At 65.2% G+C, this 112,240-nt stretch carries 103 protein-coding genes and 2 other RNA genes (1 of these 105 only partly in view); 34 read left to right on the forward strand and 71 right to left on the reverse strand.

Annotated features, from left to right (window positions below):
• The 3 genes from EN846_RS13690 to EN846_RS13700 all read right to left on the reverse strand — a co-directional run.
• On the reverse strand, positions 1–1,124 hold the 5' portion of the coding sequence (locus EN846_RS13690; protein ID WP_127392102.1) for a PcfJ domain-containing protein. It extends 22 nt beyond the left edge of the window; the window shows 1,124 of its 1,146 coding nt (coding positions 1–1,124); the start codon lies at positions 1,122–1,124; its stop codon lies off the left edge, out of view.
• A 294-nt stretch (positions 1,125–1,418) separates the two neighbouring features.
• Complete coding sequence (locus tag EN846_RS13695; RefSeq protein WP_127285085.1) at positions 1,419–2,009, reverse strand: HD domain-containing protein; 591 nt, start codon at positions 2,007–2,009, stop codon at positions 1,419–1,421.
• Complete coding sequence (locus EN846_RS13700; protein ID WP_245478194.1) at positions 2,006–3,172, reverse strand: gamma-butyrobetaine dioxygenase; 1,167 nt, start codon at positions 3,170–3,172, stop codon at positions 2,006–2,008. Before EN846_RS13700 ends, EN846_RS13695 begins: the two co-directional genes overlap by 4 nt.
• A 97-nt stretch (positions 3,173–3,269) precedes the next feature.
• On the opposite strand from EN846_RS13700, the gene EN846_RS13705 reads away from it, so the two are divergent.
• Positions 3,270–4,157, forward strand: a complete 888-nt coding sequence (locus EN846_RS13705) for a LysR family transcriptional regulator (RefSeq protein ID WP_127392103.1) — start codon at positions 3,270–3,272, stop codon at positions 4,155–4,157.
• Here the strand turns inward: EN846_RS13705 and EN846_RS13710 are convergent.
• The 3 genes from EN846_RS13710 to EN846_RS13720 are packed head-to-tail and all read right to left on the reverse strand — an operon-like array spanning position 4,128 to position 5,611.
• A complete protein-coding gene (locus EN846_RS13710) occupies positions 4,128–4,679 on the reverse strand; it encodes a GNAT family N-acetyltransferase (RefSeq protein ID WP_127392104.1) in 552 nt (183 codons plus the stop codon). The genes EN846_RS13705 and EN846_RS13710 overlap by 30 nt on opposite strands.
• Before the next feature lie 52 nt (positions 4,680–4,731).
• Positions 4,732–5,040, reverse strand: coding sequence for a hypothetical protein (locus EN846_RS13715; RefSeq protein ID WP_127392105.1), 309 nt, complete (start codon positions 5,038–5,040; stop codon positions 4,732–4,734).
• 4 nt (positions 5,041–5,044) lie between these two features.
• Positions 5,045–5,611 (reverse strand): XRE family transcriptional regulator, encoded by a 567-nt coding sequence (locus tag EN846_RS13720; RefSeq protein WP_127392106.1) that lies wholly within the window; start codon positions 5,609–5,611, stop codon positions 5,045–5,047.
• 152 nt (positions 5,612–5,763) lie between these two features.
• Here EN846_RS13720 and EN846_RS13725 point away from each other — a divergent pair, with 152 nt between their 5' ends.
• On the forward strand, positions 5,764–7,593 hold the full coding sequence (locus EN846_RS13725; RefSeq protein ID WP_127392109.1) for an ATP-binding protein: 1,830 nt from the start codon (positions 5,764–5,766) through the stop codon (positions 7,591–7,593).
• A gap of 161 nt (positions 7,594–7,754) precedes the next feature.
• On the opposite strand, the gene EN846_RS13730 is transcribed toward EN846_RS13725, so the two are convergent.
• Both EN846_RS13730 and miaA read right to left on the reverse strand, forming a co-directional pair.
• Entirely contained in the window at positions 7,755–8,546 is a 792-nt protein-coding gene (locus EN846_RS13730) for a GGDEF domain-containing protein (RefSeq protein ID WP_127392107.1), read from the reverse strand.
• Between the two features lie 127 nt (positions 8,547–8,673).
• Complete coding sequence (gene miaA, locus EN846_RS13735; protein ID WP_127392110.1) at positions 8,674–9,639, reverse strand: tRNA (adenosine(37)-N6)-dimethylallyltransferase MiaA; 966 nt, start codon at positions 9,637–9,639, stop codon at positions 8,674–8,676.
• On the opposite strand from miaA, the gene serB reads away from it, so the two are divergent.
• The gene (serB, locus tag EN846_RS13740; RefSeq protein WP_127392108.1) at positions 9,629–10,516 is read left to right on the forward strand and encodes a phosphoserine phosphatase SerB; all 888 of its coding nucleotides are present in this window, start codon (positions 9,629–9,631) and stop codon (positions 10,514–10,516) included. The genes miaA and serB overlap by 11 nt on opposite strands.
• Positions 10,513–11,085 (forward strand): GNAT family N-acetyltransferase, encoded by a 573-nt coding sequence (locus EN846_RS13745; RefSeq protein ID WP_127283657.1) that lies wholly within the window; start codon positions 10,513–10,515, stop codon positions 11,083–11,085. The genes serB and EN846_RS13745 overlap by 4 nt, the downstream gene beginning before the upstream one ends.
• A gap of 45 nt (positions 11,086–11,130) precedes the next feature.
• On the opposite strand, the gene EN846_RS13750 is transcribed toward EN846_RS13745, so the two are convergent.
• The 6 genes from EN846_RS13750 to EN846_RS13775 form a co-directional block, all read right to left on the reverse strand.
• Positions 11,131–12,648 (reverse strand): DegQ family serine endoprotease, encoded by a 1,518-nt coding sequence (locus tag EN846_RS13750; protein WP_127283656.1) that lies wholly within the window; start codon positions 12,646–12,648, stop codon positions 11,131–11,133.
• Positions 12,649–12,792: 144 nt separating this feature from the next.
• Positions 12,793–12,978: a DUF2065 domain-containing protein gene (locus EN846_RS13755; RefSeq protein WP_127283655.1), complete on the reverse strand. Its 186-nt coding sequence runs from the start codon at positions 12,976–12,978 to the stop codon at positions 12,793–12,795.
• A gap of 6 nt (positions 12,979–12,984) precedes the next feature.
• The gene (locus EN846_RS13760) at positions 12,985–13,938 is read right to left on the reverse strand and encodes a protease modulator HflC (RefSeq protein WP_127283654.1); all 954 of its coding nucleotides are present in this window, start codon (positions 13,936–13,938) and stop codon (positions 12,985–12,987) included.
• Positions 13,938–15,053 (reverse strand): FtsH protease activity modulator HflK, encoded by a 1,116-nt coding sequence (gene hflK, locus EN846_RS13765; RefSeq protein WP_127283653.1) that lies wholly within the window; start codon positions 15,051–15,053, stop codon positions 13,938–13,940. Before hflK ends, EN846_RS13760 begins: the two co-directional genes overlap by 1 nt.
• 147 nt (positions 15,054–15,200) lie before the next feature.
• The gene (locus EN846_RS13770; RefSeq protein WP_127283652.1) at positions 15,201–15,719 is read right to left on the reverse strand and encodes a dihydrofolate reductase; all 519 of its coding nucleotides are present in this window, start codon (positions 15,717–15,719) and stop codon (positions 15,201–15,203) included.
• Positions 15,719–16,747 (reverse strand): DUF4424 domain-containing protein, encoded by a 1,029-nt coding sequence (locus tag EN846_RS13775; RefSeq protein ID WP_127283651.1) that lies wholly within the window; start codon positions 16,745–16,747, stop codon positions 15,719–15,721. The genes EN846_RS13770 and EN846_RS13775 overlap by 1 nt, the downstream gene beginning before the upstream one ends.
• Before the next feature lie 220 nt (positions 16,748–16,967).
• Here EN846_RS13775 and cobF point away from each other — a divergent pair, with 220 nt between their 5' ends.
• Positions 16,968–17,741, forward strand: a complete 774-nt coding sequence (gene cobF / locus EN846_RS13780; protein ID WP_127283650.1) for a precorrin-6A synthase (deacetylating) — start codon at positions 16,968–16,970, stop codon at positions 17,739–17,741.
• 24 nt (positions 17,742–17,765) lie between these two features.
• On the opposite strand, the gene EN846_RS13785 is transcribed toward cobF, so the two are convergent.
• The 4 genes from EN846_RS13785 to modA all read right to left on the reverse strand — a co-directional run bounded on the left by EN846_RS13785 (position 17,766) and on the right by modA (position 20,811).
• The gene (locus EN846_RS13785) at positions 17,766–18,107 is read right to left on the reverse strand and encodes a winged helix-turn-helix domain-containing protein (protein WP_127283649.1); all 342 of its coding nucleotides are present in this window, start codon (positions 18,105–18,107) and stop codon (positions 17,766–17,768) included.
• A 79-nt stretch (positions 18,108–18,186) separates the two neighbouring features.
• The gene (gene modC, locus EN846_RS13790; protein WP_135858704.1) at positions 18,187–19,299 is read right to left on the reverse strand and encodes a molybdenum ABC transporter ATP-binding protein; all 1,113 of its coding nucleotides are present in this window, start codon (positions 19,297–19,299) and stop codon (positions 18,187–18,189) included.
• Entirely contained in the window at positions 19,296–20,000 is a 705-nt protein-coding gene (gene modB / locus EN846_RS13795; RefSeq protein ID WP_127394346.1) for a molybdate ABC transporter permease subunit, read from the reverse strand. The genes modC and modB overlap by 4 nt, the downstream gene beginning before the upstream one ends.
• Positions 20,001–20,016: 16 nt before the next feature.
• Positions 20,017–20,811, reverse strand: coding sequence for a molybdate ABC transporter substrate-binding protein (gene modA / locus EN846_RS13800; protein WP_128346612.1), 795 nt, complete (start codon positions 20,809–20,811; stop codon positions 20,017–20,019).
• Positions 20,812–20,977: 166 nt separating this feature from the next.
• On the opposite strand from modA, the gene EN846_RS13805 reads away from it, so the two are divergent.
• The gene (locus EN846_RS13805) at positions 20,978–21,184 is read left to right on the forward strand and encodes a molybdopterin-binding protein (protein ID WP_127311556.1); all 207 of its coding nucleotides are present in this window, start codon (positions 20,978–20,980) and stop codon (positions 21,182–21,184) included.
• Positions 21,185–21,370: 186 nt separating this feature from the next.
• Here EN846_RS13805 and EN846_RS13810 read toward each other — a convergent pair whose 3' ends face one another.
• Complete coding sequence (locus tag EN846_RS13810) at positions 21,371–22,165, reverse strand: thymidylate synthase (protein ID WP_135928095.1); 795 nt, start codon at positions 22,163–22,165, stop codon at positions 21,371–21,373.
• A gap of 365 nt (positions 22,166–22,530) precedes the next feature.
• On the reverse strand, positions 22,531–22,842 hold the full coding sequence (locus EN846_RS13820) for a DUF2853 family protein (RefSeq protein ID WP_127283645.1): 312 nt from the start codon (positions 22,840–22,842) through the stop codon (positions 22,531–22,533).
• Positions 22,843–22,999: 157 nt separating this feature from the next.
• On the opposite strand from EN846_RS13820, the gene ssrA reads away from it, so the two are divergent.
• Positions 23,000–23,360, forward strand: a transfer-messenger RNA (tmRNA) gene (ssrA, locus tag EN846_RS13825).
• Positions 23,361–23,543: 183 nt separating this feature from the next.
• Here ssrA and EN846_RS13830 read toward each other — a convergent pair.
• Positions 23,544–24,749 carry a multidrug effflux MFS transporter gene (locus tag EN846_RS13830; protein WP_127283644.1) on the reverse strand — a complete coding sequence of 402 codons (1,206 nt, stop codon included), beginning with the start codon at positions 24,747–24,749 and terminating at the stop codon, positions 23,544–23,546.
• A gap of 206 nt (positions 24,750–24,955) precedes the next feature.
• Between EN846_RS13830 and EN846_RS13835 the strand changes: the two genes are divergently transcribed.
• The 4 genes from EN846_RS13835 (at position 24,956) to EN846_RS13850 (ending at position 26,750) form a co-directional block, all read left to right on the forward strand.
• Entirely contained in the window at positions 24,956–25,645 is a 690-nt protein-coding gene (locus EN846_RS13835) for a TetR/AcrR family transcriptional regulator (RefSeq protein ID WP_127392573.1), read from the forward strand.
• Between the two features lie 118 nt (positions 25,646–25,763).
• Positions 25,764–26,297, forward strand: coding sequence for an SspB family protein (locus EN846_RS13840; protein WP_127283642.1), 534 nt, complete (start codon positions 25,764–25,766; stop codon positions 26,295–26,297).
• A gap of 18 nt (positions 26,298–26,315) precedes the next feature.
• Positions 26,316–26,513: a DUF4169 family protein gene (locus EN846_RS13845; protein WP_127392572.1), complete on the forward strand. Its 198-nt coding sequence runs from the start codon at positions 26,316–26,318 to the stop codon at positions 26,511–26,513.
• A 9-nt stretch (positions 26,514–26,522) separates the two neighbouring features.
• Entirely contained in the window at positions 26,523–26,750 is a 228-nt protein-coding gene (locus EN846_RS13850; protein WP_127283640.1) for a ribbon-helix-helix domain-containing protein, read from the forward strand.
• On the opposite strand, the gene EN846_RS13855 is transcribed toward EN846_RS13850, so the two are convergent.
• A complete protein-coding gene (locus EN846_RS13855; protein ID WP_127392571.1) occupies positions 26,747–28,549 on the reverse strand; it encodes a chloride channel protein in 1,803 nt (600 codons plus the stop codon). The genes EN846_RS13850 and EN846_RS13855 overlap by 4 nt on opposite strands.
• 123 nt (positions 28,550–28,672) lie before the next feature.
• On the opposite strand from EN846_RS13855, the gene EN846_RS13860 reads away from it, so the two are divergent.
• Complete coding sequence (locus EN846_RS13860) at positions 28,673–29,098, forward strand: helix-turn-helix domain-containing protein (RefSeq protein ID WP_127392570.1); 426 nt, start codon at positions 28,673–28,675, stop codon at positions 29,096–29,098.
• A gap of 52 nt (positions 29,099–29,150) precedes the next feature.
• Here the strand turns inward: EN846_RS13860 and EN846_RS13865 are convergent, their stop codons facing one another.
• The 3 genes from EN846_RS13865 to EN846_RS13875 all read right to left on the reverse strand — a co-directional run bounded on the left by EN846_RS13865 (position 29,151) and on the right by EN846_RS13875 (position 35,193).
• Positions 29,151–33,149, reverse strand: coding sequence for an AsmA-like C-terminal region-containing protein (locus tag EN846_RS13865; protein WP_135898916.1), 3,999 nt, complete (start codon positions 33,147–33,149; stop codon positions 29,151–29,153).
• Between the two features lie 125 nt (positions 33,150–33,274).
• Positions 33,275–33,772, reverse strand: coding sequence for a hypothetical protein (locus EN846_RS13870; protein WP_127393622.1), 498 nt, complete (start codon positions 33,770–33,772; stop codon positions 33,275–33,277).
• A gap of 2 nt (positions 33,773–33,774) precedes the next feature.
• Positions 33,775–35,193: an FAD-linked oxidase C-terminal domain-containing protein gene (locus EN846_RS13875; protein ID WP_127393621.1), complete on the reverse strand. Its 1,419-nt coding sequence runs from the start codon at positions 35,191–35,193 to the stop codon at positions 33,775–33,777.
• Between the two features lie 102 nt (positions 35,194–35,295).
• On the opposite strand from EN846_RS13875, the gene EN846_RS13880 reads away from it, so the two are divergent.
• Both EN846_RS13880 and EN846_RS13885 read left to right on the forward strand, forming a co-directional pair.
• Entirely contained in the window at positions 35,296–35,781 is a 486-nt protein-coding gene (locus EN846_RS13880; protein ID WP_127393620.1) for a thioesterase family protein, read from the forward strand.
• Positions 35,782–35,927: 146 nt separating this feature from the next.
• Positions 35,928–36,125 (forward strand): hypothetical protein, encoded by a 198-nt coding sequence (locus EN846_RS13885; protein WP_126053941.1) that lies wholly within the window; start codon positions 35,928–35,930, stop codon positions 36,123–36,125.
• 100 nt (positions 36,126–36,225) lie between these two features.
• Here EN846_RS13885 and EN846_RS13890 read toward each other — a convergent pair whose 3' ends face one another.
• A complete protein-coding gene (locus EN846_RS13890; RefSeq protein ID WP_127393619.1) occupies positions 36,226–36,711 on the reverse strand; it encodes an Lrp/AsnC family transcriptional regulator in 486 nt (161 codons plus the stop codon).
• A 90-nt stretch (positions 36,712–36,801) separates the two neighbouring features.
• Here EN846_RS13890 and EN846_RS13895 point away from each other — a divergent pair, with 90 nt between their 5' ends.
• The gene (locus tag EN846_RS13895) at positions 36,802–37,746 is read left to right on the forward strand and encodes a DMT family transporter (protein ID WP_128346392.1); all 945 of its coding nucleotides are present in this window, start codon (positions 36,802–36,804) and stop codon (positions 37,744–37,746) included.
• A 2-nt stretch (positions 37,747–37,748) separates the two neighbouring features.
• On the opposite strand, the gene EN846_RS13900 is transcribed toward EN846_RS13895, so the two are convergent.
• Positions 37,749–38,636 carry a dienelactone hydrolase family protein gene (locus EN846_RS13900; RefSeq protein ID WP_128346393.1) on the reverse strand — a complete coding sequence of 296 codons (888 nt, stop codon included), beginning with the start codon at positions 38,634–38,636 and terminating at the stop codon, positions 37,749–37,751.
• Between the two features lie 51 nt (positions 38,637–38,687).
• Here EN846_RS13900 and EN846_RS13905 point away from each other — a divergent pair, with 51 nt between their 5' ends.
• Both EN846_RS13905 and EN846_RS13910 read left to right on the forward strand, forming a co-directional pair.
• Positions 38,688–38,918: a hypothetical protein gene (locus EN846_RS13905; protein WP_187331273.1), complete on the forward strand. Its 231-nt coding sequence runs from the start codon at positions 38,688–38,690 to the stop codon at positions 38,916–38,918.
• Between the two features lie 305 nt (positions 38,919–39,223).
• Positions 39,224–39,661 (forward strand): hypothetical protein, encoded by a 438-nt coding sequence (locus EN846_RS13910; RefSeq protein WP_127394066.1) that lies wholly within the window; start codon positions 39,224–39,226, stop codon positions 39,659–39,661.
• A gap of 8 nt (positions 39,662–39,669) precedes the next feature.
• Here the strand turns inward: EN846_RS13910 and EN846_RS13915 are convergent, their stop codons facing one another.
• Positions 39,670–41,982: a glucose/quinate/shikimate family membrane-bound PQQ-dependent dehydrogenase gene (locus EN846_RS13915; protein WP_128346394.1), complete on the reverse strand. Its 2,313-nt coding sequence runs from the start codon at positions 41,980–41,982 to the stop codon at positions 39,670–39,672.
• A gap of 251 nt (positions 41,983–42,233) precedes the next feature.
• Between EN846_RS13915 and EN846_RS36390 the strand changes: the two genes are divergently transcribed.
• From EN846_RS36390 to EN846_RS13930, 3 genes are all read left to right on the forward strand, one after another.
• The gene (locus EN846_RS36390) at positions 42,234–43,874 is read left to right on the forward strand and encodes a helix-turn-helix transcriptional regulator (protein WP_127393396.1); all 1,641 of its coding nucleotides are present in this window, start codon (positions 42,234–42,236) and stop codon (positions 43,872–43,874) included.
• 236 nt (positions 43,875–44,110) lie between these two features.
• Positions 44,111–45,397 carry an FAD-dependent oxidoreductase gene (locus EN846_RS13925; RefSeq protein ID WP_245493381.1) on the forward strand — a complete coding sequence of 429 codons (1,287 nt, stop codon included), beginning with the start codon at positions 44,111–44,113 and terminating at the stop codon, positions 45,395–45,397.
• Between the two features lie 120 nt (positions 45,398–45,517).
• On the forward strand, positions 45,518–48,211 hold the full coding sequence (locus EN846_RS13930; RefSeq protein ID WP_135858700.1) for a UvrD-helicase domain-containing protein: 2,694 nt from the start codon (positions 45,518–45,520) through the stop codon (positions 48,209–48,211).
• Between the two features lie 9 nt (positions 48,212–48,220).
• Here EN846_RS13930 and EN846_RS13935 read toward each other — a convergent pair whose 3' ends face one another.
• The 5 genes from EN846_RS13935 to EN846_RS13955 all read right to left on the reverse strand — a co-directional run bounded on the left by EN846_RS13935 (position 48,221) and on the right by EN846_RS13955 (position 53,216).
• A complete protein-coding gene (locus EN846_RS13935; protein WP_127286430.1) occupies positions 48,221–49,267 on the reverse strand; it encodes an ABC transporter permease in 1,047 nt (348 codons plus the stop codon).
• Positions 49,264–50,061, reverse strand: a complete 798-nt coding sequence (locus tag EN846_RS13940) for an ATP-binding cassette domain-containing protein (RefSeq protein ID WP_127286431.1) — start codon at positions 50,059–50,061, stop codon at positions 49,264–49,266. The genes EN846_RS13935 and EN846_RS13940 overlap by 4 nt, the downstream gene beginning before the upstream one ends.
• An 88-nt stretch (positions 50,062–50,149) precedes the next feature.
• A complete protein-coding gene (locus EN846_RS13945; RefSeq protein ID WP_127286432.1) occupies positions 50,150–51,163 on the reverse strand; it encodes a substrate-binding domain-containing protein in 1,014 nt (337 codons plus the stop codon).
• Between the two features lie 119 nt (positions 51,164–51,282).
• On the reverse strand, positions 51,283–52,191 hold the full coding sequence (locus tag EN846_RS13950) for a sugar phosphate isomerase/epimerase (protein WP_127394015.1): 909 nt from the start codon (positions 52,189–52,191) through the stop codon (positions 51,283–51,285).
• Positions 52,188–53,216, reverse strand: coding sequence for a Gfo/Idh/MocA family oxidoreductase (locus EN846_RS13955; protein WP_127394014.1), 1,029 nt, complete (start codon positions 53,214–53,216; stop codon positions 52,188–52,190). The genes EN846_RS13950 and EN846_RS13955 overlap by 4 nt, the downstream gene beginning before the upstream one ends.
• Before the next feature lie 196 nt (positions 53,217–53,412).
• Here EN846_RS13955 and EN846_RS13960 point away from each other — a divergent pair, with 196 nt between their 5' ends.
• Positions 53,413–54,438, forward strand: a complete 1,026-nt coding sequence (locus EN846_RS13960) for a LacI family DNA-binding transcriptional regulator (protein ID WP_128276327.1) — start codon at positions 53,413–53,415, stop codon at positions 54,436–54,438.
• Positions 54,439–54,465: 27 nt separating this feature from the next.
• Here the strand turns inward: EN846_RS13960 and EN846_RS13965 are convergent, their stop codons facing one another.
• On the reverse strand, positions 54,466–54,780 hold the full coding sequence (locus tag EN846_RS13965; RefSeq protein WP_127286181.1) for a hypothetical protein: 315 nt from the start codon (positions 54,778–54,780) through the stop codon (positions 54,466–54,468).
• Between the two features lie 211 nt (positions 54,781–54,991).
• Here EN846_RS13965 and EN846_RS13970 point away from each other — a divergent pair, with 211 nt between their 5' ends.
• Positions 54,992–56,458, forward strand: coding sequence for an esterase-like activity of phytase family protein (locus EN846_RS13970; protein ID WP_127393528.1), 1,467 nt, complete (start codon positions 54,992–54,994; stop codon positions 56,456–56,458).
• Positions 56,459–56,517: 59 nt separating this feature from the next.
• Here the strand turns inward: EN846_RS13970 and EN846_RS13975 are convergent, their stop codons facing one another.
• Complete coding sequence (locus tag EN846_RS13975; RefSeq protein ID WP_127393529.1) at positions 56,518–57,309, reverse strand: L,D-transpeptidase; 792 nt, start codon at positions 57,307–57,309, stop codon at positions 56,518–56,520.
• A gap of 232 nt (positions 57,310–57,541) precedes the next feature.
• Between EN846_RS13975 and EN846_RS13980 the strand changes: the two genes are divergently transcribed.
• Positions 57,542–59,014, forward strand: a complete 1,473-nt coding sequence (locus tag EN846_RS13980; protein ID WP_127393527.1) for an MATE family efflux transporter — start codon at positions 57,542–57,544, stop codon at positions 59,012–59,014.
• A 3-nt stretch (positions 59,015–59,017) separates the two neighbouring features.
• Here EN846_RS13980 and EN846_RS13985 read toward each other — a convergent pair whose 3' ends face one another.
• Complete coding sequence (locus EN846_RS13985; RefSeq protein ID WP_128346177.1) at positions 59,018–60,226, reverse strand: MFS transporter; 1,209 nt, start codon at positions 60,224–60,226, stop codon at positions 59,018–59,020.
• A gap of 146 nt (positions 60,227–60,372) precedes the next feature.
• Here EN846_RS13985 and EN846_RS13990 point away from each other — a divergent pair, with 146 nt between their 5' ends.
• Positions 60,373–60,948: a TMEM175 family protein gene (locus EN846_RS13990; protein ID WP_127286176.1), complete on the forward strand. Its 576-nt coding sequence runs from the start codon at positions 60,373–60,375 to the stop codon at positions 60,946–60,948.
• A 6-nt stretch (positions 60,949–60,954) separates the two neighbouring features.
• On the opposite strand, the gene EN846_RS13995 is transcribed toward EN846_RS13990, so the two are convergent.
• Positions 60,955–61,236, reverse strand: a complete 282-nt coding sequence (locus tag EN846_RS13995) for a hypothetical protein (RefSeq protein ID WP_126053918.1) — start codon at positions 61,234–61,236, stop codon at positions 60,955–60,957.
• A gap of 132 nt (positions 61,237–61,368) precedes the next feature.
• Here EN846_RS13995 and EN846_RS14000 point away from each other — a divergent pair, with 132 nt between their 5' ends.
• On the forward strand, positions 61,369–62,229 hold the full coding sequence (locus EN846_RS14000) for an SDR family NAD(P)-dependent oxidoreductase (RefSeq protein WP_127392268.1): 861 nt from the start codon (positions 61,369–61,371) through the stop codon (positions 62,227–62,229).
• A gap of 9 nt (positions 62,230–62,238) precedes the next feature.
• Here EN846_RS14000 and EN846_RS14005 read toward each other — a convergent pair whose 3' ends face one another.
• The 4 genes from EN846_RS14005 to EN846_RS14020 all read right to left on the reverse strand — a co-directional run bounded on the left by EN846_RS14005 (position 62,239) and on the right by EN846_RS14020 (position 64,690).
• Complete coding sequence (locus EN846_RS14005; protein WP_187331272.1) at positions 62,239–62,670, reverse strand: low affinity iron permease family protein; 432 nt, start codon at positions 62,668–62,670, stop codon at positions 62,239–62,241.
• A 253-nt stretch (positions 62,671–62,923) separates the two neighbouring features.
• Positions 62,924–63,565 carry a DapH/DapD/GlmU-related protein gene (locus tag EN846_RS14010; RefSeq protein WP_127392269.1) on the reverse strand — a complete coding sequence of 214 codons (642 nt, stop codon included), beginning with the start codon at positions 63,563–63,565 and terminating at the stop codon, positions 62,924–62,926.
• A gap of 84 nt (positions 63,566–63,649) precedes the next feature.
• Positions 63,650–64,132, reverse strand: coding sequence for a CreA family protein (locus tag EN846_RS14015; RefSeq protein WP_127311565.1), 483 nt, complete (start codon positions 64,130–64,132; stop codon positions 63,650–63,652).
• 60 nt (positions 64,133–64,192) lie between these two features.
• A complete protein-coding gene (locus EN846_RS14020; RefSeq protein ID WP_127392270.1) occupies positions 64,193–64,690 on the reverse strand; it encodes a cytochrome b/b6 domain-containing protein in 498 nt (165 codons plus the stop codon).
• Positions 64,691–64,879: 189 nt separating this feature from the next.
• Here EN846_RS14020 and EN846_RS14025 point away from each other — a divergent pair, with 189 nt between their 5' ends.
• The 3 genes from EN846_RS14025 to EN846_RS14035 all read left to right on the forward strand — a co-directional run bounded on the left by EN846_RS14025 (position 64,880) and on the right by EN846_RS14035 (position 68,268).
• Positions 64,880–65,458, forward strand: a complete 579-nt coding sequence (locus EN846_RS14025) for an SCO family protein (protein ID WP_127392271.1) — start codon at positions 64,880–64,882, stop codon at positions 65,456–65,458.
• Positions 65,459–65,467: 9 nt separating this feature from the next.
• On the forward strand, positions 65,468–66,340 hold the full coding sequence (locus EN846_RS14030; protein WP_127392272.1) for a 50S ribosomal protein L11 methyltransferase: 873 nt from the start codon (positions 65,468–65,470) through the stop codon (positions 66,338–66,340).
• An 83-nt stretch (positions 66,341–66,423) separates the two neighbouring features.
• Positions 66,424–68,268: an aminopeptidase P family protein gene (locus tag EN846_RS14035; protein ID WP_127392273.1), complete on the forward strand. Its 1,845-nt coding sequence runs from the start codon at positions 66,424–66,426 to the stop codon at positions 68,266–68,268.
• A gap of 247 nt (positions 68,269–68,515) precedes the next feature.
• Here the strand turns inward: EN846_RS14035 and EN846_RS14045 are convergent, their stop codons facing one another.
• The 23 genes from EN846_RS14045 to mraZ form a co-directional block, all read right to left on the reverse strand.
• Positions 68,516–68,812, reverse strand: a complete 297-nt coding sequence (locus tag EN846_RS14045) for an AzlD family protein (protein WP_126053910.1) — start codon at positions 68,810–68,812, stop codon at positions 68,516–68,518.
• Positions 68,809–69,537: an AzlC family ABC transporter permease gene (locus EN846_RS14050; protein ID WP_127392274.1), complete on the reverse strand. Its 729-nt coding sequence runs from the start codon at positions 69,535–69,537 to the stop codon at positions 68,809–68,811. Before EN846_RS14050 ends, EN846_RS14045 begins: the two co-directional genes overlap by 4 nt.
• Positions 69,538–69,979: 442 nt before the next feature.
• Positions 69,980–70,672, reverse strand: coding sequence for a TIGR02453 family protein (locus tag EN846_RS14055; protein WP_127392276.1), 693 nt, complete (start codon positions 70,670–70,672; stop codon positions 69,980–69,982).
• A complete protein-coding gene (gene ligA / locus EN846_RS14060; protein ID WP_128346178.1) occupies positions 70,672–72,876 on the reverse strand; it encodes an NAD-dependent DNA ligase LigA in 2,205 nt (734 codons plus the stop codon). Before ligA ends, EN846_RS14055 begins: the two co-directional genes overlap by 1 nt.
• 284 nt (positions 72,877–73,160) lie before the next feature.
• Positions 73,161–74,834 (reverse strand): DNA repair protein RecN, encoded by a 1,674-nt coding sequence (recN, locus tag EN846_RS14065; RefSeq protein ID WP_127393962.1) that lies wholly within the window; start codon positions 74,832–74,834, stop codon positions 73,161–73,163.
• A gap of 8 nt (positions 74,835–74,842) precedes the next feature.
• The gene (locus EN846_RS14070) at positions 74,843–75,712 is read right to left on the reverse strand and encodes an outer membrane protein assembly factor BamD (protein ID WP_127286449.1); all 870 of its coding nucleotides are present in this window, start codon (positions 75,710–75,712) and stop codon (positions 74,843–74,845) included.
• 216 nt (positions 75,713–75,928) lie between these two features.
• Complete coding sequence (lpxC, locus tag EN846_RS14075; protein ID WP_128346179.1) at positions 75,929–76,876, reverse strand: UDP-3-O-acyl-N-acetylglucosamine deacetylase; 948 nt, start codon at positions 76,874–76,876, stop codon at positions 75,929–75,931.
• 338 nt (positions 76,877–77,214) lie between these two features.
• Positions 77,215–78,876, reverse strand: coding sequence for a cell division protein FtsZ (gene ftsZ, locus EN846_RS14080; RefSeq protein ID WP_128346180.1), 1,662 nt, complete (start codon positions 78,874–78,876; stop codon positions 77,215–77,217).
• 68 nt (positions 78,877–78,944) lie between these two features.
• Positions 78,945–80,252, reverse strand: coding sequence for a cell division protein FtsA (gene ftsA, locus EN846_RS14085; RefSeq protein WP_127312041.1), 1,308 nt, complete (start codon positions 80,250–80,252; stop codon positions 78,945–78,947).
• Positions 80,249–81,190, reverse strand: coding sequence for a cell division protein FtsQ/DivIB (locus EN846_RS14090; RefSeq protein ID WP_127393531.1), 942 nt, complete (start codon positions 81,188–81,190; stop codon positions 80,249–80,251). The genes ftsA and EN846_RS14090 overlap by 4 nt, the downstream gene beginning before the upstream one ends.
• Positions 81,178–82,104, reverse strand: coding sequence for a D-alanine--D-alanine ligase (locus EN846_RS14095; protein WP_127287350.1), 927 nt, complete (start codon positions 82,102–82,104; stop codon positions 81,178–81,180). The genes EN846_RS14090 and EN846_RS14095 overlap by 13 nt, the downstream gene beginning before the upstream one ends.
• 370 nt (positions 82,105–82,474) lie before the next feature.
• The gene (gene murB, locus EN846_RS14100; RefSeq protein ID WP_128346181.1) at positions 82,475–83,440 is read right to left on the reverse strand and encodes a UDP-N-acetylmuramate dehydrogenase; all 966 of its coding nucleotides are present in this window, start codon (positions 83,438–83,440) and stop codon (positions 82,475–82,477) included.
• A complete protein-coding gene (gene murC, locus EN846_RS14105; RefSeq protein ID WP_127286009.1) occupies positions 83,437–84,843 on the reverse strand; it encodes a UDP-N-acetylmuramate--L-alanine ligase in 1,407 nt (468 codons plus the stop codon). The genes murB and murC overlap by 4 nt, the downstream gene beginning before the upstream one ends.
• Positions 84,840–85,967, reverse strand: a complete 1,128-nt coding sequence (gene murG, locus EN846_RS14110; protein WP_127392446.1) for an undecaprenyldiphospho-muramoylpentapeptide beta-N-acetylglucosaminyltransferase — start codon at positions 85,965–85,967, stop codon at positions 84,840–84,842. Before murG ends, murC begins: the two co-directional genes overlap by 4 nt.
• 1 nt (position 85,968) lies before the next feature.
• On the reverse strand, positions 85,969–87,120 hold the full coding sequence (gene ftsW / locus EN846_RS14115) for a putative lipid II flippase FtsW (protein ID WP_127392447.1): 1,152 nt from the start codon (positions 87,118–87,120) through the stop codon (positions 85,969–85,971).
• A complete protein-coding gene (gene murD, locus EN846_RS14120) occupies positions 87,120–88,520 on the reverse strand; it encodes a UDP-N-acetylmuramoyl-L-alanine--D-glutamate ligase (RefSeq protein WP_127309912.1) in 1,401 nt (466 codons plus the stop codon). The genes ftsW and murD overlap by 1 nt, the downstream gene beginning before the upstream one ends.
• 8 nt (positions 88,521–88,528) lie before the next feature.
• Positions 88,529–89,611: a phospho-N-acetylmuramoyl-pentapeptide-transferase gene (gene mraY, locus EN846_RS14125; protein ID WP_127286005.1), complete on the reverse strand. Its 1,083-nt coding sequence runs from the start codon at positions 89,609–89,611 to the stop codon at positions 88,529–88,531.
• Positions 89,612–89,637: 26 nt separating this feature from the next.
• Positions 89,638–91,071, reverse strand: a complete 1,434-nt coding sequence (locus EN846_RS14130) for a UDP-N-acetylmuramoylalanyl-D-glutamyl-2,6-diaminopimelate--D-alanyl-D-alanine ligase (RefSeq protein WP_127309913.1) — start codon at positions 91,069–91,071, stop codon at positions 89,638–89,640.
• Positions 91,068–92,522, reverse strand: coding sequence for a UDP-N-acetylmuramoyl-L-alanyl-D-glutamate--2,6-diaminopimelate ligase (locus tag EN846_RS14135; RefSeq protein WP_127309914.1), 1,455 nt, complete (start codon positions 92,520–92,522; stop codon positions 91,068–91,070). Before EN846_RS14135 ends, EN846_RS14130 begins: the two co-directional genes overlap by 4 nt.
• 54 nt (positions 92,523–92,576) lie before the next feature.
• Positions 92,577–94,304 carry a penicillin-binding protein 2 gene (locus EN846_RS14140; protein WP_127309915.1) on the reverse strand — a complete coding sequence of 576 codons (1,728 nt, stop codon included), beginning with the start codon at positions 94,302–94,304 and terminating at the stop codon, positions 92,577–92,579.
• On the reverse strand, positions 94,301–94,696 hold the full coding sequence (locus tag EN846_RS14145) for a hypothetical protein (protein WP_127286716.1): 396 nt from the start codon (positions 94,694–94,696) through the stop codon (positions 94,301–94,303). The genes EN846_RS14140 and EN846_RS14145 overlap by 4 nt, the downstream gene beginning before the upstream one ends.
• Positions 94,697–94,700: 4 nt before the next feature.
• Positions 94,701–95,717: a 16S rRNA (cytosine(1402)-N(4))-methyltransferase RsmH gene (gene rsmH, locus EN846_RS14150; RefSeq protein WP_128346608.1), complete on the reverse strand. Its 1,017-nt coding sequence runs from the start codon at positions 95,715–95,717 to the stop codon at positions 94,701–94,703.
• The gene (gene mraZ / locus EN846_RS14155; protein WP_127286719.1) at positions 95,714–96,172 is read right to left on the reverse strand and encodes a division/cell wall cluster transcriptional repressor MraZ; all 459 of its coding nucleotides are present in this window, start codon (positions 96,170–96,172) and stop codon (positions 95,714–95,716) included. Before mraZ ends, rsmH begins: the two co-directional genes overlap by 4 nt.
• Before the next feature lie 416 nt (positions 96,173–96,588).
• Here mraZ and EN846_RS14160 point away from each other — a divergent pair, with 416 nt between their 5' ends.
• A complete protein-coding gene (locus EN846_RS14160; protein ID WP_127393468.1) occupies positions 96,589–97,704 on the forward strand; it encodes a cystathionine gamma-lyase in 1,116 nt (371 codons plus the stop codon).
• Positions 97,705–97,764: 60 nt separating this feature from the next.
• Here EN846_RS14160 and rnpB read toward each other — a convergent pair.
• The 5 genes from rnpB to EN846_RS14185 all read right to left on the reverse strand — a co-directional run bounded on the left by rnpB (position 97,765) and on the right by EN846_RS14185 (position 100,969).
• Positions 97,765–98,174, reverse strand: an RNA gene (rnpB, locus tag EN846_RS14165) — RNase P RNA component class A.
• Between the two features lie 64 nt (positions 98,175–98,238).
• Positions 98,239–98,952, reverse strand: a complete 714-nt coding sequence (locus EN846_RS14170) for a transglycosylase SLT domain-containing protein (protein ID WP_127311416.1) — start codon at positions 98,950–98,952, stop codon at positions 98,239–98,241.
• Between the two features lie 186 nt (positions 98,953–99,138).
• The gene (locus EN846_RS14175) at positions 99,139–99,906 is read right to left on the reverse strand and encodes an N-acetylmuramoyl-L-alanine amidase (RefSeq protein WP_127393467.1); all 768 of its coding nucleotides are present in this window, start codon (positions 99,904–99,906) and stop codon (positions 99,139–99,141) included.
• Positions 99,903–100,622, reverse strand: a complete 720-nt coding sequence (locus EN846_RS14180) for a DnaJ family molecular chaperone (RefSeq protein ID WP_127311414.1) — start codon at positions 100,620–100,622, stop codon at positions 99,903–99,905. Before EN846_RS14180 ends, EN846_RS14175 begins: the two co-directional genes overlap by 4 nt.
• A 146-nt stretch (positions 100,623–100,768) precedes the next feature.
• Positions 100,769–100,969, reverse strand: coding sequence for a hypothetical protein (locus tag EN846_RS14185; RefSeq protein ID WP_127285031.1), 201 nt, complete (start codon positions 100,967–100,969; stop codon positions 100,769–100,771).
• A 189-nt stretch (positions 100,970–101,158) separates the two neighbouring features.
• On the opposite strand from EN846_RS14185, the gene EN846_RS14190 reads away from it, so the two are divergent.
• From EN846_RS14190 to EN846_RS14200, 3 genes are all read left to right on the forward strand, one after another.
• Positions 101,159–104,770, forward strand: coding sequence for a hydantoinase B/oxoprolinase family protein (locus tag EN846_RS14190; RefSeq protein ID WP_127393591.1), 3,612 nt, complete (start codon positions 101,159–101,161; stop codon positions 104,768–104,770).
• A 308-nt stretch (positions 104,771–105,078) separates the two neighbouring features.
• Entirely contained in the window at positions 105,079–106,320 is a 1,242-nt protein-coding gene (locus EN846_RS14195) for a DUF3419 family protein (protein WP_245478198.1), read from the forward strand.
• Complete coding sequence (locus EN846_RS14200) at positions 106,320–106,985, forward strand: class I SAM-dependent methyltransferase (RefSeq protein ID WP_128346686.1); 666 nt, start codon at positions 106,320–106,322, stop codon at positions 106,983–106,985. The genes EN846_RS14195 and EN846_RS14200 overlap by 1 nt, the downstream gene beginning before the upstream one ends.
• On the opposite strand, the gene EN846_RS14205 is transcribed toward EN846_RS14200, so the two are convergent.
• Positions 106,986–108,365, reverse strand: coding sequence for a serine hydrolase (locus tag EN846_RS14205; protein ID WP_127394156.1), 1,380 nt, complete (start codon positions 108,363–108,365; stop codon positions 106,986–106,988).
• Positions 108,366–108,588: 223 nt separating this feature from the next.
• Between EN846_RS14205 and EN846_RS14210 the strand changes: the two genes are divergently transcribed.
• Positions 108,589–109,383, forward strand: coding sequence for a GH25 family lysozyme (locus EN846_RS14210; RefSeq protein ID WP_127285026.1), 795 nt, complete (start codon positions 108,589–108,591; stop codon positions 109,381–109,383).
• Between the two features lie 179 nt (positions 109,384–109,562).
• Complete coding sequence (locus EN846_RS14215; protein ID WP_135858688.1) at positions 109,563–110,741, forward strand: lytic murein transglycosylase; 1,179 nt, start codon at positions 109,563–109,565, stop codon at positions 110,739–110,741.
• Positions 110,742–110,816: 75 nt separating this feature from the next.
• Here EN846_RS14215 and EN846_RS14220 read toward each other — a convergent pair whose 3' ends face one another.
• Positions 110,817–112,037, reverse strand: a complete 1,221-nt coding sequence (locus tag EN846_RS14220) for an alanine racemase (protein ID WP_127393957.1) — start codon at positions 112,035–112,037, stop codon at positions 110,817–110,819.
• Positions 112,038–112,240: the final 203 nt, after the last annotated feature.

Raw genomic sequence — 112,240 nt, forward strand, 5'->3', positions numbered from 1 at the left:
CTCGCCTTGGCCCAACGCTCGACGATCTTGCGCTCCTCCAGCGTTGCGAGGCGGTTGCCGAAGCCGCGCACCTGCACGGCCCGGTTTTGCGGGTCGAGCTCGATCGTCAGCAAGCGCTCGATCTTGCCGAGCGCCTTGCGCCGCAGCACCCAGATCGAGGCGTTGCCGGCGATGCACTTGGCGGCATACAGCGAGACGCAGTGATGCATCGCGCGGCTTTCGGCAACCAGATCCTCGGCCGTCTTCAGCTGGCGAACGAAGAACCGCTCGCCATGCGCCTTCGCCTCCTTGGCCGACGGCTCCCAGTCCCAGTCCTCGAGCCGCGAGCCGTCCCACGCAGGGCCTTGCGCCTGCTGCCCTTTCCCGGCGGCGCGGCGGCGCATCGCCTCGATGCGCTCGATCGCGGCGATGTCGCGGTGCCATTCCACCATCTGCCTGCGCAGCGAGACAAGCGTGCGCCCCTTCAGGCTGTAGGCTCGATCGCGCCGATGCATGGCGCCAAGATAGTCGCACAGGTCGTCGATCTCCTCCCGCGAGGCGGGATGTCCGCAGAAGAACCGCGCCACCTCGCGCCAGAAGGCAATCTCGCCGCGTGGCGTGCGCGCGATCTTCGTCCGGGCGAGCCGGGCCGCCAGGCCGGGATCGTCCGTGCAGGACCGGGCGATCGCCAGCCAGAACGCCTCCTCGAAGGTGAAATCGCCGACGACGTTCACGAAGCAATGCACTTCCTTGCGCGACAGCCAGGCATTGGCGCCCGCCTTGTAGAGCGAGTCGCCACGCGCGGCCGCGACGTACCAGGCCTTGCGAAGCGCGACCTCGTCGGCGTTCAGCCCCGAGCTATCGAGCCAGATCGCCTCGAGCGCCGCCGAAACCGGATAGCGCGCATAAAGAAAACGGGCAGCCGCCAGCCGCAGCCGCGCAGGGTCGCGCGTCTTCAGCTTTGGGCGCCACAAGGCGCCGTCGCGGATGGCCCTGCGGGCAAAGCCCCGGCATGCTTCATCGAGCGCCCGCTCGAAATCCGGAGCGGGACGCGGCACGGCGGAAACCCGCCGCAGCGTTACCTGATATGCTTCAATGCGTTGGCGCTCGGCGTCCTGCCTGAGCTGGATCATGGACTTGGCCATGGCCGTTCTTCCTAATTGGACCCCTGTCAGCCGCACGCAATTCCAGCGTCGGCACGGAATGTGTCGATCTGGATTGCCGGGACATTGACAGGTCTCCTTCGGAAGACGGATTAGGAATGGGCGGCTTCTCTAGGCTCGCGGCAGATTTGACGCAAGAGGCGTTCTTTCAAGACTTGCAATCGCCGGCCAGAGTGTTGCACGGAAGCATCTCTAGTCTTTCAGGTAACCACTATTGTCGGCAAGGACTCTCAGCTCTGAAATGCATCGCGATTTAATGGCCTCTATCGCCGAGCATCACGCGGCCTTTTCCGCCGCGAACTTCCTCACCACCCGCTCCAGCAGCGGCGCGTAGTCGCGAAAGGCGCGCGTCTTCATGTTGGCGACCTTGCCGCCCTCGTCCCAGATGCGGACGCGCACCGCCTCCTCATGGAACGGGTTCCTGCGGAACTCGGCCACCTCCTCGGCGCTCATCGGCCCGCCCTGGAGCGACAGCGTGTGGACAGAGGCCGGCGAGAGCTTGCCGAAATAGGTCGGGTCGGTGGCGCACAGATAGCGCTTGGCCGAGACATGCAGCCGCACGCATTCGACGATGACCGGCGGGAAGAACGGCGCCAGCACCTCGCCGCCCGCCTCGTCGTGATGCTTGTCCTCGACATCGTCGGGCGAATAGGTGCCGAACTCGCTGGTGTAGTGGCCGATGTCGTGCAGCAATGCCGCCGCCACCAGTTCGTCCGGCGCGCCGTCCTGCTCGGCCAGCCACGCGCCCTGCAGCATGTGCTCCGACATGGTGACGGGCTCGCCGAGATAGGATTCGGCACCGCGTCGCTCAAAAATGTCGGCGATGAATTCGACGATGTTGCCGCTGTTCAGCGCCTGCCCGTTCATTCCGCCGCCTCCCTGAAATCGTGCTCGATCGCCGCCAGCGTCGACAACAGCCCGTCCTTGTCGGCGTAGCAGCCCTGCAGCCAGCGCTTGCCCGAGCCGGAAAACGCCTTGCGCGCATGCATGACGCGGGTGTTGTCGACAATGAAGGCCTGCCCAGCCTCCAGCTTGAAGGTCACCTCGAAGCCGGGATCCTCGATCAGCTCGGCGAACCGGCGATAGGCCGCGTAGTATTTGTCCATCTCGGCGAACGGCACGTCGACCGTCGGCGCCAGCGAGCGGTTGTTGAAGCGGATGCAGAGCAGTTCGCCATCCGGGCCGAGCTCGATCATCGGGCGCTTGGCTTGCAGACGCACGCCCGACGAGCCGGCATATTCGAAGCGTGCCGGATAGGAGCTCAGCAGGCGGAACCCGTGCGGATCTTCGGCCTGCAGCGCGGCCGCCACCGCGAAACCGTCGACTACGGTAGATTCGCCGCCCTCGACGGTGTTCTCGATGCAGGCCAGGATCTGCAGCGTCGGCACCGGATCGCGGTAGGGATTGTCGGTATGCGCCTGCAGGCCGAGATTGGTGTAGGCGAGATTGTTCGGATTGACCTCGGCGCGCACCTCGAACCAGCGCCCGTAATTGGTCTCCCTGATGTAACCGAACAGGTCGGACACCTTGCACAGCGCCCCCGACTCCGCCGGCAGGCCATCCATCACCGCAAAGCCGTAAGTCCTCACTGCCGAAAGCCATTCCCTGAGCACGCTGCGATCGTGGCTGGCGGCCGCATATGCCGCGCGCGGCACCGAATTCTGCATCGTCGCCCTTGTCCAGCATTGAACCACGTCGGCCGTCCAGCCTCCCTTGCGCAGTTCGACACGGTCATAGGCATGCGCGTACAACCAGCCTGCCGGGAAACTGACGGTCTTTTGCTCGGGGACGAAGCTGATCTCCAGTGCGCCGCCCTTGACCGAAGCCGCCGCGATCCGCGTCCCGGCCGGAATGTCGAGAATGGTGATCAGGCGCTGACCGTTGCCGGCGCTGCGCGTCTTGTCGTCCAATGCATTGTCGCGCAGCCACATGGCGTGAAAGCGGGTGCGCATCCCGTTGTCCCAGCTCAGTTCGACCGTTCGTCCGTCGTCGCCGATCAGCGCCTTGGTCAGCATGTCCAGCAGCTCCATCTTTCCCACGGCATCCGCAGGGTTTCGGGTTGCATGATGCTGACTTCGTAGTCATAACTCAAATTATGATTTTGCAGACTATGGCTATAGAATTCTAATGGCTGGAAGAATTGCCGGCGCCTTGCCTCCGCTCGACTGGTTGCGCAGCTTCGAGGCGGCGGCGCGGCTTTCGAACTTCACCGCCGCGGCGGCCGAACTCGGCCTGACGCAGGCGGCTGTCAGCCAGCACATTCGCTCCCTCGAGCAACGGCTGAAAACCAGGCTGTTCGTGCGTCTTGCCCGCGGTGTGGCGCTGTCGCCGGAGGGCGCCGCCTATCTTCCCCACATCCAGTCGGCCTTCGCCACCATCGGCAACAGCACCACGGAATTGTTCGAGCCGCGCGCCGTCCAGACCGTCACGGTGCGGGTGCCGATCTCCTTTGCCTTGCTGGTGCTCGTGCCTGCGCTCCCCGACCTGGCGAGAGCCCTGCCGCGGATCCAGCTCGACGTGGTGACCATTCATCGTCCCGCCGACTACGACCAGCCGGGCTCGACGCTCGACATCCGCTTCGGCAACGGGAACTTCCCCGGGCGCGAGGCCGACAGGCTGACCGTCGAGCGGCTGGTGCCGGTCGCCTCTCCGGCCCTGGCCGGCAATGCGGACTGGACGTCCCTGCCCTTGCTTCTGGTCGCCGGCGCGCGCGAGATGTGGGCCGAATGGTTTAGCGCTGCTGGCGTGCCGGGACATACCGGGCGTTCGCACCGCTTCGACAGTTTCGTTGCCGCCATGGAGGCGGCCAAGGCCGGCGCCGGCGCCCTGCTGGGCTCCAGGCCGCTGATCGATACCGCGCTTGCCGGAAAGGCGCTTGTGGCGCTTTCCGGCTTCGAGCTCTCCAGCAGCTCGGGCCATTTCCTGACCCGCGCTTCGGCAGCGGGGCTGACCCAGGCCGAGCAGGATTTTCGTCTGTGGCTGCTGTCACGCCTTGCCGGAATCGGCGCTCTGTAGGCTTGCGCCGGTCCGTTTCCAGTAGATTAGCGTGCCGGTCAATCCGCCATGCGGCTTCAGCGCGAAGTCGGGGATTTCGCCGGTCAGCGTGAAGCCGAGCCTCTCGTAGAGGCCGGAGGCACCCTCCTCGCTTGCCGTGTCCAGAACCAGCAAGGTGCGGCCGCGCTCCACGGCGATGTCTTCCGCGGCCCGCATCAGTCGGGTCGCCACGCCTTGGCCGCGACGATCGACGCGGGTCATCAGCTTGGCGATCTCGGCCCGGTGCGGCTGGTTGGGAGGAAAGTCGAGCAGCAAGGTGACGGTGCCGGCAAGGACATCGCCATCCCATGCGCCCAGCACCACCCGTTCGCCCAGCGCGGCGGCGGCAAGCGACTTCCGCCAGAAGGCCTCCGCTGCATCCTGCGCCAGCGGGTGCATGAAGCTCACCGACCCGCCGGCAGCCACCGTCTCGACCAGAAGCGCGGCCAGCAGTTTTTCCGTCTCGGCGTCCTGGCGCAGGATGTTGATTTCTGTGGAAGTCATGTTGGCGGAGTGTCCCTTGGAATGAATGTCTGCGACGCGGCGAAGAGCTGTGTCACGCCAGATGGCTGAACCGCCTTCGCTTCCTTGCGCGGCGGATTTCGGCGATCCGCTCGGTGTCGTCTTCGCCGAGATGCCGGCCGCGCTCGAGGATTTCGAGCGTGTATTCCTCATAGGTCAGGCCGAGCCGCTCGGCTCGCTCCAGCCGCATCAGCATGACGTCGCGGCTGGGCGCCTTCCAGGCTTTGGCGTGGGCCGCCTGCCAGGCAAGGAAAATGTAGGCGTCGCCCTTGCCCCAGGGCGGGCCGTCATAGTCGTCGAGCGGCGGCCCGCCATTGTGCGAGCGTCGGGGACGTCGAGCCATGCCGTCAGCCTCTGACCAGCGCGACGAGATAGTCGGCGGCGTCCGGTCCCGGCGCATGGAAGGTGCAGTCGGACGGCGCGCCGAGCGCCAGGCAGTCGCCGGGCCGCAGACTGTGCACGACGTCGCCTTCCGTGAAATCGAGCCTCCCGCCGATCAGCCAGATCTGCTGCTTGATGAAGGCGTAGGACGCCGCCGGAAAGCTGACGCTCTGCCCCGCTGGCAAGCGTACCTTGATCAGTTCGAGCGGCATGTCGGAAGCCGGCGAGAGATGCCGCCTGAGATAGCCGGTGTCCGGATCGCGCCACACCGGCTGCTCGCCTTCGCGCAGCAGGCCGCCGCCCTTGAGTTCCGCCCTGGCAATGAGCGTCGACAGCGTCATGCCGAAGGCCGCGGCGATGCGCACCAGCAGCGCCGCGGTCGGGCTGGTCTTGCCCTGCTCTATGGTGCTGAGCATCGCCTTCGACACATCGGAACGTTGCGCGAGCTCCGCCAGCGACCAGCCCCGCAAGGTCCGTTCCGAGCGTATCCGGCTGCCGAGGCTGGATGAAATGTCGTTCGCTATATCATTCATTCGTTCAATATAGCGAACTCGACATGGAATGAAAGACGGCGTTCGATCGAATTTTCGCGGTCGGCTTAACGGCGCCTACACCATCCGACCTCACCCCGGCTTAACCTCATCTGTGTAGGTTGCATCCCGAGGGAATGGGGATCATGCCATCTATGTTTGTCGAACGCGAAGTCTCCGTTGGAGAAGCGACCTCGCAGGAGCGTCGCAACAGGGAGCAGAGCGACAAGCGCATTCTCGGCAATGTCGTGCAATGCGATGGCGCGCGCGCCACCATTGGCGCCTATGCCGACGATATCGAAGGCGCGATCACCGGCCTGTGGACCGTCGGCAAGATGATCTCGATCAACCTCGGCTCGACGCGAACGGTCGGCCTCGTTTACGCGATCGGCAAGTCCGACCGCGCCTGGAGCAATGAGGGGCAGAACCCGATCGAGGTCAGCATCGAGTTGATCGGCGAGGTGCGCGACGGCGCCGAGCCCGGCGCCAAGCCCGTCTTCGACCGCGGCATCACCACCTATCCGCATATCGGCGCCATTGCGCACCGCATCCGCAGCCGCGACCTGCAGGCGGTCTACGATCTCGCCGGCCGACATTCGATCACCATCGGCACGCTGTCTCAGGACGAGGCGATCGACGCCAACATCGCCATCGACGATGTCCTGGCGCGTCACTTCGCCATCGTCGGCACCACCGGCGTCGGCAAGTCCACCGCCGTGTCGCTGCTGTTGCGCAAGTCGATCGAGGCCCGGCCGGACCTTCGCATCCTCATCCTCGACCCGCACAATGAGTTCGCTGCCTCGCTGCCCGAATATTGCGTCAGGGTCGATTCCAAGACGCTGGACCTGCCCTTCTGGATGTTCAGGCTGGAAGAGTTCGCCGAGGTGCTGTTTCGCGGGCGCGAGACGGAGCCCGAGGAAGTCGATGTGCTGCGCGATCTCATCCCCGCCGCCAAGAACCTCTATCGCAACCCGGGCTCCGGAACCTATCTGCGGCGCGGCAGCGACGCGCTGACCGCCGATACGCCGGTACCCTACCGCATCGCCGATCTCATCAAGCAGATCGACGAGCGCATGGGCATGCTCGAAAGCAAGAACGACCGCCCGACGCTGAAATCGCTCAAGACGCGCATCGAATCGGCGGCGTCCGATCCCCGCTATCGCTTCATGTTCAACTCGCGCCTGATCGAGGACACCATCCACGAGACGATCGGCAACATCTTCCGCGTGCCGAACCACGGCCGTCCGGTGACCTGCTTCGAGATGGCCGGCATGCCGTCCGAGGTGGTCAATTCCGTCTGCTCGGTGCTGGCGCGCCTGGCGTTCGACCTCGCTCTGTGGAGCGAGGGGCGGCTGCGGCTGCTGCTGCTGTGCGAGGAAGCGCATCGCTATATGCCGGCCGATCCCCGCCTCGGTTTCGCGCCGACAAGGCACGCGCTGTCGCGCATCGCCAAGGAGGGCCGCAAATACGGCTGCTATCTCGGCGTCGTCACCCAGCGTCCGGGCGAGCTCGACCCGACCATCCTGTCGCAGTGCTCGACCTTTTTCGCCATGCGGCTGGCCAACGAGCAGGACCAGGCGATCATCCGTTCGGCGATCGCCGATTCGTCCGCCTCGACGCTGGCCTTCCTGTCCTCGATGGGCCAGCGGGAAGCCATCGCCTTCGGCGAAGGCGTGGCGACGACGATGCGGCTGAAGTTCGAGAAACTGGCGCAGGAACTCATCCCCGGCACCGGCACGCGCGAGCAGGCGGTGCCCTCCGAAACCGGCGAAGACGTCGATCTCGCCGCGATCGTCGAACGGCTGCGCAACGTGCCGAAGCCGCAGCAGCAGATGGCCTTCGCCGAAGTCGTCGACACCGCTCGCCAGGCCGGCGACCCGGACTACCGCAAGCCCGCCGCCCCGCGCATGCAGCCGGACGAGGACTTCGACACCCGCTACGGCCTCAAGCCCGCAACCTTCGGCATGCGCCCGCAGAACGATTGATCTCTTCTTCTTCGGAAGTTCGGAGAAATCCCGAGAGAGAATTCATCAGGCCGGATTGAATGGCGCGGCTTTCGAGAACCCGGAGCGGACATGAGTCCGTGAGCACCGGAAGTCGAGAAGGCCGAGTCAGAGGGCCGGCCTCATGAATTCGCTCCGGGATTTTAGGCGCAGACGCGGTTGCGGCCTTGCCTCTTCGCCTCATAGAGCTGGCGGTCGGCGCGGCGATAAAAGTCCTCGGCCGTTTCCTTGCGGTCCCAGACGGCGAGGCCGACGCTGGTGGTGATTTTGAGGCGGACATTGCCGGACAGCACCGACATGTTGGCGATCGCCTTGCGAATGCGCTCGGCGAATTTGGCCAGCAGTTCGGCGTCCATGTTCGGCGTCACCACGGCGAACTCCTCGCCGCCGAGCCGCGCCACCACGTCGTGATAGCGTGTCATGCCCTTCAGGCAGCCGGCGACCGCCTTCAGCACCTCGTCGCCGACATCGTGGCCATGCGTGTCGTTGACCTGCTTGAAATGGTCGAGATCGAGGATCATCAGCCCGACCGGCTTCTCGATGCGACGGAACTCCTCGAGATATTCTTTCAGCGCGTCATCGAAATAGCGCCGGTTCTGCATGCCGGTCAGCCCGTCGGTCAGGGCCGCGTGCTCCAGCGTTTCCGAACGCGCGCTGAGCGAGACCGTCATGGCGCGCAGCTTGCCCTCTTCCGTCGCCTGCCTGCGGATCAGCGGGTAGATGAAGAACACGCCGAAGAACAGCGCGGTCGCCAGGAGCACCCCGGTCGCGAACAGCAATTTGTTGAGGTAGACGATCTTTTCAACGCGGGAAGCCGAGTCCAGATCGGTCGCGATGGCCTGCAGCAAACCATAGGCATGCAGCGTCACCAGGCCGGCCGCCAGGATCACGAAAATAAAGACGAAAAATGCGGATTCCGCCTTGTGGAAACGCATCTGCTCCCCGTGGAACTACCCAAAGGACCTTATGCCATGCAGGGCCTTACGGAGGGTTAATCCGGACAACCTGAGCGAGAATGTCCGGTTTTTGTTTTACTTTCGTGATTGCATTAGCGGCGGGGCATCAGATCGCGGCCATCGCAGCGTCGGCCGCATGCAATCGCCGCCATTCCGGACCCAGTTGATGGCGGAACCAGGTCGCCTGGCGCTTGGCATATTGCCGCGTCGCAATCTTGGCGCGCTCGATCGCTTCGGGGAAGCTTGATTGCCCAGCCATCGCCGCCTGCAGCTCGCGCACGCCGATTGCCTTCATCGCCGGCAGATCCGGATCGAGGTTGAGCGCCAATAGCTCTCTGACCTCGTCCAGGGCGCCGATGTCCAGCATGCGGTCGAACCGCGTCTCGATCCGCCCGACCAGCTCCGCGCGATCCGGTTCGATGACCAGGAACCGCGCGCTGTCGCGGTCGATCAGCGGCCGGCCCCGCGCCGCCTGCCATTCGGCTATGGAACGGCCCGAGGCGTCGAGCACCTCCAGCGCGCGCACGATGCGCTGGCCGTCGGTCGGCCTGAGCTGCATGCCGACCGCCGAATCCTCGCGCATCAGGATGCGGTGCAGCCTCTCGGCGCCCTGTTCCTTGAGTTCGTAGCGCCAGCGGTCGCGGATCGCCGGCGGAATCTCGGGCATATCCGAAATCCCTTCGGCAAGCGCGCGAAAATAGAGCCCGGTGCCGCCGACAAAAATCACTGGCCGTTCGACGAACGTGCCGTCCGGCCGTTCGGCGAGCACGCCATCGTCGATCAGCTTCGTCACGTCGCGCAGCCAGGCGCCTGTGGAATAGGCGACCGACGGATGGACATGGCCGTAGAGAAAATGCGGCGCACGGGCGAGGTCCGCGGGGCTTGGCCGTGCCGTCAGCACGTCGAGCACCGAATAGCCCTGCATGGAATCGGTGTTGACGATAATGCTGCCGTGGGGCTCGGCGAGGTCCAGCGCAAGCGCCGACTTGCCGCTGGCGGTCGGCCCGGCTATCAGGATCGCGTTCTTCACGCGGCCCTCGCCCGCCTGTCCGGAAGTCTCGATGCCGCTGATCGCCACGCTTGTGTCCCATCCCGAAGGCCGCGCTGTCTCGGCCACGCTTGCGAATATGGCCTCACGGTCGGTCGGTGCAAGCGCTGTTCGCTGGCTGGCGGAGGACGTCGCCTGCGATCTCGTCCTGCCGGAAACGGCGAACGCCGCTGAAGCGGCCGCCGCCCTGCGCGTCGCGCTCGCCCCGGAACCGGTCGACGTGATCGTCCAGCCGGCCGATGGCAGGCGCAAGAAGATCCTCATCGCCGACATGGATTCGACGATGATCGACCAGGAGTGCATCGACGAACTGGCCGACGAGATCGGCGTCAAGGATCGCGTCGCGGCGATCACCGCGCGCTCAATGAACGGCGAGATCGCCTTCGAACCGGCCCTGCGCGAGCGCGTCGCCCTGCTGAAAGGCCTCGATACCGCCGTGGTCGATCGACTCATCGAGACCCGGCTGACGCTGGCATCCGGTGGCCTCGCGCTGGTCCGCACCATGCGGGCCAACGGCGCCTGGACGGCGCTCGTGTCCGGCGGCTTCAATGTCTTCACCAGCCGCATCGCGGCGATGCTCGGCTTCCAGGAGAACCGCGCCAACCGGCTGATCGAGGAGAATGGCCGTTTCAACGGGCTGGTCGCCGAGCCGATCCTCGGGCGGGCCGCCAAGGCGGACGCCTTGCTCGAGATCGCCGCCCGGCTTGGTCTCACCCCTGCCGACGCGCTTGCCGTCGGCGACGGCGCCAACGACCTCGACATGATCCGCCTGGCCGGCACCGGCGTCGCGCTGCATGCCAAGCCCTCGGTGGCGGCGGATGCCAAGGTCCGCATCGACCATGGCGACCTGACGGCGCTGCTCTATCTGCAAGGCTATCGCCAGGAGGAGTTTGCCGGATGAAACCGATGCGCACCGAGCGCCTGATCCTGCGCAACTGGGAGGATCGTGATCGCGAGCTCTTCCATCGCATCAATTCTGACGAGCAGGTGATGGAATTCTTTCCGTTCCGCCGCGACCGCGCCGAGACGGATGCCAAAATGGATGAATTTCGCGGCTGGATCGCCGAGGATGGCTTTGGCTTTGCCGCCGCCGAGATCGCGGCGACGGGCGAATGCATCGGCTTTGTCGGCCTCTTGGAGACCGATCACGTGCCGTCCATGCCTTCCGACACAATCGAGATCGGCTGGCGGCTGGCGCCCGAATTCTGGGGCAAGGGCTATGTCACCGAGGCGGCCGAGGCCTGGCTCGCCTTTGGCTTCGAGACGCTCGACCGCGACGAGATCGTCTCCTTCGCCGTGGCCGACAACCACCGCTCCACCGCCGTCATGAAGCGCCTCGGCATGAGCGCCGATCCGGCGCGCGACTTCGATCATCCCGACATCCCGGACAGTCATCCGGCGCTCAAGCGGCATGTCTTCTACAGGCTGGCGCGCGATGACTGGCAGGCACGAAAAAGGGCGGCCCGTTAGCCGCCCTTTTCATTGAAACTCAGTCGATTGCGCGATTTTCCGGACTCAATCCATCCGGATCGTCACGAACCGCAACTCACCGGTCTTCGACGCCAGCATCAGGAGCGCGTTCTTGCGCCCTTGTTCTTTCAGCGCGCCGATGCGGTCCATGACGTCCTTGGGCGTCGCCACCGATTCCTGGGCGATCTCGGTGATCACCTCGCCGGGCTGGATGCCGCGCTCGGCCGCTGCCGAATCCTTGGTGACGTCGGTGATGACGACGCCGGAGACGTCGGCGGCGATGCCGAACTTGGTCCGAGTCTCGTCATTGAGCTCGCCGATGGTCATGCCGAGCACGGCCGCCGTCGAGACCGCGGGCGCCTTGTCGCCATTGTCCTGGTCGGTGTTGCTGCCGTCCTCGCCGCTGGCCAGCTTCTCGCCGTCCTCGAGCCGGCCGAGCGTCACCTTCACCGTCTGCTCGACGCCCTTGCGCACGATGACCACGTCCACCGCCTTGCCGACCGGGCTTTCGGCGACGACGCGCGGCAGGTCGCGCATCTCGTGAATGTCCTTGCCGTCGAACTTGATGATGACGTCGCCGGCCAGGATCGTGCCGTTGTCGACCGGCCCGCCCTTGATGACGCCGGCCACCAGCGCGCCCTTGGCGGTCGCCATGCCGAGGCTTTCGGCGATGTCGTCGGTCACCGGCTGGATGCGCACGCCGAGCCAGCCGCGCCGCGTTTCGCCGAACTGGCGAAGCTGGTCGACGACGCCCGAGGCAAGCTGCGAGGGAATGGAAAAGCCGATGCCGATCGAGCCACCCGACGGCGAGATGATCGCCGTGTTGATGCCGATGACCTCGCCCAGGCTGTTGAACAGCGGACCGCCGGAATTGCCGCGGTTGATCGCGGCGTCGGTCTGGATGAAGTCGTCATAGGGGCCGGAATTGATGTCGCGGTTGCGTGCCGAGACGATGCCGACCGTCACCGTGCCGCCAAGGCCGAACGGATTGCCGATCGCCATCACCCAGTCGCCGACGCGCATCTTGGTGGAATCGCCGAACTTCACCGCCGTCAGCTTGTGGCCCTTCGGGTCGACCTTCAGCACCGCGACGTCGGTCTTGGTGTCGGTGCCGACCAGCGTCGCCTTCAGCGTCACGCCGTCGGAGAAATTCACCTCGATGTCGTCGGCATCGGCGATGACGTGGTTGTTGGTGACCACGATGCCTTGCTCGGCGTCGATGACGAAGCCGGAGCCCAGCGACTGCACTTTCTGGGCGCCGCCGCCCTTGTCGCCGCCGCGGTTCTTGAAAAAGTCGTCGAAGAAGTCCTGGAACGGCGAGCCCTCGGGCAATTGCGGCATCGGCACCGCGCCGGGTCCTTCCGAGCCCTTCACCGTCTGCGAGGTCGAGATGTTGACGACGGCGCCCAGCAGGCCCTGGGCAAGATCGGCAACCGAAGCCGGTCCGTCGGCGGCGACGGTCGGCGTCACGGTGGACGGGACAAGGAAGGTGCCGACGAGCAGCGCCGCTGCGCCGGCGACGAGCGTCCGCCTGGCCACGCGCAGAAGGGTGTTGGGTGTCATCGAGGGCCTCCCGGTGTTTCTGAAAGAAAGCGCTTCCGCAAAAACGCCGCGTTGCGTCATGTTGGCAAGAAATACGGCACGTTTGCGGCTATGGCTATCGGCAGAGGATAAATCGTCCGTTACGCCGGCACCAAGAAATTTTCGTCAGCCGCGCACCAGCCAGACGATGCCGACGCCAATGGCGATCGCCGCCAGTCCAGCGATGCGCAGCGCGGTCTCCGGCATCGACAGCACCTCGGTGGCGAGCTTCTTGGCCAAGCCCGGAAACCCGCCATAGACCAGGCCCTCGACGACGAGGACCAGGCCCATTGCCGCGAGAAAATCCTGCACCGGCCGCTACTGGCCGGTGCCGGGTTGCGCCGGCGGCGTGGCCGGCGCGGGTTGCGGCGCCGTTGGCTTTACCGGTGCTTCCATGCTGTTCGGATCGCGGAAATAGCGGAAGAACTCGGACTCAGGCGACAGCACCATGGTCGTCCCGGTGTTGTCGAGCGCCGTGCCGTAGGCGTTCATCGAGCGGTAGAACTCGAAGAAGGCCGGGTCGCGCTGATAGGCGGCCGCGAAGGTCGCGCTGCGCTGGGCTTCGCCCTCGCCGCGCAGGATTTCCGATTCCTTCTGCGCCTCGGCGACGATCTCGACCACTTCGCGGTCGGCGCGGGCCTTGATGCGCTGCGCCGCCTCGTTGCCGCGTGCCCTCAGCCGCTCGGCCTCGGCGAGACGCTCGGCCTTCATGCGGTCGAAAGTCTGCTGCGAAACCTCGGCGGTCAGATCGGTTCGGCGAATGCGCACATCCTCGATTTCGAGGCCGAGCGAGGTGGCGTCGGGCCTGAGCTGGTCGCGCACCTCGCGCATCATGACGGCGCGTTCCTCGGACAGCGCGGCCTCGAAGTCGCGCAGACCGTAGACACGGCGAAGCGCCGCGTCGAGACGCGTCCTCAGCCGCTGCTCGGCAAGCTCGATGCTGCCGGACACCGCGGCGCGGAAGACGCGCGGGTTCGAGATACGGTAGGCAATGAAGGCATCGACCTCGTAGAACTTGCCGCCCGAGACCTGGACGCGGATGTTGTCGAGGTCGAAGCGCAGTACGCGGTTCTCGATCAGCTGCACGCTGTCGGCATCGAAGAAGGCGAAGGGCGCCTTGAAATAGATGCCGGGCTCGGTCTTGACGTCGACGATCTCGCCGAACCTCAGCACCAGCGCCTGCTGGCGCGCGTTGACCACGAACACCGATGAGTAGATCAGGAACAGGACGACCGCCGCGACGACGGCGATGATGGGGAGACGGTTGGCCATCACTGGGTTCCTCCCGTCGTGGCGCCCAGGGCGCCCGGCGCCGGCGCCTTCTGCTGCAATGCCGGAAGCGGCAGGTAGGGGACGACCCCTTGCCCGTTGCCCTGCTCGACGATGACCTTGCTCGAATCCTTCAGCACCCGCTCCATCGTTTCCAGGTAGAGGCGCTTGCGCGTCACGTCGGGCGCCTTGGCGTATTCGTCATAGACCGAGATGAAGCGCTGCGCCTCACCCTCGGCCTCCTGAACCACGCGGTTCTTGTAGGCCGCCGCGTCCTCGCGGATCTGGGCGGCCGCGCCGCGCGCCTGGCCGAGTTTCTGGTTGGAATACTGGTTGGCCTGCTCGACGAACTTGTCCTCGTCCTGCTCGGCCCGCTGCACCTCGTCGAAGGCGTCGGCCACCTCGCGCGGCGGCGCTGCATCCTCGATCGAGACGGCGTTGACGTTGAGACCGGCCTTGTAGCCGTCCAGTGTCGTCTGGATGATCTCGCGCACCGAGGCGGCTATGCCCTGGCGGTCATCGCGGAAGATATCCTGAGCCGGCCGACGGCCGACGGCTTCACGCATGGCGCTTTCGGCGACCTGCCGCAGCATGCCGTCGGGATCGGATACGTCGAACAGATAGGCCCTGGGATCGGAGACCTGATAGGCGACCGAGAACTGCACGTTGACGATGTTCTGGTCGCCCGAAAGCATCAGCCCGGAGCTGTTGCTGTTGGTCGCGCCGCCGCCGATATCGACGAGCTGTTCGGCGATGTTGGCCGTCTCGACGGTCTCGACCGGCCACCAATGGAAATGCAGGCCGGGCTCCGAAAGCTCGGCCTTCGGCTTGCCGAAGCGCAGTTCGACGGCAACCTCGTCAGGCTGCACGGTGTAGACCGCCTTGAATGCCCACAGTACGACGAGCGCCGCGGCGATCAACCCGAACACCGCGGGGCTGGCGCCGCCGCCGCCCGGCAGGGCGCGCCGCAATCTGTCCTGGCCGCGGCGGATGATGTCTTCCAGGTCGGGAGGCGAGCCTTGCGGACCGCTGGGGCCCTTCGGCCCCTGCCCCCAGGGACCCTGATTGCCGCCGCCGCCCCATGGGCCGCCGCCACCGCTCTTGTCGTTCCAGGGCATGAATGTCCTTTCGCTTGGGATTCCCTCAGCGCCGGCCTGACGGCGCAAAATCCGATGTCGTACTTCTATAGGGACGCCACGGCGCGCTTTCAACGCGATCTGCTGGCCGGCCGTCCGTTTTGGGCCGCTAGCGACCCTTTGTCGTCCTCAGTTTGCGCCGCGACGGCGTTCGTAGACCGTATAGCGGGTCGCGTGGCTGTCCTTCTCGCCGGCCGGCACGTCCTCGGCGCCGACGGTGCGCCACACTTGCGGGTCGATCGGCGGAAAATGCGCATCGCCCTCGACGCTGGCGAGCACGTGGGTGACATGCAGCCGATCGGCCAGCGGCAGCGCCTGGGCGTAGATTTCGCCGCCGCCGACCACGCAGATCTCGTCGGCGCCGGCCATGCAGCGTCCGCGCACATTGGCAAGCGCGATGGCATCGCTGAGCGAATGCGCGGTTTCGACGCCATCGGCCCGCCAGGCCTTGTCGCGCGTCACCACGATGTTGAGCCGGCCCGGCAGCGGCCGGCCGATGCCTTCATAGGTCTTGCGCCCCATGATGATCGGCTTGCCCATCGTGTCGGCCTTGAAGCGCTTGAGATCGGTGGAAAGCCGCCATGGCAGGCCACCATCGCGCCCGATCACGCCGTTCTCGGCGATGGCGACGTAGATTGCGATATCCATCAGCCACCGTTCCCGTTGTCACCGCCGCTCGTGTCATCCGCCTGCTCGAGCAGCAAGATGTCGATGTCGTGCTCGGGATAGAAATCCTTCGCCGTCATCTCGAATGTCGTCGGTCCGACCTTGCGGACATTGTCGCCGCAGAAGGAGACCAAGTTCTTCGGGCTGCCCTTGTCGATGGTCAGCTTGAAGTCGCCGATATTGCCCGAGGCCCAGTTGCCGCCCGTGGTCAGGATATAGGCGATCCTGCTTTCGAAAAATTGCGGGTAGCCGTCGGGATTGTCCTTGGCCGCCTTGCGCACCGCATTCTCGAAACCATCGTCCATGCAATAGCGGGTCTTGTAGGTCGCGTACTGGCCCTGGAACTGGCCGTCATAGAAGAAGCTGACCGACGAGGTTCTGCCGACGCTCGGCTTGTAGCGGTGCGAGACATGCACCGCCTTGTTGGCGGGGAAGGTCGAGCGCCACCAATAGGTCGAGCGCAATTGCCAGAACGGCGCGTAGACGGTCTTCATCCCCGAGCCGTCATCGGCGGTATCCTCGATGATGATACCGCGGTTTTCCCAGTCCTCGGCGACCTCCTTGGGAAGCTTCGCCAGCGCCGCCTTGGCCGCGTCGCCGAACGGATAGAGCGGCACGTTCTGCGCCTTGAGGTCGGCGCTGATGTCGATACCCAGCGCAAAGGCCTTCTGCTCGAGTTGCAGCTTTGCGTCGACGCCGTCGATCGTCACTTCGAAGCCGAGGAAATTATCGCTCTGCGCTTCGGGGATCGCCGGCATCTCGTTCGGGTCGCCTTCGATGTCGGGCATCGGGAAGGCAACGATGGCACTGACGTCCTTGTCGGTGTTGTTGCGGAAGACATAGTCGACCGTGACCTTTTCCTGCGAGATGAAGAGGTCCTCGCTCTCCATGGCGACGGCGTCGCTGCGCGACAGGATCAGTCCCCCGGTTCCGAGTTCTGCGATCGAATCGTTGGCCAATGCCGGCGCGACCGACAATGCCAGCGCTGCGGTCAGGATAGTGCGGAACATGAACCCCCTCTTGGCGGCAGAGCCGGCACTGGCCGGATGCGCGCCCACATCTAGAGCAAATCCAGGAAAAGTGGGTAGCGGTTTTCCGCCCGGACTTACGCAAGACAAATAGCTAGAGCAGTTCGGCGTTTCCACCAAACGATGGCCATTCGGCGGCCTTGCCGGTGCTTGCTTCACGCTTGTCTGGACACCGGCTTCCCGATCGGGCAGGAGAGCGCCCATGCGCAAGCTTCTGGTCATCGGCATCGGCGCCGGCAATCCCGAACACATGACGGTCCAGGCCATCAACGGCCTGAACCGGGCGGACGTCCTGTTTATTCCCGACAAGGGCGCGACAAAGAACGATCTCGCCCAGTTGCGCCGGCAGATCTGCGACCGCTTCGTCACCAACCCGAAATCGCGCCGGGTGGAATTCGACGTGCCGGTGCGGGCCGAGCCCTCTCCTTCCTACCGGACGACGGTCGACGACTGGCATGAAGCGATCGCCGCAATCTACGAAGGCCTGATCCGCGACGAGCTTGCCGAAGATGGCTGCGGCGCCTTCCTGATCTGGGGCGACCCTTCGCTCTACGACAGCGCGCTGCGCATCCTCGAACGGGTGCGGCAGCGTCGCAATGTCGAATTCGAGCTCGAGGTCATTCCCGGCATCACCGCCGTCCAGGCGCTGGCCGCCAGCCACAAAATGGCGCTGAACCGCATCGGCGACCCCGTGCTGATCACCACCGGCCGCCGCCTGACCGAGGAAGGCATGCCAGGCAACGCCGGCAGCACGGTCGTCATGCTCGACGGCAAATGCGCCTTCAACACGCTGGACGACGACAACCTCGTCATCCATTGGGGCGCCTATCTCGGCACGCCCGACGAGATCGTCATCTCCGGTCGCCTTGGCGACGTCGGCACGGAGATCGAAAGGGTCCGCGAGGAAGCCCGGCAAAGCAAGGGCTGGATCATGGACACCTATCTGCTGCGCAAGCCCGGCGAGCCTGAGGAATAGAGACCACCCGGAACGGGGCGGCGCTCAGCCCGCATCGATCTCCGCTTGCAAGGCCTCCATATGCTGCGCCGCCGCGGACGCTGCCGCCCGTTCTATGGCCCGGAAGCGGCAGACGACCGCCAGGCCGACCGCGGTCAATTGCGCGCCGCCGCCCTTCTTGCCGCCCGTCTGCGCCGCGACCAGCGGCTTGCCAAACACCCGGTTCATGTCCTCGACCAGGTCCCAGGCATGCTTGTAGGACATCTCCATGCCGCGCGCCGCGGCCGAGATCGAGCCGAAGGCGGCGATCTGCTCCAGCAGCTCAATCTTGCCCGGCCCGATCCGCCCGTCGGGATCGAGATTTATCCGCAAGCTCAGCGATGGCATCCCTTGTCCTCCGCGATCAGATTAGCCGCTCGGCAGCCCAATCGCTATTCCAAACCAACATAGCGACATTGTCCTTTCGTCACCCATCGGCCTCGGCCGGCAGCCCTGGTCCCGTCGTCGCGCTGTCGAAGCTCACCGTCTTGATCACCGCGAAGACCCTGCGGCCGAGCGCAAGGCGCAGCGTGTGCTTCGACTGTTCGGTAATGCGCGCCAGCACGATGGCGCCATTGCAGTCGATGGCGATCTCCACCGTCGGGCCGACGCCCGGCCTGACCGCGGTGATCGTTCCCGCCAATATATTGAGCGCGCTGAGGCCCACCGGCTCTTCGGTCGCGATCATGACGTCGCGGGCGCGGATGCGCAGCCGCACTGGCGTCCCGGCCGGCCGTGCCAGGCGCGGCACGCGGATTTCGCCGGCCGGCGAACCGAGCACCGTCATGCCGAAGCTTTCGTCATGGCGCAGCACCCTGGTGTCCAGCACCGCGCCGCCCTCGCCGCGCTCTTCCGCCGGCAACAGGTCGAGCCGCTGCATGATCGCCCCGGTCGGGCCAGCGGCCGCGACCTTGCCTTGCGACAGCACCACCACGTCGCTCGCCAGCCGCGCCACTTCGGCGACGGAATGGCTGACATAGACGATCGGGATCTTCGTCTCGTCGCGCAATCGCTCGATATAGGGCAGGATCTCAGCCTTGCGCGCCTCGTCGAGCGAAGCCAGCGGCTCGTCCATCAGCAGCAGTTTCGGGCTGGCAAGCAGCGCCCGGCCGATCGCCACGCGCTGCTTCTCGCCACCCGAGAGCTTGGCCGGCCGCCGGTCGAGCAGATGGCCGATGCCGAGCAGCTCGACCACCGCGTCGATGTCGGCATAGCGCTCGGAGGCCGGCGTGAACCAGCGGCCATAGCGCAGATTGCCGGCGACGCTCATGTGCGGAAACAGCCGCGCGTCCTGGAACACCATGCCGATCCGCCTCTTGTGCATCGGCACGAACACGTCGGATTGCGTATCGACAAGCACGCGGCCGTCGATGGCGATCCGCCCCTTCTCTGGACGGATCAGCCCGGCGATCAGGTTGATCAGCGTCGACTTGCCGGAACCGGACGGCCCGAACAGCGCCGTCAGCCGGCCGGCGCTTTCGAAACTGGCTTCGATTTCGAAATCGCCAAACCGGTGGCCGATGTCGACGAGCAGCGTCATTCGATGTCCATCCGCCGGCCGACGCGCCGCGCCAGCACTTCCGACGCCACCAGCGCGGCCATCGAGATGACGATCGAGATCAGCGTCAGCCTGAGCGCGCCGTCATCGCCGCCCGGCACCTGGGTGAAGGTGTAGATCGCCGACGGCAGCGTCTGCGTCTCGTTGGGGATGTTGGAGACGAAGGTGATTGTCGCTCCGAATTCGCCCATCGCCTTGGCGAAGGCCAGGATGGATCCGGCGATCAGGCCGGGCAGGATCAGCGGCAGCGTGATGGTGATGAACACCCAGAGCGGATTGGCGCCGAGCGTGCCGGCCGCCGCCTCCATCCGGCGGTCCACCGCCTCGATCGACAGCCGGATCGCCCGCACCATCAGCGGAAAGCCCATGACGCCGCAGGCAAGTGCCGCACCCGTCCAGCGGAAGGAAAAGACGATGCCGAAATGCTCGGCCAGAAAGGCGCCGGCCGGCCCCCGCTTGCCGAAGGTGAGCAGAAGCAGGTAACCGGTCACCACCGGCGGCAGGATCAGCGGCAGGTGCACCAGCCCGTTGAGCAGCGTCTTGCCCCAGAACTTTCCCCGGGCAAGAACCAGCGCAATCAAGATGCCCGGTGGCAGGCTGAAGAGCATCGCCACCGTGGCCACCTTGATCGATAGCCGGACCGCATTCCATTCGTCGGGAGTGAGGTCCAGCAGCCAGTTCATGCGTCGGGACGCTGCCTTAGTTGGAAGGCGCCAGGATGGTGAACCCCTGCGCCTTGAAAAGGTCCGCCGCCTTGGCGGATTCGAGGCATTTCAGGAATGCCGGCGCATCCTTGTCCTTCGAATCGGCGGTCTGGGCAACCGGGTAGATGATCGGCGCATGCGAATCCTCCGGGAAGGTGCCGACCACCTTCACGCCCTTTTCGGCATGCGCGTCGGTGGCATAGACGATGCCGAGCCCCGCCTCGCCGGTCGACACCAGCTTCAGCGCCGCGCGCACATTCTCGGCCTGCGCCACCTTGCTCTCGACCGAGGACCACACGCCCAGCGATTCCAGCGCCGCCTTGCCGTATTTGCCGGCCGGCACCGCCTTGACATCGCCCATGGCGAGCTTGCTGTCGCCGATCAGCTTGGCGAGGTCGAAACCCTTGTCGATCTTGGCCTCGACCTTGGAATCCTTCGGCGCCACCAGCACGATCTGGTTGCCGAGCAGCTTCACCTCGGTGTCCGGCTTGGTCAGCTTCTTGTCCGAGAGATACTTCATCCAGTCGAGGTCGGCCGAGATGAAGATATCGGCCGGCGCGCCGCCCTCGATCTGCTTGGCCAGCGCCGAGCTTGCCGCGTAGGAAATGGTCGCCGCCTCGCCGACATCGGCCTCGCACGCCTTGTTGACGCCATCGAGCGCCTCCTTGAGGCTGGCCGCGGCAAAGACGACCACCTTGTCCTCGGCATGGGCGGCAGGTGCGGCGGCCATCAAAAGTGCGGTCAGCCCGCCAACAGCGAAGGCCTTAAGTCCGAAATCCGTGCGCGTCAGCAAGAAACTCTCCCCGGGGGTTTGAAAATCCATTCGGCTCAAAGCCTGCCGATCGATATATCCGCACGAATATAACAAGGAAAGAGCTTTCGCGGCCACTGTCGTTGTGCGACAGGATTTTCCCAGCCTACGATGGATTTCAGCCAACACAGCGAAAGAGCCCTCCATGAAGATCAGCGCCCGCAATATCCTCAAGGGAACGATCGTCGAGATCGTCAAGGGAGCCACCACTTCGCATGTCCGCATCAATACCGGCGGCGCCGTCGTCACCGCCTCGATCACCAACGAGGCTGTTGCCGACCTCAAGCTCGAAAAGGGCAAGCAGGCCTATGCGGTGATCAAGGCCTCGGATGTCATGGTCGGCATCGACTGACGGCGATTGTCGGACGAGTCTGACTCCAAATCCCGACATTGAGGCGAAGGTGCGTTTAGATTCAGGTCAGGCCGAGCCGCGAACGGCGGTTTCCGAGAACCGGAGCGGAGCGTACTTAACTTACGTCAGCACCGGAAGCGCAGGAAACCGCCGGTCGCGGGCCGGCATCGCCTGAATATCAACACCTTAGACGGCGATCGGCGCCTTGATGGTCGCGTCGGCGAAGTAGTTCTCGAGCCGGAAATCCTCGAACCGGAAGGCGAAAAGGTCCTTCACCTCCGGATTGATCCACATCGTCGGCAGCGGCTTCGGCGTGCGCCGCAACTGCTCGCGCGCCTGCTCGAAATGGTTCGAGTAGAGATGTGCGTCGCCGAGCGTGTGGACGAAATCGCCGGGCTTCAGCCCGGTCACCTGCGCCACCATCAGCGTCAGCAGCGCGTAGGAGGCGATGTTGAACGGCACGCCGAGGAAAATGTCGGCGGAGCGCTGGTAGAGCTGGCAGGACAGCCGGCCTTCCGAGACGTAGAACTGGAACAGGCAGTGGCAGGGCGGCAGCGCCATCGCCTCGACCTCGGCCGGATTCCACGCCGAGACGATCAACCGCCGCGAATTGGGATTGCGGCGTATCTCCTTCAGAAGGCCCGCGATCTGGTCGATCTCGCCGCCACGGCCGTCCGGCCATGAGCGCCATTGCTTGCCGTAGACCGGGCCGAGGTCGCCGTTCTCGTCCGCCCATTCGTCCCAGATGGAGACGCCATTGTCCTTGAGGTATTTGATGTTGGTGTCACCGGCCAGGAACCAGAGCAGCTCGTGGATGATCGACTTCAGATGCAGCTTCTTGGTCGTCGTGACCGGGAAGCCGCGTGAGAGGTCGAAACGCATCTGGTAGCCGAACACCCCGTGGGTGCCGGTTCCGGTGCGGTCGCCGCGGTCGACGCCGTTCTCCAGCACATGCTTCAGAAGGTCGAGATACTGGCGCATCGGCTTGGCCTCGATTCGGGAGTGCGGGCATTATAGCTACCAGACAGCTGGCCGAACACATCAATACGGCACAAGCATTGCTTTGCCACCATTCTTTCCGGGCGGTTGCGCCGCCCCTCATTGCCCTGCCGGGCATTTCTCCCCGTATAGTGACAGGGAGTAAGAGGCTGGCCGCACGCCGCTGCCCTTCTCGCAACGCCGGTGATTGGCGAAACCATCAATGACCGCGTCCCCTCTCCCCGTCACTATACGGGGAGAGGATGCCGGCAGGCAGGTGAGGGGCGGCACTGCCGCCCAGTGGGTGCAAATTCAAATCTGGAGCGACCGCCCTTGCGGCGCCGGCCTCTGCAAGCCGACGCCCGATCTCAGAGGGAGCCGAGCTTGCCCAGGTCCTTCGCCACAAGGTAGTAGAACGTCACCCGGCTCTTGGTGTTGTCGGCGGCCATCGCCTTGCAGACCTTCTCGATCGCACCATCGGCCTTCTTGGCGTCGGCGACGCCGAGCTTCTTGGCGGCCCAGTTCTCCCGGACGCGTTCCAGTTCCTTCGGGTCCGTGCAGGACACCAGCGATGAATCGCGGTTCCTCAGCGCGATGCCCAGGTGCTTGACGATCTTCTCGACCGCGTCGGCGCTGGCGCCGGCGTCGTACTTCTTCACATCCGCGAGATAGTCGGCCATCAGAAAAATCCCCTCGTCGGCGCCACGGATCCTGTCGATGAGGCTTGTGGCGCTCTACGCAATCTGTGCGCTAGGTAGCAACTCCTCACCGGTGCAAAGCTTCGGTTGAGCGCGCCGGCAAGTCAACCCATTTTGAGATAGGGACAAAGTCCCATTCGGCCTTTCAATTTCCATGATCGGCCCCTATATTCGTTTCGTCGGCTTGACCGACTATGGCGATAAACAGGCGATGCAATAAGCCGTTCGGACCCGGGGGCGGTACCCGGCGCCTCCACCAAAAACCGCTCTTGTCGAAAGAGCGGCTTTTGCTGGGGGCGAAATAGGATCGACGAAGGTGTAAAGATCGTACTTTTGCCCGGCATTGTACCACCGTCATCGGGCTAAACTTATAGTTGCCAACGACAACTATGCGGAAGCTCGTCTCGCTGCGTAATGCAGTGCGAACGCTTCAAATCAAGCCCTAGAGGTTCGCACTTCTAGGCGGGGTTCGGAGGTACCTGGCAACAGAAACCTCCACTTCTCCCCTCTTCCATTTTTCTGCAGCGGCATTTTTTTTGCGCCTGGCACGGGGCTACGACCTGGTGCCGTTTGCTCGTTCCCATCGCGGAGCGATTGCGCTTCGTTGCCGATGCGGCCGGTTTATGCAAAACATGAAAAAGGCCGGGCGAGCCCGGCCTTTTTGTTGCGATTTCGAGCGTTGCTTACTCGGCCGGCGCTTCCACCGTCTCCCGCACGCGGCCGAGCGTGAGCTTGGCCAGCGAGAAGGAGATCACCGCGCAGAGCGTGATGCCGGCCACCATCGGCAGCGGCGTGCCGTCGAAGAACAGCCCGGCGACACCCATGGCCAGCGCGCCGATGGCGAAATGCAGCGTGCCCATCAGCGCCGAGGCGGTGCCGGCGATCTCGCCATGCTCTTCCATGGCCAGCACCGAAGTGGTCGGGATGACCAGACCGAGGAAGCCGTAGCCGACGAAGAGCAGCGCCGCCATCACGTCGAGCCGGTCGACGCCGGAGGCCATGATCGCGAACAGCGCCACCATCGTCGTCGCATAACCGGTCACCGCCACCCAGACGACGCGCTTCAGGCCGAAGCGGTCCGCCAGCATCCCGGTCAGCTGCGACATGCCGATGAAGGCAACCGCGTTGATCGAGAAGAACACGCTGTAGACCGAAGGCGACAGGCCGTAGTGGTCGATCAGGATAAAGGACGAGCTCGACAGATAGACAAAGAAGCTGGCGATGCCGAAGCCGGCGATCGCTACCAGCCCGAGGAAGTTGCGGTCGCCCATCAGGTAGCGGTAGCCGGACAACGCCGTGCCGAAGGAGGAGCCGGCGCGCTCCTCGACGGAGCGCGTCTCCTTGAGCGACGTGGCGAGCAGGATGGTGGCGAGCGCCGCCGCACCCGTCACGGTCCAGAACACGGCGCGCCAGCCGAAGCTCTCGATGATCTGGCTGCCGGTCAACGGCGCGAGAATCGGCGACACCGAAAACACCAGCATCAGCAATGACATCAGCTTGGCCGCCTCGTTGCCGGTGTGCAGGTCGCGCACGATGGCGCGCGGAATGGCCATGCCGGCGCTGGCGCCGAGGCCCTGCAGGAAGCGGAAGGCGATCAGCCATTCGATGGTCGGCGCCATCGCCGAGCCGATGCCGCCGATCATGAACAGCGCGAGGCCGCCATAGAGCGGCAGCTTGCGGCCGACCATATCGGAGATCGGACCGACGAGGATCTGGCCGAACCCCATCGACAGGAAGAAGATCAGCAGGCTCATCTGCACCGCCGAGGTGCCGGCGTGCAGATCCTCGCCGATCGACGGCAGTGCAGGAAGATACATGTCGATGGCGAACGGGCCGATGGCGGACAACAGGCCGAGCACGACCGCGATGCGGAGGAATTTGGGACTCATGATAAGGCTTCTTTCGGATCTGGCTGCCACCGCGAAGGCGGCGTCTAACCCAGGACGTTCCATCCCGTGACATTCCGACACCCAGAGCGAACTTGTTCGTCTCTTGAGCGAACCTATTCGTCCATCCGGAGCGAAATGCCTTTGTTCTATGTCCACAAAATTAGACACTCTTGTCCAAATCGTCAATCACCGCTATATAGATTTTTATGAAGCCCGGCGCCTCTCCTGACACTTTCCCGCCACGCAGCCATGAGGCAAAGCGCATTTCGGTTGTCGAAGCCGCTGCTTCGGTTTTCTGCCGCGAGGGATTTGCCGGCGCCAATATCGACCTGATCGCCGCCGAGGCCGGCGTATCGCGCCAGACCGTCTACAACCACCATGGCGACAAGGAAAAGCTCTTCATCGCCGTCGTGCGCGACCTCACCGAGCGCTGCAACGCCGGCATCTTCGCCACCATCGCCACCTTCCCCGACCAGCCCGGCGACCTCGAAGCCGATCTTGTCGGCTTTGCCGTGCGCATGAACCGCAACTGCATCTGCAACCGTGACGGCAGGTTCCTGCGCAAGCTGATCCAGGCCGAGGGCGAACGTTATCCCGAGCTTTTCGCCGAATGGCGCGAACAGGGGCCGGGGCGAACCTGGTCGGCGCTTGCCGCCCGCTTTGCCCGCCTCGCCTATGCCGGCCACCTGTCGATCGACGACCCGGACGTGGCGGCGCGCCAATTCCTTGCCCTCGTCAACGCCGAATTGCAGATAAGCTTCATGCTCGGCGGCACGCCGACGGAGGAAGAGGTGCTGCAATCCGCCGGCAATGGCGTGCGCACCTTCCTGCGCGCCTTCGGCCGCCACAAGGCCGCCTCCCACGCGCCCAGAAAGAGCGCGCTCGTCGGCGCCTGAGCCATCAAATCGTCGGCAAAGAGCCTCGCTTCCGGGAGACCGCGATCTATATGCGGTTTACGCCGCGCTCAAGCTTGATTACAGCTATGCGGACGATTCAACGGAACCCGACCGTCACATGGCCGACGACCACATCCGCTACGACATTCTGGCCCAGGAGGCGTTGCGCGGCGTCATGCGCAAGGTCCTGGCCGAAGTCGCGCGCACCGGCCTTCCGGGCAATCATCATTTCTTCATCACGTTCCTGACCGGCGCGCCGGGCGTGCGCGTGTCGTCGCGGCTGCGCGAGCGCTATCCGGAGCAGATGACCATCGTCATCCAGTTCCAGTACTGGGACCTGAAAGTGTCCGACACCGGCTTCGAGGTCGGGCTGTCCTTCTCCGACGTGCCGGAAAAGCTCGAGATCCCCTTCTCCGCCGTCCGCGGCTTCTACGATCCCTCGGTCAATTTCGAGCTCGAATTCGACGTCAAGACGGACGGCGCGGCCGACGACGAACCGGCGCAGCCCGCGCCCGAGCCGCTGGCCGTCGTCACCGAGAAGAAACCGGAGACGAAGAAGAAGGCCGCCGCCGAGGCCGACAAGAAGCCCGCCGCCGCGGACGCCGGCAAGAGCGCCGACGTGGTGTCTCTCGACGCCTTCCGCAAGAAATAACACGCCGGACGGTGCGGCATGGGCGACGTCGTCAATCTCCGCCAGGTCCGCAAGCAAAAGGCGCGGACCGAGAAGGAGCGGCAGGCCGGCGAGAACCGTGCCCTGCATGGCCGCTCCAAGGCCGATCGGGACCGCGATCGCCTGGCCGCCGACAAGGCCGAGCATTTCATCGCCGGCCATCGCCGCGAAGAGCCTGGTGATCCAAACGAGAGCTGAGCGCCTCACGTGAGCCCGGTCGAAAAGCGTTCCGTGACCATCCGCGGCCATCGCACGAGCTATTCACTCGAAAAGCCCTTCTACGACGACCTCGTCACGATCGCGGCGGCGCGAAAGCTGACGCTTGCCGCTCTCGTCGCCGAGATCGACGAAACCCGTCCGCGCGACGCCAACCTCTCCTCCGCGCTCAGGCTTTATGTGCTGGATTGGGCCAAGCGCGGTGCTGGAGTGGCTTAGACAGGGCCCGTCGCGCTGCCCTGTTTCCGGCGCCGGGCGCCAAAGGAGAGCAAGGCCGAACGGTCACGTTCCTCCGCCTGCTTTTTCGACCGGACCCGCATCAGATCCTTCCAGCCGACATAGCCGACCAGGCGCGCATCCTCGCGCGTAACGACGGGAAGATGCGAGATGTTTGCCGTCAGCAGCTTGTCGGACAGGCCCTCCAGATATTCGTCGGGATAGGCAAGCGTCACCTTGCTGCCGGCCAGCAACTCGCCAAGCGTCGTCTTGCGGTGCTTGCCGGCGCGCCGCCAGCGCAGGATTGCCGGCGGATCGATGACGCCAAGCACGTGCCCTTCCCCGGTCACGACGGGAAAGCTCGGGTGCCGCGTCTCTGGCGCGGTCAGGAAGGCGGCGGCGCCATGCAAGGTCATCGTTGCCGGCACGCGTTCGACTTCTGTCGTCATCACCTCGCGCACCGTGGTCAGCGCGAACGGATCGACACGGTATTCGCGCACCAGATGGTGCCCTCGCCGCGCCACCTTTTCGGTCAGGATCGAGCGCTTCATCAACAGCACGGTGACCGCGTGCGCCGTGGCGCAGGCCGCGATCAGCGGCACCAGTATATGGGTGTTGCCGGTCAGCTCGACCGCGAAGAAGGTGGCGGTCAGCGGCGCGCGCATGGTGCCGCCCATGGTCGCGGCCATCGCCAGCAGCGGCCAGAAGCCGGGGGTCGCCTCGGGCAGGATGCCGGCAAGAGCAGCCCCCATCGCCCCGCCCATGATCAGCAGGGGCGCCAGCACGCCGCCGGACGTTCCCGAGCCCAGCGCCACCGACCAGATGATCGCCTTCACCACCAGCAGCGTGAACGCGGCGGCCGCCAGCGTTTTTCCGTCCAGCATGTTGGCGATGTTGTCATAGCCGACGCCGAGCGCCTGCGGCTCGATCAGCCCGCCAATACCGACCACCAGGCCGCCGAGCATCGGCCACCACATCCAGTGGATGGGCAGTTTCTGGAATGCATCCTCGCAGGCATAGACCATCTGCGTCAGCAATCCCGACAGGAGCCCGGCTGAGATGCCGATCAGCACCCAGCCGCCAAGCCCCTGGAATGACGCCGCCATACTGCCCTCGAACGGGAAGATCGGCTCCGGCAGATGCAGCAAAGTGCGCTCGACTTCGGCGACGATGGCGGCCACCGCGACGGGGATGAAACTGCGCGGCGTCCATTCGAACAGAAGCAGCTCGACCGCCAGCATGATGGCGGCGATCGGCGTTCCGAACACGGTGGTCATGCCGGCCGCCGCCCCCGCCACCAGCAGCGTCTTGCGCTCATTGTCGCTGACCGGCAGCATCTGCGCGATCAGCGAGCCGATGGCGCCGCCGGTCATGATGATCGGACCTTCGGCGCCGAACGGCCCGCCCGAGCCGATCGAGATCGCCGACGACAACGGCTTCAGGATCGCCACCTTGGCGTCGAGCCGCGAGCGCCCGAGCAGGATCGCCTCGATGGCCTCGGGAATGCCGTGACCGCGGATCTTCTCGCTGCCGAAGCGTGCCATCAAGCCGATGATCAGCGCGCCGATCACCGGCACGATCACAGCGGCAAGCCCAAGCGGCGTATCCTCGAGCCTGAGTTCGGCGAGCGAGAACTGGCCGAAATAGGCGATGTTGGTGGCGAGCCGGATGAGCTTCAGCAGCGCAATGCCGGCAAACAGCCCCGCCGTGGCGACCACGACGGCGATTGCCGCGATGAGAAGCACCCGCGCGTCGGTGGTGAAGTCGCGGAGATGGCCGTTTCCGGCATGAGCGGATTTCATTTGGGAGCCCGGCTTTCTGGTTGTCGGGTCGCTATCTATCGTAACACGATATAAATGCACAAGGCCGATTTGCGACGAAAAACAGTTTGAGCTTTTGCCGGAAACGAACAAAGGTCGGCCACGATGCCTTCGCAAAACTCACGCCCCGCCATCAGCCAGGCCGACTATCAGCGGCTGTCCGAATTCCGCTACCTGATCCGACGGTTCCTCGAGTTCAGCCAGATCCAGGCCAATGAGGCGGGTCTCACCCCGCGCCAGCACCAGGCGCTGCTGGCGATCAAGGGGTTTCCGGGCGCGGGACCGGTGACGGTCGGCGACCTGGCCGAACGCTTGCGCATCCGCCACCACAGCGCCGTGGAACTGGTCGACCGCCTGTGCGAGGCCGGGCTTGTCACCAGGGACCAGGACAAGGATGACCACCGCCGTGTGCTTTTGCGGCTCACCGAGCGCGCCGATGACTGCCTCGCCGAACTGTCGGCGGCGCATCTCGACGAGCTCGGACGCATCGAGCCGATGCTAATGCGGCTGCTCAGTCGGCAGGATCGGTGATCGCAACTGACAAGGTCCGAGGATGGCCTGGCTGGCCGGCCTCGGTCCGCCGTCACCCTCCGTCCAGCGACTTCAGCAGATTGTCGATCGTGAACGGGTTGGACTTGGGCTTAGCCGGTGGTGGAGCCGAACCGTCATTGACGCCGGGGAGCGACCCGTCGAGCTTGGGGGCCTGCTGGGCGGCCTTGCGTTGGGCGTCCCGCTTGGCCTTTTCTTCCGAGGCGATGCGCAAAGCCTCTTCGGCCTTTCGCCGCTGTTCCGCGGCTTGCGCCTTGGCCGCATCGTCGGCCGCCTGCTGTTGTGCCCTGGCTTTTGCTTCGGCATCGGCCTTCGCGTCCGCCTCGGCCTGCGCCTTTTCCTCAGCCTCGGCTTTGGCCTTCTCATCAGCTTCGGCTTGTGCCTTTGCCTCGGCTTCGGCCTGGGCTTTCGCGTCCGCCTCGGCCTGTGCCTTTGCTTCAGCTTCGGCCTTGGCCTGCGCCTCCGCTTCAGCCAGGGCCTTCGCTTCGGCTTCGGCTTTCAGCCGCGCCTCTTCCTCCTGCCGGCGCAATTCCTCGGCTGCCCGCTCGCGTTCGGTTTGGAGTGCTGCGTAGTAGCGCACCTCGCGCCGCAGCCGCTGCTTCTCCAACAGCGCCGCCTGCATGGCCTCGACCCGTTGCTGTTCCTTCTCCAGCGCGCGCTGCGTCAGGAACTGCGCCAGCGGCTCGCTGTCGAACTGGCGTTCGGCGGCGCCGAGCGGCCCATCGACGCTGAAATTCACCGCCGGCTCGGAGCCGACCAGCGCCTCGTCGCCCGGCCTGTAGGTGATCGCGCCCCTGGCTGTGACGGTGCTGGTGTTGAGGTCTGCCGTGACGTCGGCAGACAGCGACGCTGACGGATTGTCGAGGCTGATCGGCGGCGCCCTGAGAATGCCGCCGGCAATGGTGAAGGCAATATCGGTGTCCTTGGCGGCAAAACTGCCGTTGCCGGCGATCTCGAGCGCGAAGCCGGCGGTCTTGCCCGCATCGATATCGCGCCCGATGGCATCGGCCTTGTCGATGAAGGCGGCGAAGGCATCGGGGTTCATGCCGGCCACGGTAAGTCCCTTCAGCGCCGCCGTGCCGGAACCCGACAAGGCCGCAACCATCGCATCGAGCGACTTGCCACTGGTCGACAGCGCCGTCGAGACGTCACCGCTGCCGCTCAGGCCGGCATTTGGCAGCAGGGCTGGAAGATCGGCGCCGGCAAGCTTCATCTGGCCGGAGAAGAGCCCGGTGCCGTCATTGTTCTTCAGCTCGAACAGGCCGGTCAAAGCGCCGCCAAAAAGCTTGGCCTTGAGATCGGAAACCCGGATGCCCTCCTGGTCGAGCTTCAGCGACAGCGCCGCGTCATAGGCGGTGGCGAAGGGACCGGCAGCAAGAGCCGCGGTGGTGAGGTCGAGGTCGGCGGTGAAAGGCAGGCTGGACTTCTGGCTGAACGGCGCCGTCGGCCAGTTGCCCTTGCCGGCCTGGAAGGATTGGTCGCCGAACAGCGCGACCGCCATCGGATCGAGGTCGAGCTCGTCGAGCGCCAGTGCGCCGGCCAGATGCGGCAGCCCGTCCTTGACGTCGACATTGACGTCGCCGGAAACCGACGCCTCGTTGACGGCGCCGCTGAGCCCGCTCAGCACCAGGAGGCCGTTGCCGAAATCGGCGTCGGCGGCGAGCGAGGCCGAGGTGCCGGTTCCCATGCCCGGCAGGCCAACGCCGGTCGTCATCAGCCAGGGCTCGATGTCGGAGGCTTCGAGGCTGACCTTGCCCTTGGCCGACGCGCCTTGCTGCGTATCGGCGACCGTTCCCTCGAAGCTCGCCCTGAAGTCGTCGGCGGTCAGGTTGAAGCTCGTCGCCAGGCCACCGTCGAGCGTGCCCTTGGCGGAGACATCGGTGGTCGCCTGGCCGAGCATGCCAAGCGGCAATGCCGGCAGGCCGTAGAGCGCCAACAGCGCGGTGGCGTCGGCATTCCTGGCGTTGAAGGTCAGCATCACCGGCGCCTGGGCAAGGCTGTCGGCCTTGCCCTTGCCGGAAAGCGATGCCGAAAAGGCCGAGCCGCCGGCCTTGCCTTGCGCGCTCACCGCCAGTCCCGTCGTGCCGTCGCCATTGTCGGCCGCACTCGTCACCACATCGATGCGAGCATCCTGGAGCAGTTCTGGATAGGCGACCGCGCGGGCCGCCAGTCCTTTCAGCAGCTCATTGTCGGGATAGTGCTGCGCCGCCACGTCGACCAGCGGCTTGAGGTCGACGGCGACCACCGAGGCGTCGAGCTTGCCGGTCGGGCTCTCCGGGAAATCCTTGATCCGCCCGGTGGCGCTGATCGAGGCGCCGGCCAGCCCGCTGAGCGACAGCCGGTCGATCTCGAGCAATCCCTTGCGCAGCCGCAGCGCCGTGTCGACGGTGTCGGCCGTCAGGCCGCCGGCGCTCACCGGCCCGGCCTTGATCTGGAAGTCGAGGTTGCGATCGGAAAACCGGTTGGCGCCCTTGTCGCTGACGAAGATCGAGGCGAATGCCGCCAGCCCGTCGACGTCGAGCTCGCCACCCTCCAGCCGCATAAGCACCGAGGGCCTGGCGTCGTCCGGCTGGCTGGAATCGATGCGGCCCGAAAACCGGGCCTTGCCGAGGATCAGTTCGAGATCGCTGAAGGCCTGGCGCTTCTCGCTGAGATCGACCCTGGCCTTGAAGCCGGCGGCCGGCAATCGGCGGATCGCCTCGTCGACGTCCTTGGACAGCCAGGCGGCAAAACCCGAAGGCTGCGCCACGGCAAGCAGCAGCGAGCCGGTGAAGCCGAAATGATCCTCGACGCTGAGCATGCCGTTGGCTTCGAGCGTGGCGCGGCCGGGCAAGGTCGCGGCAATCGACTTCACCGACCAGCCGCCTTCGGCCGGTTCGGCCGAGAGATGCACGTCCCGCACCGTCGTGTCGCCGGCGACCACGGCCGGCAGTCTCACTTCGACCGTGCCGGGCATGGTCGGCTTCGGCATATGCAGAAGCGCCTGCTCCAGCGCATTGACGCGCTGGTCGAGCGTTACGCCGTCGACGGCAGCGGCGCCGACGGCTTCGTCGAACTGCACCTGCGCGCCGTTGGCCTCGATCGAGAAGTGCGGCTTCAGCCCGAGCTCGACCGAGGCTTTGCCGTCGGCGGTGTAGGGATTGTCGAGCGGTCCCGTTTCGAAGCGGAACTCGTCGAAGGCGAGCTTCTGGTGATCGAGCGAGAACTTGCCGTTGAGGCGGAAGCCCGGGTCCGGCTTGCCGGCCGAGACCTTCACCGTCTCGCCATCGGTGCCGCGCAGCTCGGCCGAATTCCTGTCGTTGCCGGAGATCTTGAACTGGCCGGAATAGGCGACGGCGCCCTTGACGAGGCCGGCATTGCCGTCGGTCTCGATGACCAGCGGATAGGCGTCCGGATCGGCCTTCAGCCGCAGCCGCATCTGGCCATTGCCTTCGGCCCTGCCGGTCGAGGCGGTGACATTGGTGCGCAGGCCGTCGAGCTTGAGCGTTCCATCCATCCGCCATGGGCCGGCGAGCGACTTTGCCGAGACGGTCGAATTGATCTCGGAAATCAGGTGGCTGCGCCCGCCGGCGGCATGGCGCAAGGCGACCTCGCCTTCCGTCACCGTCAGCTTCTCGATCGCGATCTGGTTGAGGTCGAAGGGCGAGGTCGGCCGCATCGCCCAGTCGACCGTGCCGTCGGCGGCGATGTCGATCGTCGCCTTCGGACGCACCAGCCGCATGTCGAAGATCAGCACCTCGCCGCGCAGGAAGGGGGCCAGCTCCGCATCCATCGAGAAGGTCTCGACGGTCATTGCCGGCTGGCCTTCGGGACCGCCGGCAACCGAAACATTGGAGAAGGTCACCGAAGGAAACGGCAGCAGCCTGGCCGTCGCATCGCCCTCGACGGTGACCTTGCGGCCGAGGATGGCGCTCGCCTCGCGCTCGAAATCGGCGCGGTAGCCCGCCCAGTCGATAAAATACGGCACCACCAGCGCCGCGCACAGCACCAGCACGAACAGGCCACCGAAGATCACGAACAGGCGTGCGAGCATCAGCACCAGCGATCGTTGAAAGTCAGCCGCACTGTACCCGCATCAGCGTGTCGATAAAGAGGCAATTCGGCTGCGTCCTCGGCAAGCAGGGACAACGGCGCAGGCTGGGGGGACAGTCCGCCGCGTCAATGCCGCGCCGCTTCCATCAGGGCGGACAAGACCGCACCCTTGCAAAGGCTGATCAGGAATTTCTTCGCAACGAACTCGATGGTCGAGTCGTGGAACGTCAGGATGAAATGCCGATAGTCCGAAAACAGCTCAGGCATGTGGGATGGATGAACCCGATTGGCCTTTTCCAGGGAGGCTATCCAGTACGAGTTGAAGACTTCGAACGCAGAATATGGCTGCAGGCCGAGACCATAGAGCCGATGCCCGCTGATGGCTTCATCGTTCGGCGGACCGAATTGAAGCGCCAGGTATGGTTCCACCGTCAGGATTGCGACGGATTCATCGCCTGTCGCGGGCGAAACCGAGCGCGGGTTCGTGCCATCGAACGAAGGATCCGGAACGTTGGCGAGATAGGCAATCAGCAATCGCTCTTCATCCGCGAAGACATGCGGCAATGGCGCGCCGGCCGATGACGGCGGTATCTCGACCGGCAGCAGGGCCTCGGCCGCCGACATGACTAGTGACCAACACGGGGCAAGATCTTGCCAGGGTTCATGATGTTCAGCGGATCGAGCGCCTGTTTGATCGTGCGCATGATGTCGACGCCATGGCCAAGCTCGTGGCGCAGGAAGCCGATCTTGCCCTGGCCGATGCCGTGCTCGCCGGTGCAGGTTCCTTCCATGGCGATGGCGCGCATGTTGAGCCGCGCGACGAATTTCTCCGCCAGCGCGATTTCTTGCGGGTTGTCGACGTCCATCAACACCAGCACGTGGAAGTTGCCGTCGCCGGCGTGGCCGACGATCGGCGCGATCAGGCCCATCTCGGCAATGTCGGCCTCGGTCTCGGTGACGCATTCGGCAAGCCGCGAGATCGGCACACAGACATCGGTCGACAGCCCCTTGGCGCCGGGCCGCAAGGTCAGCGACGACCAATAGGCGTCGTGCCTGGCCTTCCACAGTTTCGTCCGCTCCTCGGCAACACTGGTCCACATGAACGGTCCGCCGCCATTCTCCTCGGCGATCATGCCGAAGGTCTCGGCCTGCTCGGCGACACCGGCATCGCTGCCGTGGAATTCGACGAACAGGCACGGGCCTTCCGGGTAGTCGAGCTTGGAATAGTTCTTCATCGCCCGCATCTGCAGCGCATTGACCAGTTCGATGCGCGCCACCGGAATGCCCATCTGGATCGTCGCGATCACCGTCTTGCAGGCCGCCTCGAGGCTGGGAAACGGGCAGACGCCGCCCGAGATCGCCTGCGGGATGCCCTGCAGCCTCAAGGTCAGCGCGGTGATGACGCCGAGCGTGCCCTCCGAGCCGATCAGCAGCCGCGTCAGGTCGTAGCCGGCCGAGCTTTTCTTCGCCCGCTTGCCGGTGGTCACCGCCTCGCCATCGGCCATGACTGCCGTCAGCGACAAAACGTTCTCGCGCATCGTGCCATAGCGCACGGCATTGGTGCCGGAGGCCCGCGTGGCCGCCATGCCGCCGAGCGAGGCATTGGCGCCGGGGTCGATCGGGAAGAACAGGCCGGTGTCGCGCAGGTGCCGGTTGAGGTCCTCGCGCGTCACGCCTGGCTCGACGGTGCAGTCGAGATCCTCGGGATTGACCGCGAGAATCCGGTTCATGCGCGAGGTGTCGATCGAGATGCCGCCGCCCGGCGCGTTGGTGTGGCCTTCGAGGGAGGAGCCGACGCCGAAGGCGATCACCGGCACCCGGTGCGCGGCACAGGCGCGCACGATCTCCTGCACCTCGGCCGTGCTTTCCACGAAGGCGACGCCGTCCGGCGCCTGCGTCGGGATGTAAGTGGTGGTGTGCGCATGTTGGGAGCGGACAGCCTGGCCGGTCTGGAAGCGCTCGCCGAGCGTCTGCTTGAGGATGCCGAGAACCGCGGCAATGCCCTCCTCGTTGCGCTCGACGGGATTGAGGTCGCTCAAAGCCATGATTCACTCCGCGAATGGACCAGCCGCCGCCCTTGCTGTGCGGCTAAGGATGCGTAGTCTCACGACCCACGCCCTGTCCAGCGATCAGGAAAGGAAAACAAGATGTCGATGCCCGCCCCCTTCATTTCCCGCGCCATGGATATCGAGAAGGACTGGATCGACTATAACGGCCATCTCAACATGGCCTATTACAACGTGCTGTTCGACCGCTGCTCGGACGACGCCTTCGAGATGATGGGCATGGGGCCGAACTACGCCAAGGAGCGCCGCCTCACCATCTACACGGCGGAAGTCCATGTCTGCTACGTGCAGGAGCTGCATCTGGAGCACAAGGTCCAGGTCTCCTTCCAGCTCATCGACCATGACGAAAAGCGCCTGAGAGCCTATCAGGAGATCCGCCATGTCGACGGCTGGCTGGCCGCCACCTCCGAGACGCTTTCGCTGCATGTCGACATGTCCGGGCCGAAAGTGGCGCCCTTCCCCGCCGATGTTCTTGCCAGGGTCGAGGAGATGCGCGCTGCCCACGCCGCGCTGCCGATGCCGGAGCGCGCCGGCCGCTCGATCGGCATCAAACGCAAGAGCGCTTGAAGCGCCCCAGCGCGCACGTTAACCTTACCAAGGTTTTAACGTGAACAAGCCGATCGAGTCGTTGAACGACTCAGCGGAGCGTTTGAAAACCACCGTATCGGGTTGGCGATGCGGGGCGGCGGGCAGAGGCGGTTCGAGGAACGTGCATGAAAACCGACATCAAGGTCGAGGTGGAACGGCTGGCGGCCGATCCGCGCATCACCGACTATGATTTCTGGCGCTCGCTCAAGAACGTCAACAACGAGATCTTCCACATCGCCAACAACAACGAGCCGATCCCCTTCGACATGATCCGCTGGCGCGCCATCCTCAAGCAGGCGCGGCTGAAGCGCGGGCATTTCTGACCTACTGCCGATCCCTGGTTGCGGCCTCTGGAGCAATTCCAGGAAAAGTGCGTAGCGGTTTTCCGTCCGGAATTGCGTCAAAACAAATAGTTGGAGCGAGTCAGCGATTCTGAGAGGCGCCGAACCGCTCCAGCGGCGAGCGGGGCGCCACCGGCGACGATTGGATGATCGCCGTGTTGGTCATCGCGTAAGGGATGATCCTGTCGATCACCCGTTCGAGCTCTGCCACCGAGCCGACATGCGCCAGCGCGATGAAGCAGTCCTCACCGGTCACCCGGTCGCACTGCACGATTTCCGGCAGGTCGCGGATGATGTCGGCGACGACGGCAAGCTGACCCGGCACCGGCCGGATGCGCAGCCATGCCGACAGTTTCATGCCGAGCGCGGCCGGATTGATCCTGACCGTGCAGGCCTCGATCACGCCGTTCTCCTGCAGCTTTCTGATCCGCTCCGCTACGCTCGGCGCCGACAGGCCGACGGCGCGCGCCAGTTCGGCCGTGCTGGTGCGCGCGTCCTTTTCCAGCAGGCGCAGGAGCTTCAGGTCGGCGGCATCGAGGTCCACGTTTTCGTTTCGAAGGCGTTTCAAGGTAGTCTGCCTTGCTTTCAAGAATAACTTGGCTTGAAGAGCCAACGGACATCCATATAAACCGCGCGATCCGCCTGCGATAGTGATCGCATGAGAAATCAAGCGCAAGCCTCGGCGGCAAGCCCCGCCCTCGACAAGCCAGACAGCGCCAGCCAAAGCCTTGCCGGCCCTGCCCTTTCCACCTTGGCGACGGAGCTGCCGCCACATCTGTGGTTCGGCGTCAGCGCCGTGTTCCACTATCTTGGGCCGGCCTTCGCGGTGCTGCTTTTCGCTAAGGTCGGCGTGCTCGGCATGGCCTGGCTGCGCATCGCCACCGCCGCCCTCGTCTTCGCGCCGCTGACCCGGCCATGGAGAGTCTTCGCCCGCGCCGACCGGCCGACACGGCTGTTGCTCGTCGCCTTCGGCGCCTGCCTGGCGGTGATGAACTGTTCCTTCTATCTCGCGCTCGACCGCCTGCCGATCTCGCTGGTCGCGGCGATCGAGTTTGTCGGCACCATCGCCGTCGCGCTCGTCGGCCTGCGCAGTCCGCGCAACCTCGCGGCGCTCGCCATTGCCGTCACCGGCACCTTGCTGTTGATCGACGTCAAATGGTCGAGCGACCCGGTCGGCCTGTTCTGGGCCTTCCTTAACGGCGCTCTGTTCGTCGGCTACATCGTGCTCGGCCACCGCGTCGCGGCGTCCGGCGCGGGCGCCGGCATTGCCGGCTTGGGCGCGGCAATGACGATCGCCTTCCTCGTCGTGCTGCCCATCGGCCTCACCGAGGCGCTGCCGGCCTTTTCCGCGCCGTCGCTGCTCATCACCGCCATCGGCGTCGGCATCTGCTCCTCGGTCATCCCCTATATCTGCGATCAACTCGCCATGGCGCGGCTGCCGCGCGCCAGCTTCGCGCTGATGCTGTCGCTGCTGCCGCTCAGCGCGACACTGATCGGCATCATCGTGCTGAGGCAGGTTCCGAGCCTCGGCGATTGCCTGGGCATCGCGCTGGTGGTGGCCGGCGTCGCCTTGCACAAGCCGGCCCCAGAACGAGCGCCATAAGGCTAGGCAAGCTTCTCCTTCAGGAAAGCGACCGTCCGGCCCCAGGCGAGGTCGGCCGCCCTCTTGTCGTAGCGAGCCGCCGAGGTGTCGTTGTTGAAAGCATGGTTGGCGCCCTCATAGACATAGACCGCGTACTCGACATGCGCCGCGTCGAGCGCCTTCTTGAAGGCATCGATGCCGGCATTGGTGCGCGCATCCAGGCCGGCATAGTGGAGCAGCAGCGCGGCCTTGATCTTCGGCACGTCGTCGGGCTTCGGCTGCATGCCGTAATAGGCGACCCCTGCGCTCAGATCCGGCGAATTGACGGCAAGCGTGTTGACTGCGCCGCCGCCCCAGCAGAAACCGACGGCGCCGACCTTGCCGTTGCCGTCCTTGTAGCCCTTGAGGAACGTGACCGTCGCCACGGCGTTGGCGGCGACCTGCGCGGGATCGAGCGTCGCGAACAGTTCGCGCACCTTGTCCTCATTCTCAGGCGTGCCGCCGAGCGGCGACATGAAGTCCGGCGCCAGCGCGACGAACCCTTCCAGCGCCACCCGCCGCGCAACATCCCTAATGTGCGGGTTGAGCCCCCTGTTCTCGTGGATGACGATGACGGCGCCGAGCTTGCCGGACCGGTCGGCCGGTTCGACCAGATAGCCCTTCATCTCGCCTCCGCTGCCGGGATAGGTGATGTCCTCACCCTTCACGCGCGGATCGTCCTCGGCGACGATCGCCGCCCGGGCGGGATTCGCCGCCAGCAACGGCACGATGGCGGCGGCTGCCGCGCCAGATCCGGCAAGCCTCGTCAGCTGTTCCATGAAACGGCGCCGGTCGAGCGTCAGATGCGTGTATTCATCATAGGCATCGATCATCGCCTGGGTGATGACGGGCTCGGCGGCGGCTGTGGTCATGGCTCATTCCTCGACTGTCCCCCCACCGGGCAAGATAGGGTTGGAAGGCGCTTGGTCCATTTCGAAGCCGTCGGCTTTGAGGACGTCGAGGTGGAAGACAGGACTGACGACTGCCTCGGCGGCTTCCGCCGCAGCCTCATCGCATGGCCGGCCTCGGAACGGCGCAAGGGCGCCATGAGCCTGAAGTCCAGCCTCGGCACCGCCCTCGTCTGCCGATTGATCGCCGGTTATTTCGGCGCTGTCTCCAAGGCCTACCTGCTGGTCTCGGCACCAAAGCCCTGAGGCGGGGCGGCCCGTCCAGGGCCCCATCACATTTTGGTCATTTCGGCAAATCTTGATGGCGTTGCCACAATATAAGGGGAAGCTGAGATCGGCTTCGCCTGCCACGGCGATGCCTGAAGAGAAGGAACAACGCTCATGACCTTGTCCCCTCCGATCGTCGCAAGCGCGCTCATGCTGGCCAGCGCGGCCCTCCTGGCGCTGCGATCCGCGGCCCTCAGCCGGGAGGCGGTCAAAGTCAGAAGCGAGCAACGCCGGCCCGGCCGCGCGAAATCCGGCAACTAAGCGCCAACACCGAGGGGAAGACCATGGACGTTCAGGACATCGTGAACACCGTCTCCGCCAAGGCCGGCCTCGACCAGGCGGTGACGGAAAAGGTCGTCGGCACCATCTTCTCGGTGCTCGAGCACGAGGCGGACGGCACCAGCGCCTCGAGCTTCTTTGCCAGGATCCCCGGCGCGGATGCGCTGGCCCGGAAATATGATGTCATGGCCGCAGGTGCTTCCAGCGGCTCGGGCGGCGGCCTGCTGTCGTCGCTGCAGGGGGCGCTTGGCGGCGTGCTCGGCGAGAAGACCGGCGCGCTGATCAACGGCATCGCCGCGCTCAGGGCCTCCGGCCTCGACATGGCGCAGATTCAAAAGGCCGGCGCCACGCTGGTCCAGCAAGCGGAAGCCGCCGCCGGCCCGGATCTCACCAATCAGGTGCTTGGCTCGGTGCCGGGCCTCAAAGGCCACCTCGGGCTCTGAACAGGCCTTCACTTCGGCAAAGCGTAAGCCATCACATAATCACCCGGCTTGGTGCCGACCGAGCCGTGGCCGCCGGCGACGATGACCACGAACTGGCGGCCGTCGGCGACCGTATAGGTCATCGGCGTCGACTGGCCGCCGGCCGGCAGCCTGGCCTTCCAAAGCTGCCTGCCGGTCGTCAGATCATAGGCGCGCAGATAATCGTCGACAGCCGCCCCCAGGAACGCGACGCCACCGGCGGTGATCATCGGCCCGCCAATGCCCGGCACGCCGACCTTGAACGGCAGCGGCAACGGTGTCATGTCGCGCACGGTGCCGTTGCGGTGCTTGTAGGCGATCTTGCCGGTCCTGAGATCGGCGCCGGCGACATAGCCCCAGGGCGGCGCCTGGCAAGGGATGCCGAGCGGCGACAGGAACGGCCCCATTACCACCGCGTAAGGCGCGCCCTCGTTGCGGTTAAGCCCCTGCTCGCTGCCGCGTCCTTCGTCCGGCGGCGGCACCTGGTCGCGCGGGATGAGCTGCGACTTGAACGCCAGATAGGTCGGCATGCCGAACATCACCTGCCGGACGGGATCGACCGCCACGCCGCCCCAGTTGAAGACGCCGAAATTGCCGGGATAGACCAGCGAGCCCTGCTCGGATGGCGGCGTGTAGCGGCCCTCATAGCGCAGGCCCTTGAGCTCGATCCGGCAGGCCAGCTGGTCGAACATGGTGATGCCCCACATGTCGGCGCCGGTCAGCGGCTTCGGATTGAAGGAGAGGTCCGATTCCGGCTGCGTCGGCGAGGTGTGGTCGCCCTCGATCGCGCCGCCCGGGGCCGGCACCTCCTTGACGGGAATGATCGGCTCGCCGCTGCGCCGGTCGAGCACGTAAAGATCGCCCTGCTTGGTCGGCCCGACCAGCCCCGGCACGACGCCGCTCGACGTGGTGATGTCGACCAGCGATGGCTGCGCCGGCACGTCCATGTCCCAAAGGTCATGATGCACGGTCTGCCGCACCCAGCGCACCTGCCCGCTGTTGAGGTCGAGCGCGGTGATCGAGGACGAGAATTTCTCGACATTGGCGCTGCGCCCGGCGCCGAGCTGGTCCGGCGTCTGGTTGCCGAGCGGCACGTAGAGCAGGCCGAGCTTCTCGTCGGCGCTCGGCGTCGACCACATGTTGGGCGAGTTGTTGGTGTAGGTCTGGCCGGCCGGCAGCGGCGTCGTCTGGTCCGGATTGCCGGAATCCCAGTTCCACAGCAGCGCGCCGCTGTCGACGTCGAAGGCGCGGATGACGCCCGACGGTTCCTGCGTGGAATAATTGTCGTTGACCGCGCCGCCGACGATGATCTTGCCGCCGACGATGAGCGGCGCCGAGGTCGAATAGTAGTAGCCCGATTTCGGATACGGCATGTTGGCGAGCAGGTTCAGCGTGCCGCCCTCGGCGAAGGATGCACACACCTGCCCGTTCGCGGCGTCGAGCGCGATCAGCCGCGCGTCGGAGGTCGGCAGATAGACGCGCGCGGGGCATGGCTGGCCGGCGGCGACCTTGCCGTCGGCATAATAGGACACGCCGCGGCAGGTCTGGTGCTGCCGGTTCGGATCGAGCTTGATCTTCGGGTCGAAGCGCCATTTCTCCTTGCCGGTCGTGGCATCGATGGCGATGGCGAAATTGTGCGGCGTGCAGATGTAGAGCGCATCGCCAATCTTCAGCGGCGTCACCTGATAGGTCGTCTCGCCGATGTCGTCCGGACCCTTCACGTCGCCAGTACGATAGGTCCAGGCCGGCTGCAGCGAAGCCACGTTGTCCACGGTGATCTGGTTGAGCGGCGAATAGCGCTGGCCGAAGGGCGTGCGCCCGTAGAAGTGCCATTCGCCTTCCGGCACGTTGCCGCCGAGATCGGCCGTCGGCGTCACCTTGTCGGCGCTGAGCTCGCCGGCAATGTCCTTTGGGTCGGCGGTCATCGAATAGCCGGCCACGGCCAGCGAGGCCAGCACCGCCAGGATCAGCGGCGCGCGTCCATCGGGACCGGTGAGCCCTCGCCTCGCCCAAGGCGTCAGCAGCCACAGCGCCAAAAGCACGATGACGCCGCCGCGCGGACCCAGATCCCACCAGTCGAAGCCGGCTTCCCAGACCGCCCAGCACAGCGTGCCGATCACGATCGCCGCATAGAGCCAAAGTCCTGTCGACCTGCGCCGGAACAGCAGCCAGGCGGTGATTAGGAAAGCAAGGCCGACAATGACGTAGTACCAGCTGCCGCCGAGCATCGCCAACCGGATGCCGCCGCCGCCAAGAACCAGACCGATGAGAGCAAGGATTACGGCGGTGAGGATGGTTGCCATGACGACACTCCTTCAGGCGCAGCAGGCGAGCGTCCGGAAACCGCCGTCGCCAAATGCAACCGTAACGCGCTTTCGAGTCTGTTTCACCTCGCCGCCGTAGTTTTCTGCCCGCTCGCGCGAGGTGTCAAATTAGCAGGACAATATCCAACGATGTCGCGGGCATTGCTCGGTCCTGTCCGTTCACGTCGAAATGACGAAGCCTGGCGGTCGCCATTCTTCTGCCGGCAATCGGGCGATGCTATGCTTTGCCGATGAAGGCCGACGCCGCCTCGTTGCTTGAAAAGGCCCGCCACGCTTACGCGCAGCGGGCATGGGCGGATGCGTTCGCGCTTCTGCAGGCTACGGACGCGATCGCGCCGCTGGGCCCGGACGATCTCGAACGGCAGCTCTGGTCGGCCGCCATGCTCGACCGCGATCAGGACAGCCAGGTCGCCGGTGACCGCCTGTTCGAGGCCTATGTCGAAGCGGGCCGTTACGACCGGGCGGCGTATTGGGCGTTCTTTCGCGGCTTCCGCCTTCTCGCCCTCGGCGAGGAAGGCCACGCGACGGCCTGCATCCAGCAGGCCCAGCGCCTGGCCGACGGCTTCGGTCGCGAATGCGCGGCGCATGGCTATCTGATCTTGCTGGCGGCCCAGAAGGAACTCATGACGGGTAACGATCCGGCCGCCGCGCCGCTGGCGAGCCAGGCCCTGGCGATCGGCGAGCGCTGTTGCGATATCGACCTCGTCGCCTTCGCCAGATGCTATCTCGGCCGTGCGCTGGTACGGCAGGGCCGGATCGACGAAGGCATCGCCTCGCTCGACGAGGCCATGCTGCCGGCCGTCGACGGAAAGCTCTCGCCCATCGTCACCGGCCTGATCTACTGCAACCTCATCGCCGCATGCCGGCAGGTCTATGCGCTCGACCGCTCGCGCGAATGGACCGAGGCGCTGTCGAACTGGTGCGGAACTCAGCCGCAGCTTGTCCAGTTCAACGGCGTCTGCCTTTTGCACCGCGCCGAGATCATGGAATTGAACGGCGCCTGGCAGGATGCGATCGCCGAGGCACGCCGCGCGACGACGTCGTTGGCCCATACCACGGCCAGCGAGGCGGCGGCGGGCGCGGCCTACCAGGAGGCCGAAATCCATCGCTTGCGCGGCGAGTTCGCCGCCGCCGAGGACCTCTACCGCACTGCCAGCCGGCTCGGGCTCGAACCGCAGCCCGGCATGGCGCTGCTGCGGCTGGCGCAGGGCCGGGCCGAACAGGCTGCGGCAACCCTTCGCCGCGTGCTCGCCACGACCAAGGCTCCACTCGGCCGCGCCCGCCTGCTGCCGGCTCTGGTCGAGATCATGATCGCCGCCGGCGCAATCGAGGAGGCACGCGACGCCTGCCAGGAGCTGGAAGCGATCGCCAGCCGTTTCGCGACCGACATCCTGGCGGCGATGGCCTCGCAGGCGAGAGGCGAGATCGACTTGCACGAAGGCAGCGCCGCGACCGCGCTCGGCCATTTCCGCGCCGCGCTGACGACCTGGCAGCGTGCCGGCGCTCCCTATCTCGAGGCGCGGCTGCGCGTGCTTGCCGGGCAGGCCTGCCGCATGCTTGGCGACGAAGACGGCACCGAGCTCGAATTCGATGCCGCCCGTACGGTTTTTGCCGGCCTCGGCGCCGCGCCCGACCTCGCCCGGGTCGCCGCACTGACCCGGCCGACGAGCTTGCCTTCGCATGGGCTGACCCGGCGCGAGATCGAAGTTCTTGGCCTTGTCGCCACCGGCAAGACCAACAGGACGATAGCAACCGACCTTGGTCTCAGCGAAAAGACCGTCGACCGGCATCTCAGCAACATATTCGACAAGCTGGCGGTCAACTCGCGCGCGGCTGCCACAGCCTACGGCTTTCAGAACGGCCTGCTCTGACGCAACGACCTTCTGACCTCGAGCAATTCCAGAAAAGTGTGAAACGGTTTCCGTTCGGAATTACGTCAAAGCAAAGAGATTGAGCGGTTCGGCGTTTCCGTGAAACGATGAAACGCTCTAGCGGCATGGGGAAAAATCCCCATCGCATTTTTCTGACTCGTGAGGTGTCTCCCCGAAGCGCCGCGGCGCCGTTCCCTTATTTTTGGTCCGCCAGTGACGAACCAAATGGAGCGATCATGAACCCGACTTCGACATCCGGACCGGCCGCGATGCAGGCAATGACCCTGCGCGGTCGTCACAACATTCGCATCGCCGAAACCAGGGCACGCGCCGGCGCGTTGCTGGAACCGGGAGCGGCCTTCATGCACCTGGAGGCCGATGCTCTGCAGGCAATCGGCAGCGATCCATCATCAGGCGACGAAACGCGGCCTGCGCTCAGGGAAGAACATGTCGACGTCGTGGTCATCGGCGCCGGCCAGAACGGTCTTTCCGTCGGCTATCACCTCGCCCGCAAGGGAGTGAAGTTCGTCATCCTGGAGGGCCGCGAACGCGTCGGCGACATCTGGCGCTCGCGCTGGGATTCGCTGCGCCTGTTTACCCCGGCACGCTTCGACGGTCTGGTCGGCATGCCCTTCCCCGCCGCGCGCTATTCATTCCCGACCAAGGACGAAATGGCCGACTATCTCGAGGCCTATGCGCGGAGGTTTGCCTTGCCGGTGCGCACTGGCGTCAAGGTCGACGAGGTGACCCGTTCCGGCGAGCGCTACATCGTCACATCAGGCCAGACCCGCTACATCGCCAAGCACGTCGTCGCCGCCGCCTCGAGCTATCAGAAGCCGAAGATCCCGGATTTCGCGGCGTCGTTCGATCCGTCGATCCGGCAATTGCATTCGGTTGCCTACAAGAACCCGGAACAGCTCAAGGCAGGTGGCGTGCTTCTTGTCGGCGCCAGCAATTCCGGTGCGGAAATCGCCATGGATGTCGCGCGAACGCATCAAGTGTGGCTGTCGGGCCGCCATCCAGGCCACATCCCGGTCGCCTACAATGGCTACTTCGCGATGCGTTTGGTCCTGCCGGTGGTCTTGCGCATCGTTTTCCACCGTTTGCTCACCGTCGATACGCCGATGGGCCGCAAGGCCAAGCCGGAGCAGTTGTCGCATGGCCTGCCGCTGATCCGGGTCAAGCCGCAGGATCTGGACGCCGCCGGCGTCCGCCGGGTCGCCCGCGTCGCCAGTGCCCGCGACGGCAAGCCGCTGCTCGACGACGGCCAGCTTCTCGACGTTGCCAACATCATCTGGTGCACCGGGTTCCGGGCCGGGCTCGATTGGATCAAGCTGCCGATCTTCGACGACACCGGCCGGGTGAAGCAGTATCGCGGCGCCGTCGAAGGCGAACCGGGACTGTATGTCTGCGGCCTGCATTTCCAGCACTCGACCTCCTCCACCATGATCCACGGCGCGGCACGCGATGCCGGCTACGTCGCCGACAAGATCGGCGAGCGCATGCGGGCAGCCGCCGGATAAGGGCTTCGAGGCGCTTGCCGGCGCTGGAAAAGCCACCACGCCCGGCAATCGTGTCGCCAAACCAGAACAAAACATAGACACTTCTGGCCTTTCGCTGCCGAATCACTACATTCGGGGGCAATGTCCGGCTTTTCGGAAGACATGCCCTTTTTTGACGAACCGAATGCGCGGCCCGCGGCCCCGTCCGGCATAGCCGCGCGCGCCATGGCCGCCCGCAGCGGCCAGAACAGCGCGCCCGACTATCTGAAGGGCCTGAACCCCGAGCAGCGGCTGGCGGTCGAGACGACCGAAGGCCCGGTACTGGTGCTGGCCGGCGCCGGCACCGGCAAGACGCGCGTGCTCACCACCCGCATCGCCCACATCCTTTCAACCCATAAAGCGAATCCATGGGAGATTCTCGCGGTCACCTTCACAAACAAGGCCGCACGCGAGATGAAGACCCGTATTGGCCTACTCGTCGGCGAAAAGATCGAGGGCATGCCGTGGCTCGGCACCTTCCACTCGATCGGCGTCAAGCTGCTGCGCCGCCACGCCGAGCTCGCCGGGCTGAAATCCGATTTCACCATCCTCGACACCGACGATGTCGTGCGTCTGATCAAGCAGCTCATCCAGGCCGAGGGGCTGGACGACAAGCGCTGGCCGGCCAAGCAGTTCGCCCAGATGATCGACGGTTGGAAGAACAAGGGGCTCGGCCCCGCCGACATCCCGGAGGGCGACGCCCGCAGCTTCGCCAACGGCAAGGGGCGCGAGCTCTACAAGGCCTATCAGGAGCGGCTGCAGACCCTGAACGCCTGCGATTTCGGCGACCTGCTCTGCCATCCGATCCGTATCTTCCGCGCCTATCCGGATGTGCTGAAGGACTACCACAGGCGCTTCAAATACATCCTCGTCGACGAGTACCAGGACACCAACACCGCGCAGTATATGTGGCTGCGCCTGCTGGCGCAGCGGCCGCAATCCTCCCCCCTTGAGGGGGAGGTGCCCGCGAAGCGGGCGGAGGGGGTCGCCGCAGAAGGCACCGCCCGGTCATCGAGCACAGGGGCGTCGAGCACTGCCGCGAGGACCCCACCCGACCGGGCTTCGCCCGGCCACTCTCCCCTCAAGGGGAATTCCCGCCCGGCCACCGTCAACATCTGCTGTGTCGGCGACGACGACCAATCGATCTATGGCTGGCGCGGTGCCGAGGTCGACAACATCCTGCGCTTCGACAAGGATTTCCCCGGCGCCACCATCATAAGGCTCGAACGCAACTATCGCTCGACCGCGCATATCCTCGGCGCCGCCTCGCATCTCATCGCCTTCAACGAAGGCCGCTTCGGCAAGACGCTGTTCACCGACCGAAACGACCCCGAGGACGACAAGGTGCATGTCCACGCCGCCTGGGATTCGGAGGAAGAGGCGCGCGCCGTCGGCGAGACCATCGAGGCCTATCAGCGCCCCGATAAACAAGGGAATCGGCACAATCTGAACGACATGGCGATCCTTGTGCGCGCATCCTTCCAGATGCGCGCTTTCGAAGAACGCTTCATCACGCTCGGCCTGAGCTACCGCGTCATCGGCGGCCCGCGTTTCTACGAGCGCATGGAAATCCGCGACGCGCTTGCCTTCTTCCGCGTCGTCGCCAACGGCGGCGACGACCTCGCCTTCGAGCGCATTGTCAACGTGCCGAAGCGTGGGCTCGGCGAAGCCACCATCCGCCAGATCCACGACACGGCGCGGGCGCTCCGCATCCCGATGCTGGAAGCCGCCGGCAACCTCGCCGAAAGCGACGAGCTGAAGCCGAAGCCGCGCGCCGCCCTGCGCGAGGTCGCGGCCAATTTCGAGCGCTGGCAAAAGGCGCTGGAGACCACGCCGCACACCGAGCTCGCCGAGACCATCCTGGAGGAGAGCGGCTACACCGACATGTGGAAGAACGACCGCTCGGCCGAATCGCCCGGGCGGCTGGAAAACCTCAAGGAGCTGATCCGCTCCATGGAGGAGTACGAATCGCTGCGCGCCTTCCTCGAGCATGTCGCGCTGGTCATGGAGGCCGAGCAGAGCGAGTCGCTCGATGCGGTCTCGATCATGACGCTGCATTCGGCCAAGGGTCTCGAGTTCGAGACCGTCTTCCTCCCCGGCTGGGAAGAAGGCCTGTTCCCGCACCAGCGCGCGCTCGACGAAGGCGGCCGTTCCGGCCTCGAGGAGGAGCGCCGCCTCGCCTATGTCGGCCTAACACGCGCCAAGAAGAACCTGCACATCTGGTTCGTCTCCAATCGCCTCATCCACGGCCTGTGGCAATCGACCATCCCGTCGCGCTTCCTCGACGAATTGCCGGAAACCCATGTCGAGGTCGCCGAGAGCGGCAACTCATATGGCGGCTACGGCAACAGCTACGGCGGCGGCTCGTTCGCCTCCGGACGCGGCAGCCGGCAGAACCCCTACGGCGCCTCGCGCTTCGACAATATCGGCGAGGAAAAATCCTTCTCCAACACCTATTCGACGCCGGGCTGGCAGCGCGCGCAGGCCAACCGCACCGAGGCCACCGATCGCAACTGGGGCACGCGCTCCGGCCACCAGGTCGAGCGCATCGGCTATGGCGAGACCGACAGCGGCTACGGCGCCGGCCGCACCAGCGTCAAAGGTCGCACCATCGACGGCGAACTGGTCGCCAAGTCCGTCGCCGACAAGCCGTCGGCCTTCAGCGTCGGCGACCGCGTCTTCCACCAGAAATTCGGCAACGGCAACATTGCGGCAATCGAAGGCAACAAGCTCACCATCGACTTCGACAAGGCCGGCCAGAAACGCGTGCTGGACGGCTTTGTCACCGGCGTGTGAGCAATTCCCTCACCGATACCTCGCCTGGTTCCACTTATGGCCGAGCAGCGACAAGATGATGATCAGCCCGTTGAAGAACTGCACGTAGAAGCCGCTCAGCCCCGCCGCCACCACGCCGGTCTGGATGAACGACACGGTCACCGCGCCGATCGCGCCGCCGACCACCGTGCCGATGCCGCCCCAGGTCGGCGTGCCGCCGACGAACACCGAGGCCAGCACCGGCAGCAGATAGCCGTCGCCGGCCGTCGGCCACCAGGTGAAGTTGATCATCACCGAGAAGGTGCCGGCGATCGCCGCCCCGATGCCGGTGAAGACGAACACCTTGACTTTGACGCGCTTGACGTCGATGCCCATCTGCTTGGCGCTGTCCGGATTGTCGCCGACTGCCCTCACCTGCGCGCCGAAGCGGTGGCGGTTGTAGAGCAGCGCCGAGAAAACGACGAAGGCGATGGCCCAGAAGACCTGCACCGGGATGCCCCAGAGCTGGCTCGAGAAGATCTTGTAGGCTGAGCTGTCGGCAAGGCCGGTCAGCGCCATCGACCTGCCCTCGTTGATGATCTGGATCAGGCCGCGCAACAGGAAATTCATGCCGAGCGTGGCGATCAGCGACGACAGTCCGCCATAGACGACCAGCGATCCGACCAGGAAGCCGAGCAGCGTGCCGGTGACCAGCGCGGCGGCGATGCCGAGGAACGGATCATAGCCGGCCTGCACGACCAGTGCGAAGACCCATGAGGCAAAACCCATCGTTGCCGGGAACGACAGGTCGATCTCGTCGCAGGTGACGACGAAGACCAGCGGCACCACCACGAACAGCGCAACGGGAAGCGTCGTCAGTACCGAGCTGTAGAGATACCAGGTGGTGAACACCGTCGGATTGGCGATGATGAACACCGCCATCATGAAGATGAACACGCCGAGCGTGCCGAGCGCGGCGCGGTTGTCGATGACGAAGCCGCGCAGCCAGTGGTCGGATGGATGGCTCCATTCCTTGCCTGCCTGGCCGCTTGTTCTTCCCAGGGGAGATTGCAGATCGGGTTCCATGGCCTTGCTCATCGCGCTCCCTGCTCCGCTTCGCCCGCCTCGTGCAGTCCGGGCAGGCCGCCCGGATGCGCCACGTCTTCCATGAAGTTGATGAGATCTTCCGCCGACTTGATCTGGCTGCGGTCGGCGGTCAGCGCCACCTTGCCGCGGTCGAGCACCACGAAGCGGTCGGCAATGTCGAAGACGTGGTGGATGTTGTGGCCGATGAACAGGATCGACCGGCCGCTCGCCCGCACCTGGCGCACGAAGTGGAAGACCTTGGCGGTCTCGGTCAGCGACAGCGCCGTCGTCGGCTCGTCGAGGATGATCAGCTCCGCCTGCTTGTAGATGGCGCGCGCGATCGCCACGCCCTGGCGTTCGCCGCCCGAAAGCTGGCCGACGATCGAGTGCGGCGTGAACACTTTCGAGGTGAAGCCGATCTCCCGCATCAGCCGGCTCGCCTCCTCGATCTCCTTGTTGACCTTCAGCCAGCCCATCCAGCTGGTCAGTTCGCGACCCATGAAGATGTTGCGCACGATCGTCTGCTGCACCGCCAGCGCCCGGTCCTGGAACACCGTCTCGATGCCGGCATCGCGCGAGCGCGCCGCGCTCCATCCGCTGACCGGCTTGCCGCGCACCAGGATCTCGCCGCTGGTCGGCTTGACCACGCCTGACAGGATCTTGATCAGCGTCGACTTGCCGGCGCCATTGTCGCCGATCAGGCCGACCACCTCGCCGCGGTCGACGCTGAGGTTGACGCCGCCAAGCGCATAGACCTGGCCATACGACTTCTTGATGTCGCGCAGTTCGATGATGCGTTCGCCCATGCGATCCTCGCTCGGATTGTCTGTCTTGCCGGTCTCCTCGCCGGCGGCCCCGCCGGCCGGGCGAAATCCCGGCCGACGGCTTGGGAGGTCAGCGCAGCGCCTGCTTGGCCAGCTCGGCGACGATCTCGTAATTCTGCGGCGTCACGAAGCCGGCGCCGGTATCGACATTCATCGGCGCCAGACCCAGCACTACCTGCTGGCAGAGGCTGAGGATCGGCAGGTAGCCCTGCAGGAAGGGCTGCTGGTCGGCCGTCAGCTGCACCCAGCCGCCCTTGAAGCCCTCGACGATCTGCGGGCTGGTGTCGAAGCCGAAATTGAAGATCTCGCCGGGCTTTCTTCCCGCCGCCTGCATGTAGGTGGCGACATTGCCCAGCATCTGGCCGCCGGGATAGCCGACCGCCTTGATATCAGGGTTGTTGAGCAGGGCCGCGGTGATCACCGGAATCGCCAGATTGGGGTCGGATGCCCATTCGCCGCTCGGCGGTGACGGCAGCTGGATGACACTGATGCCGGCCTCCTTGAGTACGGCCACCGTGCCGCGCTCTCGCGCGCCGCGGGCCTCGTTCTCGAACGGGCCGATCATGATCGCCTTGTCGCCGGACTTGAGCTTGCCGAGCTTGATGGCCTCGGCGCCGAGTGCACGGCCCTGCTGCTCCTGCTGGGCGCCGACATAGCCGCCGCCGAACGCTTCCACCACCTTCGGCACCGGAACGTTCTGGTACATCATCTTGATGCCGTCCTTGTGCGCCTGCTCGGCCAGAGGCATGATCGCGGCGTCGCCCGGATGGCCCATCATGGCGATGCCGTTGGGTTTCACGGCGACGGCCTCGCGTAACTGCTGCACCATCTTCTCGGAATCCCACTGCGAGAAGATGTAGTCGACCTTAGGCCCGAGATCGGCGGCCGCCTGCTTGGCGCCATTGTAGACGATGGTGCCGAAGGCGTCGCCCTCCGCGCCGCCGACGAAGAAGCGGATGTGGACGTCCTTGCACCATTGGGCATCCAGCGCCTGCGCCGGCAAGGTGGAGATGGCGGCGGCAAGCGCCGTGGCTGCGGCCACGACGGTCGTGCGCAGAAGTGTCGTTCTAAACGCGATGCTCATGCACGTTCCTCCCTTTGTTTCCTCGCCAAGCGAGGGTTTTCGACATTCGCTTCGGCAGTGCGCCGCAAAACTGGCCGGCCGGCTCCTCCCGCCGGCCAATCCTCACATCAACTTTGGCCTCACATCGGATTTGGCAGGTAGCTGGCACCTCCCCTGCATTGCTTGAGATAATCCAGCGCGCGCACTTGCCCGGTGATCTCCAGGTCGTCGCGATAGACAGGGTCGTGCCAGCCCTCGATGTCGATGGCGCCCTTGTAGCCGGCCAGCCGCAATTCGCTGATCACCCGCGTCCAGTCGCTGTCGCCGAAGCCCGGCGTGCGCATCTGCACGAAGGGCAGCCGGCCGAACACGCCGTGCTCGCGGATGACGTCCCAGCGCACGGTGGCGTCCTTGCCGTGGACATGGAAGATGCGCGGCGCCCATTTGCGGATCTGCGGCATCGGGTCGATCAGGTAGACGAGCTGATGGCAGGGCTCCCATTCGAGGCCGAGATTGTCATCCGGCAATTCGTTGAACATCAGCTCCCAGGCATCCGGATTGTGGGCGATGTTCCAGTCACCGCTGGCCCAGTTGCCATCCATCGCGCAATTCTCGAAGGCGATGCGCACGCCCTTGTCGGCGGCGCGCTTCGCCAGCGGCCCCCAGACCTCGCGGAAGCGCGGCAGGCTGTCGGTCAGCGGCTTGCCGCGAATACGGCCGGTGAAGCCGCTGACCGTGGAAGCGCCGAACAGATGCGCATGATCGATCACCGTCTCCCAGGCGGCGAGCACGCCGCGGTCGACCTCGCCGCTCTCCAGCGGATTGCCGAACACGCCGATCGACGAGACGGTGACGTCGGCATCGCCGATCGCCTCGCGGATCTGGCCGGCGAGCCGCGGCAGGTCCTTGCCGCCCAGCGTCTGCCAGAAGAAGGGCTGGATGCTCTCGAAGCCGAGCGGCAGGATCTGTTTGATGTAGGCGGCCGGGTCGTCGAGATTGGCCCTGACCATGGTGCCGATCCTGATGTCGAGGAGCGGGTTTGGCATCATTGCGCATCCCTGGCGATCGCCACGCGGCGTCCGGTCTCGGCGCTTTCGATCGCGCCGAAGACCATGGCCAGGCTGTTGATGTTGTCGGTGCCGCGCGTTTCCGGCTCGGCGCCGGTTTCGATCGCGTGCATGAAATCCCTGATGATGCCGAGATGGCCATCGACGCGGTCGGATGCGTCGAGTGGCGGCACCTCGATTGGCTGGGTCTTGTCGAACAGGCCGTCGCGGCCCGCAGCCACCACCTCCGCCTTCAGCCCATCAAAGCCGTCCCAGAGCAGGCTGCCGCGCTCGGCGACGATGCGCCAGCTCCCTTCCCAGCTGGTCCGGAAGCCGTCGGCGCACCAGCTGCCCGCATAGGTAAAGACCTTGCCGCCGCCGAAATCGAAGACGGCGCTCGCCGACGATCCCTGCCGGTACCAGGAACTGGCCGGCTCCCACTCCTGGCAGTAGACGCTGGCCGGCTCGCCGGCGGCCATGTAGCGGGCGGCATCGAAGGTGTGGATCGCCATGTCGAGCAGCAGCACATGGGACATCTCCTCGCGAAAGCCGCCGAAATGCGGCGCGACGAAGAAGTCGGCATGGATGCTGGTCGGCTTGCCGATGGCGCCCGAGTCGAGAAAGCGGCGGATGCGCCGGACATTGGCGACATAGCGGCGGTTCTGCACGACGGCATGGACGCGCCCCGCCCGGCGCGCGGCCTCGATGATGGCGCGCGCATTTTCCGGACTGTCGGCGAGCGGCTTTTCGGTCAGCAGATGGCAATTGTGGGCAAAGGCCGAAAGCGCGACGTCACGGCGGGCGGCGGGAACGACGACGTCGAACACTGCGTCAGGCTTGGTCTCGTCGAGGACGGCATCGAGGCTGGTGCCGATGACGGCCCCGGCAAGCCCGTATTCGCTTGCCCTCGCCTGCGCCCGCTCGGCATCAAGATCGACAAGGCCGGCAATCGTCAGCCCGTCGATCTGCCTCGCGGCATCGAGCCACTGCTTGCTCATGGCTCCGCAGCCGGCCAGGACGACCTTCATCCAGCGCTCCTCCTCCGCTCGACCCCTCCAGGCCGATCGTCACGGCATCCACGGCGTCACCGTAAACGTTTTTCCGTAAACGTTTACGAGAACACACCCGATAGCGTAGAATGTCAATCGGCTGTTTGCGAAAATCATCCCAAAGCCTTGGCCTGAGCGGCAGCCGGTGCTAGCCAAGGCAGGGGGAGAACCGTCCTTGGCGTCCAGCATCCACGACCTTGCGCGTCACCTGAACATTTCGATCGGCACCGTGTCGCGGGCGCTGAACGGCCGCGCCGATGTCAATGCCGACACACGCCAGCGCGTGCTGGAAGCCGCCAAGCAGCTGAACTACGCGCCCAACCAGTCCGGCCGCAGCCTCCGGCAAGGCGCCACCCACTCGATCGCCTTCATGCTGCAGCCGCATCCCGGCGACCAGCAATATGGCGAGCCCTTCTTCATCCCGTTCCTCACCGGCCTGCAGGGCAGGCTCGCCGAAAGCGGCCTCGACCTGATCGTGGTCATGGGCGCGCCGGGCGACTACCAGCAGGAGCGCCTGCGCCGCGTCGTCGAGACGCGCCGCGCCGACGCCGTGGTGCTGGCCTGGACGCGGCGCGAGGACGAGCGCATCGACTATCTGACCGAGAGAGGCTTCCCCTTCGCCACGCTCGGCCGCAGCCGTTCCGGCGGCAAGTCCTACCCTTCCCTCGACCTCGATTTCGAGAAGGCCGGCAGCGACGCCGTCGACCGGCTGGTGGCGCGCGGCCACCGCCGCATCGCCGCGGTCCGCCCTGCCCTCAATCTCAATTTCGGCTACCTGTTCCTCGACGGCTACCGCAAGGCCCTGAAGCGGCACGGCATCGAGGTCGATCCCGGCCTGATCGCCGACGGCTTCATCAACGAGGGCGGCGGCTACCAGGTGACACCGCGCGTGATGCTCTCCAAGGACCGGCCTACGGCGATCATCTACAACAACGACGCTATGGCGCTCGGCGGCTGCAAGGCGCTGGCCGAGATGGGCATCCGGCCCGGCCACGACATCGCCGTGACGGTCATCGTCGACACGCCGCTCTGCCGCTATTTCTCGCCGGCGCTGACCGCCTTCCGCCCGGCGCTGCAGCCCATGGGCCGGCGGTTGGCCGAGATGCTGCTTGCATCGCTCCCCGCCTTCGCCGGTCCGGAAGGCACGCGCATCATGCGCGAGGTCTGGCCGCTGGAACTGATCGCGCGAGAGAGCGACTGATAGTCGCCGAGGGTAGCCGCATCGACCTCAGTCCACTTTCTCCTCGCCCTTCTCGCCAGCCTTTACGATGTCGCCGGTCGTGAACAGGATTTCCTTCAGCTCTGCCCGCCAGTCCTTCTTCTGACGCAGCAGGAATTCGAGATTCATGCCGAAATGCTTGAACTCCTCGCCTTGCGCATTTTTCATGATGGCGCGCGCCTGCGCGTCCTTTTCCACCGACATGCGCTGCTCGTACCAGCTGATCGCCTCCGCCTCCTCGATCAGCGAAGTGATCATGCGGGCAAATGTCCGCACCTTCTGCGTCAATTCCTCCGCCGGCTCGTGATACTGATCGAAACCCATATGTCCTCCTGAGCCCATGGCTCGACCGACCATCGCAGGCGATGCCTGGGCTCGCCTGCAACGGTTGCGATTGGAAAATGGTTCCGGGGCACGCGCCGGCGCGGCCTGTCACGCAGGTATCATGTTCGAGTCCTAGACCGCTTGGCGGAAGGTGCCGGCGGCATGTCGATGCGACACCCGCTCCGGCATGCTCTGTCACAAGGGGATATCCATGAAACATCTCAACCGGACCGTTGCACTTGGCGCGGCACTTGCGCTGTTCACAGCCCTCACCCCGGCGCTCGCCGATGGCGTCGCCTATGTCAACAAGGGCCTGGTCGGCGTCGGCCGCATCCCCGCCAACCAGAAGGACAAGTTCGGCGAGACCTTCGGCTCCGGTTCCGGCATGGCGATCGACACCAAGGGCTGGGCGCGTGACGGCAACGCCTACAAGGGCTCGCTCTGGCTGCTGCCGGATCGTGGCTACAACGTCGTCGGCACCACCGACTATCGGGCCCGCCTCAACACCGTTTCGATCGAGCTTGCCCCGACCCCTCCGGGCGCCGCGCCCGCAGCCGGCCAGGAACAGTCGGGCGTCAATGCGACGCTCGCCGACACCCTGCTGCTCACCGACGACAAGGGCGTTGACGCCACCGGCCTCGACCCGCTGAACGGCGTCCGCCCCGCCGCCGGCGACATGCCGATCCTGCCGCAGGCCGACAATGGCAAGCTGGCGCTGGATGACGAAGCCATCGTGCGCCTGCCGGACGGCAGCATGTTCATCTCCGACGAGTACGGCCCTAACATCTATCGCTTCTCGGCCGAGGGCCGCCTGATGTCGGCCACCCAGCCGCCGGCGGCCCTGGTGCCAATGCGCCACGGCAAGCCGAACTTCGCCTCCGACAATCCGGGCCCGGGCGCCGCCGAGCCCGATCCGAAGGATCCCGAGACCGGCCGCCAGAACAACCAGGGCCTGGAAGGCATGTCGCTGACGCCGGACGGCAAGTTCCTGATCGCCGTGCTGCAGTCGGCGCCGCGCCAGGATGGCGGCGATTCCGGCTCGACGCGCCAGAACACCAGGGCGCTGGTCTATGACGCATCCGACCTCGCCCATCTCAAGCTGGCGCATGAATATGTCGTGCCGTTGCCCGTGTTCAAGGACGCCAAGGGCAAGACCAAGGTGGCGGCGCAGAGTGAGATCGTCGCGCTCTCCAACACGAGCTTCCTGATGCTGACGCGCGACAGCGGCAACGGCCAGGGTGTGAAGGGCGAAGAGTCGCTCTATCGCAAGATCAACATCGTCGACCTGTCCGGCGCGACCGACATCGCCGGCGGCCCGTTCGACGCCGCCGACAAGCCGCTGGCGCCGAAGGGCGTGCTCGATCCGTCGGTTACCCCGGCCAAGGTCACGCCGTTCATCGACATCAACGACAAGGCCCAGCTTGGCCGCTTCGGCCTGCACAATGGCAAGCCGAACGACAAGGACAATCTCTCGGAGAAGTGGGAGGCGATGTCGCTGGTCAGCGTGCTCGATCCCAAGCTGCCCGACGACTACTTCCTGTTCGTCGCCAACGACAACGATTTCCTGACCCAGGACGGCTTCCAGGTCGGCGCGTCCTACAAGGCCGGGGACGGCGCCGATGTCGACACCATGTTCCTGGTCTATCAAGTGACGCTGCCGAACCTCGCCACGAACTAGCTAACGACAGAAAGGCGGACGCGCCGGGCGCGTCCGCCTTCAGGCCATTTGTCGACGATCTACTTCAAGATCTCCGCGTCCCTCGGCACGCCGGCATCGATCGGCTCGGCGGTCCTGTTCGACACCGCCGTGAGCTTGCCGGCGGGCGACAGGTTCGGGCGCACGAAGACCTGCGCGACGCCATTGACGCGGCCGTAGAGGTCGATGATGTCCTGGTTCATGAAGCGCACGCAGCCGGACGAAGCGTTCTTGCCGATGGAATCCCACTCCGGCGTGCCGTGCAGCCGGTACATCGTGTCCTTGCCGTCGCGGAAGAGATAGAGCGCGCGGGCGCCGAGCGGGCTCTGCGGACCGGGCGGCATGCCGTCCTTGTATTTCGCCAGTTCAGGCCGGCGCTGGATCATTTCCGGCGGCGGCGTCCAGACCGGCCACTTCTTACGCGCCTGAACCACGGCACTGCCGGTCCATCCGAAACCGGCCTTGCCGAGGCTGACGCCATAGCGGATGGCCTCGCCGCCGTCGCGCACCAGATAGAGGAAATGCTCGGAGGTATCGACGACGATCGTGCCGGGTTTCTCTCCGGTCGGATCGGGCACGATCTGGCGCACGAACCTCGGATCGAGCTTGTCCACCGGGATTGCCGGCAGCTGATAGCCCTCGTCGACGCGTGCCGCATACATGCTCTCGGCAGCGCCGAACGCCGAATCGCTTGGCGGCGGCGGCGCTGCCGCCGGTGGCGCCACGTCGGTGGTGGTGCAGGCCGAAAGAGCCACGGAGGCAGCTCCCAGAGCGGACGCACCGAGAAACGCGCGCCGGTTCAGGCGCTCAAAAAACAGCGGACTATCGGACATCATCCCCCCGGCTATCGATAGGATCTAAGGAGTGCGGCCCCACGCACCCGGGATCAATAGCCCATTCCGCAAGCTTTGAGAACATGACTGGATCGAGGCACGCCAGAGCATGATGCCGAAAGTGTGAATCGATTTTCGCTCAGGCGGAATTTTCCGGCGCCGCATCGACCTGTCCCCTCAAATCGGCGATCATCGCCGACCGCACCCAAAGACCAGCGCCGAGCAGCCCACCATGGACGACAAGACGCCTGCCCGCCGGCGCACCGGCGACCTCACCAGCGGCCCGATCCCGCGCACGCTGCTGCTGTTCGCCTTGCCGGTGCTCGGCTCCAACGTGCTGCAGTCGCTCAACGGCTCGATCAATGCGGTATGGGTCGGCCGCTTCCTCGGCGAGGCGGCGCTGACCGCGACCTCCAACGCCAATCTGGTGCTGTTCCTGATCCTCGGCACGGTGTTCGGCATCGGCATGGCCGCCACCATCCTGGTCGCGCAGTCGGTCGGCGCCCGCGAGCTGCCGGAGGCGCGGCGCATCGTCGGCACCAGCGCCACCTTCTTCTTCCTCGTCTCGGTGGTGTTCGCCGTCTGCGGCTGGATCTGGGTCGACGCCATCCTCAACACGCTGGGCACGCCGGCCGACGCGCTGCCGCTGGCGCGCTCCTACCTGCGCATCATCTTCGTCGCCGTGCCGATGATGAACCTGTTGTCCTTCGTCATGACGGTGCTGCGCGGCGCCGGCGATTCGCGCACGCCGTTCGTCTTCATGGCGCTGGCGGTCGTCCTCGACATCGTGCTCAACCCGCTGCTGATCCGCGGCCTCGGGCCGTTCCCGGAGCTCGGCATCGCCGGATCCGCCACCGCCACGCTGATCGGCCAGACGGTGAGCGTGATCGCCATCCTGATCGTGCTCTATGCCCGCAAGCATCCGCTCAGGCTCACCGGCGCCAACCTCGCCCTGCTGCGGCCCGATCCGGCGCTGCTCAGGATCGTCGTCTTCAAGGGCGTGCCGATGGGCCTGCAGATGATCGTGATTTCCGCCGCGGCGCTGACGGTCATGGTCATCGTCAATTCCTACGGCTCGCAGGTCGCCGCCGCCTACGGCATCGCCGCGCAGCTCTGGACCTATATCCAGATGCCGGCGCTCGCCATCGGCGCCGCCGTCTCCTCGATGGCGGCGCAAAATGTCGGCGCCGGGCGCTGGGATCGCATCGGCAAGGTCGCGGCTTCGGGCGTCGGCTTCAACCTGGTGCTGACCGGCGCGCTGGTCTTCCTGCTGTTTTTCTTCGACCGTTTGATCCTCAGCCTGTTCCTCAGCACCGACGGCGCGGCCATCGACATAGCCGCCCACATCAACAATGTCGCGTCCTGGTCGTTCATCCTGTTCGGCGTCACCATCGTGCTGTTCGCCACCGTGCGCGCAACCGGCGCGGTGATGCCGCCGCTGATCATCCTGGTGATCTCGGTGCTGATCGTGCGCACCGGCTTTGCCTATTTCTTCCGGAGCGTGATCGGCGAGGAGGCGCTCTGGTGGAGCTTTCCGGCCGGCTCGATCACTTCACTGGCGCTGGCCGCCGCCTACTACCGTTTCGGCGGCTGGCGCACCCTGCACATGATCGAGGGCAGGCCGGCCGCCGGCGAACCGCCGGACACTGGTCTCGGCGTGCCGCGCCAGCGCGCGAACATGGCGCCCGAGACGCCGGACGGCTGAACCCTAGCGCGCGTATTTCGCGCCGAACCCCAGCGCCACCAGCGCAAAGACCGTGATCATCCCGGCAAAGGCCAGGCTTGCTGCCGTCGCGCTCGTCCAGTTCGACAGGATGCCGATGCCGATGACCGGCAGCGCGTTGCCGCAGAAGCAGCAGATGAAGAAGGCCGACACAACTTCGGCGCGCCGGTCGTCCGGCGCGATCTGGTTCACCACCTGCAGGCCGCCGCGATAGCCGAGCGCCGCCGCCACGCCACACAAGCCGGTTGCGGCGATCATGATTGCCATGGACGCATAGACTTGCGCGGCAACGACCAGCGCCACGGTTGGGGTCATCAGCGCCAGCGCCGCCAGCATGGTGATGCGGCTGGACAGTCGCACCGTCAGCAGGATGGTCGCGGCCGCCACCATCGACAGCTCGAAGAACAGCGCGCCGGCCTCGGCGTGGTTCGTGACATGCAGCTGCTGGGCCAGGACGCTCGGCGCCAGCGCAGCATAGAAGCCGACCAGCGCCATGGCCCCGAAGCCGGTCACCGCCGGCGCCACGAAGGCCGCGCGGATGTCGGCGGGCACCGACAGCCGTGGCCGCATCGAGACATCCGAGAGCCGCCCTGGCCGCAGCACGGTTTCCCGCGTGCGCCAGATCAAGAGCGTGACCAGGGCAAGCAGCGCCAGATAGAGGACGAATGTCAGCTTGAGCGGCCAGGGCGCGTATTCGGCAAGCACCCCCGACACCAGCGCGCCGAGGCCGAGGCCGACGAAATTGGTGCTGGTGGCGATGGTTGCGGCGCGCGATTTGTCCTCGCTGTCGATCAACTCGGCGATCCAGGCGGTGCCTGTTCCCGCGCCGACGCCGATGCCAAGACCGCTCAGGATGCGGGCGATATCGAGCCAGGCGACATTCTCGGCGAACAGGAAGACCAGCGCACTGACAAGGGCGGTCGTCATCGCCGCCAGGGCGGCCGGGCGGCGGCCGATGGCATCCGATAGCCGTCCGAACACCAGCAGCGCCGCCAGATTGCCGACGACATAGACGGCATAGACCAGCGTCAACGTCATCTGGGAGAAGCCGAAGGCCTGTTTGTAGATGATGTAGAGCGGCGTCAGCACCGTGCTGCCGGCAAACAGCGCCGCGATCATGGCGGCGACGGCGGTGGTCGCGCCGCCGCCGCCGAGTTCATTGTCGCGCGTGATGGCTTGAGCGTAGGTCGTCATGTCGACGTCCTTCTTTTAGGGGGATGCCCGCCTAACGTGCAGGTGGTGACGGCCGTTCCGCTCGCCCAATACGCTCCTGACAGGATGGTCAGTATGGCGCCGCGCGAAATCCTCTCGTACCCTTCGCCTGTTCAAGGGGAGAATCGATGGGCAAAGGACGGGTCGAAGCATTCACCGATGGCGTCGTCGCTATCATCATCACCATAATGGTGCTGGAGCTGAAGGTGCCGCATGGCGAGGATTTTTCCGCCCTTGCGCCGTTGTGGCCGGTCTTCTTCAGCTATGTCCTGTCCTTCATCAATGTCGGCATCTACTGGAACAATCTGCACAACATGTTCCACACCGTGCAGCGCGTCGACGGATACGTCCTGTGGGCGAACCTCAACCTTCTGTTCTGGCTGTCGCTGATGCCGGTGACGACCGCTTTCATGGGCGAGAACCATTTCGCGCCGGTCCCGGTCGCCGTCTACGGCGCCGACCTGGCGCTCTGCGCCGTCGCCTACACGATCCTGGTCACCAAGCTGCGCCACCTGCACGGAGCGGACACGACCTTCGCCAAGGCGGTGGGCCAAGACAGGAAGGGCAAGATCTCGCTGGCGATCTACATAGCTGGCGTGCTGCTCACCTTCGTCAACCAATGGATCGGCGTCGCCCTCTATGTGGCGGTGGCGATAACCTGGTTCGTGCCGGATCGGCGATTCGAGAAGCTTATCGAAAAATAGACGACGCTACGTCCGCATCGCCTTCAACTTTTCGGCCACCGACGCCGCGAGGTCGGCATAGCGCTCCTCCAGCCGCTCGGCCGCCTTGATGACGGGGAAGTCATGGTCGAACTTCTCCAGCGCCATGCGCAGCTTCTCGACGAAGTCGGCCTGCTTCTCCAAAGCCGAGAACAGTGTCTTAACCTGCGCCTCGCTGATGTCGGGATTGGCCAGCATCTTCGGCACCTCGCGGCCCATCTGGTCGCCGGTGGCGGTCTGCTCCTTCAGGATTTCGGCCCAGTCGGTCAATCGGCAGTCTCCTTCGATGGCGGGCAGCATGCGCGGCGGCCGCCCATGCGGTCAACCCGCCGACATCGAAGCGGACTTGCCTGAGCCTGATCCGGCGTTAAGTTCGGCGCAACCTCGAACAAGGACCCTGCCATGACCACCGACGCCGAATTCCAGTCCGCCCTCCCCGCCCTCGCCTCCGGCAACGTGGCCGTCATCACCGGCGCCGCCAGCGGCATCGGCCTTGCCGCCGCGAAGCGGTTTGCGGCCATGGGCATGAAGATCGTGCTGGCCGATATCGGCGGGGCGCGCCTCGACGAGGCAAGCCGGGCGGTCGCCGCGATCGGCGGCGACGTGCTTGCCGTCGCCACGGATGTTTCCGCGGCCGACGAAGTCGATCGACTGGCGGAAACGGCGCAAGGCGCCTTCGGCGACGTGTCGCTGCTGATGAACAATGCCGGTGTCGGCAACAATCCCGGCAAACCGTGGGAAAACCGCGATGCCTGGAAGCGGCTTCTCGCCATCAATTTCTGGGGCGTCGTGCATGGCGTCGAGGCCTTCGCGCCGGCCATGCTGGCCTCGGGCAAACCCGGCCTGATCATCAACACCGGCTCCAAGCAGGGCATCACCACGCCGCCCGGCAATCTCGCCTACAACGTCTCCAAGGCCGGCGTGAAGACCTTCACTGAAGGCCTGGCGCACGCTCTGCGCAACGAGCCCGGCGCCAGGATCTCCGCCCACCTGCTCATCCCGGGCTTCACCTATACCGGCCTGACCGAAGGCGCGACCGAGAAGCCGGCCGGCGCCTGGACGGGAGAGCAGGTCATCGACTTCATGCTCGCCTCGCTCAAGCGCGGCGATTTCTACATCCTTTGCCCCGACAATGAGGTGGCGCGGCCGACGGACGAAAAGCGCATGGCCTGGGCGATTGGCGACATCATCGAGAACCGCCCTGCCCTTTCACGCTGGCACCCTGACCACAAGGACGCCTTCGCGACCTTCATGAACGGCTGACGGTCGGGCTCAAGCGGCAGCCTGCTTCTTCGAGCCGGGCTTCGGCGTTACCGCCTTCTTGGCGGCGGCGTCGGCGATCTTTCGATCGTGGCGCTTCGCCGCCTGCTCGCATTTGGCGCGGATCTCCTCGACTTCCGATTCCGTCAGGTGCTCGATGCCGATGAAGTGGTTGTGGGCGCGGCTGACCCGGATCAGCTCGTCGAGCTTGGCCTGGATCGCCGCGCCGTCGCGGTTCTGCGTGTTCTGGATAAGGAACACCATCAGAAAGGTGACGATCGTGGTGCCGGTGTTGATGACGAGCTGCCAGGTATCGGAAAAGCCGAAGAATGGCCCGCTCGCGGCCCAGATGACGACGATCAGAATGCAGGCGGCGAAGGTGGGCGGCAGGCCGGCCACATGAGCCACCCAATTGGCAATCCTGGTGAAAAGTCTCTCGATCATCGGAATCTCTCGACCGTCGTGCGAACTCCGAGAGAAACAGACAACGCACGCTCCCGGTTCCCGCTGAACCGATCCGCACGTGCAATCCGGCACACGCGGAAAGCGCACGCTCAAGAAAAAACACCTTATGGCTTTGTTGTCACAGTGCGGGAGCAGGCAAGAAAAGCCTGCTCCGTCCGCTTCACGGCGGTTTACCTCCAGCCCCTTCCGCTGCGCCACCCCCGCATGGCGGAAGGGGTTTTGTTCCCCAGGATCAGGTCGCGTCGTTTTCCCAGCGGTCGAGGAAGGCCTCGATCGGCATGGCCTGCATGTCGGGAACGGCCTTGGCCAGTTTCTCGGGCGGCCAGTCCCACCAGCCGAGGCGTTCGATGCGGGCCGCGATGCCGGCGTTGAAACGCTGGCGCAGCGACCTGGCCGGCGCGCCGGCGACGATCGTGTAGGCCGGCACGTCATGCGTCACCACCGCGTTGGCGCCGACAATGGCGCCATTGCCGATGGTGATGCCCGGCATGATCACCGCGCCATGGCCGATCCAGACGTCGTGGCCGATACTGACGGACCTTGCCTGCCGCCGCTCCCGGAAGGCCGCGTCGACGCCCAGCCAGCGGAAATACTCGTTCGGCCGGTAGCTGACCTTGTGCTGCGTCAGCCGCTCGATCGGATGTTCGAGCGCATTGATGCGGCTGTTGGCGGCGATCGAGCAAAATTTGCCGATCGTCGTGTAGATCGCTTCGGCGTGGCGTTCGAAATAGGAGAAGTCGCCGACCGTCACCTCGCGCAGGACCACCCGTTCGCCGATCGAGGCGTAGCGGCCGAGCTTGCATGCCTTCAGTTCCGCGGTCGGATGGATGCGCGGTTCCGGATCTTTCAGGACGAGGTCTTCGGCACGGTCCATGCGGCGGCTTTACCCCCGCGCAGTTGCTGCTGCAAGGCGGGAGCAATGTCGCGCCGTCAAACAGCCCGAGAGGGTCTGCCCCGCTTATTGCGGCTTGCCCTTGGTCCAAACCACGTTCTGGCCGTAGAGCGGGATCGACGTGACCGACATCTTGGCCGAACCGTTCTGCACCTGGCGTGAATGCGAGAGATAGATCAGCGTCTCGTTCTTCTTGTCGTAGATGCGGTTCACCACCTGCTTCTTCCAGATCAGGCTGATGCCCTGCTTGAACACCTCCTCGCCGCTTTCGCCCATGTCGATGTCACCGATGGTGATCGGTCCGGTCTGGCGGCAGGAGATCGACGAATCGGACGGATCCTCGAACCAGTTGCCCTTGTGCAGCCGATCGATGACGCTGCGATCGAAATACGCGACGTGGCAGGTGACGCCCTCGACTTTCGGATCCTTGATCGCCTCGACCATGATGTCGTTGCCGACCCAGTCGACGCCGACCTTGCCGACCTCCTCGGCCGCCGCCGCGCCGACGACAAGGCATGCGGCAAGCGCGCCGCCGATCAGTTTTCGCAAGGGAGCCTCCTCGGTTCGAGTTGCCGGTCTCAGGTGGGACTGAGGTGGCTTGTTTACAAGCTAGGCCTGGCGGAACCTCAACATCTGCCGCAGCACGTCGCTCCTGAGGACAAAGTGCTGGACCAGCGCGCCGGCGATATGCAGCAGCACGACATAGAGCAGGATGTTCTTGCCCACCACATGCACCAGCCCGGCTCCCGGCAGCTGCAGGAACCAGGCGGCGGCGCCCGAAAGCGGCACGATGAAGATGAGCGCATAGATCAAGAGATGCGCTGCCTTGGCCAGCAGCCGCAGCGCCGGATGCTCCATGCCCGAGACCGGCGGCACGCCGCGCGTCGCCCTCAGCCAAAGCCGCCACGTCGCAAGAACGAGTACCGCAAGGCCGAGCACGACATGCATGTAGGCCAGCGGTATGTCCCCTGCGGCAGCCTGCTGCCCTCTGCGAAAGGCACGCCAGACATGCTCCATGCCGTCATGGGCAAGGAACTGGATCAGAATCAGCGCCGCGATGCCCCAATGCAGCCAGATCTGGATCTTCGAATAGGAGGCTGCTTGCATGTCCGGTCCATCGCTGGCGTGTCTGTCTCGAAGGTAGGTCGGCGGAAAACCCGGTCAAATTAAGGATTGGCAATATGCATCGGTTGCGGCAACGCGGCATCTTTGCCTCCGCCGCCTCTACCCGCTAAGACTGCTCGAACAAGGCGTCCGATTGGGCGCCCAATGAAAGATCACGACGGACATTTCCCGATGATGCGTTCAATCCTGGTCGGCATTCTCGTCCTGATGGCGGCCGGCATCGGCTGGCTGACCTTCGACTGGTACCGCGGCCACTATAGCGGCGAGCCTTACGGCGCGCCCTTCGCGCTGGTCGACCAGAAGGGCGCGCCGATCACCGAAGCCGCCTTCAGGGGCCATCCCAGCGTCGTCTTCTTCGGCTTCACCCATTGCCCCGAAGTGTGCCCGACCACGCTCTTCGAACTGTCCGGCTGGCTGAAGACGCTTGGCGACGGCGGCAAGAACCTGAACGCCTATTTCGTCACCGTCGACCCCGAGCGTGACACGCCCGAGATCATCAAGGCCTATGTCGGTAATTTCTCCGACCGCATCGTCGGCATCAGCGGCGACCCCGACAAGGTCCATGCCATGGCCAAATCCTTCGGCATCTACTGGAAGAAGGTCGACACCGGCGATGGCGACTACACGATGGACCACACCGCCTCGGTGCTGCTGCTCAATGGCAAGGGCGAGTTCTCCGGCACCATCGCCTATGGCGAAAGTGCTGACGCGGCCGTTGCCAAGCTGAAGCGCCTGGCGAACGAAGGCTGACACCGTCCGATGGCGCAAACGCGGCTCCATTTCACCGCCGGCAAGATCGAGGCCGATCGCATCTTCGCCGCGCTCGATGCGGCCTTCGAGGATGAGGGCCTGCCGCTTGCCGTGCTGGAGGTCGACGAGGACCGCGACATCCACGAAGTCTCGCTCTATGCTGATGGCGACGTCGATGCGGTCGAGGCGCGACTGAAGGACATCCTTGCCGGCCTCGCGCTGACGAAGCCTATCGAACGCGAAACGCTGCCCGAAATCGACTGGGTGGCGCGCTCGCTGGAGGGCTTGAAGCCGGTGCGCGCCGGCCGCTTCTTCGTCCATGGCGCGCATGACCGCGACAGGCGCCACAGCGGCGACCTCGCCATCGAGATCGAGGCCGGCCTTGCCTTCGGCACCGGCCATCACGGCACCACCGCCGGCTGCCTCGAAATGCTGGAGAAGGTCGTGCGGCGCGAGCGGCCGCGCAACGCCCTCGACCTTGGCACCGGCAGCGCCGTGCTGGCGATCGCGCTGGCGAGGCTGGCACATATCCCGGTGCTGGCGACCGACATCGACCCGGTCGCCGTCAAGGTCGCCGCCGCCAATGCCCGCCTTAACCATGTCAAGGCGCTGGTCGAAACCGTGACCGCGCCGGGCTTCCACCACCCGATCTTCGGCAGGCGCGCGCCGTTCGATCTCATCGTCGCCAACATATTGGCGCGGCCTTTGATGCGGCTGGCGCCGGAGATGGCGAAGCACATCAGGCTCGGCGGCTCGCTCGTGCTGTCCGGCATTCTCGATCGCCAGCGCGATGCCGTGGTCTCGGCCTATGTCGGCCAGAGCTTCCGCCACGTTCGCACCCTGCACCGCGAGGGCTGGGTGACGATCCATCTCAAGCGCTGAAACTGGACCAATCCGTCCCTCCGGAAATCGATTCCGGTTTTCGGGGCCATGCGCTACGGTCGCGTCGACAGAGGAGGCCCATCATGTTCCAGACCTTCGACTCGGCGGGCGATCCGTCTGTCGGCAAGCCGCGCGTGGCGCTGCTGCGGCAATGGCTGGCTGAGAACGGCCTCGACGGGTTCATTGTTCCCCGCGCGGACGAGCACCAGGGCGAGTATGTCGCCGACCGGTCGGCGCGGCTGAAATGGCTGACCGGCTTCAGCGGCTCGGCCGGCGTCGCCATCGTCCTTAGCGACCGCGCCTTCGTCTTCGTCGACGGGCGCTACACGCTGCAGGTGCGCAGCGAAGTCGATCTCGACATCTTCGCCATCGAGAGCCTCATCGACAACCCGCCTGCCACCTGGATCAAGGACAATCTCGGCAAGGGTGCACGCTTGGGCTTCGACCCATGGCTGCACACGCTGAGCGAAGTCAAGGCCCTGAAGGCCTCGGCCGAGCAGTCCGGCGCGACCCTGGTGCCGCTCGACCAGAATCCCATCGACATCATCTGGAAAGACCAGCCCGAGCCGCCCGTGGCGCCGGTCGAAATCCATCCGATCGGTTTCGCCGGCGACCTGGCCAAGGATAAGCTGGCGCGGCTGGCGGCAGCGATCGACAAGGACGGCGCGACCCATGCGGTGCTCACCGACCCGTCCTCGATAGCCTGGGTCTTCAACATCCGCGGCGGCGACGTGCCGCACACGCCGCTGGCGCTGGGTTTCGCGATCCTTGCCGCCGACGGCAAGCATCAGCTCTTCATGGATCAGCGCAAATTCCCGCGCATGGTCGCCGCCTATCTCACCCAGCTTGCCGACCTGCACGAGCCCGGCGAATTCGAAGCCGCCGTTGTCGCGCTGGCCAAGGGCGGCGCCAGGATCGCGCTCGACCCTGTTCTGGCGGCCGAAAGGCTGAGAATGCTGGTCGAGGACAATGGCGGTTCGGTGGTTTCAGCGCCCGATCCGGCCCGCATCCCCCGCGCCACCAAAAACCAGGCCGAGATCAACGGCAGCCGCGCCGCGCACCGCCGCGACGGCGCGGCGGTGGCCAAGCTGCTCTGCTGGCTCGACCGGCAACAGCCGGGCACGCTCGACGAGATCGCGGTCGTCACCAGACTCGAGGAGGTGCGCCGGCAGACCGGCGAGGAAACCCAGATGCCGCTGCGCGACGTCTCCTTCGACACCATTTCCGGCGCCGGGCCGAACGGCGCCATCATGCACTACCGTGTCTCCCGCGCCACCAGCCGCAAGCTCGCCGACGGCGAACTGTTCCTGCTCGATTCCGGCGGCCAGTATCAGGACGGCACCACCGACATCACCCGGACCGTGCCGGTCGGCCAACCCACCGAGGAGATGCGCGAGCGCTTCACCCTGGTGCTGAAGGGCATGATCGGCATTTCCATGCTGCGCTTTCCCGCCGGCACGCGCGGCTCGGAAATCGACGCCGTGGCGCGCGTGGCGCTGTGGAAGCACGGCTGCGACTTCGCCCACGGCACCGGCCATGGCGTCGGCTCCTACCTTGCCGTCCATGAAGGCCCGCAGCGCATCGCCCGCACCGGCACCGAGAAGCTGCTCGCCGGCATGATGCTCTCCAACGAGCCTGGCTACTACAAGGAAGGCGCCTACGGTATCCGCATCGAGAACCTCGTGCTGGTCACGGCCGCCGAGCAGGTAGAAGGCGGCGACATCGCAATGCACGGCTTCGAGACGCTGACGCTGGCGCCGATCGACAAGCGCCTAGTTCGCACCGATCTGCTGACACGCGACGAGTTGCATTGGCTCGACACCTATCACGCCCGGGTGCTGGCCGAGATCGGCCCTATGCTGGACGGCGAGACGCTGGCCTGGCTGGAGAAGGCGACCGCGCCGCTGCCGCACGACGCCAAGATCTGAATCCAACAACTTGGAAGGTCAGCACTGCCGCTCATCCGCCTGCCGGCACCTTCTCCCCGTATAGTGACGGGGAGAAGGGGCTGACTGTGACGTCGGCGCTATCTTGCAACGTCAGCGATTGGCGAAACCGTCGATGAGGGCTTCTTTCTCCCCGTCACTATACGGGGAGAAATGCCCGGCAGGGCAATGAGGGGCGGCACCGACGCGCACAACGAAATTGAACCGGCAGTCAGCTCGGACCAGAAACTTACCCTGCGAACTGCCTGGCCAGTATCAGCACGGCGGCACCGGCCAAAAACATCGACATCAACCCGCCGCGCAGCGACACGGCCGCGGCGACGATCAGCGCCGCCCATTCCGCGGGACCGGCGCCAAGCGCCGCCGGCGCGACCAGCGTGGTCAGCACCGCCGCCGGCACGGCGTTCAAGCCAGCCTCGACGCGCGGATGGACGTTGTCGAAGCGCGAGATGACCAGGTGCCCGCCGACGCGGGTGAGATAGGTGGCGACAGCACCAGCGATGATGATCCAGAAGGTGGTGCTCATGGCCGTTCCCCCACGCCGCTGTGATGCGGCGGCAGGATGACGGCGAGCAGCACGCCGGCGACGGCGCCGATGGAAACGTGCCAGGGCGAGCCTACCGTCTTGTAGGCGATGGTGGAGGCAACGGCGCTCGCTACGACCACAGGCAGCCACAGCGGCCGCTTGCGGAAGCCCATGACGAGGCCGAGGAAATAGATCGGCAGCAGGAAGTCGATGCCCAGCGCATGCGTGTCGGGAATGAGCTTGCCGAACACCGCGCCAAGCGCGCTTTCGATCACCCAGAACACATAGACCGGCAGGCCGAGCCCGAGATACCAGGCAAAGCCGACGGTCTCGCCGGATTGCGCCCTCGCCTCCGACACGGCGTATTGGGGATCGGTCATGATGAAGAAGCCGAGCGCCTGCTGCACCACCGGCCAGTGCGCGATGCGCCGGCCAAGGCCGGCGGAATAAAGCACGTGGCGGAAATTCACGGCGAAGATCGACAGCACGATCAGCCACGGCGCGACATGCTGGCCGAACAGTTCGATGCCGACCATCTGGCTGGCGCCGCCGAAGATCAGGGCGCTCATCAGGAAGGCTTCAAGGACCGAGAAACCATTGTCGACGGCGATTGCCCCGAACAGCAGCGCGAATGGCGCCGAAGCGACCACGACCGGCATGGAGAGCCGAACGCCGTCCCAGAAATCGCTCTTCGCATTGCTTTCGGAAATCGCTTCCGCCGACATGGATGGCTCCCTTTGACGGCCTGATGTAGGGAGCGTCGCCTTCCTTGTCACACCAATTCGCTTGAGCCGAACGATCAGCGGAAATGATCGCCGTCAGGATTTATGCGATATCATGCATTCACTTTCCGGAATGTTGCCAATCCCCTTTGTCTCAATCGAGAGATCAGGGCGAGGGAAGCTTCCGACAACGACAAAACCGGCCTTCTCACAAGCCGCGACACATCGCGTGACATTAAGTGGAGGATTCTTGCTTCGTCCGGACATGCTGACGCCATACGTGCCGCTTGAGCACGAGGCATCCTTGCCGTCTGTGTCCCGGTGTAGGTAAACGACATCAAAAGTTTCGCCAACGATGCAGCCGGCGGGGCCGAATAGTGCTGCTGTCAGAACGGCATATCGACCGAAGATCACAATGGCTCCGTAAATACCGCTCAAGGCGAAACTAGGCCTGCACCGCCTTGCCCTGGATGGCCCTGCCCCAGTCGAGCAGTGGCTTGGCCCGCAAGGTAAAATCGACGAGCTCGTCGACCAGCGCCGGCGAATGGATGCCGGCCGGGTCAATTGCCTGCTGGACGTAAAAGTGCCGGTTGCGGATGGCTTCGGCCAAGTCGCTGTCAGTGACATGCTCGAAGCCGCGCGGCGTGCGCTTCATGCGATCCTCGGTCTCGAATTCGAGACGGTTCTTTTTCAAGGCCGCCACCAGCGCGCGATACTTCTCCGGCTTCGTCGCGATGGCGTTGCGCATGGCGAGCAGCAGCTCAGGGCTGGGCTGCCACCAGGCGACGCCCGAGAAGCACCGCTCGAGCCCGATATGCACGTAGAACACGCCCTGCTCCATCTTGGTGCCGTCGGGCGACAGGATGGCCGACAGATGCCGGTTGTAGGGCCGCTTGTCCTTGGAGAAACGCACGTCGCGATTGATGCGGAACAGCGACTTCTTGCGGTCGCCGCGCAGGCCAAGTCCGGCCGCGGCGAAACGCTCGGTCAGCGTCTCGACGAGATCGCAGAACGGCTCGTGCAGCTCGCTCTCGTACAGGTCGCGGTTCTCGTGAAACCACTCGCGGTTCTGGTGGAAGTCGAGCGCCTTGAGGAACGGAATGGCCTTTTGGCCAAACCCCTTGAACGGGCCGGCCATCACGCCTTGCCAACCCGTTGCAACCATGTGTCCTCGTCGATGACTTCGACGCCGAGTTCACTGGCAAGCTTCAGCTTGGAGCCCGCGCCCGGACCAGCCACCAACAGATCGGTTTTCGCCGACACCGAGCCCGCCACCTTGGCGCCAAGCCGTTCGGCCATCGCCTTGGCTTCGGAGCGCGTCATCTTTTCCAATGAACCGGTAAAGACGATCGTCTTGCCGGCGACCTCGCTGTCGGCCGAGACCGTGACGATATACGGCTTTGGCTTGACTTGCTCGAGCAGCTTCTCAAGCACGTCGTCGTTGCGTTCATTGCCGAAGAAATCGCGCAGCGCGCCGATCACCGTGTCGCCGATGCCGTTGATCGAGGGGAAAACACTGTGCGGATCGTCGGCCTTTGCCGTCTCCTTGCCGACGCGGATCAGCACCTCCATGGTCGAGAAGGTCCGGGCAAGGACGGCGGCAGTCGTCTCGCCGATATGGCGGATGCCGAGGGCGAAGATGAAGCGGTCGAGCTCCGGCTCACGGCGCGCGTCGATGGCCGCGAACAGCTTGTCGAGGCCTTCATAGTTGCGATCCTCGGCGCTGCGCACATTCTTGCGCGTCTTGCCCGATGCGGCCTCACGCAGCTTCGCCTGCTCCTCGCGCCGCCCGGCCAGCGCCCTGGTGACGTCGGGGCGACGATCCTTGAGCGTGAAGATATCGGCGGCCGTCTTGATCAATCCGGCGTTGAAGAAGAGATCGATGTTTTCCGCGCCCAGCCCCTCGATATCCATGGCGCCGCGCGAGACGAAGTGGCGCAATCCCTCCACGGCCTGCGCCGCGCAGATCAGCTCGCCGGTGCAGCGGCGGCGGGAATCTTCCTTGCCGGTCTTCTCGTTGATCTCGCGCGTCGCCGGCGAACCGCAGATCGGGCAGGTATGCGGGAATTCATAAGGCACGGCATCCGACGGGCGCTTGTCGATGACGACGCTGACGATCTGCGGAATGACATCCCCTGCCCTCTGAATGACCACAGTGTCGCCGATGCGGACGTCGATGCCGTCGCGGATCGGCAGGCCGTTGCTGTCGAGACCCTTGATATAGTCCTCATTGTGCAGCGTGACGTTCTCGACCACGACGCCGCCGACGGTGACGGGCGCCAGCCGCGCCACCGGCGCCAGCGTGCCAGTGCGACCGACCTGGATGTCGATCTTCTGCACGGTCGTCATCGCCTGCTCGGCCGGAAATTTGTGCGCGACGGCCCAGCGCGGCTCGCCTGTGACGAACCCCCACCGGCGCTGCAATTCCAGCTGGTCGACCTTGTAGACAACCCCGTCGATGTCGTAGCCCAGCGACGAGCGCTGCTCCTCGATCCGATGATAGTGCGCGATCAGTTCCTCGATCGATTTCGCCCGCACCATCAACGGGCTGACCTTGAACCCCCACGCAGCAAATTTCTGCACCGAATCATATTGGGTGGGAGCCGGATCCGCCGTCGTGTAGCCCCAGGCATAGGCGAAGAACTTCAGGTTGCGGCTGGCGGTGACCGAGGGATCCTTCTGGCGCAGCGACCCGGCAGCGGTGTTGCGCGGATTGACGTAGTCCTGGCCGCCGGCAGCCGCTGAACGTTGCTTCAGCGCCTCGAACTCGGCATAGGTCATATAGACCTCGCCACGTATCTCGATCAAATCGGGCCAGCCCGAGCCCTTCAGGGTTTTCGGGATATCCGCGATCGTCTTGAGGTTGGCGGTGATGTCTTCGCCGACGGCGCCGTCGCCGCGCGTTGCGCCCTGCACGAACACGCCGCGCTCGTAGCGCAGCGAGGCCGACAGCCCGTCGATCTTCGGCTCGGCCGTGAAGGCGATGTCCAGATCCTTGTCCCGGTCGAAGAAGCGCCGGCCGCGCTCGATGAAGTCGGCGACGTCCTGGTCGGTATAGGCCTTGGAGAGGCTGAGCATCGGCACGGCATGGCGAACCTTGGCAAAGCCCTCCGCCGGCGGCGCGCCGACCCGCTGTGACGGCGAATCCTCACGCACCAGGTCAGGGAAGCGATCCTCAATGGCGAGGTTGCGGCGCGTCAGCGCGTCGTACTCCGCGTCGGAGATTATCGGCGCGTCCTCGGTATGGTAGCGCCGGTCGTGCTCGGCGATCTCCGCCGCCAGCCGCTTCAGCTCGTCCGCGGCCTCGCTTTCGCTCAGCGAATCGACTGGTTTTTCCGACATGCTTGGCAAGTCCCTGAGTTTTGGCGCGCCACTATAAATCAGGATTCGCCGACCGGGAGTCGGCTTGCGCAAAAATCATTCCCGAACAGCAGGATGCAGCCATATCCTGACTCAGATTCCAGGCACAGAGAATCAAGCACCAGGATGTGTTGAGATTCAGGTCAGGCCGAGTCGAGAATGGTGGCTTCCGAGAACCGGAGCGGAGCGTACTTTTGGGTACGTGAGCACCGGAAGCGCAGGAAGCCGCCGTTCGCAGGCGGGCCTCACCTGAATATCGACGCAGCCTAGGCTGCGGCCGTGTTCTCGCGCAGCAAACGCTCTGCCGCCGCGCGCGCCTCGTCGGTGATCGTGGCGCCGGCCAGCATGCGCGCGATCTCCTCCTGGCGCGCCGGCCGGTCCATCTCGGCGATGCCGGTCGCGACCCTGTCGGTGCCGCCGGATTTGGAGATCAGGAAATGCGTTGCCGCGCGTGCCGCCACTTGCGGCGCGTGGGTGACGGACAGCACCTGCACCCGCTTCGACAGCCTGGCCAACCGCTGGCCGATGGCATCGGCCACGGCGCCGCCGACGCCGGTGTCGATCTCGTCGAAGACCAGCGTCGGCGCCGAGCCGCGATCGGCCAGCGCAACTTTCAGCGCCAGGAGGAAGCGCGACAGCTCGCCGCCGGAGGCGACCTTCATCATCGGGCCGGGCCTGGTGCCCGGATTGGTGCGCACCCAGAACTCGACCTGGTCGATGCCCTCTTCCATCCGGCTTTCGGCATCGCTCGCGATCTCGACGATGAACTCGGCGCGTTCGAGCTTGAGCGCCGGCAATTCGGCCATCACCGCCCTGGTCAGGCCGACGGCGGCGGCATGGCGAAGCGAGGACAGTTGCGCGGCCGAGATGTCGTAGGCCTCGCGCGCCGCGGCCGCCTGCTTCTCCAACGCGTGCAAGCGTTCCTCGCCGGCGTCGAGGTCGGCGAGGTCGGCGGCCATCGTGTCGCGCAACTGCGCCAGATCGTCGACCGCCACGCTGTGCTTGCGCGAGGCGGCGCGCAGCGCGAAAAGCCGCTCTTCCGCTTTCTCCAGCCGTTGCGGATCATATTCGGTGGCGCGCAGTGCCGCTTCGACGCCCGACTGCGCGGCATCGAGCGACAGCATCGCCTCGTCGAGCGACTTCACCACATCGTCGAGCAGGCCCGGCGCCTCTCCTGCCTTGCGCTGCAGGCGCCTGAGCAGGCTGGCCAGCTGCGGCAGCGGCGAGGACGGTCCCGAAAGCACATCCTGCGCGTCATGGATTTCCGAGGCGATCTTTTCCGCCCGCATCATCATGGCGCGCAGTTCGGCAAGCTCGCTCTCCTCGCCCGGCTGCGGATCGAGCTTCGCCAGTTCGGCGACGGAGGCGCGCAGATAGTCGGCTTCGCGCGCCGCGGCCTCGACCTTGGCGCGATGCTTGGCAAGGTCCTGCTCGCAGCCGCGCCAGTAACGCCAGGCTTCGCCCGTCGCGCGCGCGGCGCCGAGATGGCCGCCGAAACTGTCCAGCAATTCGCGGTGCGCGCCCGGATCGACCAGCGCCCGCTCGTCGTGCTGGCCGTGGATCTCGACCAGCGCATGGCCGATATCGCGCATCAGCGTGACGCTGGACGGCTGGTCGTTGACGAAAACGCGCGTGCGGCCGTCGGCCGTCTGCACGCGGCGCAGGATGATGTCGCCGTCATCCTCGATGGCGTTGTCGGCGAGCAGCGCGCGGGCCGGATGGTTGCGCGGCACGTCGAACACGGCGATGACCTGGCCTTGCGTGGCGCCATGGCGCACGAGTGCCGCGTCGCCGCGCGCGCCGAGCGCCAGCGACAGCGCGTCGAGCAGGATGGATTTGCCGGCGCCGGTTTCGCCGGTCAGCACCGAGAGGCCGGGCAAGAAGTCGATGTCCAGCTTCTCGATCAGGACGATATCGCGGATCGACAGCCTGGACAGCATGGCGGATGTCAGGCGCCGGTGATCAGCTTCCCGGCCTTGGAGATCCACGACCCCGCATTTTCGCGCGGCTCAAGCCCGTTGCTCTGCAGGAGCTTGTAGGAATCCTTGTACCACTGGCTGTCGGGATAATTGGTGCCGAGCACCGCGGCGGCGGTCTGCGCTTCCGATGTCAGGCCCATCGCGTAGTAGCTTTCGGTCAGGCGCGCCAGCGCCTCCTCGACATGGCGGGTGTTGGAATAGTTCTCGACCACGGTGCGGAAGCGCTTGACCGCGGCGATATACTCGCGGCGCTCGAGATAGTAGCGGCCGATCTGCATCTCCTTGCCGGCGAGCTGGTCGTTGGCGAAGCGGACCTTCTCCTTGGCGTCGTCGACATATTCGGAGGTCGGCCAGCGCGTCACCAGATCCTGCATCGTCTGCACGGTCAGGCGCGCTTCCTTCTGGTCCTGCGTGACGTCCTTGATCTGGCGGTAGTAGCTCAGCCCGATGATGTACTGGGCATAGGCGGCGTCATCCGTCGACGGGTAAAGCGTCAGGTAGCGCTTGGCCGAGCCGATCGCCTCGTCGTAGTGGCCGGCGCGATAGTCGGCGAAAGCGCCCATCACCATCGATTTACGGGCGAATTCCGAATACGGGTGCTGGCGGTCGACCGCGTCGAACTTCTTGCTCGCCTCGTCCAGCCGGCCGGCATTCAGATTGGCGAGGCCCTGATTGTAGAGGACGTCCGCGGGCTCGGTCTGGTCGACATAGGTCGACAGGTCGACATCCTTCTCGGAGGACATGCAGGCCGACAGGACGAGCGATGGAACAACCACCGAAAGCGCCAGGAAAACGACCCGGTGCGGTGCTTTCGATTGACCAACTCGCTTGAAGAACATGATTGGATTCCGCCCTTTCGGCGTCATTTCAGTCGTCATTTCGCTCTGGGGCAGCAGCCATAAACCATAACCGCCTTGCCCGGCAACGCTATCTCCGGCCAATCGCACATTTTTGTGGCGGTTCGGCACCGACCTGAGAATGGCACGATTTCACCAACCGGTGATGCATCCATGCAACACCGACCGGCCGATACAAAGCCAGAAAATCGTTAAGAATCAAATCATCCAGGGCGCGTAGAGGGGCGCGCTGACGGCAATCATTTCCGCGCTGCGGCCACGCTCGCGGCGCGTCGTTTCGACGATCTCGAAGGCGGACCGGTCGGACAAGAGCCGACGCAAAGCCGCCGCATTCATCCGGTGGCCGCCGCGATAGGAGCGGAAGCAGCCGATGAAGCGGGCGCCGGCGAGCGCCAGGTCGCCCATCGCGTCCAGCGTCTTGTGGCGCGCGAACTCATTGGCGTAGCGAAGGCCGCCGATGTTGATGACGCGGTTGTCGTCACCGATCACCAGCGAGTTCTCCAGCGACGAGCCCAGCGCATAGCCGGCCGCCCACAGCCGCTCGACGTCCTTCATGAAACCGAAGGTGCGGGCGCGCGCGATGTCGCGGCGGAAAATGTCGGGATTGATGTCGGAAGCGAACAGCTGGCGGCCGATTGCCGGGCTTTCGAAATCGATCTCGATCTCGAAGCGCGTGCCGTCATAGGGCCTGAACTCGGCCCAGGAGGCGCCGTTCTCGATGCGGACAGGCTTGACCACCCTGATATAGCGGCGCTTGACCGGCAGCATCTCGATACCCGCCTGGTCGAAGGCCTCGACGAAGGGCACGGCGCTGCCGTCGAGGATCGGAACCTCACGGCCGTCGATCTCGATGACGAGATTGTCGACGCCGAGCCCGAAAACCGCGGCCATGAGATGTTCGACGGTGCCGATGTGCTCGCCGGCCGGATCGCCAAGCATGGTGCAAAGATCGGTCGCGCCGACTTCGGAGACCAACGCGCGGAACTCGCGGCTCTCGCCGCCGTTGGAAAGCTGGAAGACGATGCCGGTATCGGCATCCGCTGGCAGGAAATTGACGGTGACCGGCTTGCCGCTGTGAACGCCGGTGCCGGTCAGCGTCGCGCGCGATTTAAGTGTCGTCTGATAGTCGTGCAAGACAAACCCCATGGCCCATACTGCCTGCGTCCGCTTCATCGGTTCTTGGCGTATTCTGCTGCCGGATGGATCACCCGGTGTGCGCATAGATGCGGCAAAATAAACAAGGCCGTGCGGCTCTTGATATGATCGGCAGGCTGGGCCAACTCCCCGAATCCCGGCAAGCCGATAGTGCTCCGGGCGAAGATAGTGGTCCGGCTGGGAGAGTCCAAATCACGGTTTCTTACCCACTGTAACCGCGATCCGGTGCGAAGCGGCGCTTGCAACACCTTGTTTTTACATCGCTTTATACGTTAACAGGCAGACAATCACTTGTCTGCCTGTTAACAACTGTTACGAACCGTTAACGGTCAATTGGCCTGGCGCCGCAGGAATGCCGGAATCTCCAGCTGGTCGTCTTCCTGCACGGCCCGGCTCTGCGGCGTCAGCCGGCCCTGGTCGTCAAGCTGGCCGCGGCGCGGCGCGTAGAGCTGCGGGTCCTGGCTGGCGAGACGGCGCACTTCCGGTGCCGCCTGGCGCAGTTTCGGCTCGCGCGGCTGCGCCGGCTGCAGCCGCGCAGGCTCTTCCTCGCGGCGGGTCAGCCCGTTGGTCAGGCGCTTCAGCAGTCCCATCGGTCCACCATTCTCATGGTCGGCAGGACGGCTCTTGGCTTCCACCTCGGCCTTCACGACCGGCGGAAAGTCCTCGACGCGCGGCATGCGCTGCGGCGCGGCGGCAACCGGCTGCGGCATTTCCCGCAGCGGCGCGGGCTGCTGCACCACCTGCTGGACGACCGGCTGCGGCTGGGCGGGCGGCGCCTGGAAGATCTTGCTCTGCGGACGGAACTCTTCCGCATGCGCCATCGGCGCCGGGCGGGCCTGCGCCATCGCCGCCGCATTGGCCTCGGCGAGCTGGATCGCCTCGGCGACCGGATCGACGGCGCGCGGCTCATAGACCTGCTGCTGCACGGGCGCCGGACGGCTTTCCGCGACCGGAGCGGCCGGACGGCTGACCGGCTTCTGCGGCGCCGCGCGGATCGAGATCGGCGCCGCGGCGATTTCGGCTGCCGACTTGTCGATGCCGGTGGCGACCACCGAGACGCGGATCACGCCTTCCAGCTCTTCGTCGAAAGTCGCGCCGAGGATGATGTTGGCGTCCTGGTCGACCTCCTCGCGGATGCGGGTCGCGGCTTCGTCGACTTCGAACAGGGTGAGGTCGCGGCCGCCGGTAATCGAGATCAGCAGGCCCTTGGCGCCCTTCATCGAGGTCTCGTCGAGCAGCGGGTTGGCGATGGCGGCTTCCGCCGCGGCCATCGCGCGGCCCTCGCCCGAAGCCTCGCCGGTGCCCATCATCGCCTTGCCCATCTCGCGCATCACCGAGCGGACATCGGCGAAGTCGAGGTTGATCAGGCCTTCCTTGACCATCAGGTCGGTGATGCAGGCGACACCGGAGTAGAGCACCTGGTCGGCCATGGCGAAGGCATCGGCGAAGGTGGTCTTGTCATTGGCCAGCCGGAACAGGTTCTGGTTGGGGATGACGATGAGCGTGTCGACGCATTTCTGCAGTTCCTCGATGCCGAGGTCCGCCGTCTTCATGCGGCGCTGGCCTTCGAAATGGAACGGCTTGGTGACGACGCCGACCGTCAGGATGCCCTTTTCGCGCGCGGCGCGGGCGACGACCGGAGCAGCGCCGGTGCCGGTGCCGCCGCCCATGCCGGCGGTGACGAAGCACATATGGGTGTTGGACAGGTGATCGATGATCTCGTCGATGCATTCCTCAGCAGCCGCGCGGCCGACCTCCGGCTGCGAGCCGGCGCCGAGCCCCTCGGTCACATGCGCGCCAAGCTGGATCAGCCGCTCCGCCTTCGACATGGTCAGCGCCTGCGCGTCGGTGTTCGCCACCACGAACTCGACACCGCGCAAGCCGGCGGTGATCATGTTGTTGACGGCATTGCCGCCGCCGCCACCGACACCGAACACGGTGATGCGTGGCTTCAGCTCGGTGATGTCCGGCTTTTGCAGATTGATGGTCATTGTCTCCGTCCTTTGCCTTTCCCGCCGCTTCGCCGCTGCGGCCGCCTATGGGGCTGTCCCCGTCAATTTTAGAAACTGTCTCTCAACCACTGACTCATGCGATGCAGTTTTCCGCCCGTCCCGGTCATCCTGAGACCGGAAATTCCTTTCACAGAATGGCTCTCGAAGCTCGCCATCTGCGGATAGATCAAGAGCCCGACCGGGGTCGAGAACGCCGGCCCCTTCGCCGCCTCGGGCAGCCCGGCCACGCCGAGCGGCCGGCCGATGCGCACATTGCGGCCGAGGATGCGGCGTGCCGCTTCCGGCAGGCCGGCAAGCTGGCTGGCGCCGCCGGTGAGCACGACACGCTTGCCGACGGCGTTGCCGTAGCCCGACTTGTTCAACCGGTCGCGCAGCAATTCCAGCGTCTCGTCGATGCGGGCGCGGATGATGCGTGTCATCATCGAGCGCGGTACCTGCACAGGCAGCTCGCCTTCCTCGCCGATCGGCTGGATCGAGACGAGGTCACGGTCGTCCGCGCTGCCCGGCAGCGCCGAACCGTGCATGACCTTCAGGCGCTCCGCGGCGTCGAGCGAGGTCGACAGGCCCTTGGCCATGTCGAGCGTCACATGGTTGCCGCCGATGGCGATGGCGTCGGCGTGAACGAACTTGCCTTCCGAGAACACCGAGATCGTCGTCGTGCCGCCGCCCATGTCGATGCAGGCCGCGCCCATTTCGAGCTCGTCGTCGACCAGTGCCGCGAGCCCGCTGGCGTAGGGCGTCGCCACCATGCGCTCGACCGACAGATGCGAGCGATTGATGCAGAGCTCCAGGTTGCGCAACGGCGCCGCATCGCCCGTCAGCACGTGCATGTCGACGCCAAGCGCATCGCCGACCATGCCACGCGGATCGCGCACGCCGCGCTCGGCGTCGAGCGAGAAACCGACCGGCAGCGAGTGGATCACCTCGCGCTCGGCCTTCAGCGCCTGCTTGGCGCCGGCGGCAAGCACCCGCTTGATGTCGGCCTCGTCGGCCTGATGGCCGCCGAGATTGATGGTGGCCGAGAAGGCCTCGCTCTTCAGCCGCCCGGCGGTCATGTTGACGATCAGCGAATCCACCGTCAGCCCGGCCATGCGCTCGGCGGCGTCGACGGCCAGACGGATGGCGTGTTCGGCGCGGTCGAGATCGACGACCACGCCCGACTTCACGCCTTGCGATTTCTGGTGGCCGATGCCGATCACCTGGATGCGATGCGAGCGCCCGCGCAAGAGCTTGCCGTCGTCGCGCGGCTTCAGCTTCGCCACCACGCAGCAAACCTTGCTCGAACCGACATCGAGCACCGTCAAGGTGCCCGACCGGCGCGAGGAGGCATCGCTGTTGCCGCCAAGCCAGCTCATATTTTCGTCTCCGGCTTGCGCTTCGTCAGGCTCTTCGGCTTTTCGTTGAGCGCCGCTTCGCGCTGCGTCGCCGCCTCCGGCGTCAGCTGCACGACGAGGCGATCGGACAGGCGCATGTCGACGGCGGCGATGTCGCGGCTCAAGAGCCCGTTGTCGTGGTCCATCCTGACCAGATCGGCGATCGCCCGGTCTTCGCCGTCCTCAGGCAGCTTGACCGTGATGCCGTTCTCCAGCCGCAGGTCCCAGCGCCGCTCGCCGATGCGGATATAGCCTTTGACCCGCGCCGCGAGTTCGGGATAGCGCTTCACCTCGGCAAGGAAATCCGGCGCCTTGGCCGGCGCGCCGGTGCCGATGATCAGCGGCAGCAGCGCCTGCTTCCCGCCCGAGAACGGCGCGATGACCTGGCCGTCACGCTCGATGACCGAAAGCGAATCGCCCTGCTGCCAAAGCGCGAAAGGCTCACGCTCCTCGACGCGCACCTCCAGCGTATGCGGATAGACCTTGCGCACCGCCGCGACCTCGACCCAGGGCAGCGTCCTGATCCGCTCGCGCGCGGCCTCGGCATCAAAGCCTATCAGCGAGGTCCAGCCGTCGAGCTCCAGCCGGTCCAGTATGTCGATCTCGGAGGTTTCGTGGTTGCCGACCACCTTGATCTGATCGACCGCGAAACCGGTGCGCGCGGTTATGCTCTGGACGACGCCGTCGACCTGTCCGCCAAGATAGGCGCCATAGGCGCTGCTCGACGCGATCAGCACAGCCGAAAGGATTGCCGCGGAAAAAGGCGGCGCGGTGAATTCACCCCCGCCAAGACGCGTCAGAAGGCGCGCCGGCCGGCGAAGCATGCGCGGCAGCACGAAATGGTCGAACGACAGCGAAAGGCCGAACGGCGCCGGCCCGACACCCGCCCCCTTGCCCTGTCCCCACCTCAACGCAGACACGAAGCGTCCTCCACCATCCAACTCAACAGTTCGCCGAACGAATGCCCCGCATGAGCGGCGATTTCAGGCACCAGAGACGTCGGCGTCATGCCCGGCTGGGTGTTGATCTCGAGCCAGACAACCTCGCCGTTCTCGGAGTGACGGTCGTCGTAACGGAAGTCCGACCGGGAGACGCCCCGGCAACCGATAGCTTGGTGAGCCTTAAGCGCCAGTGTCTGTATTTTTTGGTAAATATTCGGTGAAATTTTAGCAGGGGTTTCGTGTTTTGATCCGCCCGCCACGTATTTCGAATCGTAATCGTAGAAGGAATGGCCGGTCGGGATGATCTCGCAGACTCCGAGCGCGACGTCGCCCATCACGGCGCAGGTCAGCTCGCGCCCATGGATGTAGCGCTCGACCATGACGGTGTCGCCATATTTCCACTCGGACGAGCCGATGACCTGCGGCGGATGCGACTGCCCTTCATGGACGATGACGACGCCGAAGCTCGATCCTTCGTTGACCGGCTTCACCACGTAGGGCGGCTTCATCGGATGCTTGTTCTGGATGGCGAAGCGGTTGGCCACCTTCGATTCCGCCACTAGGATGCCGGCTGCCTTGGCGACTTTCTTGGCCTGCTCCTTGTTCATGGCCAGCGCCGAGGCAAGCACGCCGGAATGCGTGTAGGGGATTTCGAGATATTCGAGGACACCCTGAATGGTGCCGTCCTCACCGAACGGACCGTGCAGCGCATTGAAGGCAACATCAGGCTTGAGCGCGGCAAGCACGGAGCCGACATCGCGCGCAACGTCGACCCGGGTGACGCGATAGCCTTCATTCTCGAGCGCATCCGCACATGCCTTCCCCGAGGACAGGGACACGGGCCGCTCCGACGAAAAACCACCGAGCAAGACGGCCACATGCTTGTTCTTCATCTCCCGTCATCCCCTCTCACGGCGGGCCGCGACTGACATTTCCACACCAGCATTCCCGCACAGTGAGTCCGAGTCTTCCGGCAGGTTGCCCCCCAGACGGAAAACGCGACCGACGCGTCGAACGACTCAAATCAGGAAACGCTTGAGGCCAGAGAATCAGAGAGTTGATTCACTGGCAAGTCCTTAAGATTCCGAGAGATTCACTTTCCGTAAAAACGGCCGCGAAAAGTGTGCCATAGAGTCTTTGCGGCAACGGTTCGGAGGCCATTGCGGAAGCCGAAGTTAAAGTATTACTTGAGCTTCGACACACGGCGGAGATCCGCTGCGATCCAGCTTCGGCCGGCTCGCCTGAATGCCGGCGAGGCTTAGACTAGAGCAGTTGTCCCAGGAATTCCTGCACGGCGTGGCCCGGCCGGAAATCGCCGAGGCGCTTGATTTCCCAATGCAGCCGGACGCCCGAATTCTCGAGCACCCGCGCGCGCACGGTCTCGCCGAGATATTCGAGGTCGTAGCCGGTCGCGGTGCCGGTGTTGATCATGAAATTGCAATGCATCGGCGACATTTGCGCGCCGCCGATCATCAAGCCACGGCAGCCAGCCTTGTCGATCTCCTTCCAGGCCGAGGTGCCCTCCGGATTCTTGAAGGTCGAGCCGCCGGTCTTCTCGCGGATCGGCTGCACCGTCTCGCGATGGCTCTGCACCGCATCCATCGCCGCCTTGATCGTCGCCTGGTCTTCCGGATGCCCCTCGAACAGCGCCGAGGTGAAGATCAGCCCCGAAGGCGCCGCCGAATGCCGATAGGCATAGCCCATGTCGGCATTGCTGAGCGTGTGAAGATTGCCCTTGCGGTCGAGCGCCCGCACCTCGACGACGCGTTCGCGCGTCTCGACGCCATTGGCGCCGGCGTTCATCCTCAGCGCACCGCCGACGGCGCCGGGAATGCCGTGGTAGAAATGGAAGCCGCCGATCCCCGCCTCGTAGGCGACGGCCGCGAGGCGCTTGTCGGGCGTTGCGGCGCCGGCCCTGATCGTGGTCGGCGAAACGACTTCCGCCTCGCCGAAGCCTTTGGCCGAGAGCCGGATGACGAAACCGGGAATGCCGCCGTCGCGCACCAGGAGGTTCGAGCCGACGCCGACGATGGTCAGCGGGATTTCCTCCGGCACGGCGCGCAGGAAGGCGGCGAGGTCCTCCTCGTCGGCCGGCTGGAACAGCGCGTCCGCCAGGCCGCCGGCGCGGAACCAGGTGATCTTGTCCATCTCGGCGTTGGGCGTGACGCGCCCGCGCAGGCCGGCCAGCCGGTCGCCAAGCTTGTCGATCAGGGGCTGGCCGCGCATCATGAGACGCTTCCACCGAGTTCCTTGGGCAGCGCATAGGCCCACTGCGTGATGTTGCCAGCGCCGAGGAAGACGACGAAGTCGCCGGGCTTTGCGAGGTCACGTATGGCCGGCGCGATCGCCGCCGGGCCTTCGACATAGCGCGCATCGCGATGGCCGCCGGCGCGGATGCGCGACACCAGCGCGTCCGACGTCACCCCTTCGATCGGCTCCTCGCCTGCCGCATAGACCGGCGCCACCATCACCGTGTCGGCGTCGTTGAAGCAGACGGAGAACTCATTGAACAGGTCGTGCAGGCGGGTGTAGCGGTGCGGTTGCGCAATGGCGATGACGCGGCCCTTGGTGGCGCTGCGCGCCGCCTTCAGCACTGCCGTGATCTCGACCGGATGGTGGCCGTAGTCGTCGAAGATGTCGACGCCATTCCAGGTGCCGGTATGGGTGAAGCGCCGCTTGACGCCGGCGAACGACGACAGGCCCTTCTTGATCGCCTCGGCGGACAGGCCGAGTTCATGCGCGACCGCGATCGCCGCCGTCGCGTTGGAGACATTGTGGCGGCCGGGCATCGGCAGGCGCAGATCGGCGATCGTCGTCTGGCCACGCCCCTTGCGGTCGCGGATCACCACGTCGAACTCGGAGGTCGCGCCCGCCATGCGATGATTGGTGAAGCGCACGTCGGCCTGCGCGTTCTCGCCATAGGTGATGACGCGCCGGTCCTCGATGCGGCCGACCAGCGCTTGCACCTCCGGATGGTCGGTGCACATCACGCCGAAGCCGTAGAACGGCACATTCTCGACGAACTGGCGAAACGCCTCGCGGACATTGTCGAAACTGCCGTAGTGGTCGAGGTGCTCGGGATCGATGTTGGTGACGACGGCGATATCGGCCGGCAGCTTCAGGAAGGTGCCGTCGCTCTCGTCGGCCTCGACCACCATCCATTCGCCGTCGCCCATGCGGGCATTGGTGCCATAGGCGTTGATGATGCCGCCATTGATGACCGTCGGGTCGAGCCCGCCGGCCTCGAGCAGCGTCGCCACCATCGACGTCGTGGTGGTCTTGCCATGCGTGCCGCCGATCGCCACCGCCTGGCGGAAGCGCATCAGTTCGGCCAGCATCTCGGCGCGGCGCACGACCGGCAGCAGCTTCTCGCGCGCGGCCTTGAGCTCGGGGTTGGATTTCTTGATCGCGGTCGAGACGACAACCACCTCGGCATCGCCAAGGTTTTCCGCCTTGTGGCCGACGAAACATTCGATGCCCTTGTCGCGTAGCCGCTGCACATTGGCGCCGTCGGCCTGGTCGGAACCCTGCACCTTGTAGCCCAGATTGTGCAGCACCTCGGCAATGCCGCTCATGCCGATGCCGCCAATGCCGATGAAATGCACAAGGCCGATGGTCTGCGGCATCTTCATGCTTGCGTCCCCTTCCTGAAGTCCGAAACGGTTTTTTTGGACGCAATAGCCTCTGTCAGATCGGCGAGCAACCGCGCCGCGTTCGGTTTTCCGGCCGACCGGGCGGCCGCGGCCATGGCCGACAGCCTGTCGGGATCGCCCATCAGCCCGCCGACGAGCGCCGCGATGCGCTCGGCGGACAGCGTGGATTGCGCATGCACCTCGGCCCCACCGGCGGCGGCCAGCGCCGCGGCATTCGCCGCCTGGTCGTGGTCGAGCGCGTGCGGATAGGGCACCAGCAGCGCCGGCCGGCCGATGACAGCGATTTCCGACACGGTCGAGGCGCCGGAGCGCGACATCACCAGATGTGCCGCCGCGATCCGCGCCGCCATGTCGGTGAAGAAGGGCGACACCTGCGCGTCGACGCCCAGCGCGGCGTAGGCCGCCTTGACTCGCGCCACGTCCTCGGCCCGCGCCTGCTGGGTGATCGCCAGCCGCTTGCGCTGAGCCTCCGGCAAGAGTCCGACAGCCGTCGGCACCGCGTCGGAAAAGAACTGCGCGCCCTGGCTGCCGCCGAACACCAGGAAGCGGAACGGCTCCTCGCCGGTCGCAGCCACGTAAGGCGTCTTCGCCGCCTCCAGGATCTGCGGCCTGACCGGATTGCCGGTGGTCACCGTCTTGGCGCCGGCAGCACTTTCGTCCTCCGGCAGGAAGCCGCCGGCGATGGCGTCGACGCGCCCGGCCAGCGCCCTGTTGGCGCGGCCCATCACCGCGTTCTGCTCATGGATCAATGACGGCACCTTGCGCCGTGTCGCTGCGTAAAGCGGCGGCAATGTCGGATAGCCGCCAAAGCCGACGACGGCTTCCGGCTTGATCCTGGTGATGACGGCGGAGGCCTGCCGCACGCCGCGCCAGATCGCCCACAAGGCCGACAGCACCGCCAGCGGGTTCTTCGAGCCGAGGGTCGCCGATTGGATCGGATGGATGTTGACGGCCGGGAACTGGCCGGAATAGCGCTCGGCGCGATGATCGGTGGCCAGATGCACCTTCCAGCCGCGCTCGTTGAGCTCATGCGCCAGCGCTTCGGCCGGGAAGAGATGTCCGCCCGTGCCGCCCGCCGCCAGAAGAATCACACCCCGCGACATTTCACTCCGCCGGCACGGCGCGCTGCGGGAAGGAAAAACCCATCTGCTTGCGCTTCTCGGGCCGTCTGCGCGTCAAGGCCAGCACCATGCCCATCGAGATGGCGATGGCGATCTGCGAGGAGCCGCCATAGGAGATGAACGGCAGCGTCATGCCCTTGGCCGGCATCAGCTGCAGGTTGACGCACATGTTGATGGCCGACTGCAGGCCGAAGACCGTGACCAGACCGCCAACGGCATAGCGCGTGAAGTCGTCATGCTCCTTGAGCGCGGTGTTGAGGCCGCGCAGCACGATGAAGGCGAAGATCGACATGATGAAGAAGCACATCACCAGCCCGAACTCCTCGCCGGCGACCGAAAAGACGAAGTCGGCGTGGCTGTCGGGAATGACCCGCTTGACCGTGCCTTCGCCCGGACCGACGCCGAACCAATGGCCGTTGATCAGCGCCTCGCGCCCCATGTCGACCTGGAAGGTGTCGCCCTCGCCGGTCAGGAACTTGTCGATGCGGGCAGCGACGTGCGGAAACACGGTGTAGGCGGCGAACAGGCCGCTGACGCCGGTGACGCCGAGCGCGATGATCCACAGCCACGGCAGGCCCGCCATGAAGAACATGACCCCCCAGGTGCCGGTCACCAGCATGGTCTGGCCGAGGTCGGGCTGGGCGACCAGCAGCGAGACGACCAGCACCAGGAGCAGCAGGGCAAACAGATTGCCGGGAATGTCGGGCTGGCGCTTGTGCTCGGCGAACAGCCAGGCGCAGACGATGACGAAGGCCGGCTTCAGGAATTCCGACGGCTGGATGGAGAGGCCGGCGAGCGAGACCCAGCGCCGCGCGCCTTTGACCTCGACGCCGACATAGAGCACCGCCACCATCAGCACCAGCATGATGCACAGGATCACCAGCGCCATGCGCCGGATCTGCCGCGATTCCAGGAACGAGACCGCGAGCATCACGCCGAGCGCAGGCACGGTGAAAATGATCTGCCTGGTGGCGAAGTGGAAGCTGTCGAGGCCGATGCGTTCGGCCACCGCCGGGCTCGCCGCGAAGGAGAGCACGATGCCCAGACCCATCAGCGACAGGAACGCCGCCAGGAACCAGCGATCGATCGTCCACCACCAGGTGGCTACCGGACTTTTGTCGAGACGGCTTTGCATTAACGTGGCCCTCCGATGGGTTTCACGCCATCTATAGCGCTCGCAGCTTGCCTGAAGGCTTCGCCGCGCACTTCGAAATTCTTGAACTGGTCGAAACTGGCGCAGGCGGGCGACAGCAGCACCACCGCCTCGCCGCCATCGTCAAGGGCGGCATCGTGGGCGGCATGCTCGACCGCCGCCGCCAGCGTGCCGGAGATCTCGTAGGGCACCGCCTCGCCCAGCGTCGCCGAGAAGGCGGGCGCCGCCTCGCCGATCAGATAGGCCTTGGCGATGCGCGGGAAGAAGCCGCGCAGCGGCTCGATGCCGCCCTCCTTGGGCAGGCCGCCGGCTATCCAGTAGATACGGCTGAAACTCGACAGGGCTGGAGCCGCCGCATCGGCATTGGTCGCCTTGGAATCGTTGATGAACAGCACATGGTCCTTGCGGCCGACCTGCTCCATGCGATGCGCCAGCCCCGGAAAGCTTTCCAACCCCGCCTGGATCTCGCCGAGGTCCAGCCCGACCTTGAGGCAGGCGGCGACCGCGGCCAGCGCGTTCTGCGCATTGTGCTGGCCGCGCAGCGAGCCGATGCCTTCCAGAAAGGCGACGCGGCTGTAGCGGCCATGCACGGCTTCCATAAGGTTGCTGCCATCGGCGAAATAGCCGTCGGTCAGCGGCAGCCGCTTGGAAATGCGGATGACCTCCCTGCCCGCCCGCTCCAGCCGGTCGGCGATCTGCGCGCACCAGGAGTCGTCGACGCCGACGATTGCCGTCTCGCTGCCGGCCACCAGCCGCTCCTTGATCGAGGCGTAGTGCGCCATGGTGCCGTGACGGTCGAGGTGATCGGGCGTCAGGTTGAGCAGGATGCCGGCCGTCGGATTGATCGAGGGCGCGAGGTCGATCTGATAGGAGGAGCATTCGACGACATAGTGCCGCCCCTCTGCCGGCGGATCGAGCGTCATGATGGCGCGACCGATATTGCCGCCCATCTGCGTGTCGCGACCTGCCGATTTCAGGATGTGGGCGGTCAGCGCCGTGGTCGTCGATTTGCCGTTGGTGCCGGTAATCGCGACGAAAGGCGCCGCCGGCGCCCGCAGGACGCGCTCGCGGCAGAACAGCTCGATGTCGCCGATGACCTCGACGCCGGCGCCGCGCGCCAGCTCCACTGTCCAGTGTGGCTTCGGATGCGTCAGCGGCACGCCGGGCGACAGCACGAAGGCGGAGAAGCGCGACCAGTCGGCGCCGCGCAGGTCGCCGGTCGCGATCCCGGCGGCCGAGGCCTTGGCGACGCTGTCCGGATTGTCGTCCCAGGCAAGGATGTCGGCCCCGCCGGCGATCAGCGCGTGCGCGGTGGCGATCCCCGAACCGCCGAGCCCGAAGAGCGAAACGCGCTTGCCTGAAAAGGATGAGGCGGGGATCAAGCGGCGGCCTATCGGAGCTTGAGGGTGGAGAGGCCGACCAGCGCCAGGATCACCGCGATGATCCAGAAGCGGATCACCACCTGGCTTTCGGTCCAGCCGAGTTTTTCGAAGTGATGGTGGATCGGCGCCATCAGGAACACCCGCTTGCCGGTCATCTTGAAGTAGCCGACCTGGATGATGACCGAGAGGATCTCGACCACGAACAGGCCGCCGACGATGACCAGCACGATCTCGTGCTTGGTGGCGACCGCGACCGTGCCAATCAGGCCGCCCATCGCCAGTGAGCCGGTGTCGCCCATGAAGATGGCGGCCGGCGGCGCGTTGAACCACAGGAAGCCGAGGCCGGCGCCGATCACCGCGCCAAGCACCACCGCCAGTTCGCCGGTGCCGGGAACGAAATGGATCTGCAGATATTCGGCGAACACCGCGTTGCCGGAGAGATAGGCGATGACCCCGAAGGAGGCCGCCGCGATCATGATCGGCACGATCGCCAGCCCGTCGAGGCCGTCGGTCAGGTTGACCGCGTTGCCGGCGCCGACGATGACGAAGCAGGAGAACGGCACGAAGAACCAGCCGAGGTTGATGATAAATTCCTTGGCGAAGGGAAAGGTGAGCGACGAGGAGAACGGCGCCTGGCCGTTGTGCATGATCACCCAGGCAGCGATTCCGGCGATGACGAATTCGATCGCCAGCCGCGCCTTGCCGGAAAAGCCGAGATGCGACTGCTTGGTGACCTTCAGATAGTCGTCATAGAAGCCGATCGAGCCGAAGCCGATGGTCACCAGAAGCACCACCCAGACATAGATCGAGGAGAGGTTCGCCCACAAAAGCGACGATCCGATGATGCCCGACAGGATCATCAGCCCGCCCATGGTCGGCGTGCCGGCCTTCTTGAAATGCGTCTGCGGACCGTCGGCGCGGATCGGCTGGCCCTTGCCCTGCCGGAGCCGCAGCGAATTGATGATGGTCGGTCCGAAGATGAAGACGATCAGCGCCGAGGTGATCAGCGCCCCGCCGGTGCGGAAGGTGATGTAGCGGAAGACGTTGAAGACAGAAATCTTGTCCGCAAAATCGACGAGCAATGTGAACATGAAATTCTGTCCCCCGGACCCGACCCCTAGGTCTGTTCAATGGTTGTGGCTTGCGCCGGAAATTTGCCGAGCAACGCTTCGACCAGCTTTGAAAACCCGATGCCTTTCGACGACTTGACCATCACCACGTCGCCAGGCCGCAGCGCCGACAGCAACAGCGGCTTCAGTTCCTCGGCGCCGGCGCGGTATTCGGCCTTCACGTCGCTCGGCAGTATGTCGGCGAGCGCCCGCATTTCGGGACCGCCGAGAAAGACGGTTTGCGTGCCGGTGCCGATGATCAGCTCGGCAAGCGCGGCATGCAGCTTCGCCGAATGGCTGCCGAGCTCGAGCATGTCGCCGAGCACGGCGATGCGCCTGCCCTCGCCCGATACCGGCGTCGCGTTGAGCAGCGCCATGGCGGCGGCCATCGACGCCGGATTGGCGTTGTAGCTCTCGTCGATCAGCGTGATCGGTCCTTTCGGATGGCGCAATATATGGCGCTTGCCGCGACCGCGCTCGGCCGACAGATCGGCCAGCGCCGCGGCCGCCTTGTCGAGATCGGCCCCGACCAGCTGCGCGGCGCCCAGCACGGCCAGCACATTCTGCGCCATATGGCGGCCGGGCGCGCCGACGCGGGCGACGATCTCCCGCCCGCCGATCTTGGCGGCAATGACGGAATGGTCGGCATTGAGCTCGCATTTGACCAGCCGAAAGGTCGAGCGGGCATTCTCGCCGAAGCCAAAGACATGCTCGACCCCTGCCGCCTTCGCCATCTTGTCGAGCAGTTTCCAGCGGGAATCGTCGCGGTTGAGCAGGGCCGCGCCATCCGGCTCCAGCCCCTCGAAGATCTCGGCCTTGGCCTCGGCGATCTCGTCGAGGTTGCGGAAGAACCCGAGATGCGCGGCGGCGATCAGCGTGACGATCGCGACATGCGGGCGGACCATGTTGACCAGCGGCCGGATTTCGCCCGGATGGTTCATGCCGATCTCGAACACGGCGTAGTCACAATCCTCGGGCATCCGCGCCAAGGTCAGCGGCACACCCCAGTGGTTGTTGAAGGATTGCGCCGAGGCATGCACCTTGCCGACCGCCGACAGCACATGACGCAGCGCTTCCTTGGTGGTGGTCTTGCCGGCCGAGCCGGTCACGGCGATGACCCTGGCCTTGGAGCGGGCGCGCGCGGCGACGCCCAGTCTTTCCAGCGCCACCAGCACGTCCTCAACGACGATCATCGGCGCCGTCAGCCGTCCGAGCGACGGCAGCTTGCCTTCGGCGACCACCAGCACGCCGGCGCCTGCCTTGACGGCGGCGGTCGCGAAATCATGGCCGTCCATCGTCTCGCCCTTGATGGCGAAGAAGGCGTCCCCCGACTCAAGGCTGCGGCTGTCGATCGAAATGCCCGATATGCCTTGCGGCATGACACCGATCGGCCGTCCGCCCATTGCATCGACCAGCGCATCGGAGGTCCAGAGCAGGCTCATGCGGCGCTCTCCCTGAGCGCCGCGCGAACTTCCTCGTGATCCGAGAAATGCAGTGTCTCGGTGCCGATGGTCTGGCCTTCCTCATGCCCCTTGCCGGCCACGATCAACGTGTCGCCGGCGTGGAGCATGGCCACCGCCTCGTGAATCGCCTTGCGCCGGTCGCCGATCTCGATGGCGCCGGGCGCGGCGGCAAGGATCGCGGCGCGGATCGTTTCGGGCACTTCCGAGCGCGGATTGTCATCGGTGACGATGACGACGTCGGCGAGCCGCGTGGCGATCTCGCCCATGATCGGCCGCTTGCCGCGATCGCGGTCGCCGCCGCAGCCGAACACGACGATGACCCGGCCGGTGGTGAACGGCCTCACCGAGGCCAGCACGTTTTCCAGCGCATCCGGTTTGTGGGCATAGTCGACATAGACCGGTGCGCCGTTCGCAGTCGTGCCGACGAGGTCGAGCCGACCCGGCGCGCCCTTCAATTTCTCCAATGCCATCAGGGCTTTGGCGACAAGCGTTCCAGTGGAAATGGCAAGTCCCGCCGAAACCAGCGCGTTGGCGATCTGGAAGTCGCCGGCCAGCGGCAGGTCGATTTCGTGGAGCACGCTGTCGACCTCGACCTCGGCCCGCTGCCGGTGGCGTTCGTGCTCGACCCGCTTCAGTCTGAGGAAATCGCCATGGCGGCCGACGGTCAGCACGTCGAGCCCTGCGGCCTTTGCCGCACGGACCGTCGGTTCCGACCATGGATCGTCGGCGAAAATGACGGCCGGCGCGCCTTTGGGCAGCAGCGTGTCGAACAGGCGCAATTTGGCGCGGTGATAGTCCTCGACCGTCGGATGGTAGTCCATATGGTCGCGGCCGAGATTGGTGAAACCGCCGGCGGCAAGCCTGACACCGTCGAGCCGGCGCTGGTCGAGGCCGTGGCTGGAAGCCTCCATCGACGCATGGGTGACGCCGGCATCGGCCAATTCCTTGAGCAGGAGGTGCAGCGCCACCGGATCCGGCGTCGTCAGCGAACCATACTCATTGCGCCCTGGCGCCACGACGCCGGTGGTGCCGATCGAGGCGGCGGCGAGGCCGGCCTGCTCCCAGATCTGCCGGGTGAAGGCGGCGACCGAGGTCTTGCCGCTGGTGCCGGTCACCGCCACCATCGTTTGAGGTTGCTTGCCGTAGAAGCGGGCGGCGCTCAGCGCCAATGCCAACCGCGGGTCGTCGACGGAAAAGACCGGAACGGATAGGCCGGAAATGGCGCTTCCCTTGCCCGCCACGATGGCCAGAGCACCGCGCTTTGCGGCATCAGCGGCGTAGGCAGCGCCGTCGGCCTTGCTGCCGGCGAGCGCGAAAAAGACGACGCCGGTCTTGGCCGTGCGGGAATCCGAGGAAATCCCGGTGACCTCCAGGTCGGGGGAAGCTGTTCCCTCGACAGGCAGGATACCGGCTAGTTCTTTCAGCTGCATCGGGTCCCGTTCATAGCAACAAAATAGCGCGCAGTTGCCGGCGCGCCCCAAGAATCACTGATAGGAAACCAGCGTTGCACCATTTTCATGGCTGAAATCTGGCTTCACGCCAAGCATGGCAGCCGAACGGCGGATAATGTTTCCCGCCATGACGCCCGCATTCGAGGCCGCGGTCGCTCCCATGCCGGGCTTTTCCGGCTTCGGCTCGTCAGCGATCGTCAGCACGATGTATTGCGGATCGTCCATCGGGAAGGCGGCCACGAAGGCGTTGAAATTCTTCTCCTTGGAGTAGCGGCCGTTGACGACCTTCTCTGCCGTGCCGGTCTTGCCGCCGACGCGGTAGCCCGGCACCCTGGCGCTCTTGCCCGAGCCCTTCTCGGCATTCAGCGCATAGAGATAGCGCATGCCTTCGACGGTCTTTTCACTGACCACCTTCTTGGCAACTTCCATCGCCTGCTGCGCCGTGCGCGGCAGGAAAGTTGGTTCGATCAGGAAGCCGCCATTCATCAGCGCGGCGCAGCCCACCGCCGTCTGCAGCGGCGTCGTCGACACGCCGTGACCGAAAGCGATGGTGATCGAATTGACCTGCTTCCACACTTTGGGCTCGGTCGGCCGCGCCACTTCCGGCAGTTCCGTCTGCATCTTCTCGAGCACGCCCAGGCGATGCAGGAATTCGCGGTGTCCCTCGATGCCGACCGCCTCGGCCTCCTTGGCCGAGCCGATGTTGGAGGAATAGATGAACACCTCCGGCACCGACAGCACGCGGCCCTTGCTGTGGAAGTCGTGGATCGTCTGGCGGCCGATCCTGATCGGGCGCGTAGCGTCGAACCGGCTTTCCAGCGTCACCTTGCCGGAATCCAGCGCCATGGCGGTGGTGAAGCTCTTGAACGTCGAGCCCATTTCATAGAGGCCGGCCGACATGCGGTTCAACCGGTCCTTGTCCTGGGCATTGTAGGGATTGTTGGGATCGAAATCCGGCACCGAGGCCATCGCCATCACTTCGCCGGTCTTGACGTTGAGGACGACGGCGCCCGCCGCAATCGCATGGAACCGCTCCATGCCGTTGGCCACCTCGTCGCGCACGACGTTCTGGACGCGCAGGTCGATCGACAGTTGCACCGGCTTCAGGTCCCTGGCCACGGCCAGGCCCGACGCCTGCAGGTCGGTCAGACCCTGGTCGTCGATATATTTCTCCATGCCGGAGATGCCCTGATTGTCGATGTTGGTGAGACCGACGATGTAGGACGAGGTTTCGCCGCTCGGGTAGAAGCGGCGCTTCTCGGTGCGGAAACCGAAGCCGGGGATGCCGAGCTGCATGATGTCGGACTGCTGCTTCGGCGTCAGCTGCCGCTGCAGCCAGACGAAGCCGGCTCCGCTCTTCAGCTTGTGGTAGGTCTGCTCATAGTCGATCTCGGGCAGCACGGTCGACAGCTTCTCGATCGCCTCATCCGCGTCGACGATGCGGCGTGGTTCGGCAAACAGCGAGGCCGTCTTGATGTCGGTCGCCAGCACCTCGCCGTTGCGGTCGACGATGTCAGGCCGCGAGGCCGTGACACGGTTCTGCGGCCCGCCCGACATGTCGGGGCTCTGGAAGCCGAGATAGACCAACCTGCCGGCGATGGCCGAATAGATGCCGAAGAACACCGCCATCGTCATCACGATGCGGGTCCTGGCCCTGCCGCCGGTCGCCTTGCGGGCGCCCTCGACGACGATCGAGCCGTCGTCGCCCTGCTTCTTGCGGCGCTTCAGCAGACTTCCGAGCGTCGAGAATTTGGCGATCATTGCACGATGCCTCCGGTCACGACCGGGTCCTTGGCCCCCTTGGGCCCATTGTCGGAATTGTCGGCCATGCCGCCCAGCCGCTGCGACGAGAGGTCCTCGATGGTGACCGGCTTTGCCGGCAGATCGTCGAGATTGACGATCTGGCGCGCATTGACCGGCTCCAGCCCGAGCTGCGACTTGTAGATTTCGGCGAGCTTCTGCAGGCGCGAAGGCTGCGTGAGCAGGCTCCAGTCGGCCTTGAGCAGGTCGATCGTGTCCTCCTCGTAGCGGATCTGCGCCTCGATCTTCTGCACCGAAGCCAATTGCTCCTCGGCCTCGCGCTTGGTCTTGTAGGTCAACGCCGCCGCCGAAACCATGACGGCGATCAGGACTATGTCGCTGGTACGAAACACGTGCTTACCTCTCCCCCGGCCGCTCGACGGCGGGAAGCTTTGGAAGGCCGAAAATCGAAAAATCGCCAGCGCGCGCCGGCGCCTCGCTGCGGATAGCCGCGCGCAGCCTGGCCGAACGCGCCCTGGGATTGGCGGCGATCTCGGCCTCGCCAGGCGTCACACCGCCTCCCGACTTCCTGAACGTCGCCGGACGCGCCTGCGCCTCTGGCATATGGCGCGAGCCACTCGCGGCCTCCGCCCGATCGGCGATGAAACGCTTGACGATGCGGTCCTCCAGGGAATGGAAGGTCACCACGGCGAGCCGGCCGCCCGGCTTCAGCGCGCGCTCGGCCGCGAACAGCGCCTTGGCCAGTTCGCCTAGCTCGTCATTGACGAAGATGCGCAACGCCTGGAAGACGCGGGTCGCCGGATGGATCTTGTCCTTCGGCGCGCGGCCGATATGCGTCTCGATCGCGTCGGCCAGATCGAGCGTGCGCTCGAATGGCCGCTTCTCGCGCCGGCTCTCGATCATGCGGGCGATGCGGCCGGCATGGCGCTCCTCGCCGAGGAAGCCGAAGATGCGGGCAAGGTCGCCCGCCTTGAAGCTGTTGACGACATCGGCGGCGCTGAGGCCCGCCTGCGCCATGCGCATGTCGAGCGGTCCGTCGGCGCGAAACGAGAAGCCGCGCTCGGCCTGGTCGAGCTGCATGGAGGAGACGCCGATGTCGAGCACCACGCCGTCGGCGCTTTCGACATGCTCATCGAGCATCGAAAACGGCGCCTGGACAAGAGTCAGGCTGCCGCCTGATTGCTGTTCCAGCGAGCGCCCAGCGGCGATGGCATCGGGATCGCGGTCGATGGCCACGACCGAGGCACCGCTTGCCAGGATGGCCCTGGTATAGCCGCCGGCGCCGAAGGTGCCGTCGACGATCAGATCGCCGGCCTTGGGCGACAGCGCCTCCAGCACTTCGGCAAGAAGGACCGGAATGTGGCGGGCCGGTCCGCCGACGGCGTTGATATCCTCGCCGTGGCCAGCCATCATTCCGGTCGCTCCCCAGGCTTCGTCCCCTGCCGAAGCTGCAACAGCCGGGCGCGCGCCTGCGCCCCATAGGCGGCAAGCCGTCCCGGCTCCCAGATCTGGAAGAAATTGCCGCGGCCGACAAACGCCGCTTCCGCCGAAATGCCGGTGTGCTCGCGAATGAAATCGGTCATCGTGATGCGCCCGTCCTGATCGAGCTTCAGGAACGTACCATCGCCATGGCAGAAGAACGACATGTCGTCCGCCGCCTGCAGGAAGGGATCCTCCTGCGCGATGCGCTGCTCGTAGCGGTCGAGCAGGTCGAGACCGCCGACATCCATCGCCGGAAGATCCAGGCAGCGCAGCGCATAGAACTCCGAATAGCCCCGCTTCTGAACGACGGCGCGGAAATGCGCCGGAACGGAGACCCGTCCCTTCGCATCGATCCTGCTCACCGTGTTCGACAGAAACCGGTCCATCACGCGCCACAGCCGCTTCCGCCGCCGCACCCCTTTCCATCATCCCGTCCGCGCCGCCGCAGCGCGTCCCTTGCCGAAATTCCGCTTCGTTCAACGAGGCGAAAGCTCGCAAACGCGCAGGCCCAGCGGCTGCCCGATTGGCGTACGCTTCACCCTGACACGGAACGAAGGCTTTGGTATCGGAATGGGATATCATGGGGCACTATGGGCGTCAACGGGAACGAGCTTCACAAACGCGCTCGCCACAACCAGAAAGAGCAGCCTGACGGCACGTCTTATCTTTATCGTCTATTAAGCCTAACGAAGCGTTTAGAGGGCTGTGGCCCAAGGGACGCGGCTTGCTGCGGGCCGCGCCCACGCATAGCGTCGCGCCAATGCTCCGCTGCCTTTGGCAGCCAACAGGAGGTGAATGGTCGATGTCCGAAACGGCGAAGTCACGTGCCGCCGCCCTTGCCCACTTGCGCAGCCGCGATTTCGCCAAGGGCGATCCGATCCCCTTGCCGCTGACCATGGCCTCGATCTTCCACACACCTGGCGAAGAAGCGGGCTTCGACCAGTATGGCCGCTACGACAATCCGACCTGGCGCGCCGTCGAACACGCGCTCGGTCATCTGGAAGACGCGCATTGCCTCGCCTTCCCGTCGGGGATGGGGGCGATCTCGTCGGTGTTCTTCGCGCTGCTGAAATCGGGCGATCGCGTCCTTCTGCCTGCCGACGGCTATCACGCCACGCGCGCGCTGGCGGAACGCTTCCTGAAGCCGTTCGGCGTCGCCTGCGACACCAGGCCGACCCCAACCTTCCTCGACGGCGGGTTCGACGGCTACCGGTTGGTCTTCGCCGAAAGCCCGTCGAACCCGCGGCTCGACATTTGCGACATCGCCGCCGTCGCCAACGCTGTCCACGCGCAAGGCGCCCTCCTCGTCGTCGACAACACGACGATGACGCCCTACGGCCAGCGCCCGCTCGACCTCGGCGCCGATATCGTCGTCTCCGCCGACACCAAGGCGGTGAACGGCCACTCCGACGTGCTGTTCGGCCACGTCGCGAGCCGCAATCCGGACATCGTCGCCAAGGTGAGGGACTGGCGCGAGATGGCCGGCGGCATTCCCGGACCGTTCGAAGCATGGCTCGTGCATCGCGGGCTCGAAACGCTGGAGGTGCGCTTCGACCGCATGTGCTCTTCAGCGGAAACGATCGCGAAGCGACTCAAAAATCACCATGCGGTGGGCGCCCTGCGCTTTCCAGGCCTGGACGGCGATCCCTCGCACAATCTGGCGCGGGCGCAGATGGAGCGCTTCGGCTTCCTCATCTCCTTTGAACTCGCTTCGGAGCAGAAGGCCGAGGAGTTCATCGACAACTGCGCGCTGATGCAGTCGGCAACCTCTTTCGGCGGCGTTCACACCTCGGCCGAACGGCGCTCCAAAAGAGGCGACGCCGTGCCGTCCGGCTTCGTGCGCCTGTCCATTGGCTGCGAGCCGGTGGAAGAGCTTTGGCAAGCGATCGAGGCATCGCTCGACAGACTTGATGGTTGAATCAGGGCGTGCGCCGGCAGGCGCAACCCACTGATCTCAAGGGATTTCACTGCGAAAGAAATTGCCAGCTGGCCTGTAAGCCGGGTTCTGTATGGCCCCCGCGCCTTGCGGCACGGGAACGTGGCGGCCATTCATCTTGGGCGCATGTTGCCATGCGCCTCACGCAACCTACCCGGGCGGTGGGCCGGAAACAGCCCTCGAGGTTTCCCTCGCACCGCCCCTATTCGGTCTTGCTCCCGGTGGGGTTTACCTTGCCGCTCCTGTTGCCAGTCGCGCGGTGGGCTCTTACCCCACCCTTTCACCCTTGCCCCGGATCCGGCAGAGCCGAACGCCGTGGCGGTTTGCTTTCTGTGGCACTTTCCCTGGGGTCGCCCCCGCCGGCCATTAACCGGCACCGTGTCTCCATGGAGCCCGGACTTTCCTCACCCGCAGCCTTTCGGCTTCGCGGGTGCGGCCGCCCGGCCAGCTGGCACGGCGTATAAAGGGGTTCGCGCCTGAAAACGCAAACGAAAAAGCAGACTTATGCCAGCTTCGTCAGACCGGAGAGCCGAGCGCGGCCATCTGCACCTTGACCTTGCTGCAGTAAGCGGCCGACACCGGGTTCATCCGCGTCGCGGCGTGGCCGGCATTGTATTTCAGGATCGTGCCGCACGTGGTGCCGCCACCGAGGCCTCGCGCCATGGCAAGGTATTTCATGCCGTACTTGATGTTGGTGTCGGGATTGAACAGGCCCTTGACCGAGCCGCTGTAACCCATCATCCGCGCCGTTGCCGGCTTGATCTGCATCAGGCCGATCTCGCCGGCGCTGCCGACGATGTTGGGCCGGTAATTGCTCTCGATCTTGATGACCGCCTTGGCCAGCGACACCGGCACGCCTTCCGCCGCCGCATAGCGGGCGATGATCGCCGAGTACTGGCCGCCGTCGGCGCTCGCCGCCGCCGCGGTGGACTCTGCTGCGGTGCTCGGGCGGATCGACGCCGTGGTGGTCAGGTCGATCGTCTTCCTGTTTCGCTGCACACGCCGCTTGGCCGTCGCTTTCCTGGCTTTCACCGGGGCGACCTTCTGCACCTTCGCGGTGGTCGTCTTTTTTGCTTTCGGGGCCTCTGCGGCTTTCGGCGCGGTTTTGCTGGCTGCGGCGACAAAGCCGTTGTCGGCCCGCAGGCTCTGGGGTGCGGCATTCGCGGCGCCGATGGCAAAAGTCATTACACCGGCAGCAACGGCTGCCGTCAAGACGGTCAAATTTTGCATGTGGTCCTGTTCTGTTAGAACCGCGCGAAGAACTTCACGCGGCGACACCAAATCAATATCGGAACATCTCGGGAGGTTAGACGTCCGATAAATTGCACAGATCGCCTTTGACGACCGATTTGGCGGCAAACAAGGCGGCGCAAGTCACTTTAAGTGACAGATTGTAATTTAGCGATGCGAGATGGACTATGCGGCCGGGATTGCCTTCACGGAAGCAAGCAGCCTTTGCAGCGTCCGGATTGTCGAGCCGTCGGCCACGCCATCGACCAGCCGCGGCCGGAAATGCCGCTGGAAAGCCTCGACGACGATTTCGGTCTGGCGGTCGAAAGCAGCCGATATCTCCACGCCATAGCCATAGAGCGACAGCATCGACTGCAACGCCTCGACATCGCCCCCGATGTCGCCGGCCTTGAGCACCGCGCCCCGCCGAATCGGCGCCGCCGGAACGAGATGGCCGATGCCGGCCGCAAACAGGGTCTTCCAGGGGAATTTTTCGCCCGGATCGACCTTGCGACCCGGCGCCACGTCGGAATGGGCGAGCACGCGCTGTGCCGCGATGGCATGGCGTTGCACGACGCCTGCGCACAGGTCGGTCACCGCATCGATCTGCCGCCTGGGAAAGCCGGGATAGCCGAGCGAATGACCGGGATTGACGATCTCGATGCCGACCGAGCAGGAGTTGATGTCCGTTCGCCCGAACCATGAACTCCTGCCGGCATGCCAGGCGCGGTCGCTTTCGCGCACCATCTGCACGACGCGGCCGTCCTCATGGACGAGATAGTGGGAAGAGACCTCGCTGGCCGGATCACACAGCCACGCCTCGGCGCCCGCGCCGGTGGCCATGCCGGTGTAATGCAGCACGATCATATCGGGTCTGGGCGTATCGCGCCGCGGGCCGAAATTCGGCGATACCCTGACCTCGGCGCTCGGCTGGTCGGGCAGGAAACCGCTCATACGTGCCTGAGGCCCCGTTCGATCATCTCATAGGCGGCATTGATCGCCGCGAGCCTGGTCGTGGCGATCTTGATGAACTCCTGCGGCAGGCCGCGGGCGATCAGCCGGTCGGGATGATTGTCCGAGACCAGCTTGCGGTAGCGCTTCCTGACCTCATCGAAGGGCTTTCCCCGTTCGATGCCGAGCACGACATAGGGGTCGCCGGCGCCGAGATTGACGTGCCTGGCCAGGATGCTCTGGTAATGCGCCTCGTCGATACGGAAAATCTCGGCGATGCGGTGCAGGAACTGGCCTTCGCGCTCATGGATCAATCCATCGGCCTTGGCGATGTGGAACAGGCCGTCGAGTATGTCCTCCAGCATCATGCAGTTCGTATGGCCGGAACCGCAAAGCTGCGCCATGCGCTGCGCGTAGATCTCGAAACCGGCCACGTCGCGCTTGGCCAGGTCATAGAGCCGCGCCACGTTCCGCGTCTCTTTCGGCGGCACCTCGAATATTTCCTGGAAGGCGCGCACCTCATCCTGGGTGACGACGCCGTCGGCCTTGGCCATCTTGGCCGAGAGCGCGATCATCGCCACCGAAAAGGCGACGCGGCGGCGCAGATCGGCATCTCCGGAGAAAACCGTCCGCACGGCTTCGACGACATCGGCGACACCCGATGACGTTGAAGCGGTGACACGAGCGATGAAGTCGCCAAGGCGGTCCCAAATCGACATGAGGGCTTCTTAGTGCGAACCGGCCGCCGCTATCAAGCGAAGACAGTGCCGCAGGCCCAACCGATTTGACGACGGCGCCCAACAAGGCGCCCGATTCCAAAAGAGAAGGCCGGCGTGAAGCCGGCCTTCTTCGTCAACGCATCAGATTACTGCGCAGGGGGTGTTGCCGGAGCCGGCTCGGCAGGCTTCGTTGCGTCAGGAGCAGCCGGAGCCGCCGGCTTCATCGGTTCCTCGGCGGCCGGCGGATTGGTGCTCTGGGTGGTGGTGTTGTCGGTGCCGCTGTCGCTGCACGCCGCAACCCCAAGCAACGCTAGCGCCGAAAGGGACGCCAGAATGAGCTTGTTCATGATATCTCTCCTTCACCTGACGCTCACATTGTGGTGAGCAGTCGAAGGGGAAATGCATCAGCCGGCCTGGAGTTTCGTAACGTTGCATTTCCGCATGTAACATCATCCGGGCGGTTGCCGGCCGCAGCATTGCACACTAACAGGACAGGCCAAGCACCAGATTGCGCAGGGAAAATGCCGGGAGCCGCGATGACTGAAAAGTGGGATTTCTGGATCGACCGCGGCGGCACTTTCACCGACGTCATCGGCCACGACCCGCAAGGCGGGCTGCACCCCCGCAAGCTGCTGTCCGAAAATCCCGAAGCCTATGCGGACGCCGCCATCCAGGGCATTCGCGACCTGCTTGGGCTGAAATCCGGCGCCGCCATTCCGTCAGGCCTGATCGGAGACATCAAGATGGGCACCACTGTCGCCACCAATGCGCTGCTGGAGCGCAAGGGCGACCGCGTGCTCCTGCTCATCAGCAAGGGTTTTCGCGACGCGCTTCGCATCGCCTATCAGGCGCGTCCGGATATCTTCGCCAAGGAGATCGTGCTGCCCGAGCAGCTTTATGAGCGCGTCATCGAGATCGACGAGCGCGTGTGCGCCGACGGCCGCGTCGAACGCCTGCTCGACATCGCCGCCTGCCGCCCGGCGATCGAACAGGCCAGGGCCGACGGCATCGATGCAGTCGCCATCGTCTTCATGCATGCCTGGAAATATCCGGACCACGAGAAGGCCGTCGCGGAAGTCTGTCGCAAGCTCGGCTTCGGCCAGGTCTCGGTCAGCCACGAAGTGTCGCCGCTGATCAAGCTGGTCGGCCGCGGCGACACCACCGTGGTCGATGCCTATCTGTCGCCGATCCTGTCGCGCTACGTGCAAAGGGTGGCAGGCGAATTGGGCGCCGGCCCCCGCCTGATGTTCATGATGTCGTCAGGCGGCCTCACCGCCGCCGACATGTTCCAGGGCAAGGACGCGCTGTTGTCCGGCCCGGCTGGCGGCGTCGTCGGCATGGTCGAGACGGCGATGCTCGCCGGCTTCGGCAAAGTCATCGGCTTCGACATGGGCGGCACCTCGACCGACGTCGCCCACTATGACGGCGAATATGAGCGCGCCTTCGACACCGAGGTCGCCGGCGTGCGCATCCGCGCGCCGATGATGCGCATCCATACCGTTGCCGCCGGCGGTGGCTCGATCCTGCATTATGAGGCCGGCCGCTTCCGCGCCGGTCCGGATTCCGCAGGCGCCAATCCCGGCCCTGCCGCTTACCGGCGCGGCGGCCCGCTCGCCGTGACCGACGCCAATGTGATGCTGGGCAAGCTGCAGCCCGATTTCTTCCCGGCGATCTTCGGTCCCGGCCAGGACCAGCCGCTCGACGTCGACACCGTGCGCAAAAAATTCACCGCGCTTGCCACTGAGATCGGCGATGGCCGCACGCCGGAAGCTGTCGCCGAAGGCTTCGTCACCATCGCCGTCGAGAACATGGCCAACGCCATCAAGAAAATCTCGGTGCAGCGCGGCTATGACGTCACCGAATATCTCTTGAACTGCTTTGGCGGCGCCGGCGGTCAGCATGCTTGCCTGGTCGCCGATGCGCTCGGCATGGAAGCGGTGCTGATCCATCCCTTCTCCGGCCTGCTTTCGGCCTATGGCATCGGCCTGTCGTCGGTCTTTGCCTCGCGCCAGCAGGCGCTGCTCAAGCCGCTCGCCGACGAATCCAGGACGGAGATCGACGCGCTCATCGCGACCTTGAGGAAAGCCGTCATCGCCGAGCTCGCGGCACAAGGCATTGCCGAGGAAGCCGTCGCCTCCCGGCCGGTGCTGCAGATCCGCTATGACGGCACCGACACCGCGCTGCCGGTGAATTTCGCCGATGGTTCGATCTTCCAGGCCAGACGCGATTTCGAGGCTGCCCACAAGGCGCAGTTCGGCTTCGTCTATGACGACAAGCCAATGATCGTCGAGACCGTCGGCGTCGAAGGCACCGATACCGGCGGGGGTGGCCGTGATGAAACTGAATCGACAACAGAGGATCTGGCCGCAAGTCCTTCCAGGACTCGCAAAATCTTCACCGAAGGCGAATGGCGAGAGGCGGGCATCTTTCACCGCGAGGCGCTCGCCCCCGGAAACTGGGTCGCTGGCCCTGCGCTGATCATCGAGCCCAACCAGACGATCGTCGTGGAGCCGGGCTGGCGGGCCGAGATCACCGCCAGGAACCATGTGCTGTTGCGACGGACCGAGAAGAAACGCCGCCAGGCGGCGCTCGGCACCGAAGCCGATCCGGTCATGCTGGAGGTCTTCAACAACCTCTTCATGTCGATCGCCGAGCAGATGGGCGTGACGCTGCAGAACACCGCCTATTCGGTCAACATCAAGGAGCGGCTGGATTTCTCCTGCGCCGTGTTCGACCGCCATGGCGCGCTGGTCGCCAACGCGCCGCACATGCCGGTGCATCTCGGCTCCATGGACCGCTCGGTCGAGACCATCATTCGCCTCAATTCCGGCGACATCCATCCGGGCGACGTCTTCGCCCTCAACGCGCCCTACAATGGCGGCACGCACCTGCCCGACATCACCGTGGTGACGCCGGTGTTCGATGACGCGCGCAAGGAGATCCTGTTCTGGGCGGCCTCGCGCGGCCACCACGCCGATGTCGGCGGCACCGCACCCGGATCGATGACGCCTTTGGCCACCACGGTCGACGAGGAAGGCGTGCTGTTCGACAATTTCCGCATCGTCGATCGCGGCCGGTTCCGCGAGAAGGAGCTGGAGGCGCTGCTCACCGACCACCCCTACCCGGCGCGCAATCCGCACCAGAACATCGCCGACCTCAAGGCGCAGATCGCCGCCAACGAGAAGGGCGTGGCCGAATTGCGCAAGATGGTCGCGCATTTCGGCCTCGATGTCGTCGAGGCCTATATGGGCCACGTCCAGGACAACGCTGCCGAAAGCGTGCGTCGCGTGCTGGAACGGCTGCCCGACACCTCCGAGTATGAATATCCGACCGACACCGGTCAGGTGATCAAGGTCAGGATCTCGGTCGACCGGGAAAAGCGCGAGGCGATCGTCGACTTCACCGGAACCTCGCCGGTCGAGAAGAACAATTTCAACGCGCCGGAACCCGTCGCCCGCGCCGCCGTGCTCTATGCCTTCCGCGTCATGGTCGAGGACATGATCCCGATGAATGCGGGGTGCCTCAGGCCGATCAACATCGTCATTCCCGACGGCTGCATGCTGAAGCCCGCCTATCCGGCGGCCGTCGTCGCCGGCAATGTCGAGACCTCGCAGCATGTGACCAATGCGCTGTTCGGCGCCATGGGCGCGATGGCCAATGCGCAGGGGACGATGAACAACCTCACCTTCGGCAACAAGCAGTACCAGTATTACGAGACGATCTGCTCCGGCTCGCCCGCCGGGCGGATGAACTCTGGCCGCGGCTTTGCCGGCACCTCCGGCGTCCATACCCATATGACGAACTCCCGCCTCACCGACCCGGAAGTGCTGGAATTGCGCTTCCCCGTGCTGCTCGAGGATTTCCACATCCGCGAAGGCTCCGGCGGCAAGGGCAAGTGGGATGCCGGCGACGGCACGAAGCGCACCATCCGCTTCCTCGAAAAGATGGAATGCGCGATCCTGTCATCGCATCGCAACCGGCCGCCGCAGGGCCTGGACGGCGGCGGCGACGGCGAAGCGGGCTCGACCAAGGTCCGTCGCAACAGCGGCGCTGTCGACGTGCTGAAGGCCTGTGACCAGACCGTGCTCGACGCCGGCGAGGCCGTCATCGTCACCACGCCGACGCCTGGAGGGTTCGGCAAGGCATAAGGAGGCTTCGAGAATTCGCCACGGCAAGTCAGGTGGCGTGGCTTTCGAGAACCGGAGCGGAGCGGACACAAGTCCGTGAGCTTCGCGCATGACCCCGAAATCGAAATCGATTTCGGAAAGGATCATGCGCAAACAAAGATGCTACAGCTTCCTTTGCGCGTCCTTGTGGACGCGCGGCGCTGTAGTAAGCGCAGAAAGTCGCGTCAGATGACCGCCGCAGTAGAATTATCGAGGCCTCCGTCTGTCACCGGCCTGTCATAACGCTGCGCTACCCGCTTGCGCCAAAGCAAACGGGGAATCACCTTGCCATGACGGACGTTTCCGGAGATCTGGTTTTTCGCCGCGGCAAGGAAGTTGGAAAAGCCGTCTACCAGAATCGCCCGCTGTCGAAGGCCGGCATGTCGGAGCGGCTCTTCGCCTTCCTGTTTTCCGGCCTCGTCTATCCGCAGATCTGGGAAGACCCCGATGTCGACATGGAGGCCATGCAGCTCGGCGCCGGCCACCGCATCGTCACCATCGCCTCGGGCGGCTGCAACATCCTTGCATATCTCACTCGTTCGCCCGAACGGATCGACGCCGTCGACCTCAACGCCGCCCATATCGCGCTGAACCGCATGAAGCTCGAGGCGGTGCGCCGCCTGCCCTCGCAGGGCGACCTGTTCCGCTTCTTCGGCGCCACCGACACCAGCCACAATTCGGAAGCCTACGACCGCTTCATCGCCCCGCATCTCGATCCGGTCAGCCGCCACTACTGGGAGCGCCGTAACTGGCGCGGCCGCCGGCGCATCGAGGTCTTCGACCGCAATTTCTACCAGACCGGCCTGCTCGGCCTGTTCATCGCCATGGGCCATCGCGTCGGCAAGTTCTTTGGCGTCGACCCCGCGGGCATCATGCAGGCCAGCAACATCGGCGAGCAGCGCCGCTTCTTCAACGAGGAACTGGCGCCGGTTTTCGAAAAGCCGCTGCTGAAATGGGCGACATCGCGCAAGGCTTCGCTGTTCGGTCTCGGCATTCCGCCGGCGCAGTACGATTCGCTGATCACCTCGGGCGACGGCACGATGGCGAGCGTGCTCAAGGCCAGGCTGGAAAAGCTCGCCTGCGATTTCCCGCTGAACACCAACTATTTCGCCTGGCAGGCCTTTGCCCGCCGCTATCCCGAGCCCGGCGAGGCAGCACTCCCCGCCTATCTGGAGAAGCGCAATTACAAGGTGATCCGCGACAACATCGACCGCGTCGCCATCAACCACACCAACCTGATCGAGTTCCTCGCCGGCAAGGATGCGGGCGCGGTCGACCGCTTCATCCTGCTCGACGCGCAGGACTGGATGACCGACGACCAGCTCAACGCGCTGTGGGCGGAGATCACCCGCACGGCATCGGCCGGCGCCCGTGTCATCTTCCGTACGGCGGCCGAGCCCAGCCTGCTGCCCGGTCGCGTCTCCAACTCGCTGCTTGACCAGTGGAGCTACGAGGCCGAGGCCTCGCGCGACTTCTCGGCGCGCGACCGTTCGGCCATCTATGGCGGCTTCCACCTTTATGTGAAGCGCTGATGAGCACCACCGAACTGCCCGCCAGCCATGCCGAGCTGATGGACGGCGTCTATCGCTGGCAGCGCCATATCTATGACCTGACCCGCAAATACTATCTGCTCGGCCGCGACCGGCTGATATCAGGGCTGGACGTGCCGCCCGGAGGCACGGTGCTCGAGCTCGGTTGCGGCACCGGCCGCAACATCATCCTTGCCGCCTGCCGCTATCCCGAGGCGCGCTTCTTCGGCCTCGATATTTCGGCGGAAATGCTGGAGACCGCGAGCGCGGCCATCGCTCGCGAAAACCTGTCCGCCCGCGTCACGCTCAAGCGCGGCGACGCCACCGATTTCGACGCCGGCGCACTGTTTGGCGTCGCGCGTTTCGACCGCGTGTTCGTGTCCTATTCTCTGTCGATGATCCCCGGCTGGGAAAAGACGGTTTCCGAGGCGCTCGCCGCGCTTGCGCCCGGCGGTTCGCTGCATGTCGTCGATTTCGGCCAGCAGGAAGGCCTGCCGCGCTGGTTCCGCGCGCTGCTGCGCGGCTGGCTCAAGAAATTCCACGTCACGCCGCGTGAGACGCTGCGCGAAGTCCTGGAATCGGAATCTCGGCGAACCGGCGCAAGCTTCCATTTCAGAACGCTTTATCGCGGCTACGCCTGGCTTGGGGTGATAGGCGCAGCCAAGTAGTCAGTGCAGCGCCTTGACCAGCGCTCCCAGCATCGCCTGCGGTCGATAGCCAAGCTTGGCCGGCGTCAGGCCAAGCCGCACCACCACCAACTGCTCCGACGGGATGATGGCGACCGTCTGTCCGTCATGCCCCTCCATCCAATAGGTGTCCTTGGGCAGGCCGGCCGCAGCGCCGGCTCCGGGGTTCTCCTCATCGCCCGGCCCTTCGATCCATACCTGGCCCTTGCCGTAGACCTTCGAGGCCGCCGCCGGCTCCCGCATCCAGTCGACGAAGCCGGCGGGCAGGAGCTGATTGCCGTTCCAGACCCCGCCCTGCAGCAGGAACTGGCCGAAGCGCGCCCAGTCATGCGCCGTCGCGTAGAGATAGGACGAGCCGACAAAGCTGCCCTGCTCGTCGGTCTCGAGCACGGCGCTGTGCATGCCGAGCGGCTCGAACAGCGCCTTCCGCGGCCAGGTTAGCGCCTTCGCCTTGTCGCCGACGGCGTCCTGCCACAGCCGCGACAGCATCACCGCCGTGCCGCTCGAATAGGAAAACACCTTGCCCACCTCGCCGGTCAGCGGCTTGGCTTCGGCGAAACCGGCCATGTCGGGTTCGAGATAGAGCATGCGCGTCACATCGGCGACGTCGCCGTAATCCTCGTTGAACTCCAGCCCGCTCGACATCGCCATCAGGTCGGCGAGGCTGATGGCGGCGCGGCCGTCCGCCTTCCACGGCGCGAACAGGCCCTTGTTGTCGATCGCCATCTTGCCGTCCTTGACCAGCGTGCCGACGATTGCGGCATTGACCGTCTTGGTCATCGACCAGCCGAGCAGCGGCGTCTTTGCCGAAAAGCCCTCGCCATAGCGCTCGGCGACGATATGGCCGTTCTTCACCACGACCACGGCGCGCATGCCGGCGCCGGCCATGGCCGCGTCGTCGACGATTTTCGCGATTTCTGGATTCTGCGGGGCGTCCACCCGCTCGCCCTCCGGCCACAGCGCATCCTGCCTGGTAGCGGCCGGCTCGGCGTAGATCGCCGTCTGCCTCGCCTTGCCGGTGTTGCCGTCCGGAACCGTAGCGCAGCCCAGTCCGTCGCGCGCGACGGCGACACTTTTGCCGAGCACGCCGAACAGGCCTGCCGACACCATGCCGCGTTCCTTGTCGACCGACACCTTCATCAGCCTGAGCAGCGGATGACCCGGCGCCTGGACGTCGACGGCGAGCACCTCGTTGGCGTCGCGCCCGGCGATGAAGACGTTCGAGCACACGATCTTGGCCGAATAGCCGGAACCGACGCGGATCAATTCGGGCGGCGCGACATAGAGCCAGGCGACCAGCGCGACTATCGCCAGCACGACCAGGCCGAACAGCCATTTGACGATCTTGACGACGATCCGCATCTCACCCCCTGCGTGTGGCGCCCGATTTATGCCATCGATTTGCCGCCATTGCTGCCTCAAAATCGCGGCTGTTGTCGAGCGCCGTCAACCGAATATCAACCATGATCGGCGATCAACGGAGAGGGCTGGACGATCCTGTGGGGCGATCGTCCGGCGGGCCTGACAAAGGGGGCCATCTGCAACGACCCATCAGCGGCCGGCTGAACCCGGCTCAGGAGTAGCGATGCGCCGTCTTGCGGCTCTCATCATGCTGACGCTGCTGGGCGCCTGCTCGACCGTCGACGACCTCACGCCGGTGATGTCCTCGAGCAGTCCGATGGTTGCGGTGCGCGCGCCGCGCTTCGAGGACTCCAAGCCGCACGAGTGGGACAGCGGCGCGCCGTGGAACTACGCCATCCACGGCACCGATGTCTCCAAATACCAGACATCCGTGGACTGGCCGGCGGCCAAGGCGAGCGGCATTTCCTTCGCGTTCATCAAGGCGACCGAAGGCGGCGACCGCTTCGACGAGTATTTCAACGAGCATTGGGCGCGCACCAAGGCCTCGGCGATTCCGCGCGCCGCCTATCATTTCTTCTATTTCTGCACGCCCGCCGCCACCCAGGCGCGCTGGTTCATCGCCAATGTCCCGAAAGACCGTTCCGCGATGCCGCCGGTGCTGGACATGGAATGGAACCCGAAATCGCCGACCTGCCGGCTGCGTCCCGACCCGGCCACCGTGCGCGCGGAAATGACGACTTTCCTCGAAATGGTCGAGCGGCACTACGGCAAGAAGCCGATCATCTACACCTCGATCGACTTCTTCGACGACAACGGCCTGGCGAACTTCCGCGGCTACCCTTACTGGCTGCGCTCGGTCGCCGGCCATCCGCGCCAGAAGTACGGCAGCCACCCCTTCACCTTCTGGCAATATACCGGAACCGGCATCGTTCCGGGCATGACCGGCAAATCCGATATCAACGTTTTCAACGGCTCGGAAGCCGCCTGGAACAGGTGGCTGCGGCAGAACACCCGTTGACATAAGCCGTCCTGCCTGCTTTTCGACACGACCAGCGGCGATGTATTGAGCTGCTGGCAGTCCGGAGCGGCGTACCAGGCGGGTGCCCGAGGACGCTCCTGAGCTTTGAATTCACGCATGGTCCTGGCCAGAACCGGTTCGGGTTCGGCGGGGCGTGCGCCGGTTTCGAAAGGGAAGCGATGCGATTGCGTGTTGAAATCTTGGCGGCGCTGTTTGTCGGCGCTCTTGCCTGGCCGGCGGCGGCGCAGGAGTGCGGGGACGATTTCAACACCTGGAAACAGGGCGTGGCGGCGGAAGCCAAGGCGGCCGGCGTCGGCGCCGTCGGCCTGAGCGCGCTGGAAAAGGCGAGCCTCGACGACAAGGTCCTGGCGCGCGACCGCGCCCAGGGCGTCTTCACTCAGACCTTCACCGAATTCTCCAACCGCATGATCTCGACCTACCGCCTGAAGCAGGGCGCGGCCAATCTGAAGAAATACGCCGACGTCTTCGCCCGCGCCGACCAGGAATTCGGCGTCCAGGCGCCCGTCATCGCCGCCTTCTGGGCGCTCGAGACCGACTTCGGCGCCGTCCAGGGCGATTTCCACACGCTGAGCGCGCTGGTGACGCTCTCGCATGACTGCCGCCGGCCGCAGCTTTTCCGCCCCCAGCTCGTGCCTTTGCTGACGCTGATCGATCGCGGCGTGCTGCCGGCCGACGTGACCGGCGCCTGGGCCGGCGAGATCGGCCAGACGCAGATCCTGCCGACCGACTACCTTGCCCGCGGCGTCGACGGCGATGGCGACGGCATCGTCGACCTGCGCCACAGCGTACCGGACGTGATCATGACCACGGCCAACAAGGTGCTGTCGCGCGGCTGGAAGCGCGACCAGCCCTGGATCGAGGAAGTCCGGGCGCCCGACGACATGCCCTGGGACCAGACCGGCCGCACCAACAAGCTGCCTTTATCGCAATGGACGCAATGGGGCGTCACCAACCCGGACGGCTCCCCGCTTGTCGACAATGGCCTCAAGGCCGGCCTGGCCCTGCCGATGGGCCGCAAGGGACCGGCCTTCCTCACCTACGACAATTTCGATGTCTATCTCGAATGGAACCAGTCCTTCACCTACGCGCTGACCGCGGCCAACCTCGCCGCCCGGCTGGCGGGCGCCCCGCAGCTCAATCCACGCAATCCCGAACCCGGCCTCAGCGGCGATCAGATGAAGGCGCTGCAGACGAAGCTTGAAGCCAAGGGCTATGACGTCGGCACCGTCGACGGCATCCTTGGCACCAACACCCGCGAGGCAATCCGCAAGGAACAGATGCGGCTTGGCCTGCCGGTGGACGGCTGGCCGACGCCGGAGCTTCTGGCGAGATTGTAAGATGAGGGATTAGGCAGTAGGCAATAGGAACTGAAGCAGAGACTGGAGAACCTCCTACTGCCTACTGCCTACTGCCTAACTCGCCATCGTCTCCAAACTCGCAAATCCCTGCGGCGCGTCGCCCTCGTCGAACGGTGTCGTCACCTCGACGAAAGTGTCGGGGAAGAAGCCGTTGAAGCGTGTCCTCAGCGACAGCGAGTAGGCGCCGATATGGCCGATCTCGATCCAGTCGCCGGTGTCGACCGTCTCCGGCAGCCAGAACGGCCTGGACAGGATATCGACGGAATCGCAGGTCGCGCCGCAGACCTTGAACGGCACGATGTTCTTCTCCTCGCCATTGCGCGAACGGATCGCGGGGTCCGGAATGAAACGCGCCGGCAGTGTGATCTTGCCGGTCCATGAATCCGACAGCGACGCCCAGATGCCGTCATTGATGTAGAGCCGCTTGCCCTTGCGCAAGAGCACGCGCACGATCAGCGACAGGCAGCGCGCCACGATCACCCGTCCCGGCTCCGCTACCAGCGGCATCTCGTCGAACTGGTATTCTTTGATGTCTCCCGACAGCCGCGACATGATCTGGCCGAGCGATGGCATTTCGACCTGCTTGCGGTTGGGATCATGGCCATACTCGGCCGGAAAGCCGCCACCGACATCGAGCCCGGCAATGTCGAAGGTCAGCCGGTTGCGCACCCAGTCGGCCGAGGCCAGCGCCCGCTCATAGGTGTCGGGATCCTCGATCTGGCTGCCGACATGGAAGCAGAGGCCGACCTTGTAGCCGGTGCGGTTGAGCCGCTCTGCGAGTTCCACCGCATAGGCCGGACCGGCGCCGAACTTCTTCGACAGTTCGTAGGCCGCCGACCCCTTCGTCTGGATGCGCACGAAGACGGTGATTGCGCCGGGATCGATGTCGAGCGCGCGCACCACCCTGGTCAGCTTGGTGATCTCGTCCTCATGGTCGAGCGAGATGACGCGAATGCCGTATTTCTCCAGCGCCAACTTGATGTCCGACTGCGCCTTGATCGGATGCATGTAGAGCATCTCGGCATCGGGCGAGACGGCACGCACGGCGGCGAACTCGCCGGGCGAAGCCACGTCGAAAGCGGTGACGCCGGCCTCGACCAGCGCCTTCAGCACGATCTGCTCGCCATTGGTCTTGACCGCATAGGCCGTCTTGCCGGGAAACATGCCCATGAACTGCAGGGCGTCGGCCTTCAACACCTGAGGGCGAAAGCAATAGACCGGATCGTCCGGGCGAAGCGCCAACGCCGCCTCGCGGGCATTCTCGAATCGCTGCATGGACGAATCCTTCGAACTAGGCTGCGCACAATTAATCCAAGCTAGCGGCTAAAGAAAACAATTCTGTGTCTCGGCTTGTTAACGCTGCTGGGTTACGCCTGTTGCGGGAGGAGCTAGGCCAGCCGTCAGGTTTCGGGTGGCCCTTGCTTCGGAACCGCATATGGCTTGAAGGACATTCGACAGGACCGGCATTCCGACGGTCC

This window comes from Mesorhizobium sp. M4B.F.Ca.ET.203.01.1.1, assembly GCF_004791025.1.
In the GTDB taxonomy this organism is placed as follows: Bacteria; Pseudomonadota; Alphaproteobacteria; order Rhizobiales; family Rhizobiaceae; genus Mesorhizobium; species Mesorhizobium abyssinicae.

What these genes read in the sequence shown, in the direction of transcription:
- EN846_RS13750 (WP_127283656.1), bottom strand. Translation starts at nt 12,648, where the DNA reads ATGACACCCAACACCCTTCTGCGCGTGGCCAGGCGGACGCTCGTCGCC.
- EN846_RS14035 (WP_127392273.1), top strand. Translation starts at nt 66,424, where the DNA reads ATGTTCCAGACCTTCGACTCGGCGGGCGATCCGTCTGTCGGCAAGCCG.
- EN846_RS13830 (WP_127283644.1), bottom strand. Translation starts at nt 24,749, where the DNA reads ATGAGTCCCAAATTCCTCCGCATCGCGGTCGTGCTCGGCCTGTTGTCC.
- EN846_RS13945 (WP_127286432.1), bottom strand. Translation starts at nt 51,163, where the DNA reads ATGAGCATCGCGTTTAGAACGACACTTCTGCGCACGACCGTCGTGGCC.
- EN846_RS14050 (WP_127392274.1), bottom strand. Translation starts at nt 69,537, where the DNA reads ATGTCGGCGGAAGCGATTTCCGAAAGCAATGCGAAGAGCGATTTCTGG.
- EN846_RS13880 (WP_127393620.1), top strand. Translation starts at nt 35,296, where the DNA reads ATGTCGATGCCCGCCCCCTTCATTTCCCGCGCCATGGATATCGAGAAG.
- EN846_RS14005 (WP_187331272.1), bottom strand. Translation starts at nt 62,670, where the DNA reads ATGATCGAGAGACTTTTCACCAGGATTGCCAATTGGGTGGCTCATGTG.
- EN846_RS13770 (WP_127283652.1), bottom strand. Translation starts at nt 15,719, where the DNA reads ATGGATATCGCAATCTACGTCGCCATCGCCGAGAACGGCGTGATCGGG.
- EN846_RS14095 (WP_127287350.1), bottom strand. Translation starts at nt 82,104, where the DNA reads ATGAAGAACAAGCATGTGGCCGTCTTGCTCGGTGGTTTTTCGTCGGAG.
- EN846_RS14030 (WP_127392272.1), top strand. Translation starts at nt 65,468, where the DNA reads ATGGCGCAAACGCGGCTCCATTTCACCGCCGGCAAGATCGAGGCCGAT.
- EN846_RS13725 (WP_127392109.1), top strand. Translation starts at nt 5,764, where the DNA reads ATGTTTGTCGAACGCGAAGTCTCCGTTGGAGAAGCGACCTCGCAGGAG.
- EN846_RS14180 (WP_127311414.1), bottom strand. Translation starts at nt 100,622, where the DNA reads ATGTCGATTTGGGACCGCCTTGGCGACTTCATCGCTCGTGTCACCGCT.
- EN846_RS13900 (WP_128346393.1), bottom strand. Translation starts at nt 38,636, where the DNA reads ATGACCACAGCCGCCGCCGAGCCCGTCATCACCCAGGCGATGATCGAT.
- EN846_RS13915 (WP_128346394.1), bottom strand. Translation starts at nt 41,982, where the DNA reads ATGGCAACCATCCTCACCGCCGTAATCCTTGCTCTCATCGGTCTGGTT.
- EN846_RS13785 (WP_127283649.1), bottom strand. Translation starts at nt 18,107, where the DNA reads ATGCCATCGCTGAGCTTGCGGATAAATCTCGATCCCGACGGGCGGATC.
- EN846_RS14215 (WP_135858688.1), top strand. Translation starts at nt 109,563, where the DNA reads ATGCGATTGCGTGTTGAAATCTTGGCGGCGCTGTTTGTCGGCGCTCTT.
- EN846_RS14000 (WP_127392268.1), top strand. Translation starts at nt 61,369, where the DNA reads ATGACCACCGACGCCGAATTCCAGTCCGCCCTCCCCGCCCTCGCCTCC.
- ftsW (WP_127392447.1), bottom strand. Translation starts at nt 87,120, where the DNA reads ATGCAAAGCCGTCTCGACAAAAGTCCGGTAGCCACCTGGTGGTGGACG.
- EN846_RS13935 (WP_127286430.1), bottom strand. Translation starts at nt 49,267, where the DNA reads ATGAGCAAGGCCATGGAACCCGATCTGCAATCTCCCCTGGGAAGAACA.
- EN846_RS13895 (WP_128346392.1), top strand. Translation starts at nt 36,802, where the DNA reads ATGAGAAATCAAGCGCAAGCCTCGGCGGCAAGCCCCGCCCTCGACAAG.
- EN846_RS13990 (WP_127286176.1), top strand. Translation starts at nt 60,373, where the DNA reads ATGGGCAAAGGACGGGTCGAAGCATTCACCGATGGCGTCGTCGCTATC.
- EN846_RS14045 (WP_126053910.1), bottom strand. Translation starts at nt 68,812, where the DNA reads ATGAGCACCACCTTCTGGATCATCATCGCTGGTGCTGTCGCCACCTAT.
- EN846_RS13965 (WP_127286181.1), bottom strand. Translation starts at nt 54,780, where the DNA reads ATGGGTTTCGATCAGTATCACGAGCCGGCGGAGGAATTGACGCAGAAG.
- EN846_RS14130 (WP_127309913.1), bottom strand. Translation starts at nt 91,071, where the DNA reads ATGAGCCTGCTCTGGACCTCCGATGCGCTGGTCGATGCAATGGGCGGA.
- mraY (WP_127286005.1), bottom strand. Translation starts at nt 89,611, where the DNA reads ATGTTCACATTGCTCGTCGATTTTGCGGACAAGATTTCTGTCTTCAAC.
- EN846_RS13950 (WP_127394015.1), bottom strand. Translation starts at nt 52,191, where the DNA reads ATGATGCCAAACCCGCTCCTCGACATCAGGATCGGCACCATGGTCAGG.
- EN846_RS13715 (WP_127392105.1), bottom strand. Translation starts at nt 5,040, where the DNA reads ATGGCTCGACGTCCCCGACGCTCGCACAATGGCGGGCCGCCGCTCGAC.
- EN846_RS13710 (WP_127392104.1), bottom strand. Translation starts at nt 4,679, where the DNA reads ATGACTTCCACAGAAATCAACATCCTGCGCCAGGACGCCGAGACGGAA.
- EN846_RS13805 (WP_127311556.1), top strand. Translation starts at nt 20,978, where the DNA reads ATGAAGATCAGCGCCCGCAATATCCTCAAGGGAACGATCGTCGAGATC.
- EN846_RS14160 (WP_127393468.1), top strand. Translation starts at nt 96,589, where the DNA reads ATGTCCGAAACGGCGAAGTCACGTGCCGCCGCCCTTGCCCACTTGCGC.
- EN846_RS13700 (WP_245478194.1), bottom strand. Translation starts at nt 3,172, where the DNA reads ATGGAGCTGCTGGACATGCTGACCAAGGCGCTGATCGGCGACGACGGA.
- EN846_RS14135 (WP_127309914.1), bottom strand. Translation starts at nt 92,522, where the DNA reads ATGCAGCTGAAAGAACTAGCCGGTATCCTGCCTGTCGAGGGAACAGCT.
- ftsZ (WP_128346180.1), bottom strand. Translation starts at nt 78,876, where the DNA reads ATGACCATCAATCTGCAAAAGCCGGACATCACCGAGCTGAAGCCACGC.
- EN846_RS13810 (WP_135928095.1), bottom strand. Translation starts at nt 22,165, where the DNA reads ATGCGCCAGTATCTCGACCTTCTGAAGCATGTGCTGGAGAACGGCGTC.
- EN846_RS13980 (WP_127393527.1), top strand. Translation starts at nt 57,542, where the DNA reads ATGGACGACAAGACGCCTGCCCGCCGGCGCACCGGCGACCTCACCAGC.
- hflK (WP_127283653.1), bottom strand. Translation starts at nt 15,053, where the DNA reads ATGCCCTGGAACGACAAGAGCGGTGGCGGCGGCCCATGGGGCGGCGGC.
- modB (WP_127394346.1), bottom strand. Translation starts at nt 20,000, where the DNA reads ATGAACTGGCTGCTGGACCTCACTCCCGACGAATGGAATGCGGTCCGG.
- mraZ (WP_127286719.1), bottom strand. Translation starts at nt 96,172, where the DNA reads ATGGACCGGTTTCTGTCGAACACGGTGAGCAGGATCGATGCGAAGGGA.
- EN846_RS14020 (WP_127392270.1), bottom strand. Translation starts at nt 64,690, where the DNA reads ATGCAAGCAGCCTCCTATTCGAAGATCCAGATCTGGCTGCATTGGGGC.
- murB (WP_128346181.1), bottom strand. Translation starts at nt 83,440, where the DNA reads ATGATGCGCGGCCAGCCCCTGATCGACAAGCTTGGCGACCGGCTGGCC.
- EN846_RS13865 (WP_135898916.1), bottom strand. Translation starts at nt 33,149, where the DNA reads ATGCTCGCACGCCTGTTCGTGATCTTCGGTGGCCTGTTCGTGCTGGTG.
- EN846_RS13730 (WP_127392107.1), bottom strand. Translation starts at nt 8,546, where the DNA reads ATGCGTTTCCACAAGGCGGAATCCGCATTTTTCGTCTTTATTTTCGTG.
- EN846_RS13835 (WP_127392573.1), top strand. Translation starts at nt 24,956, where the DNA reads ATGAAGCCCGGCGCCTCTCCTGACACTTTCCCGCCACGCAGCCATGAG.
- EN846_RS13720 (WP_127392106.1), bottom strand. Translation starts at nt 5,611, where the DNA reads ATGAATGATATAGCGAACGACATTTCATCCAGCCTCGGCAGCCGGATA.
- recN (WP_127393962.1), bottom strand. Translation starts at nt 74,834, where the DNA reads ATGCTGTCCAGGCTGTCGATCCGCGATATCGTCCTGATCGAGAAGCTG.
- EN846_RS13955 (WP_127394014.1), bottom strand. Translation starts at nt 53,216, where the DNA reads ATGAAGGTCGTCCTGGCCGGCTGCGGAGCCATGAGCAAGCAGTGGCTC.
- EN846_RS14200 (WP_128346686.1), top strand. Translation starts at nt 106,320, where the DNA reads ATGAGCACCACCGAACTGCCCGCCAGCCATGCCGAGCTGATGGACGGC.
- EN846_RS13775 (WP_127283651.1), bottom strand. Translation starts at nt 16,747, where the DNA reads ATGTTCCGCACTATCCTGACCGCAGCGCTGGCATTGTCGGTCGCGCCG.
- EN846_RS14190 (WP_127393591.1), top strand. Translation starts at nt 101,159, where the DNA reads ATGACTGAAAAGTGGGATTTCTGGATCGACCGCGGCGGCACTTTCACC.
- modC (WP_135858704.1), bottom strand. Translation starts at nt 19,299, where the DNA reads ATGACGCTGCTCGTCGACATCGGCCACCGGTTTGGCGATTTCGAAATC.
- murG (WP_127392446.1), bottom strand. Translation starts at nt 85,967, where the DNA reads ATGTCGCGGGGTGTGATTCTTCTGGCGGCGGGCGGCACGGGCGGACAT.
- EN846_RS14010 (WP_127392269.1), bottom strand. Translation starts at nt 63,565, where the DNA reads ATGGACCGTGCCGAAGACCTCGTCCTGAAAGATCCGGAACCGCGCATC.
- cobF (WP_127283650.1), top strand. Translation starts at nt 16,968, where the DNA reads ATGCGCAAGCTTCTGGTCATCGGCATCGGCGCCGGCAATCCCGAACAC.
- ligA (WP_128346178.1), bottom strand. Translation starts at nt 72,876, where the DNA reads ATGTCGGAAAAACCAGTCGATTCGCTGAGCGAAAGCGAGGCCGCGGAC.
- EN846_RS14175 (WP_127393467.1), bottom strand. Translation starts at nt 99,906, where the DNA reads ATGAGCGGTTTCCTGCCCGACCAGCCGAGCGCCGAGGTCAGGGTATCG.
- EN846_RS14170 (WP_127311416.1), bottom strand. Translation starts at nt 98,952, where the DNA reads ATGCAAAATTTGACCGTCTTGACGGCAGCCGTTGCTGCCGGTGTAATG.
- EN846_RS13875 (WP_127393621.1), bottom strand. Translation starts at nt 35,193, where the DNA reads ATGGCTTTGAGCGACCTCAATCCCGTCGAGCGCAACGAGGAGGGCATT.
- EN846_RS13860 (WP_127392570.1), top strand. Translation starts at nt 28,673, where the DNA reads ATGCCTTCGCAAAACTCACGCCCCGCCATCAGCCAGGCCGACTATCAG.
- EN846_RS13760 (WP_127283654.1), bottom strand. Translation starts at nt 13,938, where the DNA reads ATGGCCAACCGTCTCCCCATCATCGCCGTCGTCGCGGCGGTCGTCCTG.
- EN846_RS13970 (WP_127393528.1), top strand. Translation starts at nt 54,992, where the DNA reads ATGAAACATCTCAACCGGACCGTTGCACTTGGCGCGGCACTTGCGCTG.
- EN846_RS13845 (WP_127392572.1), top strand. Translation starts at nt 26,316, where the DNA reads ATGGGCGACGTCGTCAATCTCCGCCAGGTCCGCAAGCAAAAGGCGCGG.
- EN846_RS13910 (WP_127394066.1), top strand. Translation starts at nt 39,224, where the DNA reads ATGGACGTTCAGGACATCGTGAACACCGTCTCCGCCAAGGCCGGCCTC.
- EN846_RS13985 (WP_128346177.1), bottom strand. Translation starts at nt 60,226, where the DNA reads ATGACGACCTACGCTCAAGCCATCACGCGCGACAATGAACTCGGCGGC.
- lpxC (WP_128346179.1), bottom strand. Translation starts at nt 76,876, where the DNA reads ATGGGGTTTGTCTTGCACGACTATCAGACGACACTTAAATCGCGCGCG.
- serB (WP_127392108.1), top strand. Translation starts at nt 9,629, where the DNA reads ATGCCGCTGATCGCCACGCTTGTGTCCCATCCCGAAGGCCGCGCTGTC.
- EN846_RS13840 (WP_127283642.1), top strand. Translation starts at nt 25,764, where the DNA reads ATGGCCGACGACCACATCCGCTACGACATTCTGGCCCAGGAGGCGTTG.
- EN846_RS14185 (WP_127285031.1), bottom strand. Translation starts at nt 100,969, where the DNA reads ATGAACAAGCTCATTCTGGCGTCCCTTTCGGCGCTAGCGTTGCTTGGG.
- ftsA (WP_127312041.1), bottom strand. Translation starts at nt 80,252, where the DNA reads ATGAGCTGGCTTGGCGGCAACAGCGATGCCTCCTCGCGCCGGTCGGGC.
- EN846_RS14070 (WP_127286449.1), bottom strand. Translation starts at nt 75,712, where the DNA reads ATGTTCTTCAAGCGAGTTGGTCAATCGAAAGCACCGCACCGGGTCGTT.
- EN846_RS13885 (WP_126053941.1), top strand. Translation starts at nt 35,928, where the DNA reads ATGAAAACCGACATCAAGGTCGAGGTGGAACGGCTGGCGGCCGATCCG.
- EN846_RS13930 (WP_135858700.1), top strand. Translation starts at nt 45,518, where the DNA reads ATGTCCGGCTTTTCGGAAGACATGCCCTTTTTTGACGAACCGAATGCG.
- EN846_RS13705 (WP_127392103.1), top strand. Translation starts at nt 3,270, where the DNA reads ATGGCTGGAAGAATTGCCGGCGCCTTGCCTCCGCTCGACTGGTTGCGC.
- EN846_RS14025 (WP_127392271.1), top strand. Translation starts at nt 64,880, where the DNA reads ATGATGCGTTCAATCCTGGTCGGCATTCTCGTCCTGATGGCGGCCGGC.
- murC (WP_127286009.1), bottom strand. Translation starts at nt 84,843, where the DNA reads ATGAAGATGCCGCAGACCATCGGCCTTGTGCATTTCATCGGCATTGGC.
- EN846_RS14140 (WP_127309915.1), bottom strand. Translation starts at nt 94,304, where the DNA reads ATGATCGCCAAATTCTCGACGCTCGGAAGTCTGCTGAAGCGCCGCAAG.
- EN846_RS13925 (WP_245493381.1), top strand. Translation starts at nt 44,111, where the DNA reads ATGAACCCGACTTCGACATCCGGACCGGCCGCGATGCAGGCAATGACC.
- EN846_RS13975 (WP_127393529.1), bottom strand. Translation starts at nt 57,309, where the DNA reads ATGTCCGATAGTCCGCTGTTTTTTGAGCGCCTGAACCGGCGCGCGTTT.
- EN846_RS13695 (WP_127285085.1), bottom strand. Translation starts at nt 2,009, where the DNA reads ATGAACGGGCAGGCGCTGAACAGCGGCAACATCGTCGAATTCATCGCC.
- EN846_RS13745 (WP_127283657.1), top strand. Translation starts at nt 10,513, where the DNA reads ATGAAACCGATGCGCACCGAGCGCCTGATCCTGCGCAACTGGGAGGAT.
- EN846_RS14205 (WP_127394156.1), bottom strand. Translation starts at nt 108,365, where the DNA reads ATGCGGATCGTCGTCAAGATCGTCAAATGGCTGTTCGGCCTGGTCGTG.
- EN846_RS14210 (WP_127285026.1), top strand. Translation starts at nt 108,589, where the DNA reads ATGCGCCGTCTTGCGGCTCTCATCATGCTGACGCTGCTGGGCGCCTGC.
- EN846_RS14055 (WP_127392276.1), bottom strand. Translation starts at nt 70,672, where the DNA reads ATGGCCGGCCCGTTCAAGGGGTTTGGCCAAAAGGCCATTCCGTTCCTC.
- EN846_RS36390 (WP_127393396.1), top strand. Translation starts at nt 42,234, where the DNA reads ATGAAGGCCGACGCCGCCTCGTTGCTTGAAAAGGCCCGCCACGCTTAC.
- EN846_RS13940 (WP_127286431.1), bottom strand. Translation starts at nt 50,061, where the DNA reads ATGGGCGAACGCATCATCGAACTGCGCGACATCAAGAAGTCGTATGGC.
- EN846_RS13820 (WP_127283645.1), bottom strand. Translation starts at nt 22,842, where the DNA reads ATGGCCGACTATCTCGCGGATGTGAAGAAGTACGACGCCGGCGCCAGC.
- EN846_RS14195 (WP_245478198.1), top strand. Translation starts at nt 105,079, where the DNA reads ATGACGGACGTTTCCGGAGATCTGGTTTTTCGCCGCGGCAAGGAAGTT.
- EN846_RS14220 (WP_127393957.1), bottom strand. Translation starts at nt 112,037, where the DNA reads ATGCAGCGATTCGAGAATGCCCGCGAGGCGGCGTTGGCGCTTCGCCCG.
- EN846_RS13870 (WP_127393622.1), bottom strand. Translation starts at nt 33,772, where the DNA reads ATGTCGGCGGCCGAGGCCCTGCTGCCGGTCGAGATACCGCCGTCATCG.
- EN846_RS13855 (WP_127392571.1), bottom strand. Translation starts at nt 28,549, where the DNA reads ATGAAATCCGCTCATGCCGGAAACGGCCATCTCCGCGACTTCACCACC.
- rsmH (WP_128346608.1), bottom strand. Translation starts at nt 95,717, where the DNA reads ATGATGGCTGGCCACGGCGAGGATATCAACGCCGTCGGCGGACCGGCC.